The sequence below is a fragment of the Acinetobacter sp. NIPH 2699 genome (assembly GCF_022549355.1).
Lineage (GTDB): Bacteria > Pseudomonadota > Gammaproteobacteria > Pseudomonadales > Moraxellaceae > Acinetobacter.
The window spans coordinates 1-99,500 of sequence record NZ_JAKZGL010000011.1 but is presented as its reverse complement, the minus strand read 5'-3'; the positions used below and the strand labels follow the sequence as shown (position 1 = coordinate 99,500).

Genomic DNA, 99,500 nt, shown 5'->3' with positions numbered 1-99,500 from the left:
ATTTACGGAATTAGGTCGACCACTTACCCAAGTTACGCCTTAAATTTGGCTCAATTAGGGGCGCTTTGCATTTCAAATCTTTGTGCAACAAAGCCGTCTACATCTGCAAACAAGATCAATTCTTAATTGATAAGCGTCTTCTTAACCGTAATTTACGTGTGTTTGGAACCAGTCAACTTCCTTCTAAAGCGAGTCCAGTTGGTCGCCCACGTGATTTCAAAAACCTACCTAAACCATCAACCAGTCCTGCCGTTGTAGTCAAGAAAAAACAATTGAGGAGTGCACCATGAGTTTTGAACAATTAGCACAAATGAATAATATGGATGTAATTGGTAATCAACTGAATATCCCAACAATGAGATGGCTTGAACAGTTAAGCGAAACAAGTCGCCAAATGAGCTTAAAAAGCTCCAAACCTTTTCAGCTTCGAGGTGAGGTATTAACACCTACTCCAGCTCTGATCGAGTTAGATCGCGTATTTAAAATGACAAATGATCTAATTAGTAATGGCTATGCTCTACAGCTCGACACATTACCGAATGAATTGGTAACAAGTAAAGATGCACTGTTTCTTTTCGTCAAAACTAAGCAGATCATGCAACAGTACGGTTGGTTTGATATTTTAAATATCAATCAAGACCCTAATAAAGAACCAATAAACTCTATCTTAAAGCAACTTTGGAATGAGGTACGTGGCTATTCGGCTAGTAGCGAGGCTGAGAATGATGTTAAGAAACGCAAAGAGCTCAACTCAAGCCAAACTCGGGAAAACTCACGTATTGTTAGTCAATTACTTACTCAACACACCAATCTAAACCTAACCAGGCTTTCTTTTTTCTTTACCTCTACAGGTAATATTGAACACTTACAGCTTAAGGAGCTTGAGAAACAAGCTATTCAGCTTAAAAGTAAATTGATTAATGAGCTTCAGCAACTGAATCAGGACAAGTTGCTTTGCATCCAGTGGCGTATCCAAAGATCGTTGCATGGTCAGTATTACCTGAATATGCTGGTTTATCACGATGAACAGCATTTGTTGCAACAATCCCAAGATCAAAACCTTTTATCGCATACTTTCGACACAGAGAGTCAACTAACCATTCAATTAGACTTATCACAAATCTTTAATCGTACCTTGAAAATTGAACGTGATAACTTTCAAGGCACAAACTTAGCAGAGTGGAAAGTAATATTTAACAATATGCTCTATCCTTTGAGATATTACTATTACCAATCTAAAGTGATATCACCAAGATTTGAGTACATCATGTACTAAGGATATTCCCTTAGGAACATTAAAAGCCCAATAATTATTATTGGGCTTTTTTATACTTCAAAAATAGTTGTAATACTTCTGGTGAGATTAAACTTATTCAGCCCCCTTTCCTACCTCATCCAAAATGTACCCAAATGATTTAATTTAATCCAATTTTTTATGTGGGGTAGGTTGAGGGGTAAAATCACAAGTAAAAAATAAGCCCTTGTAATAACAAGGGCTTATTTAGATATTTGGCGGAAGCGGTGAGATTCGAACTCACGGAGGACTCACACCCTCGTCGGTTTTCAAGACCGGTGCATTAAACCGCTCTGCCACGCTTCCATGTGCGTAAGAATACAAAGCTTGTTTCTTTTATTCAAGGAATATTTAACTGCAATGTATTCAAATGCATATTGTTTCATCAATTATTAAAGTCGAGCAGCCAACTCTGCGCCATCACGAATTGCACGTTTCGCATCGAGTTCCGCAGCTAGCTTGGCACCGCCAATAATATGATAATTTGCAAACGTATGTTCGCCCTCTTTAGGCATTAAATCTTTGACTGATTCTTGACCTGCACAAACCACAATCGTATCGACGCGCAATAACTGATCATGTCCGTTATGCTCAACCCATAACCCCTCATCAGTTACGGCTTTATACTGCACACCACGAAGCATACGCACCGCATGTTTTTTCAATTGCGCACGATGCACCCAACCCGAGGTTTTACCTAAACCAATCCCAAGAGGCGTGGTTTTACGTTGCAATAAAAAGATTTGGCGTACTGGCATTTCAACTTCTGGGCGCTGCATACCACCTTCAGAAATATAATTTGGGTTCGGATCAACTCCCCATTCACGCTGCCAATCCGCAAGCGGTTGTGGCTGAGGTTGATGTGCTGGTTTTAATAGAAACTCCGATACATCAAAGCCAATTCCACCAGCACCAATCACTGCAACTTTATGACCAACTTCCGCACCTCTTAGCACTTCTGCATAAGATAGAACTTGTGGAGCGGTACTACCTTGGATTTTTAATGCACGAGGCACAACACCTGTCGCCACAATGACTTCATCAAAACCCTCACCTTCAAGTTGTTCACGACTCACTTGAGTATTTAAGCGTAAATCAACACCTGTTTGTTTGAGTTGAACTTTAAAATAACGAATGGTTTCATGAAATTCCTCTTTACCAGGAACAACTTTGGCTAAATTAAACTGACCACCAACATCATTATTTGCTTCAAACAAAGTTACTGCATGCCCACGACTTGCCGCCACAGTTGCCGCTGACATCCCAGCAACACCACCACCAACAACTGCAATACGTTTTGGTTTTTTAGTTTTGATATAGACCAGCTCTGTTTCAAAAGCTGCTTGTGGATTGACTAAACAGGTCGCACGCTGATTTTTGAAGGTATGATCTAAACAAGCTTGGTTACATGCGATACAGGTATTAATTTCGTCAACACGATTAGTCGCAGTTTTATTGACCCAATATGGATCAGCCAAGAACGGACGCGCCATTTGCACCATATCAGCCTTACCAGAAGCGATAATATCTTCCGCAACGTCTGGCATATTGATACGGTTTGATGCAATCACAGGAATAGAAACGTGCTGTTTAACAAATGCAGTATAGTCAACAAATGCAGCACGAGGAACTGACGTTACAATGGTCGGAACACGTGCTTCATGCCAACCAATTCCTGTATTTAATAAAGTTACCCCTGCTTTCTCTAATGCCTTAGCTACAAGAATAACTTCTTGCATGGTATTACCATCATGCACTAAATCTAGTAAAGAAAGGCGGAAAGCAATGATGAATTTTTCACCGACTTTAGAACGAATGGATTTAACAATTTCCACCGCAAAACGCATACGATTTTCAATATCGCCCCCCCAACGATCAGTACGTTGGTTGACATGACGACTGAGAAACTGATTCAGTAAATACCCTTCAGAACCCATAATTTCAACGCCATCATAGCCAGCTTTCTTGGCTAAACTGGCACAACGGGCATAGTCACCAATCGTATCTAAAATATTTTTATTGCTCATTTCACGCGGTTTAAACGGTGAAATAGGCGATTTTACTGAGCTTGAAGACACCACAAATGGTTGATAACCATAACGACCTGAATGCAGAATTTGCATAAGAATTTTAGAACCATGCTTATGTACTGCATGCGTCACAAGGCGATGATGTGGAATATCAGCTAAACTATTCATGGTACCGCCAGCAGGCAACAACCAGCCTTGGCGATTTGGAGAAATACCACCTGTAATAATTAAGCCTACACCACCCTTTGCTCTTTCTTCAAAATAAGCAGCAAGTTTAGGATAGTTAAAGAAACGATCTTCTAAGCCTGTGTGCATAGAGCCCATCACCACACGGTTTTTAATTGTGGTAAAGCCTAGATGTAATGGTTTTAAAATATTTGCATAGCTAGTCATGGTATTCCTTCTCTATTTTTGGCTTTGCAACTTGTTGCATAGTACTTTAATACTTTTTTGGCTCTTTGGGATGACTTTTTCTCATATTTTCGATGTTTAAAGTGTCAATTATGCATGAGTTATTCAACATGTTTTCTAAAAATAATTATTGATAATAATGACTTATAACCTATATAACGTATACTCACCCAAATAAAAAAATGAAAATAAAAAATCAGCCATGTAAAAACATGACTGATGTGCGATGAATCAAAATAGAATGGCTTGATTAAATCAATGCAGTTCAGCTTGCTTTTTATACCTTACGGATTGATCAGCATGAGCAAACATTGGCTTAGCGAGCGTTACTGTCTGAGCATATGAAACGATTTCTTTGCATTTTCAAAGCGCTGATAAAAATCCCTAGACAAATAAATGCTGCGCCAACCAAAATATTGATGGTTAATGGTTCATGCCAAATCAGATAGCCAAAAAACAAGCTTAAAATTGGAATGCACATAATTGAAATTGAGGCAATAAAGGTATCCACCTGACTCACTATCCAATTCCATAATACGAATGCAAAGCCAGTTCCAATCACAGCAATATAAAAAAGTATCGACTCATTCAAAGGATTCAACCAAACTTTAAGATCAATCGGCTCAAAGATTAAAGCACCCACCAAAATGACACTGCCACCCATAAACAGTTGCCAAATAGTGAGCTTTATTTTGTCATAAGCGGCAAAATTCTTTTTAATATAAACCGTTGCCATTGCCCAAAAAAAGCCAGAGAACACCAACAATACCTGCCCAAGCAATGATACATTCATATGTAAATGGTGTAATTGTGGCCAAAGTATCGCGATCAACCCCAAAGTACCAAGAATCAATCCTAAAATTTTCTGTACATTCAAACGTTCATTTAAAAAATAATGCGCTAAAACCCCAATAAAAATTGGCATTGTAAAGACCAAAACAGCAGATAAACCTGAATCAACAAATTGCATCGCAAAAGTCTGTGTGGCATAAAAACCAAAACAAATCAGTAGACTGGAAATGATCAACTGTTTCCATTCACCGTGTTTCGGCAAAATCGATCTTCTGAGAATGAGTTGAACCACCATTAAGGTGAACGCAGCGAGAAGCAATCGTGTAGCAATAAATAAGAATGGTGGAAAGATCAGTAAGCTATGTTTAACCAGCCCCCACAACGATCCCCAAACCAAACATAGCAACCCAATTGCACTAATGACTCTAATATTCACATGTTCTACTCAACAGATAGAAAGTGAGACAAGTTTAAAAAATAAATGACATCATGAATAATGCTATGTTTTAATGTATACATCATTTTTTTTGATGCATATTTTAAAGAAGACCTTCCTTCATTTAATTTTTTGAACGTGCATCAGCCGAAATATTGAGGATATAGCGTGAATATTGACATTAACGATATCAAATCATTTGTCACCGTTGCCGAACTAAAAAGTATTACAGCGGCGGCAAACAAACTTAATTATCTACAGTCCAATATGACCGCTAAAATTAAAAAAATTGAAAATCACTATAAACGTCAACTTTTTATTCGTAAGCCCAAAGGTGTTGAGCTGACAGAATCAGGCATGAATCTATATGCTCAATATAAAAAAATGATTTTCACGTGGGAAGAAACCGAAAATAAACTGTATCAACAAGAAAATTACTTACGTTTTGGTACCAATACCAGCTTAGGCGGTATGCGTTTTTATCCCTCTTTCAGCCAGCTCTATGCTGCCTACCCTGACCTTTCAATCACCATGAAAACAGGTGCAACAGGCTATATTGAAGATGAAATTTTACGAGGAAATCTGGATATTGCTTATGTACTCGGTCATCCAACACAAAAGAATCTGCAATATATTCAAAAGGCAGATGATCAACTGGTGATCATTGGTAAAAATGTTATCAATCACGATAAGCTTGAGGATTGCCTCAATCATCAGAATATTCTACTTGCTTCAGAGGAATGTTGTTATGCAACAACGCTGAATAATATTTATGCGGACTATAACCTGAGCAAAGGTGAGCTAACGCATATTTATGATCATGAGGCATTGGTGCAATTTAGCCAACTGGGTATGGGCATATCAATGATTGCCAAATCTTTACTTAAAAAATTTAATATTCAATACTATATGGAAACACCAGAACAATATCGAGATATTGGTTTATATCTGATCGCTCGTCATGATCATGTGTTTACCCCAATCGAAAAACAAGTGATTGGCTTAAATGATTCACTTTAATTTAGGTCGATGATTTCGAGAACTCAATATGCATCGTCAACCTAAACATTTATTCCACGTAACAACTAAAAATGTTTAAATTTTCCTTTAGATCAACTCGATTTTGCAAAACCATAACGCACGAAAAGTGTTACAATAGCTCCGATTTTTGATTATCCAAGACCACCTGTTCGGGGTCTTATTTATAATGTTAGGACAAGCAATGACTGATAATGCAACTATCTTGCAGCACGTACCTGTAGGCAAAAAAGTTGGGATTGCCTTCTCTGGTGGTCTCGATACTTCAGCGGCTTTATTGTGGATGAAACAAAAAGGCGCAGAACCATATGCCTATACCGCAAACTTGGGTCAGCCTGATGAAGATGACTATGATGCGATTCCACAAAAAGCTGAACAATACGGCGCAGTCAAAGCTCGATTAATCGATTGTCGTTTACAACTTGCCCTTGAAGGGATTGCTGCGATTCAATGTGGTGCATTCCACATCAGCACAGGTGGTGTTCCTTATTTCAACACCACACCTTTAGGTCGTGCAGTCACAGGTACGATGCTTGTGACCGCGATGAAAGAAGATGACGTCAATATTTGGGGTGATGGTTCAACTTATAAAGGAAACGATATTGAACGTTTCTATCGTTATGGCTTGTTGACCAATCCAAACTTAAAAATTTATAAGCCGTGGTTAGACCAGAACTTTATTGATGAGTTAGGTGGTCGTGCTGAAATGTCGCAATTCCTCATCGACAACGGCTTTGACTACAAAATGTCAAAAGAAAAAGCGTATTCAACTGACTCAAACATGTTGGGTGCGACGCATGAAGCCAAAGATTTAGAATATCTAGATGCAGGTATTAAAATCGTCGACCCTATCATGGGTGTTGCGTTCTGGAAAGATGATGTCGAAGTTCTGCCAGAACAGGTTAGCGTGACTTTTGAAGCAGGTACGCCTGTTGCATTGAATGGCAAACGTATTGATGATCCTGTTAAGCTTATTTTAGAAGCCAATCGTATCGGTGGTCGTCATGGTCTAGGTATGTCTGACCAAATTGAAAACCGTATCATCGAAGCAAAATCTCGTGGCATCTATGAAGCGCCGGGGATGGCATTATTACACATCGCTTATGAGCGTTTAGTGACAGGTATTCATAACGAAGATACGATTGAACAATACCGCATTAACGGTTTACGTTTGGGTCGTTTATTGTACCAAGGTCGTTGGTTTGACTCACAAGCACTGATGTTACGTGAAACAGCTCAACGTTGGGTTGCAAAAGTAATTACGGGTACTGTGACTTTAGAATTACGTCGTGGTAATGACTACACCATTATGAACACTGAATCTCCTAACCTCACTTATGAAGCTGAGCGTTTGACGATGGAGAAAGGTGATTCTATGTTTACGCCGATGGATCGTATTGGTCAGTTAACCATGCGTAACCTTGATATTACCGATACTCGTGCAAAACTTGGTCTCTATACAGAAACTGGTTTACTCTCTGTTGCTCAAGGTTCTGGCTCTGCCATTCCACAGCTTGAGAACAAATCAAAATAATAGATCATTCAATATTTATACATCAGGGCTGAATTTTAGATTCAGCCCTTTTTTATTGATTAGAAGAAAGATATACAGAAGAAAATCATTCCATTTATAGAACAATATGTCGCATCAAAACACTACCAAGCATCATTATGAATCGATAATATTATGCTTAAGCAAAACATAATAATTCGGAGATGCAAGATGAATGCTTATCTACATCGTAGTGAAAATCGCGGCCATGTCAAAGCAGGTTGGTTAGACACTTATCATAGCTTTTCATTTGGTAGCTGGTATAACCCTAAATATATGGGTGTCAGTGCACTACGTGTGATTAATGACGATACAGTTGCAGCGCATAATGGTTTTGGTACCCACCCCCATGACAATATGGAAATCCTAACCTGTGTACTCGATGGTACAATTTCGCATAAAGATAGCATGGGAAATGAAGGACAAATCAATGCTGGTGAATGGCAGTTGATGAGTGCGGGTACTGGTGTAACGCATAGTGAAATGAATAAGCATGATCAAGCAGTGCATTTGTTACAGATTTGGATTCAACCCAATGTAAAAGATGCTGAGCCAACTTATCAGCAAATTCTGTTAAATCCTAAAGATCATCCGAACCAATGGCATTTAATTGCTGGTGGTGAGTCTGCACCAATGTTGATTCGTCAAGATGCTGAAGTGAAAACTGCGGTGATTGAGAAAGATCAACATTTAGAGATTACAACACAGAAAAAAGTGAACTATGTGCATGTAATTTCAGGTGAAGTGATGATTGCTGATCATTTGGTTAAAGCGGGCGATGCTTTGCTGTTTGATGAAACTGCAACTATTACAGCGCAGCAAGACAGCCAAATGATTTGGTTTGATTTACCTTAAACTTAATCAACTGTGCTGAATTTCATCCATTAAAAAAGCCCGATTTACGGGCTTTTCTACAACCTTGAACATTTTTAAAAACGATCAGAATCGTTTCGTTCGTTGTTAGCTGTTGTGTACGGGTTTGTCATATCTTTGTTCATTTAGGCAAGATCACTCTTGAATCCTAAATAGTATATGACTTCCGTATTGTTTAAATTATCACCATTTTAAATGCGGGTCAAGTGGTTTAAACATGCTAGATAATGACAAAACTTATAGTAATAAAAAAGTTCTATAAGTTAAATGCTTATAGGTCTTTTTGAATCAATCCAATTGGGAAATTATCGGATAAAGCTCTCTTGCCAATGTATAAAAAAATACTATACATTGTCACTGCTCTTGTGATTAAAGAGCTATTTTCAATACAAAACAAAAATTTAAACTTTCTAGAGAGAAAATAAGATGACTACAAAACTTGTTTGTTATGGTGCACACAGCAAATACATGTCTAATGAACTGAATCGTACTGAGGCTTATACACTCAGTGTTGTTGAGCATGTTCTTGGATCAAATCAATTCTTTGTTGAAGAATCAAAAGATAACTACACCGATGAGTTAATTAATAAGTTAAAAGAAGAAAATTATCTGATTTCAGAAAATCTCTTCACACGACTTGTTGATGAGGGCTTTGCAGCTAAGAGTGCAGTTTTTTCAGTGGATGATCTGCATAAAACAATCAATGATTGTAAAAAGCATACTTCTCAAGAGTGGGAAATTTTAGACGAGAAGTAGTAAGAAGTAATATTCAGAAAAAAGTACACTGTCATAGTGTGCTTTTTATTTACTAGCGATTTCTTAATTACTACTCAGAACAATAAGTATTTAATTCTGACTATTTAATAAGTGATAGCGATCCATGGCGGCTATCCACATTAGAGCATGAATGAGTTCCTCCAAAAACACCCCGAAATATCCCCAAAAGAAAAAGCCCACTTTTGAGTGGGCTTTAACATACTGTTTTCACAGTGAATTTTGGTAGGTATATCCAGACTCGAACTGGAAACCTCTACGATGTCAAGATTGCGTCAAAAGCGATCTAATCAATTGAATATTAATAAAATAATGCTCTTTTTTCACCTAAAATTCAGGTCAAAAACTGCTTACCTAAATTCAATAAAATCAGTCATTTAGAAATTCATTCCCCGAAAGTTTTTTGATCACATTTCAATCAAACACGAAAGTTTGCTCTATGAAATTCGGGGATAAAATTACAGTAATCTTAACCTTTCATTTATGGTTAAATTCCATTGATGAGCATCCAACTTTCTGCGTAATGCTGCTTTCTCAGATTCAGCTACATAACCCCAAGCGACGAATGAACCATCTATAAAATAGTCATGGACTGATGAGGCAATATTCGGGTTAATTTTACGGATAGCATCACCGTACTCTTTCCACCACTGGCGACACCAAATCATGCAGTGTGCCAATGCAATCGTATTCATATCTGTCATTCTGTGTTCTCTATGGCTAAACAAAGCGATCAGATGATGGACGTATTCAACCGCTATAGGAATTTGATCTAGTGAGATCTCATCTATGCCTTTCACACTAAAGCGTTGGTGTATAAGTTTGTAGGCATCAGAAAAGTTAAGGTGTTTTGATTTCGCCACAAGCATATTTACTGCATCGTTTAAAACCAAACGTTCTGTTTTATGATTCTTGGTTTTAGGTTGTACTTCCCTATCCAAAATATCTAAAACCCATTTGCGGAATTCTTTAGCGACTGGCGTACGGGCAAACATAGCAATAAGGTGACAGCCTCTTAATGAGAATATGCGTGTTTCTTTTTCTGAATTACCATTGCCAAACCCCTTGGTGGTAAATTGACCACCAAGCACATACACGTACTAAATTCATCAGCATAGCGATTATATATTTTGTTGACGGACCTAATATCTGCATATCCTAAAGCATTCGCTAATTCAGAAGATGTGAGCCAAATTTGGTCATCGTTTTGTTGTACTGGATGAAATTGCATTAAATGATAAACTGTTCATGTCTTATCTCCGTTCAGGGATTTGATAGAAGCCTCGATAGCCGTCCAAAGTCATCGAGGCTTTTTAATGTCACTAATTTAGTAACATTGACACAACTTTAATATGACACTAATCTAGTGTCAATAATTAAGTTTTTGAGTTTTCTAATGTCAGATAAAACACGTACACAAAATCAAGATGAGTGGAAACGAACACAAATACGTATTCCTCAAGATCAATACGATGACATTGTTGCTTACGCGGAAGGTAAAGAAATATCTATTAATACTGCTATGATTGAACTTATAGATAATGGATTAAGAGCTTCAGAAAGTAGAGTTGATCCTGAAGATTTAGATATTAAAATTATTAAACTTGAAAATGGAATGAAACGTTTAGTTTACGGAAAACTATTAAAGGCTTTTGATCTTGATTACACCCAAGACTTAAATTCTTTAAAGGTCGATATTGAGCTTTCATTAAAAAGATTGTATGAATCATCGTTACTTAAACGATTGTCGTTTTTTAATAAAAAAGTTTTTGTCTACCAAGGCAATAATCATCTAGATATTGTGGATGATGGCATTGGTAGTCTTAATTGGCTAATTGTTGAAGATCATGTGACAGATGAATATATGGAAAATTTGCATAAAAAAAATGATCAATAGTAAGTCACCGCTTACTTTTTATAGGTAATGCTTAACACTCTATTCCTAGAAGGAGAGTTTTAGGGATAAAAAATTCTTAATTTTGAAAATATTGATTTATAGGTAAAATATGGAAATATCAAAACTTTTTGAAGAAATCAGTGCGAAAATGAAAGGAGATTTCAATATCTCAGCTCAATTTCAACATAATGGAAATAGAGGAAGTTACAGAGAGGACTCTCTTAAAAGCTTTTTAACTAATGGTAAATTGCCTGATACTTTCGGTATAGCTAGTGGGGAAATTATTAGTCAATATAGCCAAGTTTCAAAACAGATGGATGCAATAATATATGACAAAAGTAAAAGTATAATATTTGAGGCCTCAGAATCTACAAAAATTTTTCCAATTGAATCTGTCTTAGGAGTCATCGAAGTCAAATCACAATTATCTAAAACAAAATTAATCGAGGGGCTTGAAAACATAAAATCCTTAAAAACTTTACATGCTCCTCAACTTATAACAAAGAACTATGGAGATCATGTAAGAATTGGATACTACAACAACCCACCTTTCGGTGTAATTTTTGCTTATTCTCTAAGTGGTAACTCGTTAGAAAGCTTAGCGAAAAATTTAAAAGAGTGGTGTGAATCTAATCCGCCTGAAGTTTGGCCTAACTTTATTTGCATATTAGATGAAGGGACTATTAACTTTAGAAACGGACTTAATGATGTTTTAATTTCATCAGAAATACAAGAGACATCCTCTATAAGCTTTTTACAGCATAAAGAAAACTCATTGTTTGAATTTACATCAGCCTTAATTACATTATGCGCCAATAGAAAAATAGATATATTTAACATTCAAGCATATAAAAATATAGGAATAATGGTCCATAATCTTCGAGTGAAATTTGAAAATAAAATAAAAAATCGTGAAAGCCAGACAATAAGACTAAGTGATAGTTTTATACAAAACATGTATGAGAATCGTGGGCAACCTATTTTGTATAAGGATTTAGTGGCTAAGTTCACAGATGGTATGGGGTTAATTGGTAAAGAATTATTTGATGATAGAGTAGATAAAGTTTACGTTTATGATCCTGAAAATTTGCCAACCATGTCAGAAATACTATCAAAAAACACTGAAAAAAAACCTCTAGTAGAAATTCTGCAGAACACTCCTATGTTTTCTGGTGGCACTTATGTAATTATCAATGAAGAAACTTACTACATCCCATTGTACTATTGGAATGAAAGTAACATTGTCTTATTTGATTAATTGTTAAAAAGCACCTCAAGGTGCTTTTACTAACCTACGTAAATCATAGACAATCATTACTCCATAAAATGCAAAAAATGCTAAGAAAGTAATGATAAAAAATAATCCTCCACAGACATATAGAGCAATATATGAGTCAAGATAGAATATAGTTATCAAGGCATTTATGACTCGCTCATAACAGTTTAAGAATAAGAGAATAAGAAAGAACAGAAATGTTGTACTTACAATCATATTTCTTTTCTCTTGAGCATATTTCTTTTCATCAAGCGTTATCAGTTTGATCTTTCCAGTCTCATCAAGCTCCTTATTAATTGACTCATCCCAATAAGCAACAATTGGTGCAATCACCTCGAAATTACGAAAGTTTTTGTTCTTTTGATAGTATTGAACCAGCTCATAATCAACAAGACGACTACCACAAACGATTTGTGCCAAACTATTCCGTATAGTCCTTTTTTCATGTTCATCTAGGTCATTGTTGGCATTTATTTTTTTAACTTCTTCAAAGAATATTAATCGGCGCTTTAACCGTTCTTCTGCTTTTATAAATTTATCTTTACGATTGAGATAGAGTTCAAAAGCTTTCCAAAGATGTTCTACCAATTTTACCCCCAGTAATTTAAAAATTATTGATTATTGCTAAATAGCTGATTTATCAACTAACTTTTATTGCTATATTTAAACTTTGTCAACCAAATAGGAAAATATAATGCTCTACCCGTGTTTATGTTGTGGTTACTTAACCAGAGGTGAACCATCAAACGACGACTATGATATCTGCCCTGTATGCTTCTGGGAAAATGATCCCGTACAAGCAGAAGATCATGATTACGGCGGCGGTGCAAACGTGCCTTCACTTAACCAAGCCCGCGAAAACTTTAAAAAGTATGGAGCAATGGAAGAACGCTTTGTTGAGAATGTGAGAAAGCCGAGGGATTATGAGATCCCAAAGGGTTAAGCATTTGTAATTAAGTTTGATGTTACCTTTGCAATAAAAATACATAAAAGTCCGTACACCCTAGACTCACTTTGCTACCATGTCGCCAAAATAAAATATATCGAGGGCGTTAATTTTGGCAACACCATACATCGTAGTTGGTTGCCCTACAACGGGCGGCGGAAAAGTCATTACTGGAAGCAGCTTTTTTTTAATTGAAGGTATTCCTATTGCGTGTGTAGGTGATACAGCCACCTGCCCTAAACATCAAACTGTAGCAACAATTATAACTGGCGATCCGCACATGCAAGTGATGGGTAAAATGGCGGCTAGAGTGAATGATTCGTTATCTTGCGGCTGTAAGCTATTGCCTAAACAGAATCTTGTTGTTCAAGATAATGGTGGTGGTTCAAGCACGTCTTCAAATTCTGAAGCTGCATCTTCACCAGTTAATCAATTATTAGCTAATACCACTAAAGAGTTTGGGCAGAAATTTTTCATCGTTGATGAAACAACCTCAAAACCTTTAGCTAATGTTCACTACGAAATCTATAAAACTGGCGCTTTGTTTTCGACAGGTGTCACGGATGAACAAGGCTATACACAATTTATATCAGGCTCAGAAAATGAAGAAATTGAATTAAAAATACTTATTGAGGATAAAGATCATGAACATTGTTGTAAGCCTTAAAGCCAGATTAAAAAGTAAGGACAGTGTTGAGCAAAATCCAACAACGGTACCTGTCAATACACGTAGAAAACTGACAAGTGGTGAAATTAATCTCGCCAAAATTATGTTCAAAGAATCAATAGATTATACAAAAGTAGAAATTATCCGTGGTGGATTATTGTCAATTCCAACAAGAAGCAAAAATGCCATGACGCCCTTTGGTAGCATACATTTACCTAATGAAGATTATGATAAAGTTAAAGACTTTTCAATTGATAAAAAAGCAACAAATAAAATATGGTTTATCCATGAAATGGCGCATGTATGGCAATATCAACTAGGCTTAAACGTAGCTGCTCGTGGTATCGAAATTGGCATAAGAGGCGGCTATAGTGATGCTAAAGCTTACGATTATGATTTAGTCTGTGATGATCAAGGCAAGAATTTTAACCAGTTTAATTTTGAACAGCAGGCTGAAATTATTAGCCATTACTACGATGCTTATCATCTTCCAATTCAGGGACATAACTATCCAATTCTGCATAACAAAAATGTCATGCAAAAATTTGCTTTAAAAAATGTTCTGAAAGATTTTCTTGCAGACCCATCTAATGGCAAATTGTTATCAAAAAATTATGGTGGAATTTATTATCATCAAGAACCCAAAAGGTATTAATCATGCATAAATATTTATTTCTAGCCTTTTTGTCTATTCCATTCCATGTTTCTGCCACTTCGTCTCCTTATAGAGGTGGTGAAGTGAGTATTGAACTAAAAAATAATAAACCATGCTTTTATATTAATGATACACAGCAAAAAGGTATATTTAACCTCGTCATACTAAATTTATCTCAAGATAGTACGGAATCTTGGATATATGAAAATCATTTTGAAAATAACTACCCAACAAAAACCAATTGTATTCTTCTTACAGAGAAAAATTTTAATAACTTTAAAGGTTTAAAAGAAAATACACCATATAGCGCAACATTGGGTGGGTTGAGAAAAGCTTACAACAAAGATTTTTGCGTCAAGAAAAGTTCTGGAAAGTTTGTATTACAAGATGTTCAAGGAACCAAGTGCGCAGATATAAAGCCAAGTTTTTGGGAAAACTTAAAGAACTTTTTTAAATAGTTTTTATTCGGATGCTTTCTTATAGATCTCCCCTGGGCAACTCAAAATACAAGATAAACCTTGATTTTTAGGATTCTTTATTTCAATGTTACCGAGTAGCTAAAGATGACAAGAAAGAGCTTAAAATTTAGCCTTATATTGACTATAGGTATTTTATTAAATGCATGTAGCCAAGGTCCACGTCCACTAGAGATAACCGTTAAACAAGATAATCTATGTGCATTTACGAACAATACTAAAACTTATTATGGTGTTGATAATACATTTTTAATTTACTTAGGTAAGATTGATTATACTAAAGAGTTCAAAAGTACTTATGAAAAATTGTATTCAAACGCCGCTCTCCCGATAGATGAAAAAAATTGTGTTCTAATACCTATCAAAGAAATCGAAAAAAATGTTGCTTATGATATTGTTTTAAGTACAAATAAAAGTTTTCAAGCAAGTGTTTGCTTAATTGATCGTAACAATAACTTATCTATTAAATACGTTGATCCTGGTAAATCTACCTGTGATTAATCCATGTACAATCTAAAGCCCTCTAGAGGGCTTTCACACAAATTCCAACATGAACATTGCTGGGTATGCAAACGTTCCATCTTTAAACCAAACACTTGAAAATTTTAAGAAATATGGTGCAATGGAAGAACGGTTTGTTAAGAATGTGAGAAAGCCGAGGGATGAAGAGATTCCAAAGAGCTAATCATTTGTGATTAGTTTTGATTTTACCTTTGCAATTATCGCAATTTCAAATAGTAGATAAACCATTAAATATTACATTTTTATGACAGGCAGCCCTTATAAAAATGTTTAAATTCATGTAGATATTCTACTTAATTTACCCTATTCTTCAATGAACTCTTAAAAGTGAAGCATTTTTGAAATGAGTGAAACAAGTCTTCTAAATGAATTAAATGCAACTATTGAATACTATGTCAATAGAAATGGATACCAACCCACGCGGATTATTTTAGGATATAAAGCGTATTCAAGCCTCATGAAAGACAAGACTTTTGCAGATGAAGTAAACAATTCCGCAGTTAATCCAAATAAACGTAAATATAAAAAATTAAAAATAAAAGTGACAAAAGATGATCATCAACTAGAACTTGAATGACCATAGATACGAACCAAGCCCTCATTAGAGGGCTTTGACACATATCCCAACATGAACATTGTTATTGATCGTATGCGCTGAGCATCCTGACAGTAAGCACAAAACTAAAACGCTCACAATCAATGATGACCATGAGCGTTTACAGTGATGAACTACTTTATTATGCGATTCGATTGTTGATCCAGCCATAGAAGAATTGCTCCTGTGTAGGGTTACGTTCGCATATTTCGATATAGCGTTGACCTTGCATGATGTTGAGCACTCGAATTAAGACCTTTTCACCCTCTTTACCACGTTTGGCCATAAAGGTTTTCAGTGCATTCAAAGTGGCTGGTCCGTAAATCCCATCAATAACTAAATCTGGCCATCCGCCTTTACCTTGATTATTCAAAAGATTCAAAGCTCGTTGCAGCAATGGCTTTGCAAAGCCAGTCCCGCAGTTCACACCTGTGTCGAGTAGTTCTTCAGCCACGGCGGCACTCATCGTATTCACTTGATCAAATCGTGGCGAGATCCAATACAGTTTCCGATAAATGCCTTTGGCCACATCCAATGGTAGATCTCGCATGTGACCTTTAAAGCCACTCGCACGTGCGACCGCTTCGGTGATTCCAAACTTGGTCGCTCCTCCTCGGTCAGCAGGATTATTTACATACCCACCTTCACGTTTAATCAATTCATTAAGATATTGTTCAATGTTCATTTTTACTTTCCTTTAGGCGTAAAAAAACCGACCTGGTAGGTCGGTAGATTTTAAAAATTGTTAATTAAAACTATAGAATGGCTACAAAAAACCCCTCAAGATTTAACTTGAGGGGTTTTTCTTATAATCAAAGTTTAATCGATATGATTACTTTTGATTTTTAAGTTTCTTTTTCAATTTAGCTAATTTGCCTTCGTGTTTAGAGATTTTCTTAAGGCGCGCTTTAATTTGTTTCTTAAGGGATTTTACTTGTTTAGCCACGATGTTACTCCTTGGTTTGTTTATCCGCTGACTGATTTTTTTTTATAAAACTACGGATATATTTTCTTAACTCTCTAGCTGCACTTGTGTCCAAGCTATCACATAAGTGAATGAACTCATCACGCTCAGCTGTATTAATGCGAATTAAGAGTTGACCATCTTTCTTATTAACCTTAGTTTTTTTGGGTAACTCAGTCATATCGTTTTAATTCCCAAAAGGTAACAAGAAAATGTATATACAATGTATATGCCATATCAATGAATGTCAACACCCCTAGTCTTTCGATAAAGCTATTGGCTATTAGCAATAAGGTGTATAAACCTTGCCACTCTAACAGTTGAACAGAATAAACCTCCCGAAAAAATCAGTGCATTAGTGGAACTATTAAAAGTTATCTTTATAGTTTTTCATTTCTTTAGCTACGTCGAAGATGGTTGCATCCTCTCTTGCATTGACATAGTTGAACGTCCAGCGAATGATGGCCCAGAAAGGTAAACCTGCAGCAAAGAAAATGCCTCCTATTGCGCATAGACCCGACCAAGTTAAAAGGTAATCATGCAATTCGAAGTGCTGAATTAAGAATCCACCACCGGCAATACTCCCCACCACCGTAGTGATTAAACTCACGACCCATTCACTGCTTGTACGAGGCATTCGAGTCATGATGACAACCAAATAACCCAAAACCACCGCTATAGCCGCGATGGCCATCAAAAACCACATACCATAAACTTTAATTACAGTTGCAACCCCGACACCGCTACTCATAGGCTCTGCCATTTTTCATTTCTCCAGATGTAAAAAAACCGCCTTTTGGCGGCTATATATTGGTAATAAAAAACCTCCCGAAGGAGGTCTATGTTTAAATTGTTGTTCCACAAATATCTGTTGTTCCAGATGGATAACTTAATGTCATGCTTGCAGCATCAGTAATCAATTCAACACCTACATTTTGATTAACAATAGGATCATTGGGATCAATTCTATTTTGAGTTGAACTAATTAAAAAACCTATATTTTTTAAGGTTTTTTCATAGTTCAACAGTATTCCTTTATTTATCCCATTTACAATCAAGCCAAGCTCTTTGGTTGTTTGATTTAAGTAAACTCCTACTCTAAAGTTATTACCAACTGGTAAAACAACTGGGGTTGATGGCAAAAATACTACAGGGTTAATAGGCATAGGAGTTCCGTTATTCATGGTGTAAGTTCCACCTCTCAACATCCCGCCAAATCTTGCTGACTCAGGATATGCGGAAACTCCATTAAATCCACTGTGCAACCACAACATACCGGAGAGCATACTATTATTGGTGGTGTCTTGCCCATAAAAAGTTATTTGAGCATCCAATTCACCATCATTTAATGGTTTTGTTGATGCAAAACCATTTATCTTAAATTCAAATGCAACAGTGCCAACATTGGATACTAATTTATCTCCAATAACCGAACCATTTAAAAAATTTGCTGCCATTTGCTGAGAACTATCAATAAATCTTAATTCATATGGAGTAATTGGCGAGCTTACTGATTGTGGCTGTTGGGTTATGAAAGGTATACCCCCCAAACTTGAAATCTGGCTGTTAGTTGCATCAAGATTATAAGTGCAAGCTGCAAATGAACTACCCATTGTTATTACACTAATCAAAGACCCTAAGATTATTTTTTTCACGGATTAATCCTTCTTTTAATTGGACATTTAGTATATATATTTATCTAAATTTGTAGTTAAAAACTGACGAATGGAAAATAACCGCCTTTTGGCGGTTATTGATTCAGACATAGTCTTTATCATTTAAATAATATTGATCAGTGTAGTTTATTGCAGTGATTGAAGACTCAGCACCACCACCGGACTTTTCAGTAATCAAAAATAGATCTCGCTTGCTATGCGTGTCGGTCGTAACCAGATAGGTCGAACAACTGATATTCCCCTCGTACTCAATGACAAGCTGCGAAGTTGGTGCACGTGCTAATAAGACTTCTCGCTCACTATCTCCTTGTGTCACCTGAACAACGTCCACTTGGCCATTTGGCAATTGAAGATGAACGACATAACTTTCATCTTGTTCTAGTGCACACGGCTGTGACAACGTTAAATACAGTCCATCTTGATCAATGACAGATCCTGAACTAATCAGCATCGGACGCGTATCATCAGCAACAAGAATTAAGTCATTCCGAGTGACGAGATCCGCTTCACTATAAGCCGAAAATTCAACGGTCTTCTTCTGATAAAGCAACTTGTTCAAAGCCCGATGCGCTAAAAGCATCGCTTGCTGAAGATTGGTAATGCCTTTAATTTCCAATTCTCGCGCATTGACCACATTATCATTAGGCAACTTGATTTCAGATTCAGACCAAGAATCAATCGGATCGACCCATTTGAGTTTTACCCCGTCATAGTCTTTGTTTACGCCAAAGTTGACAGAACACTTCTCGCTTTCAGGTTTTTTATTCCTGTGATTGAACAATAAAGTCGGTACTTGTTGCGGTTTCTCAAATACAAAGAAAACTTTGTTTGATTCACGGCGTGCATCACAAAACACTGCATTCGCAATCGTTGTAAGTGTCTCTTCATAAGACATCTTGGCATCATCAAATGTGTAGTTAAACTGAATCGGCACACCAAAATAAGCATCGACTTCATCTGCCACTGCATAGAGATTAGCGACATCAAGCGTGCTTATATCTCTACGCCCAATTAATTCATCGGTCGTAATCGCACAAACAATATCAGCAAAATTACTTGTCGGGATTCTCGACACTGACTTAAAGCCGGTTCGATATGTGAAAAGCTTACGTGTGGCGATACAGTTCAACATACGGTTTTTAACGCTTGTTGCTTCATTGGTACCGATGGTTTTAGTGCGTACGATCGTTACATCGTTATAAATGAGCTTGTTTGATACTGAGCATGCATAAACTGATTTGAGTTTCAAATCACGAAGTCGCTGCTGTACTTCATTTCGCCATTGTTCAGGTGCTTTCTTAACTCTAAACCGCACACCATCCGCAAATGTTGATGCAAGCGGAATACGACTCGATACACCAAACCCCACTGTGGTATTGTCTTGCACTCTATGCGTATGCGTGAATACTGGGCCAGTTGGCAAACCATTTGATATTTCTTGGTATTCTATTGTGTAATCAACAATATCAGTGTGTCGTTGGCCTTTCTTGCGAATGACTTGCAAACCTTGTGGCAGATAGAAGTTAAAAATCAACTCTTTAATATCGTTGTAATCAATATAAAACCAACCCAGCCAGCTCGACACGATCTTTTTAATATCCATGTCCACTTGACCTAGCGTAATGCTTTGCAACTTATCCCATTCAAGTTGTAAGGCCGTTGGAACTTCTAGATCGATGTAGTTAATCCCAACATCTAGAATAGATGGATACTCACCACCCAAGTCGATTGAATCAGCATTGTTTTGTAAAATCCCAGAAAAGAAAGCAGACTTTTCATCTAGATCTACAATCAATGACCAATTTGAGTTTACGTTCTCGGGATTAACCAGATTACAGATATACCCATCTACAACCTGGGCAATACTCGATACTTGGTAATTTCCGGATAAGTTCAAGTCATCAAGCATCAATGAGGTAATCAGCAGGGATTTGTAATTCAAGTTATGCAAGACATCGGTCGTTTGAATATGCAATTCGCCTGTACTTTTGGGTACACAATTCGCTGATACACTCAGATCTGCAACACCGACTGTATCCATACTCAATAAAATTGAGTTACCAATTTGAAAATAATCACGCATATCAACGGATGAATTGAGTGATTGCAGCCGATTGGGATAGAGCGCTGTGAGCTGAAAATCGACATCACTATTTGTAATGTCTTCAGTACCTTCATTGACAGTCTGGCCGTTGATCGCAGTACAAGATTTAGCGACTAATGGGTTATCTGTAAAATCTTCACCAATCTTGATTTGTGGTGTACCAATGATGCTGGTATTTGGCTCATAGATTGAACATGCTGATCCTGCAATTGTAGATAAAGTGGTGTCACCGTCTTTAATGTCTTGAATGTGATAATAACCACAACCTAAACACATCAATGATTCTTCAACTTCTTGCTTATTTACATAATAAACAAAGCTTGGCGCAATCAAATCAGGAATAGATTTTATCTTTCCAAATGGGTCCGCAACACGTTGGCCAATCCGCTGTTTATTTTCACGACTGGTTAAATCATTATTGCTTGAACCTTTATCTTGAGCACTGCTACTTAAAGTCGGCACAGTCACTAAAGCATTAACAATAGAACCAAATATTTTAACAACAACATAGTTCACTGCTGAAATGATGTCACCAGCATGACAAACAATATGAAATTGATCCCCTGGTCCAGCATCTAACAATTTTAATGCAGTGACTTTATCAATTGGGGTAACTTCATTTTCAGGACAAGGCGTATTTTTATAAATTCGTGCTTGTGTAAATTTCGCTTTAATTTCAAGAAAGCGCTTTAAAACATTATCTGTCTGCTCAATCGTGATCGTACTTGCATCGAGCGGATCTTCATAAATCTGTAAGTGGCTCATAGTATCTAAACCTTGTGTAGAGGCATTTCATGCTGTTTAGTGATAGATATTGAGTGCCCGATTCATTCAAGTGCAAAACCTTGCCGCAATAAAAAAGCCCTACGTGATTATTTCCCGTAAGGCTTGTCATAAGGACAATACAGCCATGTGTTGGCTCTTTTATGTGTTTATTGCGAATGACTGTCTGTCTCGATGTTTGAATGGAATCATTTAGCGATGCAGTCAAACCAATAAAGCTTTTTGAATAATCTTGACCTATCAACTGTCTTGCAGCATCAATCACGAAATGAACACAATGATAATTCTTAACGTTGTATTGCATTTCAAATAATGAAAGCAATTGCAGATTAAAATCTCTCATTCGCTGTACTCACTATTTATGCATTTTCCACAGCACTTGAAAGCCGAGTTACATCGACATCACTTAAAGTCATTTCGATGACTTTTCCGCTTTTAAACGTGAAAATAACATCATAGTTTGACTCAGATCCACGGCTACTACGGAAACGTCGCTCAATATTTGAGATGTCTTTTAGATCAATCATGTAGTCAACTGAGTGAATGCTATCGTGAAATTCAATCATTTCTTTACCTCATTAGTAAAAGCCAACCAAGGTCGGAAAATTCTCTTTTGTGAACAACAATCCAGTACCAACCTCATTAAGCTGCTCTGCTTCAGCTTCAAATGTTGTTCCTTGATAGTCGTTGTTCTGACTTGTGACTTCTAAGTGATCGATCTGCAAAATTGGATTTGATAAATCAATGCTTGAATACGCTCGATAAGTCACTTGCGGTCGCTCAAGTGATACTTGCTCAATAATTTGATCAACAAGACCAGGAATGACTTTGCCCAAATCCCCGACCGTTATCGCTAACTTCTGATCAAGATCATCACTGACGCTGCCCCGATCAATCTTCAATACTGCATATTCATAGAAAGTGGGCTGGCTATCTTGAATAACAGTCACTCCCTCAGAGACGTTGGTCACAAAGCGCAAAGGCTTTGGCCACAAACTATGTTGAATCTCGATACACTCAATCAAATAAGCGTTATCTGGACCATATAAAAAATTCTCAAGCTCTGACATTCCGTGACTCCGCTATCATTTTAATTGCTGATTTATCAAGATCATTATTCAAGATAAATAACTGAGCACTCACCTTGAATACAGCTCCACTTTTCGTCATCGAAACGCTGTTATGTAAAAAGTGTGCTAGATACTGGGTAAGTGGACGTTGATCTAGAACAAGATCAATATAGAACGGCTTACGTTTATGCTGCCAGACTCTGAAAAATGACATGAAGTAATCGAAATCTTTTTCTTTCAGATTGAAAGCGATCGACACCACATTTTCTATATTTTCAAATTGGGTTCTCAAAGCATCTTCATTTAGTCCTTCAGCTTTGATGACGCTATTTCCGAATTGAACACTATAAGATGCCTGCAGTGGACACAGATCCAGATAATCAACACGTAATGCTTTATTTCGAGCATCGACATACATCTGATCTAAAAACAGATCAAAACCGTTCATGATCTTTGTAGCAAATCCAAATCTATTGTTGGTCATCATCCCGATTTGAATGAGTACCTGTCCTGCTCCCAGCTCATACTCAATTTGATAACGATCTCGTTGCAATCGAATACAAAGTTGCTCTGCTTTAATATATGCAAAAATCACATCCGCGTTTGCTGAATAAATTGCGCGGTGATCATCGAGTGATAACTGTGGGGTAATGATCAAACTACCGAAACTTGTTGTCACATGCTGTGCAACTGCTGTGTCATACCACCACAAAAACACTTCATGATTTACAACATAAGTCACAACTGGACGCATATTTAAATCGAATGCAAAGCTTAATGCTGTCACATCATCGACTGTGATTAAGTCATGCATCACTTGATCTGCTTTGGCTTTAATAACCCCACTTTCATAAAAACAAGTCCATAACCTGGCTTGCAAACCCTGCGATGCGTCATATAAATCACTACCGCCCCATTCGTAATCGATTAACTCATCAATGCGATTGGGCACTAAAAAAGCAGCATAAACGCTGCTTGTTGATAGTTCGCCATCAGGTAACATATCGCCCCCAAGATAGATCTAATGTCCAAGTGATTTCCATTTCATTTGTTTTAGTGATTGGTGGGTCGATTAGAATTTTATAATATGCCGATGGTGATGTGGATCTATGACCTCCAATCATGTTTATAATCATTCCAGAGCAAAAACCATTTCCTTGCGTCAAAAGAAACTTGATTTGTCCTCTTAATGATGTAGGAGAGGTTATTGTGTTGATTGCACCTCCTGCACTACTCGACCCCAGTACAGTTCCAGTCAAACTAGACGTAGGACTCTCAACAAAAGCAGCATTAGCATATAAAGCAAGGTTATAAAACGAAAAAGGGCTAGCGGTTCCATCTTGTGGTGCAGTCATCCAGACATAACCATTATATGTATGCGTGCTAATAAGTTCACCTAACTTGTTTTTGAAATCAAATGATCCACTAATTGTTTCAGATGGATAAATTCTAATTTCGACAGTAACATCCAAAAACTCATCAGAAAGCACAGTTAAAGTTGTTGGATTACCATTTGCATCTTTAATTAATGCTCGATTCCAGCAAGGGTTTTGTCCTGTTTGTGTCCAACCTAAACCCACTTCAGTTAAATTGCCAGCCGCCGCACCCTCTCCAAAACGCATCGTTTTTTGAATACTGTAATAGTAAGGCTTGGTGGTTGTATTCATACTTATATTTGTATTTTGAACAGTTGTTGTGATTGCAAGTGTGCTATCTAACTGCGTCTGACTGACAACTGGCGTAGAGCTTCCAGTTCCAACCAAACACCGATTCCCCCAAGCTCCAACACCCATGCGCTGTAAGCCTGTATCTAATACAATGTTATGAAACTCCCCCGTTTCTTTTGTTGTAATGCCATCGGCTTTGAAGGTACGCATTTTAAATGTTGCACCGATTTCATTTCGGATGTTTACCATTGCCATTTCAAATTTCTCCTAATTTGTAATCTGCACGCCATGAATGCTGATGCTGTAATCACTTGATTCCATATCGCTTGTGTAGGGGATATAAGCAACGGTTTTTGTGATTTGCACATCATGAACACCAATTGAATAATTTGATTTTTCAATATCGGGTGCAACGTAAGTTAAATAAGATGTTTGCTTTGTGATCTGAACACTTTGAAGTGAAATGCTGTAGTTTGATGATTCAATATCGGCCGTGTATTTGCTTAGAATTTCTCGACTTGTCACCTCAGAAATACCTAGACTGTAATTACCTGCCTCAATACCCATATCTACATAGTTATTGACTTGTTGAGCACCCAGTTGCGGTATGTGATATGCAATGCTTTCTAGCAAATATGTTGGATACGGCTTAGAAGTAAGAATCTGCACTTCCGAAGTGGCAACAATAAGTTGCGCCGAGACTTTAAAAATCTTTCCGTTTAACTCATTAAATGAGAAAGAATCAGGCACAAACTGAGCGATATATTCTCTAAATTCGCTGTCTTCAATAATTAAAGACATTAAAAAAGGCAGCGGGTTAAGCTGCCAATTTAGATAAAATGCTCTGAAATATATGAAGTCATCTTCTCGAAGTGTAAAGGCCACATCGACTAAATGTTTTTTAGCGTTTTTAGTTTGAACATATCGACCAAACCCACCGCTAAATGCTATTCGTTCAACTGATGAGCCGTATTTGACTGAATAACTTGATTGAAGTGGGCAAAGATCGAGTTTATTCATCGTACACGCCCCACATTAAAGTTATTCCGGATCTGCTTAGATTCAAATGAGTTCGCTTGATTTAAATTGCTGAACGCTTGTTTAACAAATTTCTCCACCACATCAATTGTCACATTGCCATTTCCATCACGACTTTCATTTGCAGTGTAACCAGATGGCACATTGATAATAATATTCACACCATCGCCACGCCGATCACTTTGGCTTGATGTTGATAAGAAACGTTCTTTACCAATTAAACCTCCCGTTGCAAATCGGGGCGGCAACATACCAGTACGGTTGATGTAATCAAGATTAGCCAAACCTAATTTTTCAACCGCGGCAGCACGAAGCATATATTCACCATTGGATGCCCAAATCGGAATATCATCACTTGTACCAGTTCCCTTACCAGTAATATGTCCACCAGTGGCAAAGCCCTGTAGGTTCATTGATCTGATTTGTGCGGCCTGACCAAGTTGAACAGCTAAAGCACCACCAGCAACAACTGGTGCAATATATGGACCTATCATTGGAATTGCTGAAACAGAGTTATACACATTCGAGAACGTTTCAGGTGCATTCAAAATTACCTTGGAAAGTGCAAACATCTTGGATGCAATAAACATGGCTTTATAACCAGCGGATTGTTTACCAAGTAAGCTTCCCATTAGATCAGCCATTCCAGCAGTTGTATTCGCTGCATCTTGCAAACCTAACGCTGCTTTAGCTCGATAATACTGACTTTCACTTTCAAGCATTTTTTGCTGATACTCTTCTTGAGTAATCAACTGCCAGTCCAGCGCTGCCTCAAATGCTTCAGTACGTTGGGCCGCTGCTTCCTCTTGTGAAGTATCAATACCTGACGCATTCAACATCCCATACAATGCTGCATCCCGCCCTTGAGCTTGATCCATGCTTTCTGTTATACGAGATGCATCGATTAATGCTTGACGTTCCTCTTTGCTAAGCTGGCTATTTAATATGATCTGCTGACGTTCAAATTCATATTTAGCTGACATATTTTGCATGTCAGTTTGAAATGCTTGTGATGCATCGTTTAGACGCATGTTCTGCTCAAGCCTCAACCAAGCCATTGCTCGAGTATGTTTTTCTTGTAGTGCATTCAAATACTGTTGTTTTTCAGCAGTATTTATATCTGTTCGATTTGCGATGATTTGCTGATCAATAATAAATGTTGCTTTGACTTTTGCTTCTTCATTTACCTTATGTTCCTGAAGTTCAAAAGCCTGCTTCATCTTATAAAGAACTTGCTCATCTTCAAATCTAGCTTTTGCAGCAGATAAAAATTGACTACGTAATGCTGGAGAGAAATTGGCATCGTTAATATCTGCTAGCACTCTTTCGTAATCAATTTTCATTCGTTGAAGATCAGTGGAAAACTCATAAGTTAATGATTTTCGAATTTGATATTGTTCTTCAAGAAGTCTATTTAAGTCTGTTTGGGCTTTTGAATTTTTTTTAGTGGCATCACTAGATTTATTCTGTTTATCAACCCATTCGTCAAGACCGTTAGTTACACCAGATTGAGTTTTAGATAACTCTTTCAAGCTAGCCATTTGTTTTGCTGTTGAAGCGTCATTGCCTTCCCACATTTTATCCATGCGTTCAGCCGCACCGATCACCGTATTATGTAGATCCGACTTTATTTCCGTTGTAAGTGCACCGATTTCTTTTCTAGCATCATAAGCAGCTTTAACCAATCCGATTGGATTCATTTCATACCAATTTGCTTCACTAAAAATCGCTCCACCAACAGCAGCCATTCCCCCCAGTGTTTTACCTACTAGCTGAATCGCTGTCACCGCACCAATCGCTACCGAGGCAACACCTTTCAATGATTTTGCGACACCATCTGCAACTTCGGTAAATTGTAGACCTTGTTCTGAACCACTAAAGAATGCTCCTGCTATATCTACAAAAGCAGGAATAACAGCTTGCATAAGTTGGTTTTTTGCTCCGCGCAACTGCAAATCTAATAGATATACTTGCTCTTTTAAAATCTTTGATGATGCAATCGTTTTTTCATTCATCACTAAGCCAGCACGCTCAGCAGCATCTGAATAAAGTTTCATTCCTTCACCACCATTGATCAACAATGGGATAAGGTCTGTCATCTCTGATGCCATGCTTTCTAAATAAAATGACATCTGCTGTTGTGTTACACCTGCTTCTTGCATCTTTTCGACATAAAGTTGCAAAGCATCTGGACCACTTAATTTTTGCATTTCTAGTGCAAGTTTTTTGGCACCAGCAGCACTACCCTCGGTTTTAGTGGCAATCTGCTCAAAAAAGTCTACCGCCTCCCCAGAACCAATCGTTGTAAACTCTCCCAGTTTCTCATTGAAATCTTTCAACATGTCAGAGAGTTTTTCTTGCTGGATACCATAGGCAGCAGCACCTACCGCCATCTTTTGAAACTCTTGGGTTGATGAGTTTGCTTGCAGTGCAAATTTCTCAAGCTCTACTGCACTTTGTGCTGTTTGATATGCTAGGCCAGCCAACCCAACAATAGCACTCGCTGCTACAGCACCAACAACATTGCCATAGGTATTAACTGCACCACGCATTTTTTTAAAGGCTGAGTCTGTTGAACTTTCAGCATTTCGCAAACCTTGTGTATATGATCCTGTATTTGCAATAAGATTTAATGTCAAAGTACCAAGATTGGTCGCCATACTTTTCTCCAGACAATAAAAAACCGCCAACTGACGGTTCACTTTCATCGAAACCCATTTTCCATAGCTTCATCCAAAGAGATCTCGATTTCTTTAGGTTTATCCTCATGTGGCATAAAAAGAGCAGGTTCGAGATAATCTTCCTCTTTCACTTTGCCATTGTGATAAAAGGCCATGAAACTTCCAAAAGCCTGCTCAATACGGCGACCAATAAAAAGAGAGCCTCTTCTTTCACGATAGGCTCTCCATATTTGAAACTCGGCATTGCTTAGGTTTCGCTTGGCTTCTCCAATGGTGTTTCCACCGATTCCATTGATAACGAGCTCGCACCAGAATTCATTTTCTGAGAACTCTTTGTCCGAGACTTTCCCGAAAAATTATTAACCTCACTGGAAACGGCATATAAGGCATTAATGAAATTAGGATCTGAGCAAAGAACATCATCTACAGAACTAAAGAAAAGCTTGCCATCTAAATCTTCACAAATTGAACCTAACAACTGTGCAGCCTGTAATTGTCGATGATCCACAGCCTTTACCTTTGAGTTTTCAATATTGTCGTAGTCAATATCCCACTCGATGGCCTTTGAAGTTTCAGATGTATCATTAAAGCTAAGTTTTTTAATAAAAACCTGACCTTCTAAATCTACCAATTCCCCCAAAACGATTTCACTATTACCCGTTTGCTCACGTAGAAAATCAATATTATCGTCATCTGCTACAACGCCCCATGCCACAGTCCGCTTAACAGGTGCACCAATTTTGGTGACACGCTTAAGATCTTTAATACTTTTCATGATTATGGTCCAATAGTACGGATTGTTTCTTGGACTGATGAACGGCGTTTCAGTGGGAATGAATATCCAACATGTTGTCCTTTTTCAAAAGTTGGCGCTGCACGTTTAAGATAACCATCAAACTCCCACCATGTACGTGTTGTTGGTAATGTTACCGCACCTCCTGTCACCGTTGGTCCATCAGTACTGTGTGAAGAGCCGAGGTACCAGTGTACTGTTTGCTTTGGATCTGTTTTAGATAAAGCTAATAATTGAAGATGTGATGAGTTTTCATCATCAAAGTCAATTGCAAGTGAACCTTCACCTGGTGTGACTTGACCTGCATCACTATCAACCTCATCAGAATCAAGACAAGTTACGTCAACATCTTCTTCACTATCCTGACCTAAATCAATTGTTTTTGCACAAACCACTGGAACGATTGCAGTTCCATCAAAATAAAATACTTGGGTTTTTTGAACTTTAATACGCGCCATGAGTAGCTACTCCTCAAACAATAGGCAATAAAAAACGACCATTTAGGTCGCTATCTTTAAAATAAAATATTTAGGCCTCGATCAACCAGCCACATGTGAACGTCCCTCTGTAAATACCAGGCACACCTGAACCAATATTGGGAAAATTATTAATAATGCTGTGATGCTTTAATACATTTCGCACCGCTTTAAATACATTGTCTCTGTCTTGTTCAGTCTGAGCATATACATCGATCTGTATTTCGATACTGTCATCTACCGCAGGAATATCTACGTTGTCGATGGCATGGCCACTGATTAACGTCCACACAGCATAAGGATATTCCACTCCCTCACTTGCCAAATCTCGATAAACTCGCAACACACCATCACTACCCTTTAATAACGCTGTAACAGATGGTGCATCATTCAGAATTGTGCGTATTGGAATCATTGGATTTTCCTCAACTCCTCATCTATACCCGCCATAAAATCAACTGAAAATGTTCGAGTAACAACTTCAATATTGTTATCCAATGCTGGTCGTAGAAATGGAACAGCCATTGAGTACCTAGTTCCTAACTCCACATGCCACCAATACGAAGTATTGTTGGGTACAGGTGTGTAATAAGGGTTTGGTACACGCTCATTCTCACCACTTGCTTTGTTTTTGCGAACCATATTTTTATGTATGCGCCAAAACTCAGTACCACCTTTCACACCAACTCGCATCCGCACAGAGTTTCTATCTTTAGATTTTCCAGTTCGGACAACGATATTTTTTGAGATTTGTTCTGATGTTTCAGGATCATCAATTAAACTTGCATTTACAACAGCGGCATTCTTGACCAGTGTCATGGCTTTACGAGCCGAACGAACTGCCAGTTTTTTAGCTATCTGAGGGTTACTGAGTTGATTAAGTCGTTTAGAAATCTGCTTATCACCAGTTAACTCAAACTTTGCTATATCCATTCCTTTAGCCCCTCACTCAGTTCGAGAGTGATATAAGTTTTACGATTGTGTAAATCACGTTTTGGATTACCGTTTATTTGATAAAACTTACTTTCGAACAATATGCGCATGGTGCTATCAATTAATACTGCTTTAGAGCTATAACGAATCACAGCACGCGCTTGTAATGTAGAGCCAATTGACTGAGCCTGTAATGTATCTCTGGTTGAAAGATCCTGAACATCCGCCCAAACAGTGCAATATTCAACCCATTCCTTAGTTAAATATTCAGGGTTATTATCATCTTGAGATTCAGTATATTTCTGAACAGTAATGCGGTGTTTAAGTTTTCCAAACTCCATAAATCACCCCATATTTATAAACCGATGTCGATTCCAAGCCCATGTCGTTGATTTAGGTAATAGCTCCATGTTGCCTGTTGCTTCAGGATTTTCATGCCAATATCCAATTAAGGCTAAAGCACCCTGAACAATGAAAGGCGATACATGTATCCCATTGGTGACATCTTCAGGAATAACCTCACCCACTTCATACAGTTTTCGATTAGTTACTTCTTCAAATGCAGAAAGCGAAGCATCTATTAATAGTTGAAGATCTGCATCCTCATCTTCGCTATCAATTTTGAGCCGCTGCTTCACCTGTTCCAGTGTCAGAATTGGCATTTTTGCTACCACCCTTTTTTAGTACAGCGACTTTAAGATGGTGAATGGCCACATGAGCCACACGATCATCAACCATAAATTCACCTGGTACGAACTCTACAACTTGATTACCGTTATCGATTGCAATCTTAAATTTCTCTTTAACCGTAATAACTGGCATTTGAACTCTCCAAAAAAAGAAAGCCTCTTAAAAGAGGCGTTCAATACCAAAATTGAATTATGCTTTTAAAGCTAAAACTTTAAATGCACTACTATCTGTCAACATTCCACCCACACGTTTTGTTGTGTAGAAACCAACATAAGGTTTATTTGTGAATGGATCGCGTAAAATACGAGTTCCCATGCGATCAACAATGGTATAACCACGTTTGAAATCACCAAATAAAATAGCATTCGCATCTGCTTCGGCTTCTGGCATATCGTTGTTTTCTTCAATTCCATAGCTTAACAAGGTTGATGGTCGTCCTGCTTGTAGACCAGGTTGCCACAGGTAATTGCCTTCGTTGTCTTTCAACTTACGGGCTTTAGATTGTGTAAGATTAGTCATCATAAAAACTGCATTCTGACGATACCCAGCCTTAATTGAATAGATTAGATCAATTAGGTTGTCGCCATTAAAAGTTCCAGCAGTACCAGAACTCAGTTGTTGGATCGTTCCGAATGGACGAGTTTTATCATCCGTCGCTTCAAAAGGATTATCTAGAATGCCTTTGGGCTTGTTAATTCCATCACCAAGCAAGAAAGCTAAGCCTTCTTTTTCTGCAAACTCACGAGCAACTTCATCTTGTAGCCATGTTTCAACATTAAAGAAAACATCATCTAATGAGGTTTGTGTGGCTTGTGGATTGGCGTAAATCTCCCCCATGGTAGCCATAATTTGTTTTAATGTTGGTGTACCTGTTTCAGGACGTGCGGCTGTTTCACCAACCCAACCACTACCCGCGCCACCCAAACTGACTAATTTTTTATAGTCAGATGTACTTACGGTGATTTGATTACACACTTTGCGCATTGGACTTTCATCATGAAGCAACTGTAAAATTGTTCGGTCTAGTTCCTCTGGTACGGCATAACCACCATCTGCATCTACACCAATTTGAATTGCCTTTTTTTGAAGATCAGCAAGCCCATCGTCATTACCTTTGCGCAGGAATTGTAAAAAGCCTGTTTTATGTGCTTCAACATCCCCACCACTTGGTGCACCTGGTCGCTTCGCTTGTTTAAGTTCTTTTTCAAGCTCTGCTTTTAAAGTATCTAGATCACCCAATTTTTCATTAAGTTTATCTGTTACTTCAACTTGCTTTGCCTTTTCCGCTTTAATCGCATCAAGCTCTTTATCATTTGATTTTTTAAAATCTTCAAATGCACCCTTTAGATCTGTGATTACTTCGCCAAGATCTTTTTCATCAATAGCCATGAGTATTTATCCTCTTAAAAATGCTGTTAAGTCTTTAATTGAATCGACTGTGCTGGATTGACTTTCAACATCTCGCTGAGAACCTAATGCACTGTAGCCTTTAGCCATAAAAGCCTTGGCCTGTTTTTGAGAAAGTCCCATTACCTCTCGTAATGCTTTCTCTACACTGGACGGCGAAGGAATCTCGCCTTTTTGAAGTGATGCTTTCACTTCGGTAATCTTTGCTTCAGCATTTGCAGGCATGGTCACAATAGACACTTCCCACAGATCAATTTCTTTAAGTAAAAATGCACCCTTTGCAGAGTCATATTCCCAATCTTTGAGCATGTAACCAATCGACATCCCTTTGACACTGCCAGCCTTCATATGAGCATGCGCACGTTTTGCCAATGGATCATCATCGATAAGTAAACGACCACGAACAAAAAGCCCATAATCGTCTTCTTTCATCTCGGTAAATGGTCCAATCGGTTCGGCCATTTGGTGTTGCCATAACACTGAAGGTAAATCATTTCTTTCAGCCCAACGTTCTAATGACTTTTGGAACGCACCACGGACTACGATATCGCTGTAACTATCAATGACATCAAAAACAGATGCGTACCCTTCAAACTCACCCGTATCTGATACAGATTTGATTTTTAGGGGAACATTTAAATATTTAACTTCCACTATCTTTCCCCTTATCAGGATTGGTAGTCATATTCATTGGTGTGAGGTAAATGTCACCGCCTTCGCGTGGGTCCATGTCTTCTAGTTCCCTAGCATCGTTTGGACATAAAAAACCCCAGTTGATACCGATCGCATATGACTCATATCTGGTTTTCAAATCACCGCGGATCAATGCTCCTGCATTGAACTTGGCATAATATTTATTTCGTTCACTCGGTTTGATCAGACCGACTTTGATTCGTGACTCAATACGCGTCATATAAGGGACAAGTGAATAACTCACAAAGGACATACCCATGTGCTCAATATTATTCAGTGTCATTTTTTCCAACATGCCTGCTAAATGCGGAGGCACACGATACAAAGCGCAAATTTCATTTGATTGATAATTTCTCGTTTCAAGAAATTGAGAGTCTTCAAGATTGAGTGCTGTTGGTTTCCACTTAAGTCCCTTCTCTAAAATCATTGGCTTATAAACATTGGTAAGCCCTGTATGATTTTCAGTAAACTCTGTTTTAAGCCGACCAAATGCTGTATCAGTAAGTTCTTCATCAGTTTCTAAAACACCTGAAGTAACAGCACCATTTTTAAAAAGATTTGAGCCGTGCGTCTCAAGATCTAAACCAAGAGAAAAACACTTTCTAGCGTAGGCAATTGGATTTAGTCCATTTAAACCATCTAATGTGAATAATCGAACATGCCAAATTTCTTGCTGTGAAAGGATCTTCACACCATCTTTAAATGAAACGTGATATTCAACAGTCCAATCATCTTTAAGTTTTGGAGTAACGATTGAGGGATCAAGCGGTAACAACTCAACAACTTGGCCCAGTGCATAAACTTTATATGCAAAAAAATTGCCGCGTAGGCACAAACACACCATTAACAACTCCCAAAACTCTTGAGCAGTCATGTAGTCATTTGGTGCAACGTAAAGAAGATCATGTAACTTATGATCTTCAGCAGGAATCTTTTTCTTGCCCTCTTTGCGATATAGCCGACAAGGCAACATCCCCATGCTTTCAGACAAAACCCTTACACATGTAAATACAGTTGTTAATTGCATTGCTCGTGTTGGGGTTATTGGCTGACTACCAACGACACAATCAGCACCCCAAAGTCTGGCTAAATCATCAGGACTAGAAATGATTGAGGGCGAATTCTTGAAACCAAGAAACGCCCCCATTTTTGATAATAAATTCATTACAATCTTCTAACCCCGTGTTTCTCTAAGTGTTGAGATAAATTCGATTCTTGTTTCTGGCTCGTTAAAGATAAAATACGACTGATACCCATCAATAATGCGACAGCACCATCAATCTTCTTTGCACTTTTCTCTTTACGAGGAAAATCATTTTCATTGGCATCAGGCTTACTAATTACGTTTCCGATCATCCAAGATAAAATCGGATTACCATCATGATGAAAACGTCCAGATGAGATCGCTGCGACCAGCTCTTTCATCGCCGGTGAAAAGGTTTTCACATTCTTAGGAATTTTCACTGCCTCATATCCCGCATCTGTAATGTCACGCGCGACCTGAAAACCACCCCACTCATCATAAGGAACCTCAGTCAGAGGAACTTTACTGGCATCGTTAATCAGATCACTTGCTACGAGCGTAAAGTCATTCTCATAACCATCATGAACCTCTAAAAAACCAAGATTCATCCATTTCTGATACCGATCAATTACCTGTTTTTCCTCACCGTTCATCACAGTGTCTTCTGGCAGATAGAAGCGAGGATCAATGCAGTAGTAATGTAATTTTCCATCCTCAATCCTGTAGAACAAATTGATTCGAGCACAAATATCTATCTTGGATGCCAAGTCGATTGGCATTAAACATGGAACAGTGAAAAAATCTTCAAATTTAAGGTTTTTATCCGTACAGCCTTGCCACTTTTCCATGTTGAAATAGGCAGTTCGAGAAGATACCCAAACGTTTAGATGCTTGGTCTTAAATGCGTTTTGTTTAGATGCATTCTGTATTGCTCGACGCTGCTGTGATTCTAGATAATCACCGTAGACAGAAACGCCATAATTTGGATTGGCTTTGGCCAACACCTTCGGATCAGTCCAATCATCTCCATCATCAATGGTCCAAATCCAACCGAAAAGCTCATCATCGGGTACCGTACCCAACAGCATTTCCTGCACTCGTCCACGTAGATCGTAGCAAGGCCCCTCAATATTGAAACCTGCTGTGGTGATCGTAAAGATCATTGGCTGACGGCGAGCACCCATACCTGTTTGCATCGTGTCATATAGCGATGAAGTCTGATGTTCATGGAACTCATCAACCACAGCACAGTGTGGTGACTGACCATCTGGTGGATCACCTGTGATTGGTTCAAAAACCGAACCCTCATCTGGTATTTCTAGACTTCCAGCATTGATCAAAATGCCTGCCGCTTCAATAAATTCAGGAGATCGAACGGCCATTAATCTTGCAGGTTTAAATACTTCCCAAGCTTGCTTCTCTGTCGTAGCACCAGCATAGACTTCTGAACCGAACTCACCATCATTCGCAAACATGTTAAGAGCGACACCAGCAGCAATCGCTGATTTACCATTCTTACGAGGTACTTCCCAATAACTCTCCCTGAAACGTCGGAATCCATCCTTTTTTCGCGTCCATCCAAAGGTGCAAGCAATTCCAAACTTTTGCCAAGGTTCAAGCGAGATCTTCATTTTCTTCATTGCCCATTCACCCTTGGTATGGGGTAGCAATTCAATGAAAGCGATCTTCTTTTCAGCCAATTTAGGCTCAAATTTATATGGAAATTCTTTCTTTTTAGCGTGAATTAAGTCATTTAAATGGCGCTGACAAGCCAGTTTTACCCATTTGCACGTAGGTATTTTTCCTGAAACAACTTGCTTTGCCCACTTGTTTGCTATGTCAACGTTTGGGAAAGCTGTCATTTCTACCTCGTCACATATTCAATACCTTTGCAAACGGGTTATCTTTTGGTTTGCCATTTCCACCAGTTAAACGACTACGAGATGACGGATCCAAACCCAGCAATGAACCGAAAGTAACCATCTGTTTTGATGCTTCGTTTAGCACTGTTAATGCCGGATTTTTTATAACGCCACCTTGATCATTTGTCATCGTAACCCCGAACAAAGCTACTTCTTTTTGGGCTGAACGCCAGTTGTGGTAAGCAATACAGAAAGCTTCAATATTGTGCATATCAGTAATCCGAAGCACTTTGTTTTTCAGTAACTCCGGAATCACCGAACGCCACATCATGGCTGCATGCTCCATTGGAGTGATGTACTCAGGAACCTCGATATCTGTAACTTCAGAAAACTCAGGCGCATTATTATTGAGCAGTCGCTTACCTTTGTTCCCAGATGCCTGTTTGGTCTCTTGCGGTTTGGGCTTTCTACCTCGCCCAGGAACAGATGCAATTCCACTCATTTGTCAATACCCTGAATTTTTAATTTCGCGCACGTAAAAATGTGACTTGGGGGGCGGTCATTTAGGTGCAAAGGTCTGAACTTTTTGACTCCCCCTCCCATTCTTACTGTCCTCTTTAGCCGTTTTCTCTTGGTGACACGGCGAGCAAAGCGATTGGAGATTTACTAGGTCATCTGTACCGCCATGTTCCTTGGCAACGATATGATCCACGTCTGTTGCTTCAACGATGTAACCATTGGCCGCACAAGTCACACAAAGATAATCATCACGGCGCAACGCTTGCTCACGTAGCAATCGCCATGCATGTCCGTATCCACGTTCTGTGGTTGATCCTGATCGTTGTGGGCGTTTGTTCCAGTTGCTTCGCTTGCTGGCGTGATCATCACAGTAGCCTTTCTGATCTCTTGTCTTAACAAGATTGGGGCATCCATATTCTCGGCATGGTCTTGACATCATTAGTCATCCAAAGATTGATGCTGATCCTCATCCTTTGACTCATCCGTAATCAAACATATAAGTTCTTGGATGTGATGGGATTGGTTAGTGTTGATCTGCACTAACTGCTTTATCGCTTTGATCAGTTCGTTTTGATTTACGATCAGTAGGTTGTTTTGCTTTAGGATCTGTAGGTTGTTTTGCTTTAGGATCTGGTTGTTTTGTTCCAGCACTTGAGAGAACGTCAATTGCTCGCTGGATGGAACTGATTGATTGTTTTGCTCGGTCATGCAGCCATTTCCTCCGTTGTTCACAACCCTGACAATTTACAAACTTCATAGATTGATCCTCTAATATGAAAAAGAAAAAGCCCCGCTATCACATCTGTGTTAGCAGGGCTTTGTGTGCCGTAATCCGTCCGGCAAATTTAAAGGAAAGTTCCTTTCAGAACTATTCTCAATATGGATACTTATGATAAAGATATGCATAGTACATGATATAGAGTATCAACCAGAGAAAGGCAGTTAAAACAAATGAGAGCGAAGATATAGGTACCATCTCAATAGACATGTCAGCTTTCTTACCTGTTTCTCGTTCAAATTTTTTTACTGAAAGATATCCTTTCATATTGCAAATCGAAAAAAATAAGAATGGAATAAGAATTAAACCAATGGAAAAATAGTCCTCCGTCGTAAATTTCTTATTTATTGCATCTTCACATTTCTGCTTTTCTACTAATTCAGTTTCAGTTAATTCCCGTTTAGGCAATTTCCTCGAGTAATAAGAGTAATGACTAGACGCGAAATATTTCGACTCACAATAGTCTATAAATTTTTCTTTTGGGTTACGTTCATCGCCACTTCCACCAAAAGATGAGGTGTGATTAAGTCTTGCTGTTGTTACCATGTATATGTACTTAGCACTTAAAAAATTAGTCTAATTATAAATAGTAATATCTAAGTATTAAATTTACCTACTATTCGATGAACTATTCTTACAACAAAAAAGCTCACCATTCGATGAGCTTTTAATAAACTTAGTGAACTATTATAACTTCGCTCACTATAGCAGAAATATGCCACACACTTTGTACAGGGTCAAGTTATGTCTTTAAAACAAAAAATTAGCTTATAATCAGCGCCATGAAAAAATTAACCGTTGTAGCTGCAGTAATCACCTACCAAGAAAAATATTTATGTGCACTCAAAGGTGAGCATAAATATTCGTATTTGTCGCATAAATATGAGTTTCCAGGTGGAAAGGTTGAACCAGATGAAACTGCGCAACAAGCGCTTATACGCGAGATCAGTGAAGAACTGAATTTAGCCATTGATGTGAAAAGTTATTTACTCACTGTTGAGCATTGTTATCCTGACTTTCAAATCGAGCTGGCCACATACTTATGTGAAGCAAATAGCATTGATGAACTGGTATTACATGAGCATCAGGATATAAAGTGGCATCATGTAGACGAATTACAGCAACTTGATTGGGCTGCAGCAGACATTCCTATTGTTGAATATTTACTTAATATTAAGAGTATTTAAAATATGAGATATTACTTAGACACCAACATCTTATATAACACGCCTGCTGTATTTAATTCAGACAAGGAGCTTTTTATTTCTGCATGGGTAATATTTGAAATAATTTCAGGTATCACAGATGATGAAAAATTTATTAGGCGAAAAAACATACTTCAAAAGTTAAAAAAATCAAAAATTAAAGTTATAGAACACTTCCATTCTAGTCTATGTGCAGAAGTGTTCAGCTTTAATTATTGGAAAATTGATGATGTGAAAGCAACTATGAAAATGTATGAGCTAATATTAGAGTGTGAATCTTATAAAGAATTTATAAATATTTCTTTCCTTATTGAAAACAACGAAGAAAGTTATGATTATCAATTATTTAGAAAATTTGATGAGCTTTTCACAACTGATCATAAAAAATTACTAAACGATAATATTGATAAAGTAAAAGATTTAGACAGCAAACAAAAAAAATATCAACCCTTATCAAACCTATGTAGTTGTGAGGGTTTTCAGCACAGAAATAGAGATTTCGCTAAATCTTTTGCTCAAAAATATATAGAATCTGCTGTGTTAGATGGTTATTATTATAAAGAATTAGATAAAAAATTGATGAAATATAAACCATTAAAAAATTTAGCAACATCAGACTTAGAAGTGTTTTCTGAGAATTTTAAAAAATGTAAAGACGCACCAGAACAAATTCAGTGTTTAATGAAATTTGACCAAGTAAAAGAAATCATTAATGAGTTGATTGAAGAAGAGCTTGATAAATCCATGCAATCTTTTGATAATTATATTAATAATGCAAGGAATTTTACAATTCCTACTATTACTAATGAAATTGCTTTAAATTCAATACTGCTTAGTCAGACACCTGGTCGCAATGATTCACAAGATATTGGGCATATATATTTTATTGATTATGTTGATTTTCTTGTATCAAATGATGGCTTTTTTCAAAGAGTAAATTGTTTGAAAGACAAAGTGCTGACTGTTAAAGAATTCTTAGAAAATCATATCCCATAGCAATGTTGAATAATGAGGAATTGATGTCGAAAACCTCATAAAAACCCAATAAACCCATACCGACAATGCAACGCAGCCAAGCCACATTTAACATCCATTCGTGCATCCATCTGACTGCGTTCATCTGTCACCATCTCAGCCCATGAGTTGCCATAAAAGTATCGGTCGATGATTGCATCCATCCAATCATCCATGATCTCAGACTGCCCTAGCATATCTAATATCAAACGCTGTACGGCGCGAGCTTCATTGTCATTGATTTGGCAGCTTATACGGCTGTTCTTGATCTTAGGTGGTTCAAAGTCCCCTGCGAGATAATCAACAATGATCTGTTGCTGTTTCTTTTTAGAGAGCTTTTTATATTTTCTCGCTTTGGCTGCACTGTCCATCGCCACAGCAATTGGATTAACAATGCGTCCACACGTACCCATTGCAGATAACATCCAAGCACCAAACTGGTAGAGCCAGCCTTCCAAATCAAATCGAGTCCAATCCACACTTTGCAAGATATGTTGGTTTACTACTGCAGCATTCATTCTCTATTCCTCAAAACTTCGCAAATCTTTTAAATACCAACATGGCTGCATCACGCGCATGTTCATTGGTTCGACCTTTCCAACCTGTCATTCGAATAAAGTCTGTTGCTTGCTTTTTGGTAGCATTGGCTGCTGGGTGAATCATCTTGTAGGTGTAGCCCTGCTCTTTGCACCAATCTTCCCAAATTTGCGCATCTCGTTTTACAGATCCAACGCCTTGAGCTTTTTCACGTCCACCTGTAAACCAAGTACGTTTTCGGGCATCTTCGATATACAGGCAGATATTTTGGATACCCCATGTTTGAGCGTACTTTTGGACTTTGGCCATCGCTTGTGTGATTGACAGGCTTTCAACATGTTCAAGTTCTCCGCCGTTACCACGGTCAGCAGCTACGGCGAATCCTGTATTCACTCCAGTATCTATCCCGATCATGATCTTCATGCTTGCACCATCCCCAACTCGATCTTGTTATTCAAAAACATGTGGTTCACCGAACCGATGTATCCACACCAACCAAACACGTCGCTCCAGTAGGTCCATGTGCCGTTTTGGTTTTGCCAAAATGTTCCATCATTTTCGATGTGTGTTGTGCCCTGAGGAATCATGCTGCCTCCTTCAAACTGCCGCTAAACCCGACTTGCTTCAGGTAGCCTTCCCATTTTTTGGCTTGGGTTGGGTTTTGTAGTTTTACGGCGATCCGTGCAGCCAGTTTTTCAAATGATTCACCTGGTTCGCTGTACTTGCTCGAAAATTCTGGATGGTGTGCAAGTTTCTGAGCAAAGCTCGCAATTTGTTTGTCGCTGAGCTGCTTTGGGTTTTCGGATGCAGTGGTTTTGCTGTACCCCGTTTTTTCAGTGTTTGAATATTTATTTCGGTGTGCGTTGAGCAACCAATCGGCAAAGTGAAAATTCATCAGTTCATCGCAAAGGGATTTGTCTTGGTTGTAAATCTCGAATGCGCGTTTTTCTCGTTCAGCCCATTTTGCGTTCAAGATGGTTTCTGCTTCGATGCTGTCATCCGCCAATGAAATTTCTTCACGAAGTTTTTTCAAGCAAAACCAGTCTTTTTTGTTTTTAGATTCTTCTTGAAGATTCTTTGGTAGATTCCGTGTACCACTGTTGGGACTGTTAGGTGGGATTGTTGGTACTCTTTCATGGGAAGAGTGGTACTGTTCCATTGTTGGTACTGTTCCACTTTCGGTACTGTTTAAATCGGGGCTTTCCTGTTTAAAGAGTTCCGTTGTTGGTACGGTTTTATTTTCTCGTCCTGAAACGCCACACAAGCGATAAACTTTGACTTGTTTGGTTACTCCTTTTCTTTCACCAGTATCAGCAATCAATCCATCTTCGATCAACTCAGCGATGATCTTCATCACTGTTTTACGGTCGAGTGTGGTGTCGTCTCTTAGTCGGTTAATACTTGGGAAACAGGTATGGTCTTCTCCTGCTCGATCGGCAAGTGACAACAGCACTAATCGTTTTAGTGCTTTTAAGCTGCCGCTAGCTCGTTCAGGGAATTGAACATCCCATGCCCATTTGGTTGCATCTAAGCTCATGGGGTTACCTCTTTTTTATCGTCTACGCACTGGTGTATCTGCGTATCGAGTTCAGCCAATATTTCGTGGAGTCGGTGGATCACCCTAGACATGTCTAGTGCTTCCCCGCGTGTGATGCGTCCGTCTGCCATCATTTCTTTAAATAGCGTGTAGACGTTTCCGCCATTCATTCCAAAGGTCAGGACGAGATCGGTTAATGCAGTGTCTCGGCTTTCGGGTATGTCAGGCAGGTTGATCGCCACTTTGCCGTGTTGGGCATTGAGGCTTTGCAGTATTCGGTAGTCGTTGGTGAGTGCCATCAGTTTTGATGCTTCGAACAACGTCAAGTGATGGGTATCTGTGTTTGGATTGACTTTGCTGTTAAGCACGGCGGGACTTTTGATGCCCATACGTGGAGCAAGTGCCGATGCGCCGCCTTTGTAGTCATGCACAGTGTTATAAGCAGCATCTAATATGTTCATATCGTGTTCCTTTGAACGTTTTTATTCGATGGGTGCTTTATTACCATTTTGGTTGTAATCGTTTAAGACTGGATATAAACCAAAATGTTGAAGAATTTCGGCTTCAGAAACACTCCCCTTACTAGCAATAGACAATGCTTTTCTAAGGTTTTTACGTGGTTCTTTGTACCCATATAGCAAATGAGTTTTTATATAACCGACTGTTGTTCCTGCATCTTTTGCATACTGCTCTAATTGTTTTGGGCTTTGTTGCAGTACGAAATCTCTAAATTTCATGATTGATCCTCACGTATCAATCCAAATATTACCTTTTAGGTAATGCAAAAACAACCTTTTTTCTTGTTTACCTTTTTGGTGATAAACCTACAATTGACATATGTGACTTGTCACAGAACATTCAGGATAAATATGGATAGCAAATCAATTAGATACAAAAACACTCGTTTACTTGTTGATCAAGTTGGTGGTGTATCCAGTTTTGCTGACAAAATTGGGAAAGGACAATCACAAGCGAGCCAATTCGCTGGTACTAATCCGATTAAAGGAATTGGTAACAAGGTAGCTCGTGAAATCGAGATTGCTTTTGATAAACCTCATGGGTGGCTTGACTTACCACATGATGAAGAGTCTAAATCTTCAGATGCGAATGTTTCTGAACCAATACCATTGATTGGCAAATTGATCCCAGTAATTTCTTGGGTACAAGCTGGTACATGGACATCAACGGAATCTATACCTTCAGATACGCAGTTTGAAGAGTGGCTTCCTCCAAATCCTAAATGTGGAAAACATGGCTACGGTTTAGAAGTTGTTGGGGAGTCAATGCTTCCAGACTTCCGCCCTAGTGACAAAATATATGTAAATCCAGACTTTCAAATAAGTGATTTAAAAACAGGTGATTTGGTTATCGTTGCATGTGACGGGGAAACAGAAGCAACGTTCAAAAAATTGATCGTAGAAAGCAACGGTATGTATTTAGAACCCCTTAACCCTAAATGGCTTGAAAAAATCATGGAGCTTCGTGAAGGATGCAAATTGGTTGGGAAAGTTGTTGGGTTATATAGAGATGTATAATTAAAAGCGAGAATAATCATGGACTTTCTTAATCAACATTTATCAGAAATTTTTTCTTTTCTAGGTGGTATATTAGCTGGTGGCATTGGAGGAGTAAGTATTACTAAATACATAAACAAAGCTGATCATTCTAAAAAGACAATTCAAAAAGGGATTAATGCAGGCGGCGATGTTGCTGGCGGCAATATTAATAAATCGAATAAATAATGACTAGTCAAAAAGATATTCAAGCTGGGGGTGATGTTGCTGCAGGCGATATCAATAAATCAACTTACCACTTTCATGGGGATGATAGTGCAATATTTACTCATCCATATTTTCAACTTGTTAGTGCAATACAAGCTGGGCATGAAATTGATATTGAAGAACAAATAGAAGACCTAGAACACTTTAGTGGAATGCTTCGAGAAGATCAAAGAGGCTTAGAAAAGAAGTTAATTGATTCCAATAGAGGATATCTTGTTAACAGTGCTGAAAGATTTAAATCTAAAGCAGGTAGATTGATAGCCAAGCATCAAGATAGTCCAGCATTTCAGTTTCTAATAGCTAAGATACTAGCTAGAATTGAAGTAACATTTAATCACATAATTTCTCCTATGATTCAGAATAATGCTAGTATTCAAGAAGTTGAAGCAGCAATATTAAAAGAGGTTATTCAACCAATTGAGCGTCTTTTAATAGGAACACCATTAGGGTCTAATAATGATTGTGTTGTTCAGTTATTTTATTTTCTAGCTGGTAATTGTCATATTTGTTGGGATAAAAAATGTTAATATACCATCCAGCATTTGATGCAAGTCACTGCACATATAGGATTTTAAAATTATTTAATATATTGGAAGAAAATCAATATATTGATGCAGATCGGATTAAAATAATTGATTTCTATATAGTCTTCCCTAAACAAATTAAATTTATCAAATTCCCGAAAGAAGTTAGAGGTAAATTTATTAGGAAAGAACTTGAGAATATAAATGATACTTACCGTCCATGTAAAAATAAATTTTTAATGGCAAAAAAAATGTCTTTCATTCAGGAAAAAGTGCTACAAAGTTTAGTAATAAATGAATATCTGGACAAAAGTAGCAGCTCAAATGAATATAAAAAAGGAAATAAATTTTCTCAACTAGCATTATCACTTCCCATATTAGATGCATATATTACATATAATGTAGAAAAATTAATATTTGATTTCCTTTTGAATTACTCACTAAATGGTAAAGATGGATTAAAAGATAGAACAGCACTTATGGAATTTCGTTATGATAAATAACTACAATACATTCAGCATAAATAAAATGATAGTTTTTCAAGAAGGAAAATGCGCCCTAGATATAAACTTCCTAGAAGGTCTAAATGTTATTTATGGAAAAAATAGTGCAGGAAAAAGCTCACTTTTAGATGTACTTATTTACTCTCTAGGTGGAGAAGATATAAATTTCACACCTATAGTTCAGTTATGTTCTGTAGTATATACTGAGGTGGAAATCAATGAAAATTTTATAACAATTGCTAGAGAAATAAATAACAAACAAAGAGAGGGTTTGAGTATTTTCTATGGGAAAATCCTTGATGCAATTTCAGCAGATAAGAGCGAATGGCATAATTTCCCATACAATTCTTATAATGATAAATTCGGTTTTTCTAAAATATTTTTTGACTATTTAAATTATCCTGAAACAGTTTCGTCTGAGACTAGCATCACAACGCATCAACTATTAAGAATTCTCTACGCAGATCAAGCTAATAATCATTTACCAATTTTCCGATATGAACGATGGGATAACTCTGAAAAAAGAATTGCAATTAGAGACTATATTTTCGGTTTATTCAGTGGAGAGCTGTATGAACAACAATTATTAAAAAAGAGCTTTGATAAACAATTAGCAGAATGTATTTCAAGATTACAATCTTTTTTCAAAATTGTTGGTAAATCATCTGAACAAATGATAGAGGAGTTTATCATAGAAGAAAGAAGTAATCTCATGAAAAGAAAAGAAATTTTATTGGAAAAACTTCTTTCCTTTAATGATTCATCGACTGAAAATGAATCAACTGACTTAGATCAAACTAAGCTACAAAATAAAATACAATCTGAAATGGCAGCCTTAAATAAAGCAGTTATATCATTGGAGGATCAACGATCAATTCAACAGCTAGAGATAATTGATTTAAATAATTTTGTGAATGAATTGAAAATAAGATTAAATGAGCTAAATAATTCAATTACCAGCAATGAATTAATTACAAACATTATTTTTGATTTTTGTCCTTGCTGCCATTCGAGAATATCTCTCCCACAAATCAATAGCAATAAAAACATTTGCAACCTATGTAAATCAGAAACATCAGAAAATGCAAATAAAAAGAATTTGTTGCAAATGAAAACTGAACTTAATTTCCAAATACAGGAGTCAAAAAAACTTATTAGTGATGAGGAAGAAAAGTTAAAAATTACAAATGAGCAACTAAATCAACAAATATATTTATTTAATGATAAAAAACAAGAATTTGATATTTTAACTGCACGTTGGCATTCTGCTAGAGAGCTAGTATTAATAGAATCCTACCGAGAACTTGGTGAAATTGATACTGAACTAAAAAATATTGAGTCCAGATTATCAATTGCCGATGAAATTAAACAACTTGAAAGAAAGAGAGACAATTTGCAGTCTGAAATTTCTAAAATAGATCTAGCTATAACTCACATGAAAAGCGCGGCAGAACATCGTCTTAAAAAAATTCTCAATAATTTAAATGATATATTAAAAAATCTTTTATCTCAGGATATTGGTGTACAAGAAGAGTTTCTAGATCCAAAGAACACTGTTGAAGTAAGCTTCGAAGATAATCAAATCTATATAAATGGTTCAGGTCATTTTTCACAAAGTTCAACAATTGTATTACGTCATTTATTTCATTTAGCCTTACTTGTTTTGGCTGATCAAGACTCAGCGATAAGAATTCCACGATTCTTTGTTTTAGATGGTATAAATGATGGCGGACTTGAAAAAGATCGAGCCGAAAATCTTCAAAAAATTATTACTGAAACATGTAATTCTTTAGAAAATCCATTTCAATTAATTTGCTCTACATCTGAGCTATTCCCAGTTATGTCGGATTGCAATAAAATTGAATTTTTAGCTGGTAAAAGGACTTTTGACGCAAAACTTCTATCATAAAAATCTAAATTTGGTAATTTAAACCAAATAGGTTATTTTTAACTTGAAATTAATTACCTTTTTGGTAATATTTATCTCACAAACAACAAAAAGCCCCTTCACTTTGGACGGCGACGGGGCTTTGCATTAAAGCGAGATAAGTATGAAACAAAAACCTATACACAGTCAAACAACACCTATCCTTTTTCAACACCCAACGGCGGCAGATCTTCGCCTGTCAGTTTGGAAAGTCATATACATCAACCTCAAAGAATTTAGCCTCTTTACCCTACTCGCCTTATTACTTTGGCTGTTCATCCACTTTTGCTATGCAGTGATTGGAGGGTAAGAATATGTCTAATTTTCAAATTCCAGAAGGTTATACGTTCCTTCCAAAAAAGGTAATTGAAACAGCGATTAAATGGATGGATCCAGATAATGATTACAATCATTTATCAGGTGAAGACTATGCTGATATTTTAAATTGCCGTGAAAATTTAGAAAAAGCATTAGTCACTTCAAATCCTTCAAGTCCAATTGATCTAACAGTTGGAGATAAATTTGTACGAGTTAAAATGTTCGATTCAGATCGCTTGTTTACTGTACAGGAGGTTTTGGGATCAGGAGTAATTGCCGATGATGGGCTTTATTACAGTAAAAACCCAGAGTGGACACGAAGACCTACTAAAGAAGAATTACGAGCAAACAAACGTTTAAAGGAGGCAACTCCAAATGGCGACTAATATCAAACGAGTTAAGCTTACTATCTTTGCTAAAAAATATTGGACAGATGAAGAGTCTCGACCATGCCGTGCAACACTCATTAGCCACATTCAACGTGGTTGGTTGAGTGGTAAGAAAATAGGCACGCATTGGTATATCGAATGCACATCTTGGGGTGCACCACTCTACTACAACAGCGATACACCTAAAATTGCATTGGAGTCTCCACCTGTAACAGGCAATCCGATCGCAGATCGAATATTAGCTGAGATATGACATGACACCACGACCACGCGGAACAGGGAGCCTCGACCTCCCACCCCATGTCGAGATTGATAAAAAGTCGAATGGTACAATCTACTACCGTTATATGTTGCCAAATGGACAACGTAAATCACTCGGCAAAGATCGCAATGAAGCTATCGTTGCGGCGATGGCTTTAAATGCGGCATTGGACAGACATCCTGATATCGTCGCAAAAATACTAGAGACTAACCGTAAAATCACAACCAACATTCCAAGCTTTGAAGATGGCTTAAAAGAGTTCTTACAACTGCGACTCTCTGAAAAGACCTATGCCAAATCGACATTGACCATTATCAATGCCAACTGCGATAAATACATCGAAACTTGGGGTTCGATCTTTTGCAATGAAATCACTTTAAATATGTTGGCCACTTATTTAAAAGAACAAACGCCGTTCCAAGCAGAAAAGCACCGTTCTTTGCTGATCGACATATTTAAATACTTTGTGGCAAATGGTTGGGCGAATGACAACATCGCTGAGAAAACCTTAAAACCGATTCGACCGAAGAAAACACGGCAACGACTGAGCAATGAAACGCTTGCTCAAATACGCGCTGTAAGCCCTGATTGGTTGAAGTATGCAATCGACTTAGCTTTGCATTCCACTCAACGCCGTGGCGATCTGGTGGCACTGTTACGCACGGCGGTGAATGTGAAAGAAAATACATTTACCGTGTTGCAGCACAAGTCATTAAATTATGACAAGCCGATCTATATCGAAGTAGATATGCATCCTGAACTGGCGGAAGCTGTGGTGAAGTGCCTTGAAAATTCATTCCGTTTGAACTGCCCTTACCTCATTGCGACTCGTCCTGTTCGCATCACAGCGCATAACCGAGCTGTGAAGTTACATGCATTTGCTGTGACTGAAGATCACCTCACCAAGCAATTCCAAAAGTATCGGGATTTGTCGGGTGCATGTGATCACCTAGAGCTGAGACAAAGACCATCTTTTCATGATCTGCGTGCGTTGGGTATTTTCAATATTACCGAGAAATATGGCAAAGCATATGCTCAGGCATTGGCTGGTCATGCCACTGAAAAAATGACGGATCACTACCTACAAGGACATGAAGAACCGAAGCCGCAACGAGTCAGTTTTAGATGATTTTTTAAATTCTAAATACGGCGATTTATTGTACTTATTCACATTAAAACCGAACGGAGTTCCCCGAAAATACCCCTAAAAGTCCCCGAAAATAAAAAAGCCCACTTTTGTAGTGGGCTTTAATATACTGTTTTCACAGTGAATTTTGGTAGGTATATCCAGACTCGAACTGGAGACCTCTACGATGTCAACGTAGCGCTCTAACCAACTGAGCTATACACCTAGAATGAAAAGCATGATATTCATTTTTTAGCATGATCACAAGTTTTTTTGATCTTGTTTGATCACAACCGCACAGTCTTTAAGCAACTTTTTAAATTGTTGTAGATCAACGCGATTCATTTGCTCTAAAAATACGATTTTCTGATACAGCACAATCACTTGTTTAAATGGTTGTTGATTTTCAACAGTTAAAGATAAACGCTGCATCCACGTTTGGAACGTTTCAGTGGGTATTTTCTGCAAATGCTTAGGAAGTTGCTTTTGAAATTTTAAAATCATCCGCTGATATATGGCTTGTTGCTTACGGTGTCGCCACCAAGCAAAAAACAAAAACGAAATTAAAATTCCACATATACCGATGATTAACACGACCACATAGCCATAAGTTGAATCAAGCCCGAGTTTAGATAGCCAGTTTTTCTGTTTTTCAGCGTCGTAGCCTACAACCTTGCTTTGCCATTGATAGCTTAAATAATCATTCCAAACACGTACATTTTTTAGAAATTTAAACTGTTGTAAGCGCCAAGCTTTCGCTTGCTGATCGCCCCAAATACGTTGGTCTTGCGCCAAATAATCCTGCATACCAGTATCAATACGTTGCGGCGCAATCATTGCGGTTGGGTCTATCCTTTTCCATTTTCCATCTAAATAAACCTCACTCCATGCATGCGCATCCAGTTGACGAACCTCCCAACTTTTCGCATCAAATGCTGGCTGCCCTCCTTGGTAACCCGTCACTACTCGAGCAGGAATTCCGACATAACGCATCAGCATCACGAAGCTAGATGCATAATGTTCACAAAAGCCTTTACGACTGGAAAATAGGAACTGATCTATACGATCGCCACCCAACGTTCCCGGACTTAATGTGTAGACAAAACCATTTTTACGATACCACCCTAAAACAGCTTGCACATATTTTTCAGGATGTTGGTGGCTTTGCTCAAACAGCTTGCCCGCTAATTGTTGGGCTTTTTGATCTCGTGTTTCATCAAATCGAGTGTTTAATTCAAACTGACGTTCAGCGAGTACACTTGGCCCAGCGGTGCTTCGTCCTAACCAGTACATTTGTATCGGTTGGTTTCGTTTGATCAATTTTGTAGGACGAATACTATCGTCCTGATAGAGTTGTAAATATCGCTCTTGGGGAATTGAATACTCTAAGCCCATAACCCAATTGGCCTGTTCATCAGCAGGCAAATACTGATATGGCACAATCCGCCCAGTGCTTTGCGTGTTTTTTACATGTTGATTAAAAATACTACTGGCCCATGTCACACCATCATATTCATCTAGAACTAAAGCACGCCAATACAGCTCTTTACGGTTTGGAAACTGATACATGTCAGCTACAACACGAAAAGCCAAAGCTGTGGACTGAGACAAACGTGCAATATCTCCGGGTGACATTCGATCACTCATACCCGTAATAGCCCGATCATTCTGAATCGGAATGGCCCAAAGTGGTGGTAAGCGCGGGAAGAAAATGAACAACAAAATAAAAAATGGCGTTGCTATACCAATGAACTTAAAAACTTGTTTAACATCTTGTTTTAATTGATTGGAAGACAACGTATTTTGATTCAACAAACCCGTTTGGATACGATACAAGCCCATTAAACACATAACAAATGTCACGAAAACAATCATTGCCATCCAAAAGGCTTGGCTATGTAAAAGTAAACTTGCACCAACGAATAAGGCAAAATTGAAAACAATCAATAAATCTCGGGTATTTTTAGCTTCAAGACTCTTGGCAAATAAACAGGTACTTAGTAAAGCGACACCCGGTTCAACGCCAAGCAGACTTTGATAGTGGAAATAGATCAGCGCAAATGAGACCAAGACAAAAATAATCAGTATTGGTTTCGGGAGCGGCTTTAAATTTTGTTTGTGATAACGCCAAACTAAGATCAGCCACACAATTCCCCATAAACCACTCAAGGAAATTGGAACAAAGCTAACCTGCCCGAGTAGTACACATCCGAGCGCAGCCAAGATAGTGAAAAAAATTGGTTTGTTCATTCTTAGGCCTGCGCAAGTAAGCGTTTTGCTTGAATCAACTGAGATGATCCTTGCCCACTTTCCAACCGAGCATGTGGCAGAATCAAGGCATAATCATCTCCAAACTGTTCACACTGCTCAATCAATCCCATCATAAAGCTTAATTTTTCTTCATGACTTTGTACGGGTATCTGCTGATAATCAATCTCTAAATGTTGATGATTGGCTTGAGCTTCAAACATTTTGATAAAAAAGCCTTGTCCCCGTGCGACTTGTTTCCATGCCACATTTTGATAAGAATCCCCTTGCTGAAAAGTTCTTAGCTCACGAAATTCATCCAGACTATCATTGGTATGTGATGGTTGATTTTTATGTTCTTTTTGCCAATCATAAGCCTTAGGTGCAATCCATACCTTTTGTTTTAGATTTAAATAGGTCCAAGCGCGAACCAATCCTAAAGGATAGGTCGAATAGATTTTAATCGTATCAAAAGCATATTCGCCACGTTGTTGAGGGAAAAAACCAAGTTCAAGACTTTGCTGCGCTTGGTCTAAATAAAAAATTTGTTCCTGATCGTGCCATTGAATTTGTAAATATCGAGCTACATTTGATTTCTGTTTCAGAAAAAGTTTAAGTGTTAATACCTGCCCCACTTGTCCGACTTCATCGCTTACAACCTCAATATGTAAAGCATGCAACTGTTTAAAGGTTAAATAAAAACTAATACATAAAATCGCACTTAATAAGAAGCAAAACCCTAAAATCAGATTATTGCCATAGTTAATGCCAGCGATAAAAGTAATTAGAATCAGAGCAAGATATAAAAAACCATGTGTATGAGTAAAAACCAAAATATCTTTTTGCAACAGCGTTTTGCTGCGATCCACCTGAAAGCGCTTTGCAATCCACTGCCAAACTTGCTGTTTGAATCGGCTTTGCATGCATCTATCCTCTACTACAATACATCGACCAATTGCAAAATTTGTTTCACATCCACTTCTGCCAAGCTTAAACGATGCGCAACTACAGCCACGAAAACAGTCTGCACATCATCCGTGGTGACAAAGCTACGACCCTCAACCAATGCATACGCTTGCGCCGCAGCTTTAAGTGCCAAGACACCACGCGTTGACAGACCATGCCGTTGTTTACGTGTTTCAGCAGCCAAATCTAAAATATAGTTTAAGACGGCATTGCTTAAAAATACCTGCTGAGCCAATGAACGCAAATGTAATATATCGGCTTGATCAAATACAGCCGCTAGCTGATGAATCAACACATGACGGGAACTTTGCTGTAAGAGTAATTTCTCAGCTTGGCGTGATGGATAACCGAGTGACAAGCGCATTAAAAAGCGATCCAATTGCGACTCTGGCAATGCATAAGTACCACTTTGAAATAGTGGGTTTTGTGTGGCGAGGACCCAGAAAGGCTGTGGCAATTCATAATGTACACCATCGACGGTGACCGCCCCTTCTTCCATTGCTTCCAGCAAGGCACTTTGGGTTTTTGGGCTACAGCGATTGATTTCATCTGCCAGCAAAATTTGAGTGAAAATAGGCCCTTTTTTAAACTCAAATAAATGTTCTTTCTGGTTGAACATATTAATCCCAATCACATCGCTTGCGAGCATGTCATTGGTAAATTGAATCCGTTGAAACTGCAAACCTGTTAAGCGTGCCAATGCACTGGCTAAGGTTGTTTTTCCAAGTCCGGGTAAATCCTCAAACAGCACATGACCACCAGCCAATAAACACGTCAGCGCCAATTTGGTTTGCTGTGATTTATCCAAAATAAGCTGATTAACCTCGAGCAAAAAACTTTTGATCTTATGCTCATAATGCTGAATATCTTGTTGTATTTTTTGATTTTGCTGATTGTTTTCTTGAACTGAAACTTTTTCCAGACCCCACATTATTCTATCCCCCAAAAATAAAACAGTGTATGAATCAACATACACTGTTTTAGATTTTTTTCAAAGAAATCAAATAATTTCTATTTCTAACAAGGGCATTTCTTCATCCCACCGCCCGCACTTGGATAGCGCGAATCTACACAGTGACGATAAAAAGTTTTAGCATCCATTGGGGTTAAATCTGGATGGTGTGTTTTCATATGTTGCACATAATTTTCATAGTCAGGTACACCGACCATTAAACGAAAACTCTGTTGCAAATGCTGCCATAAAACCGCGATTTTCGACCAGTTTCTTGGTGACAATAACAAATGTTTTTGCGACATGATGGTGAATTTAATGATCTTCACAATCACTGCACTTCCTTTACGAGCAATTTTAAAATCCATCATCACTCTCCTTTGATACTATTTGCAGTCATCGGCGTTTCGGTATAGACCGCAGGTGCTTCATTCGCTGTTGGTGTTGGACTTGCCAAGGCTCTACGAATCGCGCCAATCGAGGCAATAATCATCACAATTGCAACAATCATAAAGAACGCGCACAACCCTGCATTAATCTGATTTGACAATACAATAGTCTGCATCTCAGCCACAGATTTTGCTGGAGCAAGTACTTCACCACGTGCAATCGCATCCGAAAAACGATTGGCTTGAGCAAGGAAACCAATTTTAGGATTGTCATGGAAAATCTTTTGCCATCCAGCGGTCATTGAAGTAATGATCAAGAAAACAGTCGGTACAATCGTAACCCAAACATATTTTTCTTTTTTCATTTTAAATAGAATAACCGTACCTAAAATCAATGCCATCGATGCAAGGATCTGGTTACCGATACCAAATAAAGGCCATAAAGAATTGATCCCACCTAGAGGGTCAACCACACCTTGATAGACAAAGTATCCCCAACCTGCAACCGCAACAAACGTTCCGATTAAATTCCCAACGAATGAACTTGAGTTTTTCACTGCTGGAACAACGATACCCACCGTATCTTGCACCATGAAACGACATGCACGTGTACCGGCATCTACCGCTGTTAAGATAAATAAGGCTTCAAATAAAATCGCAAAGTGATACCAAAATGCCATCATCGAACGATTATTGAAAATTTCAGAGATGATATGCGCCATACCAATTGCAAAGGTTGGTGCGCCACCTGTACGCGATAAAATCGAACTCTCACCCACTTCATGTGCCAAAACAGTCAACATTTCAGGGGTTACCACAAAACCTAAATTTCGTACTGCTTCCGCAGCAGTTTCAACACTTGTTCCCAAAACTGCTGCTGGTGCATTAATCGCAAAATAAATACCCGGATCTAAAACAGTGGCACAAATCATCGCCATAATACCGACGAATGATTCCATCAACATACCACCATAGCCAATCACACGAATATTGACTTCGTTATCAACCAGTTTTGGAGTTGTGCCTGACGCAACCAAGGCATGGAAACCTGAAATCGCACCACAAGCAATGGTAATAAATAAGAAAGGAAATAAACTTCCAGAAAAAACAGGACCTGTTCCATCAACAAAATGCGTCACTGCTGGCATTTTTAACTCAGGCATCGCAAATAAAATACCGACTGCAAGACCTGCGATCACACCAATTTTAAGGAATGTAGAGAGATAATCACGCGGTGCCAATAACAACCAAACAGGTAACACTGAGGCAATAAAGCCATAGATTATCAGTCCCCACGTTAGCTGCGTTCCAGTTAAGGTAAAAAACTCACCCCAATAAGGATGTTTTGCAACATCACCACCAAATACAATTGCCGCCATCATCAGGACAAAGCCGATAATTGAAACCTCTGCAATTTTCCCGGGGCGCAGATAGCGCATGTATATGCCCATGAACAGTGCAATTGGAATGGTTGCCGCAATACTAAATACCCCCCATGGACTTTCGGCCAGTGCTTTGACCACGACTAAGGCCAATACAGCAAGGATAATCACCATCACGCCTAACGTACCCAGCATGACGATCACACCAGCAAAGGTGCCCAATTCCTGTTTTGCCATTTCACCCAATGAACGACCGTCGCGTCTGGTAGAGATGAATAACACCAAGAAATCTTGTACTGCACCTGCGATGACCACACCCACTAACAGCCAAATTGTTCCGGGTAAATACCCCATTTGTGCAGCTAGAATAGGTCCAACTAACGGTCCTGCACCTGCAATTGCGGCAAAGTGGTGACCAAATAAAACGTATTTATTGGTTGGCACATAGTCCAGACCATCATTCAAGCGATGCGCTGGGGTCAACCGTTTAGGGTTTAACTCAAAAACTTTAGTCGCGATAAATAAACTATAGAACCGATAAGCAATGCTATACACACATACCGCAGCAAGGACCAGCCAAACTGCATTGACATGTTCACCTCGACTCACTGCGAGTATCCCAAATGAGATAGCGCCTACAATGGCAACCAAACTCCATAAAAGTTTGGAGGGAAGCGATGATTTTGTTTGTGTTGTTTCCATTCAGAACCTCTCAAATACATAACTTTTCGTTAGTTGTTACATGGCTTTCCATACCTATATTTTCTCTTCGGAAATATCTTCGTAAGTTTATCGTTTTTAAAAGATGATTTATCTAATACTTTCGCATAAAAAAAGGGATGATTTTCATCATCCCTTAGATAATCTTATCGTTAGATTCGATTATGCACGTTCTAAATAATCACCAGTACGGGTGTCTACACGAACGCTTTCTTCTTGCTGTACGAATAACGGAACACGTACCACTGCACCTGTTTCTAATTTAGCAGGTTTACCACCACCGCCAGAAGTATCACCACGTACACCTGGATCAGTTTCAATGATCTTAAGGACTACGAAGTTAGGTGGGTTAACGGTTAAAGGTACGCCATTAAATAACATAATGGTACATTTTTCATTTGAGTCGTCTTTTAACCATTTCGCAGCATCACCCATCGCAGTTTTATCTGCAGCGATTTGCTCGAAAGAGACAGGATCCATGAAATTCCATAGTTCACCATCGTTGTAGAGGTATTCCATTTCAACTTCTACAATATCAGCCGCTTCCAAAGAGTCACCTGACTTAAACGTTTTTTCTAATACTTTACCAGAACGTAAATTACGCAATTTTACGCGGTTAAATGCTTGACCTTTACCTGGTTTCACATATTCATTTTCCATGATTGAACATGGGTTGCCATCAAGCATAACCTTAAGGCCTGCTTTAAAATCATTTGTAGAATAATAGGCCATGAAAGGCGCACTCCAAACTTAAAACTCAAATCTATTAATGCTAGACTAGGCACACAGCTGCGGCTAACACTATTTTTACGTATGGCATGATAAACTATTTACATCAAGAGAAAAACTGGCAATCACAACTCAGTGATCTAATTACCGATCCTTTAGAGCTGTTAAATCTGCTTGAGCTATCTACCGAACAGTTATTATCTGGGGCTATCCTCGCCTCTGAGCAGTTCAAATTACGTGTTCCTCGTGCATTCGTCGGGAAAATGAACATTGGCGATCCTTTAGACCCGTTATTACTGCAAGTTTTACCACACCATTTAGAACTTGAAGAACATCCAGCCTTCGTTACCGACCCATTAGGTGAAGAAGCCGCCAACCAAATGGCAGGCGTTTTACACAAATACCAATCACGTTTTTTACTTACCCTCACTGGGGCATGTGCGATTCACTGTCGCTATTGTTTTCGCCGTCATTTTCCATATCAAGAAAATCTGCCTAAAAATGATGATTGGATAAATATTAAGCAGTACATTGAGCAAAATCCGAAGATCAATGAAGTCATTTTAAGTGGCGGTGATCCACTCACCCTCAGCAACCGAAAACTCGCTTTATGGCTAGAACGTCTAGCATCTCTCCCTCAAATTAAAATACTGAGAATTCATTCACGTGTTCCGATTGTTATCCCCAACCGTGTCGATAAAGAGCTGATTTCTATTTTAAAAAACAGTAGGCTACGCATAATAGTAGTGGTACACTCAAATCACGCAGCTGAGCTTGATGATTACACTTGCTCAAAGTTATTACAGTTATCATTGCATCATATCACCGTGTTAAATCAGGCGGTTTTACTCAAAGGTGTGAATGATTCTGCAAAAACGTTGACTGAGTTGAGTAGCCGTTTATTTGAAGCAAGAGTAATGCCGTATTACCTGCATGTTTTAGATAAAGTTAAAGGTGCTCAACATTTTGATTTAAGGTCTTCAGAGATAGACCATATATACAGTGATGTATTAGCAAGTTTACCGGGATATTTAGTTCCAAAACTTGTGAGGGAAATTGCGGGCGAAAAAAATAAAACACCGCTTTTTGGGGCTCAAACATTCTGAGATTGATAACACAATGATGAACACAGCTTTTTCGGATATTTTTCAAATTCCAACTGTACTAAGACGGGACAAACTGAGTTTTTGTGACACAAACACCAAAAGTTTGAATGAATGGATTTCCAATTTATCCATCATGCAATTGGGCGATACATCCAAAGCACTCTTTGCCGCTTTATTAGAACTCAGCGAGTTAGAATGTTCGGAAACCTTGCGTTTTGACTTAGTCCAAGTCTTACACCCGACCATCGAAAATGTTTTAGGCAGTTTAGAAAAGAATTTTTTCAATCAAGGTGTGATTAGCTCTGATCGCAATGAGCATATCATTGAACTCGCGATGCTATTACGCTGCTACTTTGCAGCGGTTTATATCAATATTGTTCGTCGTAGCAATGAACAGCTAGACCAGCAGAAGTTCTCGATATTTGCACTCAATCAAAAGAAGAATTTGCAGACAGCAAGAACACTGGCAACCTTCCAATCTTTACAACAACTGACCCAACTCTTATACCAACAACATATGTTGTATAGTGAACCCGTTGCAGGACAATGGCTCATCGCACATCAACTCTATGATGCCGCTGTTACACATAGATATCACCATACCAACTTAGATCAAGTTCACGGCACATCGAGTTCATTGGGCAATATTTCTCAAGCTTACGCCCAACTCATTTTGATGGATATTTTTAATACCAATCAAATACGCCAATCTGAAATACAAGCACTGTTCCAGTGTAGTTTTGATTGGGCGAAGATGGTTCAAATTCTACCCAAAGAAACAGACTTAACCAAATATGTGGTCGACACAAGTAAAGATCACCCACCGATTTATAATAAAAAGCAAAGTTCAGGTTTTCTACCGAACATTTTTATTAGTACGCATAGCCTATTGGATCATGTCACTGCAACCCTACATAAAAATGCGGAATATGTGTCCAAAAACGAAAAAGTCTATCTCACCCCTGCTTTAAAATTTCATGTGCAGACAATTCTAGGAACGATCGCGGAGCGTCGCCATGAGCGTTATGAATATAATGCTCAGCTACATATTTGTTTTGGTCTTTTGACCGCACATTTTTACCTGTCCAAAGCGAAGAACTTTTCAGAAACATTATTTCTAGATCATAGTTATGGGCTACAGAATGAATCAAGGTTCATGTCAGCTTGGGATAAAAAGAACACAACAGATAACCAAGAGTCTGCGATTCAGCGTTTAAACCGTGAAAGTAAAACGGTATATCAAGCAGATATACTGGATATTAGCGTTAATGGTTATCGTATTAAATGGTCTGGGGATGCACCCAGGAACTTAAGAACAGGTGAATATATACTCGTTAAAGAAACCTCGCATGGACATTGGCGTGGTGGCGTGATTCGCTGGATTAAACAATCCACTGAGAAAAGTTTAGAATTGGGTTTAGAAGTGCTTGCACAAGAAATTTTCCCGTGTGCGGCACGTATTCAAGCGGATCGACATATCAGTAATTATCATCCAGCGCTTTTATTAAAAAATCAAAATTTGGATGAAACCAAAACAACTTTGATATTACCAGGTTCACAAATTTTTCGGGAACACCAAGCTGTTCATTTAAGATTGGGGAAAGAGGAAGTAAAAGTGTATTTATTAAACGCACAACTAATTACCCAAAGTTTTGTTCAATTTGAATTTGAACTACTGAATGAGGAAGAACAGCCTGTTCTCCGTAAGTTTATGGCACAAAAAAATCTAGATAAAATTGATCAAGACTTATGGGAAGCATTGAAGTGAGAAATTCTTTACTCTCTAAAAAACTAAAACGGACTGAAACTCGTTTACTCATCATTGATGATAACCAATTACGGTATAATCAAATTTCGGCATTATTTGCGGCTCAAGACCATCAAATTCAAGCAACCTTACTTGATGATCTTAAAGCATTTGAAAAACAACTGAATTTGGCTTGGGATATTGTGATTTTTGGGCGTGCATACGATCTGAAAATTGAACAAACGCTATCTCTTATTCAAGCATCAGCACAGCCAAGCTTACCTGTTTTATTACTTGAGCCAGATGATTATAAAGCTGAGCAATATCAGACTTATATTCATAAAGGCATTTATGACGTTTTAGACCTTGCCTCACCAGAAAAGTTCTACATCGACATCGTTCGCACCCTTTCCTACAGCCGTTTGGTTCAAGCGGAACATCGTTTACTCAGTGAATTAGAAGCAGCTCAAACCCAAGCTCAATCTCTCGTTGCCGAAAGCCACAAAGCCGTTGCAATTTTACAAGAAGGCATTCATATCGAAGTAAATGCCGAATATGCAACGCTATTTGGTTTTGACAGTGCAGACGATCTTATTGGTTTACCTATTCTTGATGTGTTACAACCTGAAGATTTAAGTCAGTTTAAGTTACGTTTCAAGAAAATTTCACAGGGACAATTTGAACAAGCACGTTTTGAGCTGCGCACTCAGAATCCAATCATACAAAATAATCCGCTACAAGTTGAATTCCTCCCTTCTGGCAATGAAGATGAAATCCAACTCAATATTGAGTGTGAAGCAACACATCAATCCGTAGCCGTAGCTCCAACGACAACACCAACCGAAAAAGGTTCGAGCTTATTTACTGCGTTGCAGCAAATTAATCGACAACTCGCAAATCAGCCAGCCAATGCCAATGCACTGGTGTTGTTTAGTCTAAATAACTGTCCAAATGAAGTTTTCCAAAAGGATTGGCACGCAACAAAAGCTTATTTCTCTAATATTCCAAATTTTATTAAAGAACAAGTTAGTGTTCCTGTATATCAAGTTGATACTGCACTTTATGTGGCTTTATTCCAAGCAGAATCTAAAGTGGTATTGAACTCGTTATTGATTAGTCTAAATGGTTTGCAAAAGCCACAATTGCTGGTCACGGAACAATATAACTTTCCTTTACATTTAAAATTAGGTTATTGCGAACTGACCAAACAGATTCCAGATGAAGCCCATTTTGAACGTATACTTTCTAAAGCATTCTTACTGGCACTACCTGTATTCAACACCCCGAAGATTGATACCAATATTGGTTTAACCACTGAACATATTCCAAAAACGGTTCAAATCAGCCTATTACAAGAGCTGAAACAGAAGCTGGATACAGGTGATATTCATCTTAAATATCAACAAACCTATGATAAACAAGATCAATATACCCACACCTATGAGGTTTCCAGTGGCTTTATACACAATAATCAATGGCAGGATTTAAGTGACCTTGCGGACTTAAAAAATGATCCTGAACTATCCGTTCAATTAGACCGCTGGATATTAGTAGAAGCATGTAAACAATTACATAATTTCATTACCCAATATCCAAAAGCAAAACTGATTATCAATCTTAATCATCACATTCTATTAAGTGATAAAAAACTTCCTGAATTGGTTGCAAAATTATTAACTATCATTGGAAGTAAACAAGCTCATCCAATCATTTTACAGTTCTCCGAGCAAGCACTCCAACAGAACCTATCACAGGCGCAGCCGCAAATTGCTTTACTCCGCCAGTATGGAGCTGAAGTGGCCATTCGTGGTTTTGGTGATTCTCTTTATAGCGATACGATTCTTCAGCAAATTGACACTCAATATGTCAGTTTCCACCCAACATTATCGAAAATGCTCGCATCAGACAAAGACATGACCGCCTTACAAGAAAAAGTGTTGCACTTTATTGCCCAAAAACCTGTTGAAATATTCTTAACCGAATTAAATGATATGAACTTATTTGCAAATGCGTGGAATGTAGAGAGTCGTTTCTTACAAGGTAATTATTTTCAAAAGAAACTTGATCGCTTAACCGATGTACAAGATCAATAAACACAATATGTAAGAAAATGGTCATTGGGCGTATGCAATACGCCCTTTCATCTAATTTATAAGCATAAAAAAACGGGCATATTGCCCGTTTTTTGCATTTTCGATATTAACGTTTGATAGAACGTGACATACCAGAAAAACGTTGTTTGAATTTGTCGATACGACCGCCTGTATCCACATTCTTTTGTTTACCAGTATAGAATGGGTGGCAAGCTGAACATACGTCTAGATAAAGTGTTTCTTTACCTAAAGCAGATTTAGTTTCGATAACGTTACCACATGAACAAGTAGCAACTAAAGTTTGGTATTTTGGATGAATATCGGCGCGCATGCTCGATGCTCCTAATTAGTAAGAAAGGCTTAAGCTGTTATCGCAATTGATCACTCTCAATATGAGGAAAGCAAAGTGTTTTACACTTGCAGATCAACACCACAACAGACCATTTCTTTTGACTCACCGAGACTCTAAAGGTCAGAGCAAAGCCAACAAGTGCCGAGCATTATACGCCAACAAATTAGATTTAGCGAATTATTCTTGTCTTGTTTTTGACCAATGATTAGCAATTATCCCACAAACCATTAGCTGGATTTGATGAAAAATCATAATTGGCAAAACAATCATCCCTAAAGGTTGTCCAATAAATAGAATTTGCGCCATAGGAACCCCACTCGCCAGAGTCTTCTTTGAACTACAAAAGAAAATCGTCACTTGGTCCGCTTGATTGAAACCAAGCCATTTCGGCACATACAAAGCCAATAGCATCACGATGGTGAGCAAGACTGAGCATGCAAGGATTAAATACAATAAGGTTAAACCACTGACTTGCTGCCATAGTCCAGCGACCACAGCGCTACTGAACGCACCATAAACCACCATTAAAATAGAGCCTTGATCAAATACCTTGACCAAACTTGGTCGTTTGAGCATTGCAGGGAAAATATAAGGACGTAATAATTGACCTAATATAAACGGAACTAATAATAACAGTGTGATTTGAATAATCGACTGAGTTGGATCAAAACCATGTTGGCTTTGCCCTAGAATAAAATAGCTGACCAGAATAGGTGTAATGATCATACCAATGATATTGGAGAATGAAGCACTACACACAGCACCTGCGACATTGCCCTTTGCCATCGAAGTAAAAGCAATCGAAGATTGTACTGTTGAAGGCAGAAAGCACATAAACAGAAAGCCCCAATACAACTGCTGTCCTAAAAGAGGTTCTAAGATCGGTCGAGCCATGAGACCGATGGCAGGAAAAAGTAGAAAGGTAAATGCAAAGACCAGAGCATGCATTTTCCAATGCAGCATGCCTTCAACCACAGCCTCACGTGACAGCTTTGCACCGTGTAAAAAGAAGAGTATGGCAATTGCGACTGTTGTAAGAATATTAAAATAAGATGCAATTTGACCTGAAACTGGTAAAAATGTTGCAAGTACAACCATCGCAACCAAGAATAATGTAAAGCGATCCAATGCCAAAATTTTGAACATATCTTATTCCTACTCACCCACTAATTTACGATAAAGCCTAATACGATATTGTTGACCATTTGATCGACACATCATACTGGGCTATATAAATAAAGCTAGAGTTTTAAATAAGAAATCTTCTGATTAAACTCCATTAAGATTAATTGTTACGTGCATTTTGATCCTGTTGAATCAACTCAATCTTATAGCCATCTGGGTCTTCAACAAAAGCGATAACCGTCACGCCACCCTTCATCGGGCCTGCTTCACGTACCACTTTTCCACCACGTGCTTTGATGTCTTCACATGCCTTATAGGCATCTTCTACACCAATCGCGATGTGCCCATAAGCATTACCCAGCTCATAACTTGAAGTATCCCAGTTATGGGTGAGTTCAAGTACTGTGTTGTTTGCTTCATCACCATAGCCGACAAAAGCAAGGGTAAAACGCCCTTCTTCATAGTCGCGTTGGCGTAGCAATTTCATACCAAGTACCTCAGTGTAGAACTTTAAAGATTGTTCTAAATTACCTACACGTAGCATCGTATGTAACATGCGCATCATCGTTTCCTCGAAATAAAGATTCATTCACTAGGGTTCAGGAATGAATTTGTGCAGATCAATATTAGGGATAAATTTATAATGTTTATCGTTCGCAGTCAGTAAAGATTCACCAAAATGTATTGCTGTTGCAGCAATTAAAGCATCAGCCATTTGCATTGAATGGCTTAAGGCATATTCTTGAACATAAAACATTGCACGTGCAGAAATTTCCTGATCAATATGAATAATATGAATATTCCAGTAATGTAAAGCCCTTTGAAAACGTAAACTTTCCTGCTTATTACGCATTCCCTGTAACAACTCCATATAAGTCACAGCAGAAATGGAAAATGGAATATTACTTTCAACCGCTTCTTTAGCAGCCACTTTACCTCGTAAATACCAAATCAGAACATCGGTATCAATAATCAAAACTGTCGACCTTGACGCATTGCGCGTACAGTTTCATCTACAGTTGAAACATGTTCATCCTGTTGCCACATGGCAAAAATATCATCGTCCTGCTTTTGCTGCTGAATCGGTACAATTTTTGCGAGTGCTTTGCCTCGATAAGTCACAGTGACCTCTTGACCATGCTGGACTTGATGAATAATTTTACCTGATTGAATACGTAACTCTTTCGTTGAAACATGCATAACTCATACTCCAAAGTGTCTACTTAGAAGTGTATCCTCTTAATCATAAACATGCAATTTTCTCTCTATTCTAGTTGCATTTGCATAACTTTTTGATAAGTTCCAAAAGTTTTAATCAGAGAGAATGCCTAAATCACTTAGGCATTCTCTTAACTTTACTTGCTTGAGGCTTCATGCTGTTTCAGCAATCTTGCAACCCAAACCACGAGGATTAAGATTGGAACACCAATCAAAGTTGTCATTAAAAAGAAATTCGGGTAGCCCATATTGCTGACCATCGTGCCAGAATAGCCACCCAATAATTTCGGAGTCAATGTCATCAAAGAACTAAAAATAGCATATTGAACGGCGGTAAAAGACACACTGGTTAAACTAGATAAAAAGGCAATAAATGCTGCGCCAGCCAAACCAGCAGCAAGATTATCCACCACAATCGCGAGATATAACCACAATGAACTATACTGTTTGATCACTTTCCCTTTGATCTCGACATCCTGAGTAGACTGAGGATTGATCAATGGTAGAGGCTCAATATTCACATCTAGTTCATTACCTATCGTCAAGTGCGTATTCGATTGATAACGATGCGATATAGATAATATTGATTGATCACCATCTAGCACCGCAACATCAAGTTGCTTAGATGGAGAAGCGAGTAATTGTTTCGCTTCAATCACGCTGCTAAAAACACCATTCCGATCTAGTTTTGCATCAAAATTTTGCCCATCTAAATCAATCACAATTTTTTGTGTCGCAGTTAATGGCTCACCAAAATACTGTCCTCTCACCACGATACTACCCGATTGCTCATGTAGGGTAATTTCATTATTACTAGTGATGGGTAACATCTGAATTTGTGGTTGTTGTGCATCTGCAACCAAATAAGGTTGTGAAATCGAAATAGGCTTTTCATGCTCTTTATTGAGATAAGATGCAGTGACTTCGATATTGTTCGCTTCACCCAAAACTGCTGGTGGCACTTTTAACTTCCAAAAACCCACTTCATCCGTTTGTACCTGATAAGAGTGAGTACCAACTTGTACCTGAACCTGATCCAATGGTTTTCCTGATTTCACCAAGCCAATAAAAATCAAATTGGTTGAACTCGCCAATACGGCACCAATAAACATCAGCTTCATGATATTCATCCGCTGTGCCAGCAAGCCCCCTAAGAAACCACCCACCAAACTAAATAGCACACCATAAACTTTAACAGCTTCGGCAATCTGCTCTTTACTAAAGTTCAGGTCTTGATAGAACACATTGGAAATCACCCCTGCGATAATGTCAGAGATTCGGAAAAAACCGATCAACAATAACAATACCAATGCCAGCTTCACACCATAACGCTTAAAGAAGTCTAGAATCGGAGCGACCCATGTTTCTTTCGCCATCTGTTGGTTTACAACACCTACTTTGACCAGTCCGAAACCGATCAATAAGGCACAGGCTGTGGCTGTTAAAAATCGCAAGGCTTCTAAACCAAACAAAGCAGCGGTATCTTTAATTTCAACAGCCTTGATCATTGCTTGTGTGAGCTGACCTGAATAAATATAAGTCACTACAAAAGTCGTAACCGCGAGAAAAAACACCAAAACTAAACGGTAATAATCCTTAGATTTATAATCCTTATAGACACGATCAACTTTAGGCTCACGAATGATCAGTGTCGTAATGACCCCGACCATCATAACAGCCGCCATGGTTAAATAGGTATATTTCCAAGCTTCGTAGATATAATTGCCTTTGGCTGTACCTAAGTAAGCAGCCAAAAATAAAGCACCTGCACCAGCAACGATCATCCCAATACGATAGCCTGCATTATATGTTGAAGCCAAAACCGTCTGCATTTCGGTTTCAGCCAACTCAATACGATAAGCATCAATCACAATATCTTGAGTCGCCGCAGAGAAACCCAACAATACTGCACCTGCTGCCATTTGGAATAACGCCAAATTTTCAATATAAAAATCGAATAGCTCTATTGGACCTAAATTGAGATATACATGCCAAGGCTGACTTACACTCATAGGATCAGTCATTGCCATAATACAAATAGCAGTAATAATTAAAAACTGTGCAATCAACAACCAAGCGCGACGACGACCTAAGGTTTTAGTCAGAAATGGAACAGGTAATTCATCAATCAACGGTGCCCAAACAAATTTAAATGAGTAGCCCAATGCCGCCCAGCTAAAAAAAGTCACCGCAGTTTTATCAATACCTGCCTCTCCCAGCCATAAAGATAAGCTAGAAAAAATTAATAGAATCGGTATCCCTGCTGAAAAACCAAGAAAAAACATAATCAGCGCACGGCGATCTAAAAATGCTTTAAATGCAGCCGCCCAACCAGAGGCTTGAGTCGTCATTGCTTATTATTTTCCAAAATGTTCAAATGTGCCTATTCAATCGTTTCTTGCGGCTGCTTGCAAGTTGCTTTATGCAATCATTGTTTTGTTTTGTCGATAAAAAACACAAGTTCGCTTGATCTTTAGACCCAAAACTGTATACCTTTAATTACTTAACTTTCGTTTATTTGTTGGATAGCAATAGTGACCCAAAAACTTGACCAAATGACTGCAACAACTTTATCTCTAACACCAACAAACACGATTACAGCGAATACCAATATTTTTCCAAATGCTTTTGAACAAACGGATATACAACCAACACTGCTTAAGACCGCTTTACGCGCAGACCAACTGACTCATATTCCAGACTTAGCCAAAATCCCAAGCTCCACTAAACGTATCAAACCGCTCAATAATTTTTTAGGGCAAGATCGTGCACGTGCATCAGTTGAAGCTGGGATTTCCCTACCTTATTCTGGCTATAACATTTTTGCAGTGGGTACGGCTGGACTGGGTAAGCGTACCATGATTAAACGTTTACTCCAGCAACACGCCAAAACCATGCCAACCCCTGATGATTGGGTCTATGTTAACAACTTCAAAAATCCAAGACAGCCACTTGCTTTACGTTTTCCAGCGGGTCAAGGCGCTAAGTTCCAAAATGCACTACAACAAGCATGGCAAATCAGCCTAAAGCAATTAGAACGCCGCTTTAGTGCAGAAAGTTATCACAATCGTATTGAGCGCATCCGCCAAGATACAGGTGAAGTGCAACAGCAAGCATTGGTTGAACTCACCAAAGAAGGTGAGGAACTTGATCTAAAGCTCATTTCTCGTAATGACAAACATGTGTTTATTCCGATGTTACTCAAAGACGATGAGTATCAAGAATTAACTCAAAATGATCTAGATACACTGAGCAGTAAAGAAAAGGCAGACATCAAATCTAATCTTCGCTATATGGAGAAAAAATTAGACCGTTTAGGTCTACACTTAGGCGATTTAGAAGATGATGCACGAGATCAAGTCTCCAGTTTAAACCGCGATATTGCTACCCAGGTGGTGATGCCGCGAATTAACCAAATTCTAAGTCGACATAAAGAAGTCGAAAATTTAGAGCAATATTTAAAACAATATGCTGAGGACGTCATTAATAATGTCGAACTTATTTTAGAACAAGAGGAAGATGATTTTACCCCTGCTTTATTCAATCGTGTGCCTGCACGCTATCAAGCCAATGTAATCACCTCCAATAAACCAAATAGTGGTGCACCTGTTATTTTTGAAGACTTCCCAACCCATTACAATTTATTGGGGCATGTCGAACAACTCACTCATAATGGCACCATTACCACTGATTTCACTTTAATTCGCCCCGGTTCATTGCATCGTGCCAATGGTGGTTTTCTATTGCTCGAAGCCGAACATTTACTTGAACAACCTTATGCATGGCAAGGTTTAAAACGTGCCTTAAAATCAGGAAAACTCAAGCTTTCATCTTTAGAGCACATGCTAACCTTGACTGGTAGCATTTCAATTGAACCAGCAGCAGTTCCTTTAGAGATTAAAGTAGTTCTACTGGCAGAACCTGAGATTTATTACGAAATTTTAGAAATAGAACCCGAACTGGGCAGTGTCTTTAAGATTCGTGCTGACTTTACCGATACATTACAACGTAATGACAGTAATGAACAAGCCTACATGCAATTGATCGCTGATTATGTTCAAGCAGATAAGTTGTTGCCTTTTGATCGTTCTGCACTCGCTGCTTTGCTGACTGACTCTAGTCGTCAAGCGGAAGATCAAAGCTCATTGTCATTACACGCTTCCACACTGGGTGATCTCATTCGTGAAGCCCATCATCATGCATTTAAAGCGGATGACAAGCTGGTCACCAATCATCACGTCAACCAAGCCTTGCATCATCGCCAATATCGCTTAGGCTATCTACGTGAGTTGTACTGGCAAGATCTATCTCGTGGCACGCAATTGATCGAAACCTCAGGACATCGCTTAGGTCAAATCAATGCCCTCTCGGTGATCCATTACGCTGATGTTGAGTTTGGCTTACCTTCTCGTCTCACCGCTTCAGTTTATCAAGGTGGTGGCGATATTCTTGACATTGAGCGCAGTGTTGAATTAGGTGGCTCACTTCATGCCAAAGGTGTGTTGCTGATGTCTAGCTTCCTCAAAGCCCACTTTGGTCGTGAGCAAATTCTGCATTTCTCTGCTGCGCTTGCTTTTGAACAAAGCTATGGACAAGTGGATGGTGACAGTGCCACCGTTGCAGAATTGTCGGCTTTAATCTCGGCAATCTGCCAAATCCCGATTGATCAATCTTGGGCAATCACAGGATCAATGAATCAACTGGGTCAAGTGCAGCCTATTGGTGGCGTCAATGCCAAAATTGAAGGTTTCTATGATGCATGTAAATTGCAAGGTCTAACTGGCAAACAAGGGGTGATTATTCCACGCCAAAACATGCAACATCTAATGCTACGTCAAGATGTAAGTGAGGCTGTGCAAGCGGGGCAATTTCATGTACATGCGATTGACACCATTGATCAAGCCTTAGAAATCCTAATGGCACGCCCAGTGGGCACATTAGATAAGAAAGGACGATATAGTAAAAACTCAATCTATGCTGCCGTAATGGAACAGCTAGAGTATTGGCAAGCAATCGAAGATGGTGATGCGGTTGAGGATGAAGAGCCAAAGAAAAAGAAAAAGCGAAAAAAAGGCAAGAAAGAAACGGCTACAACTAAAGCGTCTGAAGACAGTTTAGTCGAAACTAAAGCACTAAAAGCCTTAGTGAAAAAGCAACGTAAGTAAAGAAAAAGCCATGTTCCCTTAAGGAGCATGGCTTTTTTATTTTAGGCAACGCCTTGCAGAGAACGGCCACCCGGTAATTGAGCAAAATATTGTTTAAGCGCATCAATACAACGATGTACTTTTACTGGATATTGTTCACGCTTAGAGGTTAATGCTTGTAAGGTATAAACAGGCAGTTGCCAATCTGGCAGCACCTCAACCAAAGAACCATTGATCAGTTCTTTTTGAACATCCATATATAAAATACGCGCGATTCCAAGTCCCTGTTGACACAATGATTTCGCGACAAAAACATTATTTGTTCCCAATCGCGTTTTCATATCAACATTCTCAACGTCACCACTTAGCCCATGACGAAATGCAAAGTGCTGAAAGTTTTGCATTAAGGTGATAGGCAATAATTCATGGTGACATAAATCTTGCGGGTGAGTAATTGACGGTGCTTGGTTCAAATAACTAGGTGACGCAACCAGAACCTGATCTACGCGCGCTAAAGGAACGATCGTCAATTGAGGATCATCCACTTTTAAACTCATACGTATCGCAATATCAATACGCTCTTCGATCAAATCAATATAACGATGGTCTGCTTCAAAATGAACGGCCAAGCCCTTATGAGCAGACATCCAGTGAGAAAGTGCTGGAACCACATGTAATGCACCGAGCTCTGGCGTTGTTGCAATACGCAAATCACCGACCAAATCATCACGTAACTCATTAATTCTAATTTTGCCACGCTCAGCCGCAGCTAACATTTCTTGGCAACTGAAAAAAAATGCTTGCCCTGCCTCTGTGAGACTGAGTTTTCGTGTTGAACGATGAAGTAAAGTGACATCCATTTCTTGTTCTAATGAACGGATTTGTTGACTGACCGCACTTGTTGTTATTCCTAAATCCCGAGCGGCCCCACTAAAAGAGCTTTTTTCTACAACACAAGCAAAAACCCCCATTGCACGCAATTGGTCTAACATAAACTTCCCTCTCAATTTATTAATATGCTTATTGTTCTAATAAAAGCAAACATAATAAGTATACAGAGAAGTCTATTGTTAAACTAGAGATTATTAATAATTTGTTGAGGGTTTGTTTATGTTCTGAAACTAGTTAGGTAATACTGTTGTTGGGTTTACAGGCTTACCATCGAGACGCACTTGGAACTCTAACATGACACGAGATGCTCCTGAAGAACCCATCTCTGCAATTTTTTGTCCAGCAGTGACATTGTCCCCACTCTTGACTAACATTTTGCTGTTGTGAGCATAAGCGGTGATATAGCCATCCACATGTTTAACCAAGACCAAATTACCATATTCTTTTAAGCCATCCGCAGCATAAACCACCTGCCCGTTTGCAGCCGCAAATATTGGATCACCTACATTGCCGCCATAACGTGTTCCTTTCACATTACTTACCAAATTAAAGGTTTCAATAACCGCACCATTTGATGGTTTAACCCAACGTAAGCCTGAGGCTAAAGTGGATGGTGGATTCACAGGCACGACTGGGACAACAGGTCGTTGAGGTGGTGGCGTAATCGTCTGCGTTGGTGGGGTAACTGGTCGTTGTGTTGGTAAATTGATACTTTGACGCTGAATTGGGGCTGTTTGCGCCATTGCTTGCGTTGATGTTGTTCTCTGTGCAGCAGAACCTTTTAAGCGCAGTGATTGATTGACGTAAATTCGGTAGGGTGGCGCAATATCATTGAGTGCTGCGATATCTAAATAGCTCATCCCATAACGATTTGCAATACCACTCAAAGTATCACCAGAACGAACTGTATAATAGTTTGGTGCGTGTGCATAATTTGCACCACCGCTCACCTGTGGTTTAGATGCACAACCTGTTACAACAGCCGCTGTTGCAACCGCCATAGACAATACGATTGTTTTGATCATTTTTTGTGAATGAAAAATCGAGACATGGTTTAAGTGCATCTTCGCCCTCATCGAAAAATCCTTAATCTATTTGCGCCTTAGAGTACCAAAAAAGTGAGAAAAAACGAGCATTCACGCACGATCTTCACAAAGTTATAACATTCAAGTCGTTAACCATTCACATGATTATGCAAATTGTCTAACACTGTATAATTGGTTGCATCCATTTGAATAGGTGTGATACTGACATATCCACTTGAAACAGCAAAGAAGTCTGACTGGATCTGACTCGATGCTTGTTGAGGATCAGTCACCGCCTCACCTGCTAGCCCGATCCAATAAACTTGCCGACCACGTGGATCAACATGGCTACTAATTGGTTTAGACTGCGCTCTGCGTCCCTGATACGTGATTTGAGTCCCTTTGATCTGTTCAACATCAGGAATATTAATATTAAAAATATGACGTGGTGGCAAAATTGGCAAACCTTGCGCAATAAAATCATGCACCCACTGTGCTGCTTGCGCGTATTGTTGAGGGTGATCGTATGAGCGTACATTTGCTCCAGCTAATGATACTGCAATAGCAGGATGCTTCATTAAGCGCCCTTCAAACGCCGCACCCACTGTGCCTGAATATAAAACATCATCACCCAAGTTTGCCCCATTATTGATTCCGCTGACCACAAGATCAAATTCGAAATCAAAAAGACCATTGGTAGATAAATAAACACAATCCGCAGGTGTACCGTTCACAGCCCAAACATCTTTGGAAATCTGAACAGGACGCAAGGGACGATCTAAGGTTAATGCACTCGAATAACCACTCCGCTCACTTTCAGGAGCAACCACCACAACTCGACCCAAAGGTTTTAATGCTAAAGCCAAAGCTTGAAGCCCTGGTGCCAATACACCATCATCATTTGCAATTAAAATATTCACTAAAATCCAGTCTCTTTCATTAGGCTGCTACTTCAACGATGTATTGATAGCATGTCAATAGCCCGTCTACTACACAGTTTTTTCAATTGAATTATTCATTGAATTATATATATTTATCACTTCATAGCATTAGAAATTTATACAATCATGAGACATTTATCTAAATTTATTCGAGTTTTTGGGGTTGGTTTCTCACTTTTAACAGCACAAGCAATTTATGCAAATGAAGCTGTTTCGGTTCAAGAAGCAGATGCATTGATCAAAGATGATATTGCCAATGCACAAGTACTGATCGAAATGTGCCCAAAATTGATCAGTAAAAATGCCGAGTTTGACCAGAATATTAAAAAAATTATAGCGTCTTATTTAAGTGGCTATTCAAACAAATCAGCTTCACTTGAAAGCTTGCAACAAGATGCCGAGTTTAAAACCTTGTTAAAAGATGCACGCGAAGCGGCCAAAGAAGTTGATCAAACTGAACAAAAATCAGTGTGTCAAGATGTCGTAGACTTTGAAGAGTAATTGAAAAAACAGCCTATCTGTGGTTTTAAATTTCATACATTTAAAACCACATTTCCTCCACTTTCCCTACAGCAAATATACAATTTTATTTTTCTTCTATGCTATAAGTTATTCAAATTGTTTAAGTCTTAATTTGAGTTTGGTTTGTTATGAAGAAAAATGTTTTTAAAACACTAGGTTTATCATTGCTTATTGCCTCGAGTGCTTTAACACCAACCGCATATGCAGCAGAGTCAGAAAACATTGAAGTAACGCCGTTGTCGCAAACAACAACGCAAGAAGAGTTAGCTGCAATTTATGTGCTTTCTGAAATTTGCCCAACTTTAATTGACGAAGATAAGAAGTTTACTCAAGGCTACGAACGCTTGGTAAAAGAGCATTTACCTAAAGAATCCAAAGCCGTTGATGTTCTCAATAAACGTGCAAAAGCCAAAGATTTCCAAAAATTCCTCGTCGAAGCTCGCAAAGATGCCAAAGCTGCCGCTGATGAAAAGAATCGTCAAATTTGCGAAGATGTTCGAAATTATTAATTCAAAATAACCACAAGAACGTATCCGATATGTATTAGTTACAATACTGTATGAAAAAGCCGACTTCCCCCATAGAAGTCGGCTTTGCTTTGTCCTAAAATGCTAGGCTCATCCGTACCATACAAGATATTGGAACCACCTAGAATGACTAGAAAAAGCGCTCTTGCTGCATTACTACTTTTGCCAAGCTTTTCATATGCAGCAACTGTCCTATCTGCTCCACCAGAATTAAATAATAAATCCTATGTATTAATGGATTATGAAACAGGTCAGATTCTCGCTGCAAAAAATGAAAATGAAAAACTTGCGCCAGCCTCAATGACCAAAATGATGACCAGCTTCATCATTGAACAGAAATTATTACAAGGTAAACTGACCGAAGAAGAACAAGTTCGCATGAACGAATCGGCATGGTGTCGTGGGAGTAGTGCTGAATCGTGTATGTATGTTCCATTAAATGGTTCTGCAACTGTGCTTGAAATGCTGCGAGGCATCATTGTTCAATCTGGTAACGATGCATCAAAAGCAATGGCTGAGCATATCGCAGGCAATGAAGGTACATTTGCGCATATGATGAACCAAGAAGCGAAACGTCTTGGTATGACCAATACTCACTTTATTAACTCAACAGGTATGCCTGCTGAGGGTCATTATTCGACTGCAAAAGATATGGCGATCTTGGCACAACATATCATCAAGGACAGCTCAAAATACTATCCGATATATTCAGAAAAAGAATTTACCTTTAATGGCATTAAACAAGGGAATCGTAATGCACTGCTTTACACCGACCCAAGTGTTGATGGTTTAAAAACAGGTCATACCAATGAAGCTGGATTCTGTTTAACAACTTCAAGTAAACGTGGTCCAATGCGTTTGATTTCAGTGATCTTCGGCACACCAAGTATGAATGAACGTGCCAATCAAACTCGTGCACTCCTCGCTTGGGGCTTCTCAAATTTTGAAACAGCAAATGTGCAACCTGCTAATCAAGCAATTGCGAAAGCCAAAGTTTGGTTTGGTAAAGAAGATGATGTTCAAATTGGCTTAGCTGAAAACTTCAATGTCACCATGCCGAAGGGTCAGGCTGATAAAATCAAAACTCAGCTTGTGGTACAACCGCAACTCAATGCACCTTTGGCACAGGGTCAAGTGATTGGAAAATTGGTTGCTAGTCTTGATGGTAAAGTTATTGCTGAAAAACCACTTGTTGCATTAAAACCAATTGAAGAAGCTGGTTTCTTTGCGCGTATGATTGATCATATTAAATTATTCTTTGGTAACTTATTCTAAATTCTAATTTTTGAATAAGTGAATTAAGCACTCTGGCTATTCAGTCTGAGTGCTTTTTGATTTTATAATTCCGCTATCTTTTATGTTGATACCATTTATGACCAAGAACATTCGCTCTTATTTAGACCATCATCCTGAAATTGATTCAAGTTGCTATATTGATGAGATGTCCATAGTCATTGGCGATGTAAAATTAGCTGAGAATGTTTCAGTCTGGCCATTTGCGGTGATTCGTGGTGATGTCAATTCAATTCAGATTGGCAAAAATAGTAATGTTCAAGACCATTGTATGTTACATGTCAGCCATAAAAATCAATCTAAACCAAATGGTTCACCTTTAGTGATTGGTGAAGATGTAACTGTTGGACATCATGTGACTTTGCACGGTTGTACCATTGGTAATCGTGTACTGATTGGCATCAATACCGTGGTGTTAGATGATGTGATTATTGAAGATGATGTAATGATCGGTGCTGGTAGTCTTGTTCCACCACGTAAAGTCTTAAAAAGTGGCTATCTCTATGTGGGCAGTCCAGTTCAACAAGTGCGTCCCCTCACGGATAAAGAAAAAGCATTCTTACCTTATTCAGCGCAGAATTACGTGAAAGTGAAGGATAATTATAAGAGTTAATCATCCTAATAGTGCCAATTATGCTATGATCAAATAAGCAACGATTCTTATAAAATTGACCGTGGGGTGCGCTATGACATCTTTAACCATCCATTTACCTGATGAGCTCGTTAAAAAAGCAAAACAAGCAGGTTTGCTTGAATCTGAGCAATTAGCAAAATTATTAGAGCAAGCAATACAAGCAAAAAATGAAAATAAATCAACTACTGGTTTCGGTATGCTCAAATCGAATAAAACACCTGTTCCTGTAGATTTTGATGTTGCGAGTCTGTTATCAAAATGATTGGCTTAGATACCAATATTCTCGCTCGCTACTACATAGAAGATCAATCAGATAATGAAGCTCAAAAGCAGCGTTTACTGGCAAAAGACATCATTGAATCAACTGAAAAACTATACGTTGCAAAAACAGTATTATTAGAGTTTGAATGGGTAATGCGTGGGTTTTACCAATTTAATCGTCAACAAATCTCCAGTGTGTTTGAACATTTATCGAACTTAAACCATATCAAAGTTGAAGATGAAGTAAATATAAAACAAGCCTTAAAATATTATGAAAATGGTCTGGATTTTGCCGATGCGATACATTTAACAAGTTATTCCACATGTGAAAAAATCTATTCATTTGATGATAAGAAATTTTCACGGAAAGCTGCGAAACTTAAAATTCGACCTGAAATCATTGTACCCAAATAAAAACATCACCATAGCCAAAAACACCTAAATTTTGTAGAATACGTTTTTTAAAATCATGGCGCTTTCTATGACCGCTTGGACACCTCATGTCACAGTCGCTACTGTAGTCGAAAAAGACGGACGTTTTCTGTTTGTCGAGGAACACAGCGATGGCTTTGCGCATACCGTGTTTAATCAACCTGCTGGTCATGTTGAATGTGATGAAACCATTGTTGAAGCAGCGATCCGTGAGACCTTAGAAGAAACAGGTCATCATGTTGAAATTGATCATCTGCTCGGTATCTATACCTATACTCCACCGATGTTCCCAGATCGCACGTACTACCGTTTTTGCTTCTTGGCACATGTCACATCAGTTGAAGAAAATGCGCAACTCGATACAGGTATCGTTGCTGCAGTATGGATGAATGTGGATGAACTACAAGAATCAGCACGTGCACGCAGTCCATTGGTTTTAAAAGCTGTTGAAGATGCCCTTGCTGGCAAGAAATATCCTTTATCGCTTATTTACGAGCACCCTTTCTCTCCCTCATTCACTTCTCATTTGGATGCTTAATTAGATGCAACAACGTGTCATCGTCGGTATGTCTGGTGGTGTAGATTCCTCTGTTTCTGCCGCACTTTTACTTCAACAAGGATATCAAGTTGAAGGTCTTTTCATGAAGAACTGGGAAGAAGATGACGGTACGGAATATTGCACAGCGCTGGAAGACTTAGCTGATGCACAAGCTGTTGCAGATAAAATTGGCATCAAGCTACATACTGCAAATTTTGCAATGGAGTATTGGGATCGTGTATTTGAGCATTTCTTGGCTGAATACGCTGCGGGTCGTACACCAAATCCAGATATTCTATGTAATAAAGAAATTAAATTCCGCGCCTTCCTTGACCATGCCATGACATTGGGCGCAGATTTTATTGCGACTGGCCACTACGCACGTCGTGGTACAAGCACACAAAATTCACGTGGTGAAACTTACGCACCATTATTACGTGGTGTAGATAACAATAAAGATCAGACTTATTTCCTGCATGCAGTTCATGGTCGTGAAATCAATAAGACCTTGTTCCCTGTTGGCGAAATTGAAAAACCTCAAGTTCGTAAAATCGCTGAAGAACTCGATTTGGCAACTGCAAAGAAAAAAGACTCAACAGGCATCTGTTTTATTGGTGAACGTCGTTTTAGCGATTTCTTAAAACAATACCTTCCTGCTCAAGCTGGAAAAATTGTTTTAGACAATGGTAAAGAAGTTGGTGAACATCACGGCTTAATGTACTATACGCTGGGTCAGCGTGGTGGGATTGGAATTGGCGGTATGAAAGGTGCACAAGAAGGTGCATGGTTCGTATTACATAAAGATATTGCCAATAACCGACTTGTGATTGGACAAGGACATGAACATCCACTCATGCAAAGCACACAACTTTGGAGCGAGTCGATCGATTGGGTTGCGGGTGAACAGGAAATTCCAAGTACAGGTTTCCGATGTACTGCTAAAACACGTTATCGTCAATCAGATCAAGCATGTATAATTTATCACGATGAACATACAGAAAATGGAATTCGTGTTGTATTTGATGAGCCACAACGAGCCGTTACTCCTGGGCAAAGTGTGGTGTTTTACTCAGGAGAGGTCTGCTTAGGTGGTGGCGTGATTCACCATACCAATGCACCTCAACCAGATTTTATTTAAGGAAATTGGAAGCGAAGCATGGCGGAGTTCCCCTTTCAGCCCACTCAAGCGTTGAATGTTAGACAAAACCGTGCTTTAGCATTGGCTGCGGTCTTTCAGGCAACTCAGCTTACGCATATGACGGCGATGTCAGGTCAACAAAGTATTGGTGACAGCGGTAATTTTTATTTTGAATTACTGATCAAAGCCAGTTTGAATATTCGTCCTGCCACCAATAATGCAACGCAAACACTCGATTTCTTTAATCAACTCGCAGATATTTCTTTAGGTTTAAAAACACTTGAAGGCTGTATTACCCAGCCTTTTAATACTGCTCCTAAATCAAGAATTCCTAAACTGGGCAATGCTAAGCTTCCAATGTCTTATGCCATGGCACTATTGCAATTAGAAAAGAAGGTCTATAGCAATCCAGAATATGTAAAGATCATTGAAAAAGCGCAACAAAAAATCTTAAAACAGTTGTCCTTTTTCGATAATAACTACTTACACCCAAGTGTTATTGCCAGTTTAGCGCAAACTTATGTTGAAACTGCAGGTCAAATTAATCCACGTATCTTAGTTCGTGGCAATGCTGAAGCCTTCAAAGATATGAACCATACCAATCGTATTCGAGCATCCCTCTTTACGGGCATACAGCTTGCCCACTTATGGCGACAGTTGGGTGGCAGCTCGTGGGGTATGATTTTTAGCAAACGTAAGTTGTTGCATGATATTCAAGCTCTCGCTCGTTTGCAGTATCAGGTGGTTTAACCCGATGCTACAACGAATTTATTTTTTATGCCTTTTATGTGCCCTCTCTAAATCTCTCCTATAAGGAGAGACTTAAATTTAAGGAATCTGTATGAATGCTTTAACCGCACTCTCACCACTTGATGGTCGTTATGCAAGCAAATGCGATGCACTACGCCCTTTTTTGTCTGAGTTTGGTTTAATCCACGCTCGTGTCACTGTTGAAGTGCGTTGGTTACAAGCACTGGCAAATCGTGCAGAAATCATCGAAGTTCCAGCATTCTCTGCTGAAACCAATGCTGCTTTAGATGCGATTGTTGCAGATTTCTCTGAACAAGATGCCAATCGCATTAAAGAAATCGAACGCACCACCAATCATGATGTAAAAGCAGTTGAATATTTCCTGAAAGAAAAAATTGCCAATATTGATGAACTTAAAAATGCAGGTGAATTTATTCACTTTGCATGTACATCAGAAGACATCAATAACTTGTCTCATGCGCTGATGCTTAAAAATGGTCGTGAAGTATTAGTTTCAAGTATGAAACAACTGCTCAATGCGATTTCAGCTTTGGCAACCACTCATGCTGAACAACCAATGTTGTCTCGTACGCATGGTCAAACAGCAAGCCCAACCACTTTGGGTAAAGAGATGGCAAACGTTGCATATCGTTTAGCGCGTCAAATCAAACAATTTGAAAATGTTGAATTATTGGGCAAGATCAATGGTGCTGTAGGTAACTACAATGCGCATCTTTCTGCATACCCAGAAATTGACTGGGCAGCGCATGCACAAGCATTCGTTGAATCTTTAGGTTTGGCATTTAACCCATACACCACACAAATCGAGCCACATGACTATATGGCTGAATTGTTTGATGCATTACGTCGTTATAACACCATCTTGATCGACTTTAACCGTGATGTTTGGGGTTATATCTCACTGGGTTATTTCAAACAAAAACTAAAAGATGGCGAAGTGGGTTCTTCAACCATGCCACACAAAGTTAACCCGATTGATTTTGAAAACTCTGAAGGTAACCTAGGTATTGCCAATGCAGTACTCGGTCATTTAGGCGAAAAACTACCTGTTTCTCGTTGGCAGCGTGACTTAACTGACTCAACTGTATTGCGTAATATGGGCGTTGGTTTTGCTCAAAGCTTGATTGCTTTCGATGCGTGTTTAAAAGGTGTTGGCAAACTTGAACTGAATGCAAATCGTATTAATGAGGATTTAGATCAAGCACAAGAAGTTCTTGCTGAACCAATTCAAACGGTTATGCGTCGTTATAATGTTGAAAAACCATACGAAAAATTAAAAGCACTTACACGTGGTCAAGCAATGACACGTGACATGATGGTGAACTTCGTAAATGGTGATGAACTATTACAAGTACCAGAAGATGAACGTGCGCGTTTAGCTGAATTAACACCTGCAACTTATACAGGTAATGCCGCTGAACAAGCAAAACAGATTAATGATTTGATCAGCAAAATCTAAGTTCAAAAAAACAAGAAGCAAAGCCTCGATATTTGCTTCTTGTCGTTTCTGGTAACAATCGAAATACCCAACCATTTGGGTATTTCGAAACGCTATAAAGTATAAGTTTTATCAGGTTGATCAATTGCTATCTGAGCAAACGCTAGCATCACATTTTTATTTTTAGACCTAGGCTCATACTACGACCTGGTGCAGGCATATAGCTCAAGGCCAATGGATCTAAATAATAACGATTCGTTAAGTTCTGCATTGAAAAATTAACCACCACATTTTTACTCATTTCATAATCTGCAAATAAATCAATTAAATGAACTGACTCATATTTCATTTGTGATGTTGTTGCACCAGTCTGCCAAGGTTTATTTAACGTGCTCATTGGTCCAGAAGTATAGCTATAACGACTACCCAAAGATAAGCTCTGGTTCAATAACCGCGTACCTAAGGTAAGATTCGTTGAAAACTTTGGAGGATTTTGGGTATTCAAATAAGATCCCATGAAACTCCCATCGGTACAATTTGGCGTATCTCTAGTTTGTGTATACTCATCTGCAATATCTCTTAAATGCTTGGCAAATTTGGCGTCACAAGATTCCACTTTAAGATAGGATGTAGCAGAGAGATCAGCAAAAAAACCACCTTGATCATACTTGGTCTGGAACTCAATGCCTCGTGTCCTAAAGCGATCAATATTACTAAAAGACATCATTCCCCAACTTCTCGGATCATAATAACGGGTAATAAATTGATCAATATCATTATTGAAGTAATTCAGTTTGGTGATCAAACCATTTTGATGATCTACAGTAACGCCCACTTCCCAATTTTTAGAATATTCTGGTTTTAACCCATCACCATCGGGCATGACCTGATGAGTTCCCAGACTGGTTTCTAATAATGAAGGAGTACGATGCTTAGTGGTGTAAGTTGCATACAGATTGGTATTCTTAACAAGTTTATATTCAATACCCAAACTTGGGGCCAGACCATCACTACTTTTTTGATTAGATGATTTTGCATGGCTAAAACCTGTGACCACTCTAGAAGTTTGTTCTTCTTCAACGGTAGTTTCAACATTTTTACCATATTCATTAAAATGCTTACCATCTAATGGATTATTGGTATTGGTAAAAACGATAGCATTATTTTTACGAGGATCTGTTTTATCCACAAATTGACCATTTTCATCTGCAAACCAATACATATATAAATTTTCATTGGAATTTGGGTCATCTACCTTTACAAATTTTAATAAGCGATTTTCATAAATTGGACTATATTTCTTATTGAAGTCAGTCGTATGACTTCGATCATAATTTAGACCAGCCCACAGATGTAACTGATCCGTTGGATAATAGTCGAGTTTCATTGATAAACCATAACCAGTTCGTTCTGCATCACGCATCACTTTATTTTGTTGTTGATCGGCAAGACTAATTTCCACATCTGATTGTGGTTTAAGCCGCTCATATTGAACCGAACCTTTGGTACTAAAGACCCAATTCCCCCAACTGGTATCAAACTGACTATTATTACTTAGCTCTAAGCCATAACGCTTATTTTCCTGTGGAGACCACGCACGATCGGAACGAAAAATTTGGCTCTCTGGCGCAAAAAAAGAAGCACTTAACTGATTCGTCTTGGCATCGGTCATCCAGAACCGAGCTTGAAGATCAATGGCATCATTTTCTTCAGGTTTATACGTATAGCTTGAGCTAAAAGTATTTATATGATTTGAGCTCACAGGGTACTGGTAGATATTTGCAATACCATAACGATAAATATCAGAAGGCATAACATCGCCAAACTCACTACGTACATTCATGTAACTTAAAGTGATATTATGATCTTTCCATGGACGTAATATAGATTTTAATAACAAAGAGCGAGTATCAGAGGATGAGTTCAGTACTTCTTCCTCTTCACCATACATTTTCGCCACACTGTCTTGTTCATCGCCATATTTGTTATAAACACGATAACGGTCACGACCATGCTTACCTGAGTAATAGTTACCTTGCACCCTTTGAGCATAAGCTGTAATTAAATCAACTTTATCACTTGTCCAAGCAGCCGCTATACTTCCAGATCGGGCAGAAGATGAAAATAAATCACCCTGATTTTTTGATGGTTCTACACTCAAAGAAATCGAACTATCATTATGTCGAGACTGATCAACAGGTCTTTTACCATTATCCGTAAGTGTACCAGTCAACCTAAACCCAGCCTTTTTCCCCTCTTGTAAAATGTCATTAGCGGAAAGCGTTGTCATCGCAACAGTGCCACCAATCGCACCACCAGCTTGGGTTGATGGACCTTTTTCAATATTGACGCCTCCGATTAATAAAGGATCAACATAACTACGGTTTTGCATACCAGCATAACCGCGATATACATCTAGCGACTGCTGTGCGCCATCCACGCTAACAGCGATACGGTTTTGTCCTTGAACACCACGAATATTGACATCAAGTGCTCCCCCATTACGGGAGTCACCTAGTTGTACACTCGCTTGACCTTTTAACATATCCGCAGTTGATATCGGTGCAAAACGGTCTAGCTCTTTCCTTGAAATATGATTCAGTCCTTGTTGTTCCTGCGCCTGTATTTCAATCTTAGCTAACTTGAAAATAGGTAAACGATGACCTATTTCAGCATTATTTATGGGTTGGACAACGGATGCAGTCGAACTTGAAGTATTTTTTAATTTGGTATTTTGTTTTACGTCTTGCTTCAATATGACATAGCCGTGTGTTGTTTTTCCCGCACGATACTCTGTACCTGAAAGTAAAGTTTCAAATCCTTGTTGAAGGTTATATTGTCCTTTCAATCCTTGACTTTGAAGATGTGACAGCAATGTAGCATCCATTGAAATAGCAATATTTGACTGTATCGCAAACTGGTTGAGCGCTTGATTAAGAGAACCAGCAGAAATGTTGTAGCTATTCACTGGTAGCGTTTCTGCAAAAGTCAAAGCTGAAGGAAGCATAAGCGCCGAACCAAATACAATGTGCATACACATGACCATCGGTTTAAAACTGTATTTGGGTGCTGTTATGGGTTGAACCACAATAAATCTCCAAGTAAAAGGCTGACCTTTTCAACTAGATATAACTGTTGAAAGCTTTTTGATGTATATAAGACGTATGAGAAATAAAATTACGAAATGATAATCATTATTATTTTAAATATTTTTTTAATCGGCGCTCAGCGCGTAGAAAAATGTCCTAAAAATACAGTTTTCCTCCGAAAACAAACGATATGATTGATTCCTCATCTGCTAAAGCGACTTCTACAAAAGACGATAATTTACTGATAATCGAAGAAGAATATAATTTCATATATTTTTCATTCACTCTAAAAGCCGAATGAATCGGCAAAAAGCGAAATAAAAATATTATTTTTGTTCAGGTTCTATCACTTTTTGACCGAATAGATTTTCTTTGACCTCAATTGGTAAACTCAACTGCAATAGGTCAAGCCCTGCCTCATCAAGTGGCAAGATCGCCGATACCAGAATCTGGTCTAACTGTTTTGGATTGTATTTCAAATTTTTATGCTCATAACTTTGAAGAATATTAAGGACTTGATCCAATGGCATAAGATCAACAACCAACTTCTTTTTATTCCATGAATCTTCAAATAAGTCAGCGGATATTGATCTTATTTGATGTAGACCAGAATCATCAATCAAAATCTGCTGCCCAGCATGAATATGCTCTACTTGTCTCTGACCATTCATAGATATTGCTTCTACTTCTGTTGTTGAATGCAACATAGTCAATAGTGTCGCTCGATCAGAATGATGAACAATAAATCGGGTACCGAGTGCTTTAATATTTGCGTACTTTGTTTTGATATAAAAAATACGTTTAGCATCTGGAGCAACATCAACCAGAATATTTCCATCCATTAATTTAATAACTCGGTGATGTTCATCAAAATCAATATTAAAATTCGTTTTACCGCTTATACTAATTTTAGAATGATCAGGAAGCATCTGATGAGACCAGACATTATAAGAATTATGCGAATCAGCTAACCATTTTTCTGTGGGCAATAAAAACCAAAGCAATGCCATAAGCATTGTAATAAACGCAAAACTATAAAAACCATATTTTTTCAAAGAACGATCAATAGGTACTGTTTGAATGGTCTGTTCGATAATTTGGTGCGGTATAGGTGTGGAATGATGTTGTCTTAGAGATTGGAATTGCTCAAAAGTTCCCTGCATCTGTTGCAGCATTTCTACATGTCGAACATCTTGTTTTTGCCATGCAATAAAATCTAACCGATCTTGTTCAGTACACGTCTCACTTTCTAGCAATAACAACCATGTAGCAACCTGCTCCATAAGGTCTAAATCGTAGGCGGATGGTTGATTAGATGCTTGGTTCATAAAAGCTTCTTAGAGATGCTGCTGAATCCATACATGACAATGCACCATTGCTTTTACAAGATCATGTTGAATTGTTCTGATCGATACATTGAATCGTTTAGCAATATCAGCTTGGTTTATCCCTTCTAAATAATAAAGCAACAGGCTGACACGTTGACGTTCAGGTAATCCACTTATTGCTACGGAAATAGAATTTAATAATTGTACACAGGACATAATTTGTTCTGGCGAATATTGCACCTCGCCATCTAAACTTTCTTGTAGATACTCTAAGTATTTACGTTCAATGATTTCATGTCGAGTTTGATCTATTGCAAGACCACGAGCAACAGTTGTCAAATATGCTTTCGGTTCACGAATAAGATGTGCTTTATTGGAAATAAATAACTTTAAAAAAGTATCTTGAGCGAGGTCTTCTAATGCAACTGATGACGTGCAGTTACGATAGAGCCAGCTTTTAAGCCATTGATAATTATCTTCATAAATTTTTTTGAAACTTTGATGAGTCTCTCTGGGAGCAGGTAGAGGAGATGAAACATTCATGAGAAAGCCTAAAATTTAGACAAAATAAAATTTAACCATAGATAATGTAATTGATAATCATTTAAAGCTCCACCACTATTACTTATTAAATTTAAAATATGCTAAGAAAGAGTCAAAATATTCAGATGAAGTATAACCAATCCATACTTTTTATAATCGTGCTTAAGAAAAGTGCACAGCTCAATAAAATGATCATGATGACTGCAGCAGTCGAGCATTTAAACATTGCGAACATATTTCCCCTTCAGAATATAGAAAAACACATTGCCTGATTGAATCTCTTCAAAACGAAATAAAAAAGGAGTAAACCACAAAACGTGGTTTACTCCTCACAACACCTATATATAGAGCTGTTTAAAAACTAAATCCAATATTTAAATTGATCCGATATAGCCATTGATCACTATACGGAGAAACCGTTGAAGTAAAGCCTGTCGCATTGGATGCACCACCAATAATATTGGCATTTTTACCCCAGCTATAGTCCGCCCAAACCATGAATGGGGAAGCAATAAACATCATCCCTGTGGTATTCATTTGTGAATCAGACCAGTCATCTCGTTTCTTGTCCATATAACTATAATCATTGTAGAAACGAATGGCTTTGAGTTTACCCATATCCTGCACAGGTAAAGTATAAGCGAGATTTAAACTGGCAACTGTTGCTTCAGAGGCAATGAAATAAGCTGGCGTAAATCCATTATTTCCCATCAAGGTCATATCATTGTTGACTCCATCAGGATTTTTGGCATCGTATTGATAATGAATCACTGAGCTTTGTAAATTAAAGCGTTTGTAGTTATTATCGGTGTGCAAACCGACTGCATAATACTGACCATTTTTATCGGTGGTTTTATTATGTAGCTGGGCAATCGCGCCTGATACACCAAATTCTTGTTTGCCGAACTCAGTTTCTAACTTCCGTACTATCCGTGTATTCAACTGATGCCGCTTCTCATTTTGATAAGCTTGCTGAGTCGGGAAAGCATTATCAGCGAGGTCATCATAAGTGGCGCTTTCAGGTGAATAGCGTAAATTGGTTGCTAGCATTTCAGGATAATAGCCCAACTTCACATCCCATTCTTTATTCTGAAAATTCCAGTTCAAGCCGGGTGCAATGTTATTGCCATAACCCAAGAAGAACGGGATATGATAGGTCCAACCATTTTGCGGATAAGGATAAATCGCAAATGGTTTATAGACAAAACCTGCTTCTATGCTGTTATTTTCATTGAGATTATAACCAACATAAGCTTTTTCTATCGAGCGTTTACCTTGATCTTGAAACAGATAGCTGGCATTAAAATAAGCATCGTCAAATTTGCCTTTTAGATCCACTCTAAAAATATCGAAATAGAGTTTTCCAAAACCACCATTTGGCCCTTCCCAATTTTCATAGCGTTGGTTCAGTCGTACCCCCCCCCCTAATTTTACCGAATCGGTTCCATCTTCACTTTTCCATTCTAAGGCTGAGCCTTGTGCAAATGCATGAGATGTCGTACCCAAATACAATGCAGCAAGCATCGCGACAATCGATGTCTTTTTCATATCATATTCCTTCGCTTTTGTTCCAACGATCCTGTTGGCTTGGTTTTTGTTTTACCTATAAAACATAGTTTTTATTGTTTTTTAGGCAAAAATTTTTACCTACATCATGGTTGGACATTTGGCTATATCGTTACCAAATGTCCAAATGGGATTAATACAATTTTTTCTGCGGTGGACCCGCGAAGTTGAGTGGCCCGATTGAGTTCATATCCAGCTCAATCACGCTTGGTCCTTGAAAAGCCACAGCCTCTTGGATGACGGTTTTAAACTCGTCTGCACTACCGACTTTCCAGCTTTTCACGCCCATCGCTTCACCTAAGATTTTGTAATCTGGCGTATGCAATTCATTGAAATATTGACGACCACCAAAGTAGTTTTTCTGGATGCCACGCATTACGCCATAACCACCATCATTCATCACCATGAGCACCATATTGGTATTCTCTTGTGCCATGGTTGCGATTTCACCAATGCCTAACATCAAACCACCATCACCAACCAAGCCAATGACTTTTTTATCTGGATTGGCAATGGATGCACCGATTGCAGTCGCTAAACCCAAACCAATTGCACCTGCTAAAGAGTGAATATTTTGGTTTGGTGCTTGTACTGGAAATAAGCGACTGCCCCAAGTACTGCCTGACATGGTGATGTCACGCACGAAAATACCATCTTGAGGAAGTGCAGCACGTAAGTGATCACAGATCAGGGCATATTGATCGAGCTGAGTACGCAATGCATCAATCGCAGCCTGTTTTGCCGCAACCACCGCTGCATCATAATCTGCATCAATTTTTGAGGTACTTTGCAAGCCTGCCAATACACGTTGCAACACATCTTTGGCATCACCACAAATAAAATTACGAATCTTGTAATTACGTTGCTGTGCTACTGGATTGGCATCAATCTGGATAATATTGTCAGGGAACTGTACTGAGTAGGTTTTGGTTTCATTGCTACGTAAACGTGACCCCACCACCACCAATAGATCAGCATCTTTGAGCAGTTGTTCAACGCCTGCCGAGTTGTGAAAAGCGCCTAAGCTACGTGGATGATCATCTGCTAACACTCCACGCGCATGTGTTGATGACACCACTGGAATACCCAAATCAGCGATGGCTTTCACTTCGTCAACACTATTTAAAGTTCCACCACCGATCCAGAACACTGGACGTTTGGCTTTCTTCAACTCTTCGACAATAAGATCAACTTCCACCTGCTCAGCTTGTGGTAGTTCAAGTGCTTTTACTGGACCTAAGTTCAGCGGTAAATCAATTTCTGCTGCTTGTACATCAATCGGGAGTTCAACACTGACAGGTCCCATCGGTACCGTTGTTGCCACACGAATCGCTTCACGAATCACCCCTACAGCATTGTCAGGGCTGGTAATACGGAACGCGGCTTTGCTCGAAGCGCGTAAGAAGGTGAGCTGATCTTTGGTTTCATGAATAAAACTCGCATCACGATCCAGATATTCACGTTCAACTTGACCTGTTAAATGCAGTACTGGGCTACCTGCATTCATGGCTTCAATCAATGAACCGACCGCATTACCTGCACCCGCACCAGTACTGGTTAAGGCCACACCTAAACCTTTAAAGCGCGAATGCCCATCTGCCATAGTGACTGCGCCTGCTTCACCACGCGCAGCCACAAAACGGATTTTTTCACGACGACCCACTGCATCGGCAATCGGTAAGTTATGAATCGAGATTACTCCGTAAATACTGTCTACTTGATGTGCTTCTAAAACACGGGCGATGGCTTCGCCGACATTTACACGTTCTGTCATTTGTATATTCCTCAAAAACTGTTCATTCCATGAATTTATTAATTCGCCCAAGGATTTGGCTGCTCGCTTAATCCCATATAGATGCTTTTTTGTTGCATGTAAGACAAAATGCCTAAACGACCTTTTTCACGCCCGATACCGCTTTCTTTAAAGCCACCAAACGGCGCGGAAATCGAGAATTTTTTATAGGTGTTAATCCAAACAGTTCCGACCTCTAAAGCACGTGCGATTTGCCACGCTTTACGATAGTTTTCAGTCCAAATGCCTGCTGCAAGGCCGAAACAACTATCATTGGCTTGCTGAATCAAATCCGCCTCATCGTCATATTTCATCACCACCAGCACTGGGCCAAAAATTTCTTCCTGACAGGTTTGTGCTGAATTATTTAGACCTGTGATAATCGTCGGTAAGTAATAACTGCCTTTGGCAAAATCACCTTCCGTTAATGCTTCACCGCCCACTAGAACTTGACCACCTTCTTGTTTCGCCAGTTGCACATAAGCATCTACGGAAGCCAAGTGCTTTGGATTGATCAATGAACCGAGATGTACGCCTGCGGTTTCAGGATGTCCAACACGTAAGCCTTTGGTGATCTCAACCAAGCGATTTAAGAATTCCTCATAAATACTGCTGTGAACAAACAGACGTGAACCCGCAATACATGCTTGCCCTGCCGAACTAAAGATGCCGTAAGCCACACCTTTTGCAGCCAGTTCAATATCCGCATCTGGGAATACGATGGTTGGTGATTTTCCACCGAGTTCTAATGAGGTTGTAATCAGTTTATCTGCGGCCAAATGTGCCAGATGACGACCTGTACTGGTGCCACCTGTAAATGAAATCTTACGGACCAATGGATGCTTGACAATGGCATCACCAATCACCGAACCACGGCCGACCAAGACACTAAGTAGACCTTTGGGTAAACCAGCTTCTTCAAAGATTTTAGCCAGTTCTAGAGCAATCAACGAAGTTGCTTCTGCAGGTTTAAGAATGACCGCATTGCCTCCTGCAAGCGCTGGCGCCAACTTTTGTACTTCACTGGCAATCGGAGAATTCCACGGTGTAATCGCAGCCACGACACCTACTGGTTCATGCACACTCATGGTCATGAAATCTGCCGCACGTTGTGTGGTCAACTCATCATTTAAAGTTTCACAAGCTGCTGCCACATAACGTGCTGTTGCTGCGGCACTCATGGTCAAGGCACGTGTTTCAGCCAATGGTTTACCATTATCACGGGTTTGCAGCTTTGACAGCTCATCTACACGCGCTTCAATAATATCCGCCACTTTATATAAAATACGGGCACGCTCATGCGGCATGCTATTACGCCACTCTGCTTTCCGCCATGCCAAATCTGCTTTTTCAATCGCTTCATTGACATCATCCAGACTCGCTGTTGAGATTTCAGCATTGACTGATTGATCTGCTGGAAACAGACTTTGAATCGTATTGCCTTTACCTAATCGCCATTCACCAGCGATATAAATTTCCTTTACCATGATCAAATCCTTTTAAATCTGAATCGCTTGAACACTATTGCGACACGCACGAATCACACTCAGCGCCGCCAAAGTTGAGGTTTTGGGATTACTTGCCAATGGCACACCAACAAGTTCAATGGTCATTTCACCAAACAAGCCTTCTGCCACAATGGTGTGCTTGTTTTTGCTAATTTTTGGATCAACCATCAGCTCGACCATGGTTTCATCCATGCCTAAACCTGCCAGCGCAATCGTCGCTGCAACATTGGCATTGGCTGGAAACTTCAATGCCGCTTCTCTGGCTGTACCACGAAAGAAAACCGTTGCTTCACTGACCTGATCGAGATCAAGTAATTGTTCAGCATAGCTACCACGCCAACTGTTTGGGCTTTTACACCCTTTATACGTGACCTTGACCAAACCACCTTCTTTCGCAGCTGAAATGCCATCAATCCCAGCAATCGCACCCGCTAACAAATGAAGATGAGCACCATACTGCTCAGCAGTATTTTTTAGTTGAATTAAAAATTCGTTATCCGCCAAAGTACCCACTGAGATCAGACCTATAGTCCACCCTTTCGCTAACACTTTTTGCGCATGTTCTTTGACTGCCGCCTGCCCTGCAACTTCAATCACATAGTCAGGTGTTCCCTGACATTCATCAATTGATGAAATGACCTGAACATCTGGTGAAACTTGCGCCTGTACTTTTTCCACACTACGTACAGGGACCACAATCCATTTAAGTTGTAGGTCATGTGGCATGTGGGCATAGACTTCTGCCGCCATTGCACCAAAACCAATCATCATCAACTGTTTCATGTGAACACCTTATAAATGTTTATTAAATCCACCAGAGACATCTAATGTTGAACCTGTGGTATAGGATGCCAATGGCGATGCCAAAAACACCAAAGCACGTGCAGGTTCTTCAGGCTTACCTAAACGCTGCATCGGAATACCACGATTTCTCGCAATATTTCCTGTCCATTGTTCCCACGATAAATTCGGGTCTGAACGTGTTTCAAAACGACGCTTCCACTGTGCTGACTCCACCATCCCCAATAAAATCGAATTGACACGGATACCGTATTGGGTAAATTCATGTGCAAGTGAATGGGTGAGATTTAACAATGCTGCACGTGCAGATGAAGTTGCGATCATGTGTGGTTCAGGTTGTAGTGCCAGTAATGAATTGACATTACTAATCGAGCCACAAGCCGATTGTTTTAAATCATTTAAAAATGCACGGATGGGATGCAACACACTGAAATACTTAAGTTCAATTTCTTTCATCCAATCTTCATCTTGGGTATTTTCAAAATTTGAAACTCGACCTTGACCCGCGTTGTTGATCAACATATCGACATTGCCCAAATTTTGATTCACTTGTTGTGCAAAACGTTTTACATCTTCTTTGTCTAAAACATTGCAGATATTGGTGAAAACATGGGCATGCGGATATTTTTCTAAAATATAAAGTTTTGATGCCGCTAAACGCGCTTCATCTCGACCACACCATGCCACTTTTGCACCTTCCGCAACTAAAATTTCGACCGCAGCCAAACCAATGCCTGACGAGCCACCTGTTACCACTGCTACCTTTCCTTCAACTTGGAAGCTCATATCCATATCTCTCGTTTAAATCTTAATTTGCCGATAAAACAATGTCGTTAAACTGTTCAGCTTGATCGACATAACTCAGATGACCTGCATCCGTAATGAGATGACATCGGCTCAATTGCATTTCTATAGCAAGTTCCTTAATCGCTTGCGCAGGCGTAATTTCATCCTTGTCACCCGCAATCACCACACAAGGAACTGTAAGTTCTGTTAAATAATTTCTGATTTCATCGTAAGCCAATAAATACGATGCTCTGGTAAAACCGTCTAAAGTAAGATGACTCATGACCTCACTGACTAAAGCAAGTGCCTGAGGATCTTGTTTATAAATGAGATGCGGTCCACGGCTTGCTGCCATGCCTGCATTGCCCAAGCTTTTCAGCATATTCGGGCGTTTTTGATAAACCTGTACTTTGACTTCTTCATCTGAACGTTGGTAGCCTTGTGCTGCGTTGGCAATCACTAAAGTCTGCACCCGTTCAGGATAAAGATGAGCAAACGCACTGGCCTGTAATGCACCCAATGAATGACCAATGAGAGTTGCTTTTGAGATCGCTAAAGCATCCATCAGATCTAATACGCGTTGTGCATAATCTGTTGCATTTGGCTGATCAGTCGTTAAACCCTCTGATAGACCATAACCCGGTGCATCCCAAGCAATGACATGAAAATGATGACTGAGTACATCGAGCTGATTGACCCATGAAGCGGAACCCGAGCTAATGCCATGCAATAAAATCAGTGGCTGACCTTGACCAGCTTCACGATAAGCTTGCACAAAACCATTCACGTCTACGGTTTTGACAGGATATTTGGCTAATGTATCAATCAAAGTCATCATTTCATCCCTTTAGTATTTCAATCTGATTAACGCTTGATTTGAGACAATGGATGCTCAGGTGGATAGTTCGGAATGGTTGGTTTACCCGCACCTAACATCACACACATCAAGGCATCTTCTTGACCAGGATTAAACAGACCACGGTAAATCCCTGGTGGAATTGAGATCAGATCACGCTCTTTCAGTTTGGTCTCGAATTTTTCACCGTTATGCTCAATAAACAGATCAATCTCACCACGCAACATAAAAAACACTTCTTCAACATCGTGATGAATATGCAATGGCCCTTCACACTGTGCAGGCAGTACCATGGTTGAAAAAGTGAAGTTTTCTGCTGGAACCGTGTTGCCATCATTGACCACACCCGTTGCGCCTGTACCCATATAACGCATTTGTGCACGACGATATTTCGGGTCATAGTCCGCTTGGAACTTCAAAGCATCGAAATCATATTTACGTGTTTCAAAGCGTGCGATACGTGTATTCAACCAATCTTGTAAATTTGTACCTTCAGGTTGTGTCCATGATTCGAATTGTTGAGTAGTCATGTTTTAACTCCTAGGTTTTTGATGAATAGTTTGATTAATAACGTTTCAATAAAGGAAGTAAGAAGAACGACCCGATAACGGCAACTGCTGCCAAGAAGGTGATTCCTAAATTAAAACTATGCGTTTGCATTACGATGTAACCGATCAGAACTGGCGCAATTGCACTGGCAAAATTACCCATACCATTGAAGATTCCACCCGCAGTTGCACCGACATCAGCCGTAGTGACACGAGCAAGTAACGCGAATACGGATGCCACGCCAAAACCCCAAGCCATCGCACTGAAAGACATGGCTGCAATCACCAGGATTGGATCAGTCATCAGCACCATCACGTACATGAATATCCCTGCGACCAATAAGCCACTAAACACTTGGATGGCACGGCGTCCAGTCTTGTCAGAAAGGAATGCTCCGACGATTTCACCAATCAACATCGCGATGAATGGTAAGCTTGAATACATCCCAAACTCTTTAAGATTGAAGCCTTTGTCTTGGATTAAATAAGAAGGCACCCAACTGTTTAATCCCCACAAATACGTCATCAAGGCGATATTGAAGATACAGACCAACCAAAATGAACGGTTCTGTAATAAAACTTTAGTGTTCTGAAGATGACCTTTAAAATTGACACGTTTACTGGTGGATTGCAGTTCAATGGTTTTCTTGAGCTGTAAATTTCTCAAGCCCAATACAATCGCAAGTAACGCAACAACCGTTAAAGCGGCCATCACAAAAAACGTGGTATGCCAATCATGTTTCGCCAAAACTGCGGCTGTAATTGGAAACCCTAAGAATGCACCTATCGGTGTTCCAAGCAAAAACATTGTCGATGCACGCGCTTGCTGGCGATCGGTGTAGGTCTGTTTAACAATGGTATAGGCCAATGCAAATAATGGTCCCTCAGCTAAACCGAGCAAAATCCGCAAAAACAGCATACCTGCGTAGTTTGTAGTAAAACCCATGCAGAACATGAGGATGCCCCATGAGGCCACACTCCAAAACAGCATTTTCTTAGGATCAAAAATATCGCCTAAGAAACTTAGAAAAACAGATGAAAAACCATAGGCCAATAAAAAGCTGGTCATTAACCATCCAAGTTTGGCTTTATTCTCAGCAATGCCCATCGCACCTTGGAAGGTTGGATCAGCAAACAAAACCGCAATACTGATTTTGTCGAAAAATGCGAGAACAACACACACCATCAGAACAAAAGCAGGAACCCAATGCTTCCATCCACTTTTCTCTTCATTACTCATACTTCATTCCTTCGATTGAGTCATGAACCGGATTTAATGTTTATGGTTTTAATTTCATGACATTAAATTCAGGATCTGCTAATAATTTTGGGTCTAACTCGGTATTGGATTGCATCCAACGTTTTGCCAGTTTGACCAGTTTCGAATCATTGATTGCGATCATATTGATCAAGCGGTTTTGATCATCCAGATAGAGATAACTGCATTGATCATCTGTACTTTGGCGCACTACGATCTGTTTAGTCATATCAGGTTGGTAAGTTCCTAAGATCTGAATATTGAAGTGATATTGGTCTGACCATAACCAAGGAATATCCACATATTCGGTATCCATACCTAACATTGACTTCGCAGCAGCAATTGCCTGATTCTGTGCATTGGCCCAAGATTGAATGCAATAACCAAGCCCTGGATGGATCGCGACATCTCCTGCGGCATAGATATCTTGGTCAGAAGTTTGCCCAAAACAGTTCACCACAATGCCATCTTTCACGTCCAAGCCAGCATTTACACCCAGCTCTTTGGCAATATCAGCTCCTGCACCAACGACGACACAATCAAATAGCTCACTCACATTTGGGTGATTGACCACTTCTACTTTCTGTTGACCTGCCTCAATCAAATGCAAATTTTTACTGTTTAAATGAATCTGTGTGCCTTGTTGCTCATGCATCACTTTCAAAAACGCAGAGACATCAGGGCTGACACTCCGTGCACAAAGGCGATCGCCATGTTCAAAAATATGAACCTCTTTGCCTTGTTTACGCGCTGTCGCAGCAATCTCTAAACCGATCCAGCCACCACCAACCACAGCTATTTTTTGCGCATGCTGTAAGATTTCGGCTAAGCGTTCACAATCTTGTACATTACGTAAGGTCACCACATTGGGAATGAACTGCCATGTATTCACTGGAATACGCGCACGGCTCCCCGTTGCAATCAACAATTTGTCATAAGGTAAAATTTGACCGCTTTCCAAGACCACTTGCTTCTGCTGGCGATCAACTTGGGTCGCTACGGCAGGTTTATGCCATTGAATATTGAAATCTTGAATCTGTTCTGGAGAAAACAGATGCAAGCTGTCATAACTGGCTTCTTTCGAAAGGACTTGTTTTGAAAGTGGTGGACGTTCATAAAAAACCCGATCTTCATTGGATACCACATGAATCTCGCCCACAAATCCATTTTGACGTAAGGTACTCACCGCCCAACCCGCGGCTTGCCCTGCACCAACAATTACGATTCTTTCCATAGCTTGATCTCCCTGCCTGATTTAAGCTTATGCAGGTTTAACTTGACGACGGGTATGATCATCCAAACCGCCTTCAATCGCCCATTCAGTGAAGAGTTCTAAACGATGCTCTTCAACTCGCGGCTGCCATTCTTCAGTCAGATAATCATCATTGGTGTAATATTCAAATGCACCACCTAATGGCGAGTTGACATACCAGAAATACGCTGAAGAAATCGGATGACGTCCTGGACCAATAAAAGTTGACCAATCAGAACGGTTCATATTCAACCCACCTCCAATCACTTCATGAATATCACGGACCACAAAGGCAACATGGTTTAGACCTGCGGGTTTATTGGGTACTGAAAGTAAGAACAAATCATGATGATAACCCTTGCCTCGGCAGCGCAAAAATGCACCACGATTACGATAAGCATCTGATAAGTAGAACCCCAGTTTTTCAATATAGAACTGTTCGGTTTTTTCCAAATCTGGGGTAAAGAACACCACATGGCCAATCGCAACAGGCTGGCCTTTCTCATAAACAGGACTGGCAGCATTGATACGATTGACTGTTCCGTACTGATTGATCCCTTCGGTTCTTAACGCAGGGATTTCGTGGGTAAAACTTTTCTGAAAGCGAATGGTCATCCCATTAGGATCAATACATTGCACACTTTCTTCTGTTGCCTCAAAACCATCTACATCTTGCAATCGAACAGCTAAATCAGGTAAATCAATTGCTATATCATCTAAACCCCATATGACTTCGCGTAACGTCGAACCTGATTCAATTGCTGGAGGTAAACGCGCATCATCACAATCAAATAAATAAATTTTGCTGCCGTTTTGGGTTTGATAGAGATCAGCACCTTCAATGTCTGAATGAGTGTGCGTTAATCCGAAGTCTGCTAAAAACTTATTTGAAGCAGCTCTGTCCTCAACGCCAAACTTTAAAATCTCAATCCCTGTAATCATGTGATCACTCCTTAATTAAAGACAAAACCACCATTTACGGGAATATTTTGACCCGTCACAAATGAGGACAATTCCGACAGTAAATACAAGGCTGTTCCGTTTAAATCCTGAGGTAACTGCTGCCGTTGAATCGCACGACCATTGACATATAAATCATGGCGTTCTTGCGGTACATATTCGGTTGCTTCGACTAGAGTCAATCCTGGTGAAAGCGTATTGATACAAATATTGAACGGCCCTAACTCTCTCGCCATGGAACGTGTCATCGCCAACAAAGCACCTTTACTTGCCACATAGGCCATAAGGTTGGGAGCGCCCCATAGCGCAGTATCCGATGCCACATTAATGATCTTGCCTGCATCAGATTGCTTGAGATAAGGCACACATGCCTTCGTCACCAACCAAGTGCCTTTGACATTAATGTTCATCACGCGATCCCACAGATCAGCGTCATAGTCCATCATGCTTTTACCGCCAACATTGGTTGCGAGCGCCGCACAATTTACTAAACCGTCAAGACCACCTAAGCTTGCAACGGCCTGTTGAACCGCCTGTTCTATGGAGTCTGCATTGGCGAGGTCAATGGTGACTGCTGTAACCTTTAAACCTTGTGCCTGCAAAGTTGCTGCTTCTTGTTGTACCAAATCCGTCAAGATATCGGCCATGACCACGTGCGCACCAGCTTCAGCAATGGCTTGTGCAAAATCTCGTCCCAAGCCTCTTGCCGCACCTGTGACAAGGACTTTTTTGCCCTGCAACAATGCGACATTAACCATGCGCTTCTTCCTGCATTTCAATACGGTTTGATGTATTTAAAGCTGCAATTCTCTTTAACTGCTTTTCCGCTTCTTTTTTCATTAAACGGCGTAAACGAGAGAGACCAACATCATGTTGATAGAGAAATTCTTGTTGACGTGCATGTGGCGCAAGATTTTCTAAAATAATGCGGTCTTGCTCCAATACATCCCAATGCAATTTTTCTAAATGATTGCGATAGAGGAAACGCCAAACGTTACGCTGCCAGCCACTGACTTTACGGCAACGCCAAAAGAACACTCGGGTATTTTTTGCATCAATTGGGGTTGCATAACCAACGATCCAGAACTCTCCACCCGGTCCAAAATCCTTACGGTATGGAATTGAAAGACGTAACCAGCTCGCGCCAGTATTGGCATATTCAACCCAGTCGAAATTCACACCAATTTGACCTTCTTTTTCAAAAACAAAACCGTGTTGAGTTGAACGATGTTTCATTTCTGCGGTACGGTCACCTTCTGCCATCGAGTGCGAAGTACAATGCAAATAGCTACCATGCATTGGGTCCATGACGTTATCAATGGCATATTGATGATTCACTTTCCAATCTGCTTGGCAAAGAAATGAACTCCATTCCTCGCTTGCAAGTTGTTCAGGAAAATCGAGCGCTTTTGGTGCTTCATTGGCATCAATCCCAAACCACATGAAAATCGCACCATGTTGCTCAATCACTGGATAGCTTTTTACACAGGTTGTGCCTTTCATTGGGCAATCATGTACCGCAGGTACATCTTCAACCATACCATCATGGCGAACTTCTACACCGTGATACCAACACGCGACACGATTACCTAAGTTCCAACCTAAAGAAAGACGCGCACCGCGATGTGGGCAACGATCTTCTAAAGCATGTACCTGACCTTGTTCATCACGCCATACCACAATGTTTTCGCCTAAACGGGTAATCCCAACAGGATTTGCTGCAACTTCCCAACTCGCAAGGACTGGATGCCACTGATCACGTAAACCTAAATCTAAATATTCTTCTACACTCGGAGTAACTGATACTGCTGCGTTCATCACTATTCTTCCTTGAATCAATATCCTAAACGTTGCATTTCTTCTGAAAATGTTTCAGAAGTCCAAAGTTCGCCAGACTCACAACGAAAACCTTGTTGGTTTAAAGACTGAACCAGATCCGTAAGCTCGGTTACGCCTGTAGAAAATGCTTTAATTAAATGCTGAACAAAATCCTGTTCGTATACTGTTGGTTCCTTATAACGCGTCTGCCAAACTAAAAGTTCTGGCTGTCCCGCTATTTGAATATTGTTAATCCCTGCTTCAGTTGCTGGCGTGGCATGAATCCAGTTCGCTAGCTTCTCATTAAATGTTTTCATGAGATTCCTTCCTTATAAATAAGACTTATAGTTGAATTTGAACATCCTGCCCTTCAACACGCACGGGATAGGTACACAAATTTCGGCATCCTGGTCCACTTTTCAATTCACCTGTTTGAATATCAAAAATCGCTTCATGTAATGGACATTCAACGGTTTGATCTTCAATAAAGCCTTCTGTTAATAAGGCGTAGGCATGTGGGCATACATTTTCAATAGCAAAGTAATTTTCATCAATGAAAAATACCCCAATTTTCTTACCGTCGACTTCTATGGCTTTCGGCTCATCTTCGGTGATGTCGTCTTGCTGACAAACTGAGATCCAACTCATCCTTGCATCCTCATTTGTTTTATATATAAAACATAATTTGATATAACAAACTTTAATAAAGAATACTACTATGCTGTTTTCCATGTCAAACTATATATTTTGTTAAAATTCATATACTTGATATTTGTTACATATTCTTTTACGTTTTACTTAAAAAATAAAGTTTCATATATAAAACTATCTTCATTGTCTATTTTGCAGTTACAATAGAATCTTAAGAAAATTAAATTTAGTGATTTGCGTTTTTGATAGGAAAATTAAACTGATGAATTCAAGCATTGAAACAGACTCTCAAGAATCTGATTTAATAAAAAATGATGATCGTTATTTAGTCCCTGGCTTAGTTCGTGGTTTGGCAATTTTGCAAGCCTTTAATCAACAAACCCAAGAAATGACCATCACCGAAATTGCAGAGATTTTAGATGTAAATCGTTCAAGTGCATTTCGCTTGATTTACACCTTAGAATCATGTGGTTTTCTCAGAAAAGCATCACAAAAGACCTATGCCTTAGATTCAAAAGTGATGGAACTCGGTTTTAATAGTTTATCTAGACAATCCTTATTGGATTTAGCGACACCATTGATGAAAGAACTTCGCGATCAAACCCAGCTTGCAGTTCATTTATCAATCCTTGAAGGCACCCATATTGTTTTTATTAATAACATTCAATCGAATGGAACATTTAGCAGTAATATTGGTTTAGGTACACGTTGGCCTGCCCACGCAACAGTGATTGGGCAAATGTTATTGGCAGATTTAACAGAAACTGAAATCCGTGATCGTTATAAAAGCTTTAATAAATGGGAAACTTTTTCAGAGCTGACTCCGAAAAGCCTTAAAGAATTATTACAACGTTTAAGCTATGTGAAAACACAACGATCTATGGTGAGCTGGGGTCATTACAATCACGACATGGCTGCGTGCGCTGTCCCTATTTTTAAACAATCCACGGGTAAAGTAACGGCAGTACTATCGGTCAGTTGCCCATTAGGCACCTATGCGGAAGATTATTTTAAAAATGAAATTGCAGAGGCCGTTCTTCAAAGTGCGGAGAAAATTTCAAAATTTATTTATTGAAAAAGAGTCATATTCACTGTTTTAAATCCAGCGATCTAACAATTTGCAGCCTCGTTATTGAACAAAGCTGCATAGTTGAAATCTGTACTACAAAAACTTTAGATCATAAAAAAAGCCCTTGTAAAAACAAGGGCTTTTTAAAATATTTGGCAGAGGATCAAGGACTCGAACCTTGACGAACGGTTTTGGAGACCGTCATGCTACCATTACACCAATCCTCTATAACAGCTTGATTAAACCCTCTCAGACTTAACCATAAAAAAAGCAAGATACTCTTGCCTTTTAAATTTGGTGGGGGCGAAGAGACTCGAACTCTTACACCTTGCGGCGCTGGAACCTAAATCCAGTGCGTCTACCAATTTCGCCACGCCCCCGATGGATGTGTATATTAGTGATAAACCTTTCTGCTGACAAGCCCTTTTTATAAAAAAACCATGCATCTGAAAGCTAATGCTTTTTTAATATACAGATCAAAACCTGTCACGTCCTGAAATAGATTGACAGTATTTCATTTAAAACCGAGTTAAACCATTAGCTCGGTTTTCTCTTTCTCATACATCTGATTCGGTGTGA

General features: G+C 39.0%; 107 protein-coding genes, 4 tRNA genes and 1 pseudogene. 40 read left to right on the top strand and 72 right to left on the bottom strand.

Translation table 11 applies throughout. The features are described 5' to 3' along the window. Positions 1-65: 65 nt before the first annotated feature. Both MMP72_RS11655 and MMP72_RS11650 read left to right on the top strand, forming a co-directional pair. Positions 66-290 carry a hypothetical protein gene (locus tag MMP72_RS11655; protein ID WP_241317448.1) on the top strand — a complete coding sequence of 75 codons (225 nt, stop codon included), beginning with the start codon at positions 66-68 and terminating at the stop codon, positions 288-290. Then, the gene (locus MMP72_RS11650; RefSeq protein ID WP_241317445.1) at positions 287-1,276 is read left to right on the top strand and encodes a hypothetical protein; all 990 of its coding nucleotides are present in this window, start codon (positions 287-289) and stop codon (positions 1,274-1,276) included. The genes MMP72_RS11655 and MMP72_RS11650 overlap by 4 nt, the downstream gene beginning before the upstream one ends. Before the next feature lie 234 nt (positions 1,277-1,510). On the opposite strand, the gene MMP72_RS11645 is transcribed toward MMP72_RS11650, so the two are convergent. From MMP72_RS11645 to MMP72_RS11635, 3 genes are all read right to left on the bottom strand, one after another. Next, positions 1,511-1,600: transfer RNA gene (locus tag MMP72_RS11645), tRNA-Ser, on the bottom strand. 86 nt (positions 1,601-1,686) lie between these two features. Further along, on the bottom strand, positions 1,687-3,717 hold the full coding sequence (locus MMP72_RS11640) for an NADPH-dependent 2,4-dienoyl-CoA reductase (RefSeq protein ID WP_241317443.1): 2,031 nt from the start codon (positions 3,715-3,717) through the stop codon (positions 1,687-1,689). Between the two features lie 334 nt (positions 3,718-4,051). After that, entirely contained in the window at positions 4,052-4,963 is a 912-nt protein-coding gene (locus MMP72_RS11635) for a DMT family transporter (RefSeq protein ID WP_241317441.1), read from the bottom strand. A gap of 168 nt (positions 4,964-5,131) precedes the next feature. On the opposite strand from MMP72_RS11635, the gene MMP72_RS11630 reads away from it, so the two are divergent. The 4 genes from MMP72_RS11630 to MMP72_RS11615 all read left to right on the top strand — a co-directional run bounded on the left by MMP72_RS11630 (position 5,132) and on the right by MMP72_RS11615 (position 9,182). Next, positions 5,132-5,983 (top strand): LysR family transcriptional regulator, encoded by an 852-nt coding sequence (locus MMP72_RS11630; RefSeq protein WP_241317438.1) that lies wholly within the window; start codon positions 5,132-5,134, stop codon positions 5,981-5,983. A gap of 187 nt (positions 5,984-6,170) precedes the next feature. After that, complete coding sequence (gene argG, locus MMP72_RS11625; RefSeq protein ID WP_241317436.1) at positions 6,171-7,535, top strand: argininosuccinate synthase; 1,365 nt, start codon at positions 6,171-6,173, stop codon at positions 7,533-7,535. A 189-nt stretch (positions 7,536-7,724) separates the two neighbouring features. Further along, positions 7,725-8,408, top strand: a complete 684-nt coding sequence (locus MMP72_RS11620; protein ID WP_241317434.1) for a pirin-like bicupin family protein — start codon at positions 7,725-7,727, stop codon at positions 8,406-8,408. A 444-nt stretch (positions 8,409-8,852) separates the two neighbouring features. Further along, the gene (locus MMP72_RS11615) at positions 8,853-9,182 is read left to right on the top strand and encodes a hypothetical protein (protein WP_241317432.1); all 330 of its coding nucleotides are present in this window, start codon (positions 8,853-8,855) and stop codon (positions 9,180-9,182) included. A 476-nt stretch (positions 9,183-9,658) separates the two neighbouring features. Here MMP72_RS11615 and MMP72_RS11610 read toward each other — a convergent pair whose 3' ends face one another. Then, on the bottom strand, positions 9,659-10,297 hold the full coding sequence (locus tag MMP72_RS11610) for a hypothetical protein (protein WP_241317431.1): 639 nt from the start codon (positions 10,295-10,297) through the stop codon (positions 9,659-9,661). 299 nt (positions 10,298-10,596) lie between these two features. On the opposite strand from MMP72_RS11610, the gene MMP72_RS11605 reads away from it, so the two are divergent. Together MMP72_RS11605 and MMP72_RS11600 are read left to right on the top strand one after the other, a co-directional pair. Next, positions 10,597-11,097, top strand: coding sequence for a hypothetical protein (locus MMP72_RS11605; RefSeq protein WP_241317429.1), 501 nt, complete (start codon positions 10,597-10,599; stop codon positions 11,095-11,097). 109 nt (positions 11,098-11,206) lie between these two features. Next, positions 11,207-12,355, top strand: coding sequence for a DUF6602 domain-containing protein (locus MMP72_RS11600; RefSeq protein WP_241317428.1), 1,149 nt, complete (start codon positions 11,207-11,209; stop codon positions 12,353-12,355). A gap of 15 nt (positions 12,356-12,370) precedes the next feature. Here MMP72_RS11600 and MMP72_RS11595 read toward each other — a convergent pair whose 3' ends face one another. Continuing rightward, positions 12,371-12,961: a hypothetical protein gene (locus MMP72_RS11595; RefSeq protein ID WP_241317426.1), complete on the bottom strand. Its 591-nt coding sequence runs from the start codon at positions 12,959-12,961 to the stop codon at positions 12,371-12,373. A gap of 106 nt (positions 12,962-13,067) precedes the next feature. Between MMP72_RS11595 and MMP72_RS11590 the strand changes: the two genes are divergently transcribed. The 7 genes and pseudogenes from MMP72_RS11590 to MMP72_RS11565 all read left to right on the top strand — a co-directional run bounded on the left by MMP72_RS11590 (position 13,068) and on the right by MMP72_RS11565 (position 16,216). Next, on the top strand, positions 13,068-13,316 hold the full coding sequence (locus MMP72_RS11590) for a CPCC family cysteine-rich protein (protein WP_241317425.1): 249 nt from the start codon (positions 13,068-13,070) through the stop codon (positions 13,314-13,316). A 115-nt stretch (positions 13,317-13,431) separates the two neighbouring features. Continuing rightward, the gene (locus tag MMP72_RS11585) at positions 13,432-13,986 is read left to right on the top strand and encodes a PAAR domain-containing protein (RefSeq protein WP_241317423.1); all 555 of its coding nucleotides are present in this window, start codon (positions 13,432-13,434) and stop codon (positions 13,984-13,986) included. Beyond that, positions 13,964-14,641, top strand: coding sequence for a zinc protease (locus MMP72_RS11580; RefSeq protein WP_241317421.1), 678 nt, complete (start codon positions 13,964-13,966; stop codon positions 14,639-14,641). The genes MMP72_RS11585 and MMP72_RS11580 overlap by 23 nt, the downstream gene beginning before the upstream one ends. 2 nt (positions 14,642-14,643) lie before the next feature. Then, positions 14,644-15,099, top strand: coding sequence for an NF045616 family extracytoplasmic (lipo)protein (locus MMP72_RS11575; protein ID WP_241317420.1), 456 nt, complete (start codon positions 14,644-14,646; stop codon positions 15,097-15,099). 105 nt (positions 15,100-15,204) lie between these two features. Then, on the top strand, positions 15,205-15,618 hold the full coding sequence (locus MMP72_RS11570; protein WP_241317418.1) for an NF045616 family extracytoplasmic (lipo)protein: 414 nt from the start codon (positions 15,205-15,207) through the stop codon (positions 15,616-15,618). 52 nt (positions 15,619-15,670) lie between these two features. After that, a pseudogene (locus tag MMP72_RS15890) lies at positions 15,671-15,802 on the top strand (CPCC family cysteine-rich protein); the annotation flags it as partial. Positions 15,803-15,982: 180 nt separating this feature from the next. Further along, on the top strand, positions 15,983-16,216 hold the full coding sequence (locus tag MMP72_RS11565) for a hypothetical protein (protein ID WP_241317416.1): 234 nt from the start codon (positions 15,983-15,985) through the stop codon (positions 16,214-16,216). 160 nt (positions 16,217-16,376) lie between these two features. On the opposite strand, the gene MMP72_RS11560 is transcribed toward MMP72_RS11565, so the two are convergent. From MMP72_RS11560 to MMP72_RS11435, 26 genes are all read right to left on the bottom strand, one after another. Beyond that, positions 16,377-16,919 (bottom strand): glycosyl hydrolase 108 family protein, encoded by a 543-nt coding sequence (locus MMP72_RS11560; protein WP_241317414.1) that lies wholly within the window; start codon positions 16,917-16,919, stop codon positions 16,377-16,379. A 265-nt stretch (positions 16,920-17,184) separates the two neighbouring features. Continuing rightward, entirely contained in the window at positions 17,185-17,379 is a 195-nt protein-coding gene (locus MMP72_RS11555; RefSeq protein WP_130161273.1) for a hypothetical protein, read from the bottom strand. Positions 17,380-17,565: 186 nt separating this feature from the next. Further along, positions 17,566-17,961, bottom strand: coding sequence for a hypothetical protein (locus tag MMP72_RS11550; RefSeq protein ID WP_241317412.1), 396 nt, complete (start codon positions 17,959-17,961; stop codon positions 17,566-17,568). Between the two features lie 82 nt (positions 17,962-18,043). After that, positions 18,044-18,853 carry a DUF4882 family protein gene (locus tag MMP72_RS11545; protein WP_241317410.1) on the bottom strand — a complete coding sequence of 270 codons (810 nt, stop codon included), beginning with the start codon at positions 18,851-18,853 and terminating at the stop codon, positions 18,044-18,046. Positions 18,854-18,956: 103 nt separating this feature from the next. Then, entirely contained in the window at positions 18,957-21,743 is a 2,787-nt protein-coding gene (locus MMP72_RS11540; protein WP_241317408.1) for a host specificity factor TipJ family phage tail protein, read from the bottom strand. Positions 21,744-22,120: 377 nt separating this feature from the next. Then, complete coding sequence (locus MMP72_RS11535) at positions 22,121-22,327, bottom strand: hypothetical protein (protein ID WP_241317406.1); 207 nt, start codon at positions 22,325-22,327, stop codon at positions 22,121-22,123. A 12-nt stretch (positions 22,328-22,339) separates the two neighbouring features. Then, positions 22,340-22,831 (bottom strand): hypothetical protein, encoded by a 492-nt coding sequence (locus tag MMP72_RS11530; protein ID WP_241317404.1) that lies wholly within the window; start codon positions 22,829-22,831, stop codon positions 22,340-22,342. Next, positions 22,818-23,834 carry a hypothetical protein gene (locus tag MMP72_RS11525; protein WP_241317402.1) on the bottom strand — a complete coding sequence of 339 codons (1,017 nt, stop codon included), beginning with the start codon at positions 23,832-23,834 and terminating at the stop codon, positions 22,818-22,820. The genes MMP72_RS11530 and MMP72_RS11525 overlap by 14 nt, the downstream gene beginning before the upstream one ends. Continuing rightward, positions 23,824-24,753, bottom strand: coding sequence for a hypothetical protein (locus tag MMP72_RS11520; RefSeq protein WP_241317400.1), 930 nt, complete (start codon positions 24,751-24,753; stop codon positions 23,824-23,826). Before MMP72_RS11520 ends, MMP72_RS11525 begins: the two co-directional genes overlap by 11 nt. 12 nt (positions 24,754-24,765) lie before the next feature. Beyond that, on the bottom strand, positions 24,766-25,518 hold the full coding sequence (locus tag MMP72_RS11515) for a hypothetical protein (protein ID WP_241317398.1): 753 nt from the start codon (positions 25,516-25,518) through the stop codon (positions 24,766-24,768). Continuing rightward, a complete protein-coding gene (locus tag MMP72_RS11510) occupies positions 25,515-28,196 on the bottom strand; it encodes a hypothetical protein (protein WP_241317396.1) in 2,682 nt (893 codons plus the stop codon). The genes MMP72_RS11515 and MMP72_RS11510 overlap by 4 nt, the downstream gene beginning before the upstream one ends. A gap of 44 nt (positions 28,197-28,240) precedes the next feature. Further along, positions 28,241-28,372, bottom strand: coding sequence for a hypothetical protein (locus MMP72_RS15920; protein ID WP_347005572.1), 132 nt, complete (start codon positions 28,370-28,372; stop codon positions 28,241-28,243). A 92-nt stretch (positions 28,373-28,464) separates the two neighbouring features. Then, complete coding sequence (locus tag MMP72_RS11500; RefSeq protein ID WP_241317452.1) at positions 28,465-28,998, bottom strand: phage tail assembly chaperone family protein, TAC; 534 nt, start codon at positions 28,996-28,998, stop codon at positions 28,465-28,467. Further along, the gene (locus MMP72_RS11495) at positions 28,995-29,468 is read right to left on the bottom strand and encodes a phage tail tube protein (RefSeq protein ID WP_113997082.1); all 474 of its coding nucleotides are present in this window, start codon (positions 29,466-29,468) and stop codon (positions 28,995-28,997) included. The genes MMP72_RS11500 and MMP72_RS11495 overlap by 4 nt, the downstream gene beginning before the upstream one ends. A 70-nt stretch (positions 29,469-29,538) precedes the next feature. Beyond that, positions 29,539-29,901: a DUF3168 domain-containing protein gene (locus MMP72_RS11490; RefSeq protein WP_241317394.1), complete on the bottom strand. Its 363-nt coding sequence runs from the start codon at positions 29,899-29,901 to the stop codon at positions 29,539-29,541. After that, positions 29,898-30,419, bottom strand: a complete 522-nt coding sequence (locus tag MMP72_RS11485; RefSeq protein WP_241317392.1) for an HK97-gp10 family putative phage morphogenesis protein — start codon at positions 30,417-30,419, stop codon at positions 29,898-29,900. The genes MMP72_RS11490 and MMP72_RS11485 overlap by 4 nt, the downstream gene beginning before the upstream one ends. Next, the gene (locus MMP72_RS11480) at positions 30,410-30,760 is read right to left on the bottom strand and encodes a phage head closure protein (protein ID WP_241317391.1); all 351 of its coding nucleotides are present in this window, start codon (positions 30,758-30,760) and stop codon (positions 30,410-30,412) included. The genes MMP72_RS11485 and MMP72_RS11480 overlap by 10 nt, the downstream gene beginning before the upstream one ends. A gap of 3 nt (positions 30,761-30,763) precedes the next feature. Then, on the bottom strand, positions 30,764-31,081 hold the full coding sequence (locus MMP72_RS11475) for a head-tail connector protein (protein ID WP_241317389.1): 318 nt from the start codon (positions 31,079-31,081) through the stop codon (positions 30,764-30,766). Next, complete coding sequence (locus MMP72_RS11470) at positions 31,035-31,241, bottom strand: hypothetical protein (RefSeq protein WP_241317387.1); 207 nt, start codon at positions 31,239-31,241, stop codon at positions 31,035-31,037. The genes MMP72_RS11475 and MMP72_RS11470 overlap by 47 nt, the downstream gene beginning before the upstream one ends. Before the next feature lie 57 nt (positions 31,242-31,298). After that, positions 31,299-32,498: a phage major capsid protein gene (locus MMP72_RS11465; protein ID WP_241317385.1), complete on the bottom strand. Its 1,200-nt coding sequence runs from the start codon at positions 32,496-32,498 to the stop codon at positions 31,299-31,301. Between the two features lie 6 nt (positions 32,499-32,504). After that, complete coding sequence (locus tag MMP72_RS11460) at positions 32,505-33,170, bottom strand: HK97 family phage prohead protease (RefSeq protein WP_241317383.1); 666 nt, start codon at positions 33,168-33,170, stop codon at positions 32,505-32,507. Next, positions 33,160-34,374 carry a phage portal protein gene (locus MMP72_RS11455; RefSeq protein WP_241317381.1) on the bottom strand — a complete coding sequence of 405 codons (1,215 nt, stop codon included), beginning with the start codon at positions 34,372-34,374 and terminating at the stop codon, positions 33,160-33,162. The genes MMP72_RS11460 and MMP72_RS11455 overlap by 11 nt, the downstream gene beginning before the upstream one ends. After that, complete coding sequence (locus MMP72_RS11450) at positions 34,374-36,095, bottom strand: terminase TerL endonuclease subunit (RefSeq protein WP_241317379.1); 1,722 nt, start codon at positions 36,093-36,095, stop codon at positions 34,374-34,376. Before MMP72_RS11450 ends, MMP72_RS11455 begins: the two co-directional genes overlap by 1 nt. 10 nt (positions 36,096-36,105) lie before the next feature. Further along, positions 36,106-36,597: a phage terminase small subunit P27 family gene (locus MMP72_RS11445; RefSeq protein ID WP_241317377.1), complete on the bottom strand. Its 492-nt coding sequence runs from the start codon at positions 36,595-36,597 to the stop codon at positions 36,106-36,108. Positions 36,598-36,654: 57 nt separating this feature from the next. Then, a complete protein-coding gene (locus tag MMP72_RS11440; RefSeq protein WP_241317450.1) occupies positions 36,655-37,050 on the bottom strand; it encodes an HNH endonuclease signature motif containing protein in 396 nt (131 codons plus the stop codon). 87 nt (positions 37,051-37,137) lie between these two features. After that, on the bottom strand, positions 37,138-37,371 hold the full coding sequence (locus MMP72_RS11435; RefSeq protein WP_241317375.1) for a hypothetical protein: 234 nt from the start codon (positions 37,369-37,371) through the stop codon (positions 37,138-37,140). Between the two features lie 803 nt (positions 37,372-38,174). Between MMP72_RS11435 and MMP72_RS11430 the strand changes: the two genes are divergently transcribed. Both MMP72_RS11430 and MMP72_RS11425 read left to right on the top strand, forming a co-directional pair. Further along, a complete protein-coding gene (locus MMP72_RS11430) occupies positions 38,175-38,579 on the top strand; it encodes a (deoxy)nucleoside triphosphate pyrophosphohydrolase (protein ID WP_241317373.1) in 405 nt (134 codons plus the stop codon). A 3-nt stretch (positions 38,580-38,582) separates the two neighbouring features. After that, positions 38,583-39,593, top strand: coding sequence for a hypothetical protein (locus tag MMP72_RS11425; protein ID WP_241317371.1), 1,011 nt, complete (start codon positions 38,583-38,585; stop codon positions 39,591-39,593). A 35-nt stretch (positions 39,594-39,628) separates the two neighbouring features. On the opposite strand, the gene MMP72_RS11420 is transcribed toward MMP72_RS11425, so the two are convergent. The 6 genes from MMP72_RS11420 to MMP72_RS11395 are packed head-to-tail and all read right to left on the bottom strand — an operon-like array spanning position 39,629 to position 42,422. Continuing rightward, positions 39,629-40,129: a hypothetical protein gene (locus MMP72_RS11420; RefSeq protein WP_241317369.1), complete on the bottom strand. Its 501-nt coding sequence runs from the start codon at positions 40,127-40,129 to the stop codon at positions 39,629-39,631. A 10-nt stretch (positions 40,130-40,139) separates the two neighbouring features. Beyond that, a complete protein-coding gene (locus MMP72_RS11415) occupies positions 40,140-40,571 on the bottom strand; it encodes a hypothetical protein (protein WP_121928325.1) in 432 nt (143 codons plus the stop codon). Further along, positions 40,568-40,735, bottom strand: coding sequence for a hypothetical protein (locus MMP72_RS11410; RefSeq protein ID WP_241317367.1), 168 nt, complete (start codon positions 40,733-40,735; stop codon positions 40,568-40,570). Before MMP72_RS11410 ends, MMP72_RS11415 begins: the two co-directional genes overlap by 4 nt. After that, the gene (locus MMP72_RS11405) at positions 40,732-41,685 is read right to left on the bottom strand and encodes a helix-turn-helix domain-containing protein (RefSeq protein WP_241317365.1); all 954 of its coding nucleotides are present in this window, start codon (positions 41,683-41,685) and stop codon (positions 40,732-40,734) included. Before MMP72_RS11405 ends, MMP72_RS11410 begins: the two co-directional genes overlap by 4 nt. Then, positions 41,682-42,146: a phage regulatory CII family protein gene (locus MMP72_RS11400; protein ID WP_241317363.1), complete on the bottom strand. Its 465-nt coding sequence runs from the start codon at positions 42,144-42,146 to the stop codon at positions 41,682-41,684. The genes MMP72_RS11405 and MMP72_RS11400 overlap by 4 nt, the downstream gene beginning before the upstream one ends. 21 nt (positions 42,147-42,167) lie before the next feature. Further along, positions 42,168-42,422 carry a hypothetical protein gene (locus MMP72_RS11395; RefSeq protein ID WP_241317361.1) on the bottom strand — a complete coding sequence of 85 codons (255 nt, stop codon included), beginning with the start codon at positions 42,420-42,422 and terminating at the stop codon, positions 42,168-42,170. A gap of 132 nt (positions 42,423-42,554) precedes the next feature. Here MMP72_RS11395 and MMP72_RS11390 point away from each other — a divergent pair, with 132 nt between their 5' ends. The 8 genes from MMP72_RS11390 to MMP72_RS11355 all read left to right on the top strand — a co-directional run bounded on the left by MMP72_RS11390 (position 42,555) and on the right by MMP72_RS11355 (position 48,518). Next, positions 42,555-43,220: a S24 family peptidase gene (locus MMP72_RS11390; RefSeq protein WP_241317360.1), complete on the top strand. Its 666-nt coding sequence runs from the start codon at positions 42,555-42,557 to the stop codon at positions 43,218-43,220. Positions 43,221-43,238: 18 nt separating this feature from the next. Beyond that, positions 43,239-43,427 (top strand): hypothetical protein, encoded by a 189-nt coding sequence (locus MMP72_RS11385; RefSeq protein ID WP_241317359.1) that lies wholly within the window; start codon positions 43,239-43,241, stop codon positions 43,425-43,427. Beyond that, on the top strand, positions 43,427-43,993 hold the full coding sequence (locus MMP72_RS11380; protein WP_241317357.1) for an ABC-three component system protein: 567 nt from the start codon (positions 43,427-43,429) through the stop codon (positions 43,991-43,993). Before MMP72_RS11385 ends, MMP72_RS11380 begins: the two co-directional genes overlap by 1 nt. After that, a complete protein-coding gene (locus MMP72_RS11375; protein ID WP_241317355.1) occupies positions 43,987-44,493 on the top strand; it encodes an ABC-three component system middle component 5 in 507 nt (168 codons plus the stop codon). Before MMP72_RS11380 ends, MMP72_RS11375 begins: the two co-directional genes overlap by 7 nt. Next, positions 44,483-46,402 carry a hypothetical protein gene (locus MMP72_RS11370; protein WP_241317353.1) on the top strand — a complete coding sequence of 640 codons (1,920 nt, stop codon included), beginning with the start codon at positions 44,483-44,485 and terminating at the stop codon, positions 46,400-46,402. Before MMP72_RS11375 ends, MMP72_RS11370 begins: the two co-directional genes overlap by 11 nt. A 332-nt stretch (positions 46,403-46,734) precedes the next feature. Continuing rightward, positions 46,735-47,124 carry a hypothetical protein gene (locus MMP72_RS11365; protein ID WP_241317351.1) on the top strand — a complete coding sequence of 130 codons (390 nt, stop codon included), beginning with the start codon at positions 46,735-46,737 and terminating at the stop codon, positions 47,122-47,124. Continuing rightward, positions 47,114-47,380, top strand: a complete 267-nt coding sequence (locus MMP72_RS11360; RefSeq protein ID WP_241317349.1) for a hypothetical protein — start codon at positions 47,114-47,116, stop codon at positions 47,378-47,380. Before MMP72_RS11365 ends, MMP72_RS11360 begins: the two co-directional genes overlap by 11 nt. 1 nt (position 47,381) lies before the next feature. Beyond that, a complete protein-coding gene (locus tag MMP72_RS11355) occupies positions 47,382-48,518 on the top strand; it encodes a phage integrase Arm DNA-binding domain-containing protein (RefSeq protein WP_241317347.1) in 1,137 nt (378 codons plus the stop codon). 146 nt (positions 48,519-48,664) lie between these two features. On the opposite strand, the gene MMP72_RS11350 is transcribed toward MMP72_RS11355, so the two are convergent. The 7 genes from MMP72_RS11350 to efp form a co-directional block, all read right to left on the bottom strand. After that, positions 48,665-48,741 (bottom strand) — tRNA-Val (locus MMP72_RS11350). Between the two features lie 35 nt (positions 48,742-48,776). Next, a complete protein-coding gene (locus MMP72_RS11345) occupies positions 48,777-50,765 on the bottom strand; it encodes a DUF3488 and transglutaminase-like domain-containing protein (RefSeq protein WP_241317345.1) in 1,989 nt (662 codons plus the stop codon). 2 nt (positions 50,766-50,767) lie between these two features. Further along, positions 50,768-51,685, bottom strand: coding sequence for a DUF58 domain-containing protein (locus MMP72_RS11340; protein ID WP_241317343.1), 918 nt, complete (start codon positions 51,683-51,685; stop codon positions 50,768-50,770). Between the two features lie 14 nt (positions 51,686-51,699). Continuing rightward, positions 51,700-52,659: an AAA family ATPase gene (locus MMP72_RS11335; protein ID WP_241317341.1), complete on the bottom strand. Its 960-nt coding sequence runs from the start codon at positions 52,657-52,659 to the stop codon at positions 51,700-51,702. 86 nt (positions 52,660-52,745) lie between these two features. Continuing rightward, on the bottom strand, positions 52,746-53,051 hold the full coding sequence (locus MMP72_RS11330) for a CstA-like transporter-associated (seleno)protein (RefSeq protein WP_171063447.1): 306 nt from the start codon (positions 53,049-53,051) through the stop codon (positions 52,746-52,748). Further along, positions 53,051-55,153: a carbon starvation CstA family protein gene (locus MMP72_RS11325; RefSeq protein ID WP_004671875.1), complete on the bottom strand. Its 2,103-nt coding sequence runs from the start codon at positions 55,151-55,153 to the stop codon at positions 53,051-53,053. The genes MMP72_RS11330 and MMP72_RS11325 overlap by 1 nt, the downstream gene beginning before the upstream one ends. Positions 55,154-55,333: 180 nt before the next feature. After that, a complete protein-coding gene (efp, locus tag MMP72_RS11320) occupies positions 55,334-55,903 on the bottom strand; it encodes an elongation factor P (protein ID WP_121928338.1) in 570 nt (189 codons plus the stop codon). An 86-nt stretch (positions 55,904-55,989) separates the two neighbouring features. On the opposite strand from efp, the gene epmB reads away from it, so the two are divergent. The 3 genes from epmB to MMP72_RS11305 are packed head-to-tail and all read left to right on the top strand — an operon-like array spanning position 55,990 to position 60,846. Continuing rightward, complete coding sequence (epmB, locus tag MMP72_RS11315; protein WP_121928339.1) at positions 55,990-57,006, top strand: EF-P beta-lysylation protein EpmB; 1,017 nt, start codon at positions 55,990-55,992, stop codon at positions 57,004-57,006. A 13-nt stretch (positions 57,007-57,019) separates the two neighbouring features. Continuing rightward, complete coding sequence (locus MMP72_RS11310) at positions 57,020-58,774, top strand: GTPase (protein WP_241317339.1); 1,755 nt, start codon at positions 57,020-57,022, stop codon at positions 58,772-58,774. Further along, positions 58,756-60,846: an EAL domain-containing protein gene (locus tag MMP72_RS11305; RefSeq protein WP_241317337.1), complete on the top strand. Its 2,091-nt coding sequence runs from the start codon at positions 58,756-58,758 to the stop codon at positions 60,844-60,846. The genes MMP72_RS11310 and MMP72_RS11305 overlap by 19 nt, the downstream gene beginning before the upstream one ends. A gap of 106 nt (positions 60,847-60,952) precedes the next feature. Here the strand turns inward: MMP72_RS11305 and rpmE are convergent, their stop codons facing one another. The 6 genes from rpmE to MMP72_RS11275 form a co-directional block, all read right to left on the bottom strand. Next, on the bottom strand, positions 60,953-61,177 hold the full coding sequence (rpmE, locus tag MMP72_RS11300; RefSeq protein ID WP_004671881.1) for a 50S ribosomal protein L31: 225 nt from the start codon (positions 61,175-61,177) through the stop codon (positions 60,953-60,955). A gap of 198 nt (positions 61,178-61,375) precedes the next feature. Continuing rightward, positions 61,376-62,344 (bottom strand): bile acid:sodium symporter family protein, encoded by a 969-nt coding sequence (locus MMP72_RS11295; RefSeq protein ID WP_241317335.1) that lies wholly within the window; start codon positions 62,342-62,344, stop codon positions 61,376-61,378. A gap of 139 nt (positions 62,345-62,483) precedes the next feature. Then, positions 62,484-62,885: a lactoylglutathione lyase gene (gene gloA, locus MMP72_RS11290; protein WP_241317333.1), complete on the bottom strand. Its 402-nt coding sequence runs from the start codon at positions 62,883-62,885 to the stop codon at positions 62,484-62,486. 30 nt (positions 62,886-62,915) lie between these two features. Continuing rightward, positions 62,916-63,299 carry a type II toxin-antitoxin system VapC family toxin gene (locus MMP72_RS11285; protein WP_241317331.1) on the bottom strand — a complete coding sequence of 128 codons (384 nt, stop codon included), beginning with the start codon at positions 63,297-63,299 and terminating at the stop codon, positions 62,916-62,918. Continuing rightward, complete coding sequence (locus MMP72_RS11280) at positions 63,296-63,523, bottom strand: type II toxin-antitoxin system prevent-host-death family antitoxin (protein ID WP_241317329.1); 228 nt, start codon at positions 63,521-63,523, stop codon at positions 63,296-63,298. Before MMP72_RS11280 ends, MMP72_RS11285 begins: the two co-directional genes overlap by 4 nt. Before the next feature lie 155 nt (positions 63,524-63,678). After that, positions 63,679-65,892, bottom strand: coding sequence for an MFS transporter (locus MMP72_RS11275; RefSeq protein WP_241317326.1), 2,214 nt, complete (start codon positions 65,890-65,892; stop codon positions 63,679-63,681). A gap of 183 nt (positions 65,893-66,075) precedes the next feature. Here MMP72_RS11275 and MMP72_RS11270 point away from each other — a divergent pair, with 183 nt between their 5' ends. Beyond that, entirely contained in the window at positions 66,076-68,706 is a 2,631-nt protein-coding gene (locus MMP72_RS11270; protein ID WP_241317324.1) for an AAA family ATPase, read from the top strand. A 41-nt stretch (positions 68,707-68,747) separates the two neighbouring features. Here MMP72_RS11270 and MMP72_RS11265 read toward each other — a convergent pair whose 3' ends face one another. The 3 genes from MMP72_RS11265 to surE all read right to left on the bottom strand — a co-directional run bounded on the left by MMP72_RS11265 (position 68,748) and on the right by surE (position 71,521). Continuing rightward, positions 68,748-69,677, bottom strand: a complete 930-nt coding sequence (locus MMP72_RS11265) for a LysR family transcriptional regulator (RefSeq protein ID WP_241317322.1) — start codon at positions 69,675-69,677, stop codon at positions 68,748-68,750. Between the two features lie 129 nt (positions 69,678-69,806). After that, positions 69,807-70,640, bottom strand: a complete 834-nt coding sequence (locus MMP72_RS11260; protein WP_241317320.1) for a peptidoglycan DD-metalloendopeptidase family protein — start codon at positions 70,638-70,640, stop codon at positions 69,807-69,809. Between the two features lie 110 nt (positions 70,641-70,750). Beyond that, positions 70,751-71,521, bottom strand: a complete 771-nt coding sequence (gene surE / locus MMP72_RS11255; protein WP_241317318.1) for a 5'/3'-nucleotidase SurE — start codon at positions 71,519-71,521, stop codon at positions 70,751-70,753. A gap of 147 nt (positions 71,522-71,668) precedes the next feature. Here surE and MMP72_RS11250 point away from each other — a divergent pair, with 147 nt between their 5' ends. From MMP72_RS11250 to purB, 10 genes are all read left to right on the top strand, one after another. Continuing rightward, positions 71,669-72,043 (top strand): hypothetical protein, encoded by a 375-nt coding sequence (locus MMP72_RS11250; RefSeq protein ID WP_241317316.1) that lies wholly within the window; start codon positions 71,669-71,671, stop codon positions 72,041-72,043. Between the two features lie 149 nt (positions 72,044-72,192). Next, positions 72,193-72,573: a hypothetical protein gene (locus MMP72_RS11245; RefSeq protein WP_241317314.1), complete on the top strand. Its 381-nt coding sequence runs from the start codon at positions 72,193-72,195 to the stop codon at positions 72,571-72,573. Positions 72,574-72,717: 144 nt separating this feature from the next. Further along, positions 72,718-73,866: a D-alanyl-D-alanine carboxypeptidase PBP5/6 gene (dacC, locus tag MMP72_RS11240; protein ID WP_241317312.1), complete on the top strand. Its 1,149-nt coding sequence runs from the start codon at positions 72,718-72,720 to the stop codon at positions 73,864-73,866. A 97-nt stretch (positions 73,867-73,963) separates the two neighbouring features. After that, positions 73,964-74,497 (top strand): gamma carbonic anhydrase family protein, encoded by a 534-nt coding sequence (locus MMP72_RS11235; protein ID WP_241317310.1) that lies wholly within the window; start codon positions 73,964-73,966, stop codon positions 74,495-74,497. A gap of 73 nt (positions 74,498-74,570) precedes the next feature. Continuing rightward, on the top strand, positions 74,571-74,780 hold the full coding sequence (locus tag MMP72_RS11230; RefSeq protein ID WP_241317308.1) for a hypothetical protein: 210 nt from the start codon (positions 74,571-74,573) through the stop codon (positions 74,778-74,780). After that, positions 74,777-75,193, top strand: coding sequence for a type II toxin-antitoxin system VapC family toxin (locus tag MMP72_RS11225; RefSeq protein ID WP_241317306.1), 417 nt, complete (start codon positions 74,777-74,779; stop codon positions 75,191-75,193). Before MMP72_RS11230 ends, MMP72_RS11225 begins: the two co-directional genes overlap by 4 nt. A gap of 67 nt (positions 75,194-75,260) precedes the next feature. Then, positions 75,261-75,749 carry an NUDIX hydrolase gene (locus MMP72_RS11220; RefSeq protein WP_241317304.1) on the top strand — a complete coding sequence of 163 codons (489 nt, stop codon included), beginning with the start codon at positions 75,261-75,263 and terminating at the stop codon, positions 75,747-75,749. Positions 75,750-75,753: 4 nt separating this feature from the next. Next, positions 75,754-76,887 (top strand): tRNA 2-thiouridine(34) synthase MnmA, encoded by a 1,134-nt coding sequence (mnmA, locus tag MMP72_RS11215; RefSeq protein ID WP_241317302.1) that lies wholly within the window; start codon positions 75,754-75,756, stop codon positions 76,885-76,887. An 18-nt stretch (positions 76,888-76,905) separates the two neighbouring features. Then, on the top strand, positions 76,906-77,637 hold the full coding sequence (hflD, locus tag MMP72_RS11210) for a high frequency lysogenization protein HflD (RefSeq protein WP_241317300.1): 732 nt from the start codon (positions 76,906-76,908) through the stop codon (positions 77,635-77,637). A 91-nt stretch (positions 77,638-77,728) separates the two neighbouring features. Further along, entirely contained in the window at positions 77,729-79,117 is a 1,389-nt protein-coding gene (purB, locus tag MMP72_RS11205) for an adenylosuccinate lyase (protein WP_241317298.1), read from the top strand. 148 nt (positions 79,118-79,265) lie between these two features. Here the strand turns inward: purB and MMP72_RS11200 are convergent, their stop codons facing one another. From MMP72_RS11200 to MMP72_RS11120, 17 genes are all read right to left on the bottom strand, one after another. Next, positions 79,266-82,184, bottom strand: a complete 2,919-nt coding sequence (locus tag MMP72_RS11200; protein ID WP_241317296.1) for a TonB-dependent receptor — start codon at positions 82,182-82,184, stop codon at positions 79,266-79,268. Positions 82,185-82,511: 327 nt separating this feature from the next. Continuing rightward, positions 82,512-83,513, bottom strand: coding sequence for a FecR domain-containing protein (locus tag MMP72_RS11195; protein ID WP_241317294.1), 1,002 nt, complete (start codon positions 83,511-83,513; stop codon positions 82,512-82,514). A 9-nt stretch (positions 83,514-83,522) separates the two neighbouring features. Beyond that, positions 83,523-84,056: a sigma-70 family RNA polymerase sigma factor gene (locus MMP72_RS11190; protein ID WP_241317292.1), complete on the bottom strand. Its 534-nt coding sequence runs from the start codon at positions 84,054-84,056 to the stop codon at positions 83,523-83,525. 354 nt (positions 84,057-84,410) lie between these two features. Then, entirely contained in the window at positions 84,411-85,604 is a 1,194-nt protein-coding gene (locus MMP72_RS11185; protein ID WP_241317290.1) for a hypothetical protein, read from the bottom strand. A 151-nt stretch (positions 85,605-85,755) separates the two neighbouring features. Next, positions 85,756-87,396, bottom strand: a complete 1,641-nt coding sequence (locus MMP72_RS11180) for a thiamine pyrophosphate-binding protein (RefSeq protein ID WP_241317288.1) — start codon at positions 87,394-87,396, stop codon at positions 85,756-85,758. A 38-nt stretch (positions 87,397-87,434) separates the two neighbouring features. Further along, positions 87,435-88,901, bottom strand: coding sequence for an aldehyde dehydrogenase (locus MMP72_RS11175; RefSeq protein ID WP_241317286.1), 1,467 nt, complete (start codon positions 88,899-88,901; stop codon positions 87,435-87,437). Between the two features lie 12 nt (positions 88,902-88,913). Next, positions 88,914-89,705, bottom strand: a complete 792-nt coding sequence (locus MMP72_RS11170) for an aspartate dehydrogenase (RefSeq protein ID WP_241317284.1) — start codon at positions 89,703-89,705, stop codon at positions 88,914-88,916. Positions 89,706-89,714: 9 nt separating this feature from the next. Continuing rightward, complete coding sequence (locus MMP72_RS11165) at positions 89,715-90,509, bottom strand: SDR family oxidoreductase (RefSeq protein WP_241317281.1); 795 nt, start codon at positions 90,507-90,509, stop codon at positions 89,715-89,717. Between the two features lie 22 nt (positions 90,510-90,531). Beyond that, positions 90,532-91,347, bottom strand: a complete 816-nt coding sequence (locus MMP72_RS11160) for an alpha/beta hydrolase (protein WP_241317279.1) — start codon at positions 91,345-91,347, stop codon at positions 90,532-90,534. Between the two features lie 26 nt (positions 91,348-91,373). Continuing rightward, positions 91,374-91,895 carry a cupin domain-containing protein gene (locus MMP72_RS11155; RefSeq protein WP_005213116.1) on the bottom strand — a complete coding sequence of 174 codons (522 nt, stop codon included), beginning with the start codon at positions 91,893-91,895 and terminating at the stop codon, positions 91,374-91,376. Positions 91,896-91,929: 34 nt separating this feature from the next. Further along, positions 91,930-93,153 carry an MFS transporter gene (locus tag MMP72_RS11150; protein WP_241317277.1) on the bottom strand — a complete coding sequence of 408 codons (1,224 nt, stop codon included), beginning with the start codon at positions 93,151-93,153 and terminating at the stop codon, positions 91,930-91,932. 40 nt (positions 93,154-93,193) lie between these two features. Beyond that, complete coding sequence (locus MMP72_RS11145; RefSeq protein WP_241317275.1) at positions 93,194-94,405, bottom strand: FAD-dependent oxidoreductase; 1,212 nt, start codon at positions 94,403-94,405, stop codon at positions 93,194-93,196. A 27-nt stretch (positions 94,406-94,432) separates the two neighbouring features. Continuing rightward, positions 94,433-95,365 carry a VOC family protein gene (locus tag MMP72_RS11140; protein WP_241317273.1) on the bottom strand — a complete coding sequence of 311 codons (933 nt, stop codon included), beginning with the start codon at positions 95,363-95,365 and terminating at the stop codon, positions 94,433-94,435. An 11-nt stretch (positions 95,366-95,376) separates the two neighbouring features. Then, complete coding sequence (locus MMP72_RS11135; RefSeq protein WP_241317271.1) at positions 95,377-96,141, bottom strand: SDR family oxidoreductase; 765 nt, start codon at positions 96,139-96,141, stop codon at positions 95,377-95,379. Then, the gene (locus MMP72_RS11130) at positions 96,134-97,201 is read right to left on the bottom strand and encodes an aromatic ring-hydroxylating dioxygenase subunit alpha (RefSeq protein WP_241317269.1); all 1,068 of its coding nucleotides are present in this window, start codon (positions 97,199-97,201) and stop codon (positions 96,134-96,136) included. Before MMP72_RS11130 ends, MMP72_RS11135 begins: the two co-directional genes overlap by 8 nt. 17 nt (positions 97,202-97,218) lie before the next feature. Continuing rightward, positions 97,219-97,518, bottom strand: a complete 300-nt coding sequence (locus tag MMP72_RS11125) for a recombinase-like helix-turn-helix domain-containing protein (protein WP_241317267.1) — start codon at positions 97,516-97,518, stop codon at positions 97,219-97,221. A gap of 25 nt (positions 97,519-97,543) precedes the next feature. Continuing rightward, positions 97,544-97,849, bottom strand: a complete 306-nt coding sequence (locus MMP72_RS11120; protein ID WP_004671931.1) for a non-heme iron oxygenase ferredoxin subunit — start codon at positions 97,847-97,849, stop codon at positions 97,544-97,546. Positions 97,850-98,114: 265 nt separating this feature from the next. On the opposite strand from MMP72_RS11120, the gene MMP72_RS11115 reads away from it, so the two are divergent. Further along, positions 98,115-98,927, top strand: coding sequence for an IclR family transcriptional regulator (locus tag MMP72_RS11115; RefSeq protein WP_241317265.1), 813 nt, complete (start codon positions 98,115-98,117; stop codon positions 98,925-98,927). A 147-nt stretch (positions 98,928-99,074) separates the two neighbouring features. Here the strand turns inward: MMP72_RS11115 and MMP72_RS11110 are convergent. Both MMP72_RS11110 and MMP72_RS11105 read right to left on the bottom strand, forming a co-directional pair. Continuing rightward, a tRNA-Trp gene (locus tag MMP72_RS11110) sits at positions 99,075-99,148 on the bottom strand. Positions 99,149-99,216: 68 nt separating this feature from the next. Further along, positions 99,217-99,301 (bottom strand) — tRNA-Leu (locus tag MMP72_RS11105). Between the last annotated feature and the right edge of the window lie 199 nt (positions 99,302-99,500).

Bases quoted from the DNA above. Each gene is read 5' to 3' on its own strand.
- argG (WP_241317436.1), top strand. From the start codon at position 6,171: ATGTTAGGACAAGCAATGACTGATAATGCAACTATCTTGCAGCACGTA.
- MMP72_RS11430 (WP_241317373.1), top strand. From the start codon at position 38,175: ATGAAAAAATTAACCGTTGTAGCTGCAGTAATCACCTACCAAGAAAAA.
- MMP72_RS11325 (WP_004671875.1), bottom strand. From the start codon at position 55,153: ATGGAAACAACACAAACAAAATCATCGCTTCCCTCCAAACTTTTATGG.
- mnmA (WP_241317302.1), top strand. From the start codon at position 75,754: ATGCAACAACGTGTCATCGTCGGTATGTCTGGTGGTGTAGATTCCTCT.
- MMP72_RS11540 (WP_241317408.1), bottom strand. From the start codon at position 21,743: ATGAGCCACTTACAGATTTATGAAGATCCGCTCGATGCAAGTACGATC.
- MMP72_RS11485 (WP_241317392.1), bottom strand. From the start codon at position 30,419: ATGGATATAGCAAAGTTTGAGTTAACTGGTGATAAGCAGATTTCTAAA.
- MMP72_RS15920 (WP_347005572.1), bottom strand. From the start codon at position 28,372: ATGGCCTTTTATCACAATGGCAAAGTGAAAGAGGAAGATTATCTCGAA.
- MMP72_RS11640 (WP_241317443.1), bottom strand. From the start codon at position 3,717: ATGACTAGCTATGCAAATATTTTAAAACCATTACATCTAGGCTTTACC.
- MMP72_RS11295 (WP_241317335.1), bottom strand. From the start codon at position 62,344: ATGTTCAAAATTTTGGCATTGGATCGCTTTACATTATTCTTGGTTGCG.
- MMP72_RS11520 (WP_241317400.1), bottom strand. From the start codon at position 24,753: ATGGCAATGGTAAACATCCGAAATGAAATCGGTGCAACATTTAAAATG.
- MMP72_RS11235 (WP_241317310.1), top strand. From the start codon at position 73,964: ATGACCAAGAACATTCGCTCTTATTTAGACCATCATCCTGAAATTGAT.
- MMP72_RS11490 (WP_241317394.1), bottom strand. From the start codon at position 29,901: ATGATTCCAATACGCACAATTCTGAATGATGCACCATCTGTTACAGCG.
- MMP72_RS11365 (WP_241317351.1), top strand. From the start codon at position 46,735: ATGTCTAATTTTCAAATTCCAGAAGGTTATACGTTCCTTCCAAAAAAG.
- MMP72_RS11480 (WP_241317391.1), bottom strand. From the start codon at position 30,760: ATGGAGTTTGGAAAACTTAAACACCGCATTACTGTTCAGAAATATACT.
- MMP72_RS11355 (WP_241317347.1), top strand. From the start codon at position 47,382: ATGACACCACGACCACGCGGAACAGGGAGCCTCGACCTCCCACCCCAT.
- MMP72_RS11115 (WP_241317265.1), top strand. From the start codon at position 98,115: ATGAATTCAAGCATTGAAACAGACTCTCAAGAATCTGATTTAATAAAA.
- MMP72_RS11535 (WP_241317406.1), bottom strand. From the start codon at position 22,327: ATGATTGAATTTCACGATAGCATTCACTCAGTTGACTACATGATTGAT.
- MMP72_RS11470 (WP_241317387.1), bottom strand. From the start codon at position 31,241: ATGCCAGTTATTACGGTTAAAGAGAAATTTAAGATTGCAATCGATAAC.
- hflD (WP_241317300.1), top strand. From the start codon at position 76,906: ATGGCGGAGTTCCCCTTTCAGCCCACTCAAGCGTTGAATGTTAGACAA.
- MMP72_RS11600 (WP_241317428.1), top strand. From the start codon at position 11,207: ATGGAAATATCAAAACTTTTTGAAGAAATCAGTGCGAAAATGAAAGGA.
- MMP72_RS11400 (WP_241317363.1), bottom strand. From the start codon at position 42,146: ATGAACATATTAGATGCTGCTTATAACACTGTGCATGACTACAAAGGC.
- MMP72_RS11225 (WP_241317306.1), top strand. From the start codon at position 74,777: ATGATTGGCTTAGATACCAATATTCTCGCTCGCTACTACATAGAAGAT.
- MMP72_RS11650 (WP_241317445.1), top strand. From the start codon at position 287: ATGAGTTTTGAACAATTAGCACAAATGAATAATATGGATGTAATTGGT.
- MMP72_RS11180 (WP_241317288.1), bottom strand. From the start codon at position 87,396: ATGACAGAACGTGTAAATGTCGGCGAAGCCATCGCCCGTGTTTTAGAA.
- MMP72_RS11605 (WP_241317429.1), top strand. From the start codon at position 10,597: ATGTCAGATAAAACACGTACACAAAATCAAGATGAGTGGAAACGAACA.
- MMP72_RS11510 (WP_241317396.1), bottom strand. From the start codon at position 28,196: ATGGCGACCAATCTTGGTACTTTGACATTAAATCTTATTGCAAATACA.
- MMP72_RS11450 (WP_241317379.1), bottom strand. From the start codon at position 36,095: ATGACAGCTTTCCCAAACGTTGACATAGCAAACAAGTGGGCAAAGCAA.
- MMP72_RS11405 (WP_241317365.1), bottom strand. From the start codon at position 41,685: ATGAGCTTAGATGCAACCAAATGGGCATGGGATGTTCAATTCCCTGAA.
- MMP72_RS11385 (WP_241317359.1), top strand. From the start codon at position 43,239: ATGGACTTTCTTAATCAACATTTATCAGAAATTTTTTCTTTTCTAGGT.
- MMP72_RS11525 (WP_241317402.1), bottom strand. From the start codon at position 23,834: ATGTTACCTGATGGCGAACTATCAACAAGCAGCGTTTATGCTGCTTTT.
- MMP72_RS11560 (WP_241317414.1), bottom strand. From the start codon at position 16,919: ATGAACATTGAACAATATCTTAATGAATTGATTAAACGTGAAGGTGGG.
- MMP72_RS11305 (WP_241317337.1), top strand. From the start codon at position 58,756: ATGGGAAGCATTGAAGTGAGAAATTCTTTACTCTCTAAAAAACTAAAA.
- MMP72_RS11275 (WP_241317326.1), bottom strand. From the start codon at position 65,892: ATGACGACTCAAGCCTCTGGTTGGGCGGCTGCATTTAAAGCATTTTTA.
- MMP72_RS11440 (WP_241317450.1), bottom strand. From the start codon at position 37,050: ATGTCAAGACCATGCCGAGAATATGGATGCCCCAATCTTGTTAAGACA.
- MMP72_RS11135 (WP_241317271.1), bottom strand. From the start codon at position 96,141: ATGGTTAATGTCGCATTGTTGCAGGGCAAAAAAGTCCTTGTCACAGGT.
- MMP72_RS11165 (WP_241317281.1), bottom strand. From the start codon at position 90,509: ATGAGCTTCCAAGTTGAAGGAAAGGTAGCAGTGGTAACAGGTGGCTCG.
- MMP72_RS11160 (WP_241317279.1), bottom strand. From the start codon at position 91,347: ATGATGACTTTGATTGATACATTAGCCAAATATCCTGTCAAAACCGTA.
- MMP72_RS11580 (WP_241317421.1), top strand. From the start codon at position 13,964: ATGAACATTGTTGTAAGCCTTAAAGCCAGATTAAAAAGTAAGGACAGT.
- MMP72_RS11145 (WP_241317275.1), bottom strand. From the start codon at position 94,405: ATGGAAAGAATCGTAATTGTTGGTGCAGGGCAAGCCGCGGGTTGGGCG.
- MMP72_RS11455 (WP_241317381.1), bottom strand. From the start codon at position 34,374: ATGAATTTATTATCAAAAATGGGGGCGTTTCTTGGTTTCAAGAATTCG.
- MMP72_RS11575 (WP_241317420.1), top strand. From the start codon at position 14,644: ATGCATAAATATTTATTTCTAGCCTTTTTGTCTATTCCATTCCATGTT.
- MMP72_RS11170 (WP_241317284.1), bottom strand. From the start codon at position 89,705: ATGAAACAGTTGATGATGATTGGTTTTGGTGCAATGGCGGCAGAAGTC.
- MMP72_RS11570 (WP_241317418.1), top strand. From the start codon at position 15,205: ATGACAAGAAAGAGCTTAAAATTTAGCCTTATATTGACTATAGGTATT.
- MMP72_RS11345 (WP_241317345.1), bottom strand. From the start codon at position 50,765: ATGAACAAACCAATTTTTTTCACTATCTTGGCTGCGCTCGGATGTGTA.
- MMP72_RS11425 (WP_241317371.1), top strand. From the start codon at position 38,583: ATGAGATATTACTTAGACACCAACATCTTATATAACACGCCTGCTGTA.
- MMP72_RS11195 (WP_241317294.1), bottom strand. From the start codon at position 83,513: ATGAACCAAGCATCTAATCAACCATCCGCCTACGATTTAGACCTTATG.
- MMP72_RS11335 (WP_241317341.1), bottom strand. From the start codon at position 52,659: ATGTGGGGTCTGGAAAAAGTTTCAGTTCAAGAAAACAATCAGCAAAAT.
- MMP72_RS11155 (WP_005213116.1), bottom strand. From the start codon at position 91,895: ATGACTACTCAACAATTCGAATCATGGACACAACCTGAAGGTACAAAT.
- MMP72_RS11120 (WP_004671931.1), bottom strand. From the start codon at position 97,849: ATGAGTTGGATCTCAGTTTGTCAGCAAGACGACATCACCGAAGATGAG.
- MMP72_RS11530 (WP_241317404.1), bottom strand. From the start codon at position 22,831: ATGTCAGAGCTTGAGAATTTTTTATATGGTCCAGATAACGCTTATTTG.
- MMP72_RS11495 (WP_113997082.1), bottom strand. From the start codon at position 29,468: ATGGCGCGTATTAAAGTTCAAAAAACCCAAGTATTTTATTTTGATGGA.
- MMP72_RS11185 (WP_241317290.1), bottom strand. From the start codon at position 85,604: ATGAAAAAGACATCGATTGTCGCGATGCTTGCTGCATTGTATTTGGGT.
- MMP72_RS11555 (WP_130161273.1), bottom strand. From the start codon at position 17,379: ATGACTGAGTTACCCAAAAAAACTAAGGTTAATAAGAAAGATGGTCAA.
- MMP72_RS11390 (WP_241317360.1), top strand. From the start codon at position 42,555: ATGGATAGCAAATCAATTAGATACAAAAACACTCGTTTACTTGTTGAT.
- MMP72_RS11230 (WP_241317308.1), top strand. From the start codon at position 74,571: ATGACATCTTTAACCATCCATTTACCTGATGAGCTCGTTAAAAAAGCA.
- MMP72_RS11360 (WP_241317349.1), top strand. From the start codon at position 47,114: ATGGCGACTAATATCAAACGAGTTAAGCTTACTATCTTTGCTAAAAAA.
- MMP72_RS11140 (WP_241317273.1), bottom strand. From the start codon at position 95,365: ATGATTACAGGGATTGAGATTTTAAAGTTTGGCGTTGAGGACAGAGCT.
- epmB (WP_121928339.1), top strand. From the start codon at position 55,990: ATGATAAACTATTTACATCAAGAGAAAAACTGGCAATCACAACTCAGT.
- MMP72_RS11415 (WP_121928325.1), bottom strand. From the start codon at position 40,571: ATGAAGATCATGATCGGGATAGATACTGGAGTGAATACAGGATTCGCC.
- MMP72_RS11565 (WP_241317416.1), top strand. From the start codon at position 15,983: ATGAGTGAAACAAGTCTTCTAAATGAATTAAATGCAACTATTGAATAC.
- MMP72_RS11175 (WP_241317286.1), bottom strand. From the start codon at position 88,901: ATGGTAAAGGAAATTTATATCGCTGGTGAATGGCGATTAGGTAAAGGC.
- MMP72_RS11340 (WP_241317343.1), bottom strand. From the start codon at position 51,685: ATGCAAAGCCGATTCAAACAGCAAGTTTGGCAGTGGATTGCAAAGCGC.
- MMP72_RS11250 (WP_241317316.1), top strand. From the start codon at position 71,669: ATGAGACATTTATCTAAATTTATTCGAGTTTTTGGGGTTGGTTTCTCA.
- MMP72_RS11620 (WP_241317434.1), top strand. From the start codon at position 7,725: ATGAATGCTTATCTACATCGTAGTGAAAATCGCGGCCATGTCAAAGCA.
- MMP72_RS11395 (WP_241317361.1), bottom strand. From the start codon at position 42,422: ATGAAATTTAGAGATTTCGTACTGCAACAAAGCCCAAAACAATTAGAG.
- MMP72_RS11265 (WP_241317322.1), bottom strand. From the start codon at position 69,677: ATGTTAGACCAATTGCGTGCAATGGGGGTTTTTGCTTGTGTTGTAGAA.
- gloA (WP_241317333.1), bottom strand. From the start codon at position 62,885: ATGCGCATGTTACATACGATGCTACGTGTAGGTAATTTAGAACAATCT.
- MMP72_RS11380 (WP_241317357.1), top strand. From the start codon at position 43,427: ATGACTAGTCAAAAAGATATTCAAGCTGGGGGTGATGTTGCTGCAGGC.
- MMP72_RS11410 (WP_241317367.1), bottom strand. From the start codon at position 40,735: ATGATTCCTCAGGGCACAACACACATCGAAAATGATGGAACATTTTGG.
- MMP72_RS11220 (WP_241317304.1), top strand. From the start codon at position 75,261: ATGACCGCTTGGACACCTCATGTCACAGTCGCTACTGTAGTCGAAAAA.
- MMP72_RS11370 (WP_241317353.1), top strand. From the start codon at position 44,483: ATGATAAATAACTACAATACATTCAGCATAAATAAAATGATAGTTTTT.
- MMP72_RS11615 (WP_241317432.1), top strand. From the start codon at position 8,853: ATGACTACAAAACTTGTTTGTTATGGTGCACACAGCAAATACATGTCT.
- MMP72_RS11310 (WP_241317339.1), top strand. From the start codon at position 57,020: ATGATGAACACAGCTTTTTCGGATATTTTTCAAATTCCAACTGTACTA.
- MMP72_RS11280 (WP_241317329.1), bottom strand. From the start codon at position 63,523: ATGCATGTTTCAACGAAAGAGTTACGTATTCAATCAGGTAAAATTATT.
- MMP72_RS11475 (WP_241317389.1), bottom strand. From the start codon at position 31,081: ATGCCAATTCTGACACTGGAACAGGTGAAGCAGCGGCTCAAAATTGAT.
- MMP72_RS11245 (WP_241317314.1), top strand. From the start codon at position 72,193: ATGAAGAAAAATGTTTTTAAAACACTAGGTTTATCATTGCTTATTGCC.
- MMP72_RS11125 (WP_241317267.1), bottom strand. From the start codon at position 97,518: ATGAAAACATTTAATGAGAAGCTAGCGAACTGGATTCATGCCACGCCA.
- MMP72_RS11150 (WP_241317277.1), bottom strand. From the start codon at position 93,153: ATGAGTAATGAAGAGAAAAGTGGATGGAAGCATTGGGTTCCTGCTTTT.
- MMP72_RS11515 (WP_241317398.1), bottom strand. From the start codon at position 25,518: ATGAATAAACTCGATCTTTGCCCACTTCAATCAAGTTATTCAGTCAAA.
- MMP72_RS11330 (WP_171063447.1), bottom strand. From the start codon at position 53,051: ATGATGGATTTTAAAATTGCTCGTAAAGGAAGTGCAGTGATTGTGAAG.
- MMP72_RS11190 (WP_241317292.1), bottom strand. From the start codon at position 84,056: ATGAATGTTTCATCTCCTCTACCTGCTCCCAGAGAGACTCATCAAAGT.
- MMP72_RS11435 (WP_241317375.1), bottom strand. From the start codon at position 37,371: ATGAAGTTTGTAAATTGTCAGGGTTGTGAACAACGGAGGAAATGGCTG.
- MMP72_RS11130 (WP_241317269.1), bottom strand. From the start codon at position 97,201: ATGAACGCAGCAGTATCAGTTACTCCGAGTGTAGAAGAATATTTAGAT.
- efp (WP_121928338.1), bottom strand. From the start codon at position 55,903: ATGGCCTATTATTCTACAAATGATTTTAAAGCAGGCCTTAAGGTTATG.
- MMP72_RS11550 (WP_241317412.1), bottom strand. From the start codon at position 17,961: ATGGCAGAGCCTATGAGTAGCGGTGTCGGGGTTGCAACTGTAATTAAA.
- purB (WP_241317298.1), top strand. From the start codon at position 77,729: ATGAATGCTTTAACCGCACTCTCACCACTTGATGGTCGTTATGCAAGC.
- MMP72_RS11465 (WP_241317385.1), bottom strand. From the start codon at position 32,498: ATGGCTATTGATGAAAAAGATCTTGGCGAAGTAATCACAGATCTAAAG.
- MMP72_RS11445 (WP_241317377.1), bottom strand. From the start codon at position 36,597: ATGAGTGGAATTGCATCTGTTCCTGGGCGAGGTAGAAAGCCCAAACCG.
- MMP72_RS11375 (WP_241317355.1), top strand. From the start codon at position 43,987: ATGTTAATATACCATCCAGCATTTGATGCAAGTCACTGCACATATAGG.
- dacC (WP_241317312.1), top strand. From the start codon at position 72,718: ATGACTAGAAAAAGCGCTCTTGCTGCATTACTACTTTTGCCAAGCTTT.
- MMP72_RS11260 (WP_241317320.1), bottom strand. From the start codon at position 70,640: ATGCACTTAAACCATGTCTCGATTTTTCATTCACAAAAAATGATCAAA.
- rpmE (WP_004671881.1), bottom strand. From the start codon at position 61,177: ATGCGCGCCGATATTCATCCAAAATACCAAACTTTAGTTGCTACTTGT.
- MMP72_RS11420 (WP_241317369.1), bottom strand. From the start codon at position 40,129: ATGAATGCTGCAGTAGTAAACCAACATATCTTGCAAAGTGTGGATTGG.
- MMP72_RS11590 (WP_241317425.1), top strand. From the start codon at position 13,068: ATGCTCTACCCGTGTTTATGTTGTGGTTACTTAACCAGAGGTGAACCA.